The organism is uncultured Roseobacter sp. (assembly GCF_947496515.1).
Taxonomy (GTDB): domain Bacteria; phylum Pseudomonadota; class Alphaproteobacteria; order Rhodobacterales; family Rhodobacteraceae; genus Roseobacter.
In genome coordinates this window covers 1-115,343 of sequence record NZ_CANMDB010000013.1, presented here as the reverse complement: position 1 = coordinate 115,343, position 115,343 = coordinate 1, and the positions used below count along the sequence as shown (strand labels likewise).

Below are 115,343 nucleotides of genomic sequence, written 5' to 3'. Positions count from 1 at the left end.
CAGGGCCGACTTCTGCTCGGGCGTGCCCGCATTGGCTGGTGGCATCGACAACAGAAAATCGAGGATGATATCCGCATCATCGCAGCGATACGCCTCCTGCAGATCGTGCCGTGTCACGGCCTCGAAATCGCGCGCAAGCAATCGCTCTGCATCATCGAGCGAAAAGATCATTGCAGCGATATCGTAGGGCTCGACGCCAAAAACCGTGCCTGTCATCTCGGTCAGCTCAACGAGGTTCTCGCAGGTGTTGGTGGTGGTATAGATCCGCCCGCCCCGGCGCAAGACACGGGCGGCCTCAGCCAACGCGGCGGGAATATCGGGCACGTGGTAGAGCATGTGCATCATCACCACCGCATCGAAGCTCTCCGCCGCGAAAGGCAGATCCAATGCATCGCCCTCGACACCCTCAACGCTGCCCCAATGTGTCTCGGCCGCAAGCGCTGCCTGCGCTTCTTTCACCATAGCCGAAGAGGTATCGAGCAGCGTCAGCCGCAACCCCGGGGCCAGCGATGCCCCCATACGCCGCCACATCCAGCCCGGTCCGCAGCCAACATCAAGCACGGCCGCCCCCTCCGGCAGCGCCATGCGCCGGGCCAACCAGTCAAACCACCCGACGCGGCTGTAGGCGACATGCAAGTTGGCGCGCTTTGTCAGGTTGCTATTCGTGGCATATTGCGCGCGAACATCATCGGTCATGGCTGGGCCTTTCCATCGGCTGGAGCCTGTTGATATGCGGGCAGCTACCTTGACACGCAATTGTTATGCCGGAAACCAGTGCCGGTCCGGCAGTGTTTCGGTCATCGGCCCGGGCACCTGCATCCCTAACCGCCCGACGACGCGCTGCCGCTCGATCTTTGCCGGTTTGTCATGGATGGGCAAAAGGAAGGTATAGTTGTTCAGCAGCTTCTTGATCGCCCCCTTCTCCTCCCGTTTGGATTGGGAATGGTTGCCGGTGACGCGCGGCTCCATCCAGTTGTTTGTATAGACGTGGTTCACGATCTGATCATTGAAGTCATAGATCACGTCACCGCAAATGCAGGCGAGCCCCTCGGCTGTCTCGACCACGACGTTCATGGATCCTTCGGTGTGGGCGCCTGCGTATTCGCACCAGACACCGGGAATGATTTCCTCTGCGGTGGTGATATCGAGATCCAGGAACCGGATCGCTTCAGGCTCGTAGATCCGGTCCACCAGATGCTTGATGTCGGGCTTTGGATACTGCGGGAACATGATGCCCGACACGCTGAACTCCATCTCACGCCGGTTCAGAACGACAGTGGTATTCATGGGGAACTTGTCGTCCTGGCCTGCATGATCAATGTGCAGATGGGTATGCAGGATATAGCGGATGTCGCCCAGCTTCAGCCCGTGTCTGCCCAGCTGCTGTTCCATCATGTTGTCGTGAAACTGCAGCCCCCGCATGCCGAGGCTCTCCATGATGGCGTTGTCGCGGTAGCCTGTATCCACCAGCACCGGGTATTCGCCGCCGGTGATCAGGAACCCGTAGACAGGCACCCGGCGTGTGCGGCCGCATTCGTGACCCAGCACCAGAAAACTCGTCTCCAGCTCGATGTCGCCGTAGTCGAGCACGTGAATTTGCAAAGCCATTGTCTTACTCCCTTAAGTGCGTCACAGCCGGTACACGCGGGCTGCGGTATCATGGAAAATCGCCGATCTCTGAGCGTCGGGCAGATCCCGTGTGGCGTCCTGAAAGGCGTTGAAAAGCTCAAGGTAGCTGGTCCAGAGCTTTTCGATCGGATAGTTCGAGCCATAAAGGCAGCGGTCCGCGCCAAAGATCGCGACAGTGTCCGGCACCATCTGCGCGATGAATGCCCGGTCATTGCGGTGGATAAATGTGCCAAAGGCCGACAGCTTGCTGACAACATTGGGACAGGCCGCGAGCCGTTTCATGCCCTCCGTCCAAAGCTCGTGCCCGGCGTCCGAGGTGTCTTCTTTCATCCCGGCGTGTTGCAGGATGAACGTCACCCCGGGGCAGGCCTGTGCCAGTTCAGCCGCGCCCGCCATCTGCCCCGCAAAGACCTGCAGATCAAAGCTCCAGCCATAGTCGGCCAGCCTGGCCACGTTTCTTTGTACGGCCGGATTGCGGCACAGATCCGGGTCCTGCGCAAAGCGGTAGAGCGGGTTCTCGTGCCAGTGAAACTGTTGCCGGATGCCCCGCATCAAAGGGTATTTCCTCAGCCGGTCCAGCTGTGGGCGCACGTCATCGCCGGTGAAATCCGCGTAGCCAACGATCCCCTCAATCGTGCCATGGGCCTCTGCCTGCGCCTGCACCCATGCGACCTCATCCTCGAACCGGTCTGGTGCCCAGTTGGCCTGTACGTAGACGGATTTGGTGATACCGGTCCCCGCCAGATCCGCCAGAAACTCGCGCGTGGTGTAGTCGCGCATGATCGCCCGGTAGGGGCCAAAGATGCGCGGCTGTTCCGGGCCCATGAGCCACGGCAGATCCTGTTGCAGCCAGATATGATGGTGCGCGTCAATCATCAGAGCCTCGCCATGGTGAGGATATGATCCGTGACCGCGGCGATGCTGTCGCCATCACCAAGATGATCGAGCACCGGCAGCACCGCGCTCAGCCCCTCGGTCCGTGGCAGGTAGTCGGGATCAGCGGCCAGCGGGGTCAGCCAATCCACCCGCCAGGCCGTGCGCGACAGACGGCGCACAGCGTCGATCATGGCCGCCGGATCTCCCCGCTCCAGCCCGTCCGACAGCACGATCACGGCAGCCCCTCGGGCAAACCCGGCGTACCGCGGTACCGCCAGATAGGCCCCGAGCGCGTCGCCGATCCGTGTGCCGCCGTCAAAATCCGCGATTGCCTGACTGGCGCGGGACAGTGCCTGCGCCGGGTCATCCGGTTTGAGCGACTGCGTGATCCGTGTCAGACGCGTGCCCAGCGTGAACACCTCGGCGCGATCCGCCGTCTGCACCACCGCATGGGCCAGACGCAAAAGGTCCTCTGATCGCTCCTTCATCGAGCCCGAGACATCAATCAGCACCACAACCCGACGCTGCCGCATCACCCGCCGTGTCTGCAGCAGGCGGATCACCTCGCCGTCGCGTTTCGCGGCCTCGCGCAGCGTGCGCCGCATGTCCATCCTATCGCCGTTCTTTGCCCGCCGCCGCCGATAGGACATCCGTCGGGGCAAAGCGCGCGCGCCTTCGCGCAGCAACCGGTGCAGCGCCTCGGATCCGCCTCGGCTCAACTGCCGCTGGCTCAGTTTTTCGGCCCCGGTTGGTTCGGCCCCGATGGGGCTGTCGTCGGTATCTGCCTCCACCTCGACGTGCTCGGACCGGGGCTCATAGGCGTCGAGTTCGTCTTCGTCGTCGCCATCGGCGGGGGCCTGGATCACCTGGTCCAGAAACACTGCCCGAAAGAGCGCGTCATATTCCGCCACCCGCTCCGGCTGGATCGCAAAGAGCGCACGGCCCGACCGGTAGATGTCCGTCATGTCGCGCGGGCCCAAAAGCCCGACAGAGGCGATGAAATCCGTGGTCTGATCAGGCGACACCGGATAGCCCGCACCGCGCAGCGCCTGCGCAAACCGCAGGAACGGATCCAGTGCGCGCGGGGCCGTCATGCGGCCTCTCCCGGCAGGACAGTGGACAGACGATCGGCCATGTAGGTCAGGTCGTCGTGATCCTTCAGCGCTACCCCGATAGAGCGGCGGAATGCCTCGGGCCAGCGCGCGCCCTGTGCATTCAGCAAGGTCGCCGCCTCGGCCCACTCAACGGTTTCGGCGACACCGGGCGGTTTTGCCAGCGGCTCGGCCCGCAGGTGGCCGACGCTTGCCACAACTGCGCGGGCCGTTGCCTCCGCCACCGAACTGGCGCGGGTCATCACGATCTGCGCCTCCAAAGCGGCATCCGGGTAGTCAATCCAGTGGTAGACACAGCGCCGGCGCAAGGCCTCATGCAAATCGCGGGTCCGGTTTGACGTCAGGACAACCACCGGCGCCTGCGTTGCGCGCACCGTGCCTGTTTCGGGGATCGAGATCGTGAAATCCGACAGGAACTCCAGCAGAAATGCCTCGAACTCATGATCGGCACGGTCGATCTCGTCGATCAGCAGCAAAGAGGCCGTCGGGTTGCGCAGAACCTCCAGCAGAGGGCGTTCCAGCAGGAAATCCTCCGAGTAGAGGTTCAGATAGTCTTCACCGGCCTGACGGATGGCGAGCATCTGACGCGGGTAGTTCCATTCGTAAAGGGCGGCGGCCGCATCAATCCCCTCGAAACACTGCAGCCGCACCACATTGCGCCCCAGCACCCCGCCAAGCGCCTTTGCTGCTTCGGTCTTCCCCACGCCGGGCGCCCCTTCCAACAGCAAGGGTTTGCCAAGCGCCAGTGCCAGATAGCCGGAGGTCGCCAGTGCATCATCCGCCAGATACTGCGCGTCGGTCAGCGCTTTTTGCAGAGCAGCGGGATCGCCGATCCCGGCAATATTCGGGGTCACCACCATCGCTAACGGATGCCCTGCGGACGGGCGCCGCCATTGGCACGGATGCCCTTGAGCACCTTTTCCGGCGTGATCGGCAACTGGTCACAGCGCACACCGACCGCGTTATAGACCGCATTGGCCACCGCAGGCAGCACCGGATTCGCGCACATCTCGCCGGGACCCTTGCCACCGAAAGGAGCGTCTTCTGCCGGACGTTCCAGCACGGCCACGTGATGCGGAACGATCTGGCCGGGACCCGGTTGCAGATAGGTGTTGAAATCCTCCGGCCCGTGGTCCCGCTGCGGATAATAAGGTTCGGTGGTTTCATAAAGCGCGTGGCTGACCCCCATCCACGCGCCCCCGATAAGCTGCTGCTCCACCAGTTTCGGGTTCAGCGCGCGGCCCACCTCATAGGCGGAGTTGATCTCGGTCACCTCGACCTCTCCGGTCTCGTCATCGACCTCAAGATCAACCACCAGTGCTGCATGCGCAAAGCAGGTAACCGGTGTCATGTCACCGGTGTCCGGATCCGCCTCGTTGGGCGGCACCAGAAAGATGCCCCGGCCCGACAGGGTCCGCCCCTGTTTGAACTGCGCGGCAATCGCCGTCTCCGCCACCGTGATCGAGCGCCCGGGAGCCCCCTTGACGTGGATGTTGCCTGCACCGTCGGTATCGAGATCGCTGGCGTTGACCTCCAGCTCTTCGGCGGCGGCCTCCATCATCTGCTTGCGCGCCTCGGCCGCGGCCCGGATCACTGCGTTGCCAACGCGGTGCGTCCCGCGCGAGGCAAAGGATCCCATGCAATGGGGCCCGGTATCGCTATCGGCTGTATCCACATAGACATCCTCCACCGGCACCCCGAGCGTCTCGGAGGCGATCTGCCGGGTGACGGACTTCATCCCCTGCCCCAGATCAATCGACGACAGCGCCACCATGAACTTGCCGTCCGGCGTGGAATGCACCAGCGCCTGCGACGGATCACCGCCGAGGTTCATACCGATGGGATAGTTGATACAGGCGAACCCGCGCCCTTTGTGAATGGTCATCTCAGCGTTTCCTGAAACCGGAGGTGAAGGGCGAAGACCCGGGTCGCCGGATCCCGCGAGAGAATTTTTCGGCTGGCGCATAGGCGGCCGGTTTCTCTGGTGCCGGGACAGGTGGGGCCGCCTGCGGGTCTGGCGCGGCAGGTTGTGCCGGGTTTGCGGCTGGCACTGTCGGCGTGCTGGCCCCAGGTGCGGGCGGAGTAGCAATCGGTGGCGCGGGCGGTGCTGCCGTTGGCCTGGCGGGAGCGGCCACCGGTGCTGCGGGTGCAGGTGTCGCCGCAGGCGTTGGTGAGCCCATCCTGTGCCCGATCCGCTCTGCGTCAATCTGCATATCCGGGTTCTGGACCGGAGCGCCCTTGTGGGTCTCGCCGTGGATTCCCGCGGCCACCCGCCGCGTGGGCTGCGGGCTGGGTGCGGTGTGCGCCACCCGACCCTGCCGCCGCTCTCCGATCCGGCCTTCCTCGTCGACCGCTGTCTCAGGGATCGCAGCGCGCTCTGGAGTTCCGCCACCGGCGCGCGAGGACTGCGCCGCAGCCTCCGCCGAGATGGGCCACGCCGCCTTGCCTGCGGCTACCTGACAGCATTCGATCAGGGCCGTGTTCTTGGCCGCTCGTCGGTGCGCCTTCATGTCGCCATCGCGGTAGGCATTCAGGATGCGCAGCTCGATCGGGTTCATGCCAACGGCCTCTGCCACCCGGTCCATGTGACACTCGATAGCGAAATCCGCCGCCGTGATCCCAAACCCGCGCATCGCTGTCGCGGGGGTGCGATTGGTGATGCAGCAGTAGACGTTCGATGCCACGTTGGGGATCGAGTACGGTCCCGGCAAATGCCCTGTCGCCTTGACAATCGCATAGGGCGACAGGCGCATGTAGGCACCGCTGTCAAAGAAGCCGGTGAACTCCCGCGCGATGATGCGCCCGTCATTCATCACCCCGTCCTTGATCCGCCAGCGTTCGCCGCCGCGCGGGGCACCCACCTGCATTTCCTCATAGCGGTCCCAGGCGAATTTCACCGGCTTTCCGGTGACCATCGCCCCCAGAACAGCGGTGGGCTCGACAATGGAATCGACCTTCCCGCCAAAGCCGCCCCCCGCCGTGCCGCCGATGAAATGCAGCCGCGACGAGGCCACATTCAAAAGCTTCGCCGTCGTGCCCAGCGAAAAGAATAGCGCCTGCGTGTTTGTGTGGCAGACATAGCGGTCATTGGTCTCAGGGGCCGCGATGGCACCGCAGGTCTCGATTGGGGCCTGCTCGATCGGTGACATCTGATATTCGGCCTCGACAATGTGATCGGCGCGGGCAAAGCCTGCATTCACATCGCCAAACCGCAGCTTTTGATGGTCGTATTTCTCGTGATAATCAAAAGTGTTGTTGGGATAGACGTCGTTGATCACCGGCGCCCCCGGCGCGATGGCCTCTTCGACATCCAGCACATGCGGCAGCACGGTGTAATCGACGCGCACCTTGGCCACGGCATCCCGCGCCTGCCGTTCGGTATCGGCGATCACCCATGCAACGGTTTCGCCTAGGTAACGCACCTTGGTCGCAGCACAAAGCGGCTCATCATCCCGCCCGAAGTTGATCAGGGACAAGAGTGTGTTGAGATTGTGCGGCACATCCCGCGCGGTCAGCACCTTCCGCACCCCCGGCATGGTTTCTGCGGCGGAGGTGTCCATCGACCGGATCTCCGCGTGATGATGCGGCGCGCGTACCGCCCGCATATGCAGCAGCCCGTCAAAGAGGTGGTCGTCGTAGTAGGGTGTGCGCCCGGTCACATGCCCCAGAATGTCCTGGCGGATCGTCGGCTTGCCGATCTCCTTGAGGGTGTCGCCCCGCTCATCGGCGAAAAGGTCTTTGCGAAACTCGACAGATGACATCAGCGCACCCCCTGTTGTGCCGGGCGGCCCTGCATTTCAGCCGCCGCGGTAAGGATCGCATCCACGATCGGCTCATACCCGGTACAGCGGCACAGATTGCCCGAAATTGCCTCAATCACCTGATCACGGGTCGGATCGGGTGTCTGGTCGAGCAAGGATTTCGCCGCCATCAACATGCCCGATGTACAAAATCCGCATTGCGCTGCGAAGCCTTCGATAAACGCCTTTTGCAGAGGATGCAGATCCGGCCCACCGGCCAGACCAGAGGTGGTCTCCACATGCCGACCCTGCACGGTTTCAGCCAGCGTCAGACAGCTGAGATGCGGCACGCCGTCGATCAGCACCGTACAGGCCCCGCAGGTGCCCTGCGCGCAGCCTTGCTTTGGGGTCAGGTCCCCTGCCCCGCGCCGCAGTACATCCACGAGCGCAGCTCCGGGGTCGACGAAAAGCGCCGCTTCCGCATCATTGAGGGTGAAGGTCACGGGTGTCTTGGCCATCAGTCGCTCGCTCCGCTGTCCAGCATCCGGCGCAGATGCACCGCCGCCACTTCCCGCCGGTACCAGGCGGAGGCCAGCGCATCATCAGCGGGCGCCAGCCCTTCTGTGCAGACGCTGCACGCCGCCGAAATCGCCGCCTCCGAGAGCCCACCGGCAAGCGCGCGTTCCGCGGCCCGCGCCCGGGTCGGTGCAGGGCCCATGTTGCCGAAGACAACGCGCGGGTCACCGCTGCGCAGGCACCCCGCGAGGCTCATGACCGATACGCCCTTGGGCTTCACCCGGCTGACCTTTCGGAAGTAAAACGTGCCGGGCTGAGGCCGTGGCAGGCTGACCGCTTCCACTAGCCCCCGCAGGTGTCCGCGCTCTGCCAGAAACCGCTCCATCGGTTGGGCCTGCCCGCCGGACATCACGACTTGGGCATCCAGCGCGAGCAGCGCCACGGCCAGATCGCCGTAAGGGTTCTGTGCAAAGAGATTGCCGCCCAGGGTTGCCATGTTTCGGATCGCCGGACCGCCGATCTGGCGCGCAACCGGGTGCAGAAAACGGACCTCAGAACTTGCCAAAAGATCGGCCATGGTGGTGCCCGCACCGATGCGCAAGCCCTGAACATCGCCGCGCACGCCCCGTTCGGGCTGCAGGGCGCGGACGATGCGGTGAAAGCTCTGATCACCGTAGTTGACCTGCCGCATCACGATGGTGCCACCGCCCAGATAGCGCGCACCTTCGCCCAGGCTGGCCGCCGCCTCGGCCATCGTCTGACAGGTTTGAACCTCAACCATCTATGCCTCCAGTCCCATCTCGGCCCGGATCGCATCGAACCCCGCCTGATAGATGCCCGCGCCTACCAGCTCGGTCATCTCCTCTTTCTCTTCGGGGCGGGTGTCGAACCGCCCTTCCCATTGCCAATAGGTGTGATCGACATCCGTGACCGGAATGAGCCGCACATGGCTGACGTAGTTGAAGAGCGGCACGGGCGTCTCCAGCAAGCAGTAGGAATAGGCCGCATCCGCATCCGACAGCGCCAGCAACTGCTCGCGCAGCTCCGACCCATCCTCCAGCCGGAACCGACGTATGCAGCCGACCCGATCCGCGGGCTGGCCGCGCTCAATCTGGCTGGTGGCGATGGCGGGGTGCCAGCTGTCATGCCCGTTGAAATCGCGCAATATCTCCCAGATCGCTTCGACCGGTGCCTTCAGGATCGTACTGCGCAGCACATGCACCATGTTCAGCCCCCGAAATGCCGTTTCAGCGCGTCGAACCCGCCCTGAAACACATTGGTCGCAATCCCGTTCTGCAGATCGCTGGCATTGGCCGGATCACAGTCGAACTCCGCTGACCATTCCGCAAAGCATCGCCCGCCGTCCGTGACCGGGGTCAACCGCAGCGTCGCCATGTAGTCCCACAGCGGCATCGGACCTTCGAGCATGGTGTAGCTGTAGAAGAGATCGTAATCAGACAGACCCACCAACTGCTCGCGAATATTGTCACCACTCTGCAGGTGGAAATTCCGGATGCAGCCGATCTTGTCTCCGGGCAGCGCATCCTCGATCCGGCTATCGCGGATCCGCGGGTGCCACTTGGCCAGCCCGTTGAAATCGCGCACCCGCTCCCAGACGGCGGAGGCTTCGGCGTTGATCACCGAGGAGACAAAAACGCGCGCCATCACTTGCCGCCCTTCGGCGCGTTCTTCGATGCCTGAGCCCGGGCGATCTCGGAGGTTGCGCGGGTCATGTCACTGGCATTGCGGAAGATGTCGGATTTCGACACGTTGCCGCCGTCGATGCCAATATCGTTGAGCAGGCTGTCGACAAAAGGCGCCTGCACCCGGTAACGCAGGGCCGAATTCATCACCTCATCCGTCGGGCTGCCTCCGCCCCCACCGCCGCCACCGGAGCCCCCTGCTCCATTGCCACCATTGGCCCAGTCGAGACCCTGTGTGCCCGAGCCACCCAGCTGCATGATCTTGATGTCATTGATCTTCTCGAGCGGCTTGGCCGAGGCGGTCACGATGCCTTCGACGTGCTCCAGCATCTTGCGCTTGAAGAGGCTGTGACGTGCCTCATCCGTCAGCACGTTCTCCGCCTCGTTGATCAGACGCGCGGCCTCCGCCTCTACAGCCGCACGGATCTTGTCGGCCTCCGCCGTGATCCGGTTGCGCTCGGCTTCCAACTCGGCGGCTGTCACGCCAACCGTTTTGGCACGGTTCGCGATCTCGGTTTCTTCTGCCGTCTTGGCTTTCTCGGCGGCTTCGACCGCACGGGCGCGGGCATTTTCGGCCTCCACGGCAGCCGCGCTCTCATCCAGCGACTTCTGATAGAGCGCAATGGCCTTTTCCATGCCTGCCTCTTCGATGGCTTTCTCCCGCTCGATCTCCAGTCGCCGACGTTCGGTCTGATGCCCGATGCGTGCATCGTCGAGCCCCCGCTCGGAGGCGATCTGCGCGCGCTCCACTTCTTCGCGGCTGGCGATTTCGGCCTCGCGCAGCACCTGAACGCGCGCGATCTCCAGCTGCTCCACGACCTTTTTGCGCTCCAGCTTTTTCGCATCCAGCTCCTGATCGGCCAGGATCTTCTCGGCATCCACCGTCTTTTCCTTGGCCACCCGGGCGGCCTCGATGGCCTCATCGGCGGCAATCTGGGCTGCATCCAGTGCAGTGTTGCGCGCGATCTCGAGGTTGCGGATCCGCTCGTCCCGCGCGATCTTTTCAGCGGTGGTCTCTGCCTCTTTTTCTATCCGTTGTTGCTCTACCAGACGGCGGCTCGAAATCTCAGCCGCCTCGATAGCCTCCTGCTTTTCGATCTCGCGTGACCGGACTTCCGCGTCCCGCGCGATCTCAGCAGCCCGTGTCTTGGTATCCTCGGCAATCTTGGCGGCCTTGACGATCTCGGTTGCCTTGGCGTTGGCCAGATCAACAGCTCTGTTGCGCGCAATCTCGCGTTCGCGCATGTCCTGCTCGTATGCGATCCGCTCTGCTGCGAGCTTTTTCTCCTTGGCGATGCGTTTGGCCTCGACAGCCTCCGCCTTGGCGGTTTCGGCGAGTTCAATCGCCTGCTCGCGCGCCAGATCCCGCTCCCGCGTCCGTTCCTCGTTTTCAATCCGTTCCACAGCGGTCCGGGCTTCCGTGGCGATCCGGGTCTTGTCGACCGCCTCACAGCTGGCAATCGCTGCCTGATCCAACGCTTCGTTGCGTGTGATCTCCGCTGCACGCACCCGCTCTTCCTGCGCGATCCGCTCTCTCTCCGTCACTTCCGATGCGGCGATTTCCATGACGCGGACGTCCTTGTCCGACGCGATCCGCTCCGCCGACAGGGCCTTTTCGCGGGCAATCCGCGCCGCCTCAATCGCCTGATCCGAAGCGATTTGGGCCGCATCGAGCGCCTCGCGCCGCCTAATCTCCAGCTCTTTGGTCTCCTTGTCGGAACTGATGCGTTCGGCGCTGACAGTCTTCTCCTGCGCAATGCGCAGCTTGTCCGCGGCCTCACGTGCGGCGATCTCGGCTTCTTCGACAGCGAGGTTGCGCGCAATCTCGCGCTCCCGCGTTTCCCGCTCCAGGGTGATACGCGCTTCTGTGACTGCGTTTTCCTGCGCAATTCGCGCTTTTTCGATGACTTCGCGAGCGGAGATTTCCGCCTCATCAATTGTCCTCTTGCGCTCAATCTCCTGCGACTGGGTTTCGCGATCCTTGGCGATGCGCGCTTCGGTCAAGGTCTTTTCCTGCGCGATGCGCGCTTTCTCCACTGCTTCACGCGCGGCGATGTCAGCGCTTTCGGTGTCTTTGGTGGTCTTGATGCGCGTCTCCGTCAGGGTCTTTTCCTGGGCGATGCGTGCTTTCTCGATGGTCTCGCGGGTGGCGATTTCAGCGGCGTCAATGACCTGCTGGCGCTCGATCTCCTGCTGGCGGATGGTCCGCTCCGACGCGATGCGCGCCTGCGCGATATGCTCCTCGTTCGAGATGCGCGCGGTCTCGATTGCTTCGCGGCTCAGAAGGGTCGCCTGTTCAGCCTCCTTTTCCCGTTCGGAGCGTTCGCGCGCCAGCTCAGCCCGCTGCTGCGCCCGTCGGAATTCGATCTCGCGTTCCTGTTCCAGACGCGCGGCCTCGCTCTCCCGCTCGATGTCGAGGCTCTCTTTTTCCGCCTCCAGGTTGCGCGTGCGGATCTTTAGCATCGTGTCCTGTTCGATGTCGTTGCGCAGCTTGCGGCGTTCCTCGACGGCGGCGATCACACTTGTCAGACCCTCTGCATCGAACCGGTTGGAGGGGTTGAAATACTCGATCTCCGTCTGGTCGATGTCCAGAATGGCGACGCTTTCCAGATCCAGCCCGTTCTTGTCGAGCCCCGCCTGCGCCACTTCGATCACGCGGGCCACGTAGTCTCCGCGCTGCTCGTGCAGCTCCTCCATGCTCATCTCAGCCGCGACGGTGCGCAGCGCGGAGATGAATTTACCGTTGAGCAACTGGTGGATCCGCTCCGGTTCCAGCGTCCGGCGGCCCAGCGTCGCGGCAGCCAGCGTTACCGCCTCCTTCGATTGCCCGACGCGGACATAGAATGTCGCCTCGACATCAATCCGCATCCGGTCACGGGTGATCAGCGCGTCCCCCTTTTCACGCACCAGATGCAGATCGAGGGAGTTCATGTTCACCGGCGTGATGTCATGGATGATCGGCCAGACGAAGGCGCCACCGTCGATCACTACTTTCTCGCCCAGAAATCCGGTGCGCACAAAGGAGATTTCCTTGGTCGAGCGGCGATAGAGCCAGTTCATCACCCAGTAGAGGATGAACACCACGATCACGGCCACAATCAGCCACAGGATCAATTGTCCAATCAGTTCACCGGTCATATCGGTTGCTCCTCCCCGGTCGCTTCAGCGGCCGATCTCCTTGAATTTTCTGGTCTGCTCGGTCAGCGCGATCTCGGTCGGTAAGCGCTCCATGGAGGAAGCGCCATAAAAGCCGTGACAGTATTGCGTGTTCTTCAGGACAAAGGCGGCGTCTTCGGGCATCGCGACCGGCCCGCCGTGCACCAGAACGATGGCATCGGGATTCACATCGAGCGCCGCCTTGCCCCAGGCGTCGGTGAGCGCGGGTGCCTCTTGCAGCGTGCAACCGGTCTCCGCCCCGATGGCGCCGCCCGTGGTCAGCCCCAGATGGACCACTATGATGTCCGCACCTGCTGCGGCCATGGCGCGCGCGTCCTTTTCGCTGAAGACATAAGGCGTGGTCAGCAGGCCCTTTTTATGCGCTGCCGCGATCATATCGACCTCCAGCTGGTAGGACATGCCCGTCTCTTCGAGGTTGGCCCGGAAATTGCCGTCGATCAGCCCCACGGTCGGAAAGTTCTGTACGCCGGAGAAGCCCGCGTCCTTCACCTGATCGAGGAACTTGTCCATCAGTCGGAAGGGATCGGAGGCGCAGACACCGGCGAGCACCGGGGTCTTGCTGACCACCGGCAACACCTCGCCCGCCATCTCCATGACCACGCCGTTGGCATCCCCATACGGCATCAGCCCGGCAAGCGAGCCGCGGCCAGCCATACGGTAGCGTCCGGAATTGTAGATGACGATCAGGTCGATCCCGCCTGCCTCTTCGCATTTGGCGCTGAGCCCGGTGCCAGCGCCGCCGCCGATGATCGGCTCGCCCGCGTCGCGCATGGCGCGGAATTTCTGCATCAGTTGGTCGCGGTCAAACATGGCTCAGGCTCTCTTCTGGCTGGTCGGGCGGGCGTGAAAGGACCGGAAGGTCCGGATCACAAGCTCCGCAAATTCGGGGTCGTTGATATTGTGTGGTACGCGCACAAGCTGGCGATTGGCCGTTTGGCGCACGGTTGCTTCCAGCGCATCAAAGAGCGCCTTGTCCGCCGGCGGATCCCAAAACGGCATGCCCGGCGCATCCAGTGCAGACACGCCGCCCTCGGGCAGGAAGAACCGCACCACACCATTCATCTGGTTGAGCTTTTCGCCAATGAAACGCCCCATCTCGGCGTTCTCCTCCGGCGTGGTGCGCATCAGGGTGATCTGCGGATTATGCTCGTAGAAAAGCCGCCCCTGATACTGCGCAGGCACGGTTTCGGGGGCGTTGAAATTCACCATATCCAGCGCGCCGCAAGCACCGATGTAGGGCCGCCCGTCGGCGATCATCGCGTCAAACCGCGTCTCGTCGGCGGCAAAGACACCACCCGCGACCATGTCACAAACCTCGGTGGTGGTCAGATCCAGCACTGCCTCCAGCATACCGGAGGACAGCAGCTTCTCCATCGAGCGGCCACCGGTGCCCGTGGCGTGAAACACCAGACAATCGTAGTCGGTCTCAAGCTGCGCCGTGACCTGTTGCACGCAGGGCGTCGTCACCCCGAACATGGTCAACCCGATGGCCGGTTTATCCTCTGCAGGCGCGCTGCTCTGGCGGCTCTTGGCCATCGCGGCCACGGCATGGGCCGCATTGCCCAGCACCTGCCGCGTGATCGAGTTCAGCCCCTGCACGTCCGCCACGGAATGCATCATCGTGATGTCAGAAGGTCCGACATATTGCTCGGTGTTGCCACTGGCCACGGTCGATACGATCACCTTGGGCACACCCACCGGTGGCACCCGAAAGCCCGGCGCCACAAGTGCTGTGCCGCCCGATCCGCCTGCCCCGATCAACCCGGCGATGTCGCCCCGCTGCTGAACCCACCGCTCGAAGGCGATTGTCATGCCCGCCACCGCCGACCCACGATCCCCGGTAAAGACGCCCGCCGACCCCCGCGGGTGAAACGCCGCAACGGCCTGCGGTGTTACCTTGGCGCCGGACGGCTTGCCGGAGGTGGACAGATCCACCAACGCCACGCGCACGCCAGCCGTCTTGATAATATCCCGCATGAATCGCAGCTCGGCGCCCTTTGTGTCCAGCGTGCCGCACACGTAGACGATCCCGTTGCGCCCCTGATCTGGTCGAGGCGTACTCTCGGGCCGGACATCGGGACCGGCTGCGGTCACGGTGCGGGCGGCCCGAGCGATCACCTGCACCGGCACCGGCGGCATCCAGCGGGTGGGCACAACCGGGTTGGAGAGATAGATCCGTGACACAGCGGCGTTGGTGGGGATTTCAGCGGGGGCCGCATCCGCCTCATCGGGGGTCTCGTCATGGGCGTGCCGCCCGACGCCCAGAAGCGCCTGCTGCAAGTCACGATCCGCGGCCAGCACGCCCGCGTCCATGACCCGGTTGACCTTGCCATTGACCATAATGGCCACATCCTCGGCCACAGAGGTCGCCACGCCGATATTCTGCTCAATCACCAGCACGTCAATCTCGCCCTCGCGGCCGAGCTGAACCAGCATGTCGGCCACCTGATTCACGATCACCGGGGCCAGACCCTCGGTAGGCTCATCCATGACCAGCAGCTTGGGGTTCAGCAGCAGGGCGCGGCTGATCGCCAGCATCTGCTGCTCGCCGCCCGACAACTGCGCACCGCCATTGCCCTTACGCTCGGCCAGACGCGGGAAGACGGAATAGATCCGGTCTGGCGTCCACGGGCCGCTCTTGGTCGCAACCAGCCGCAGATGCTCATCCACGGTCAGCGACTTCCAAAGCCTGCGCCCCTGCGGTACGTATCCGATGCCTGCGCGCGCAATCTCGGCTGGCGTCATGCCCGCAAGGCTCTGCCCGTTGAAGCTGATCGACCCCGACCGCACCGGCACCAGCCCCATGATGGCCTTGCAGAGGGTCGTCTTGCCCATGCCATTACGGCCCACCACCGACAGTACGCCGTGATCCAGCGTCAGGTTCACCCCCTGCAAGGCGTGGCTCTGCCCGTAAAAGACATTGAGGTCGCGAACGTCGAGCGTTTTACTCATCCTCGCCACCCCCAAGATACAGCGCCTGCACTTCGGGATCGTCCTCGATCTCCGCCGGTTTGCCCTCTTTGAAGATGCGCCCGTTGTGCATCATGGTGACCTGGTCCGAGACGCGCAGCGCCACATCCATGTCATGCTCGATGATGATGTAGCCAACATGCCCCGGCAGCCCGGTCAGGATCTTGACCAGCTCCGCGCGCTCGGTTGGCGACAGGCCCGCGGCGGGCTCGTCGAAAAGAATAAACCGCGGCGCGCCCGACAGCGCCATGGCGATCTCCAACTGGCGCTGCTGGCCATAGCTCAGATCGCTGACGGAGGTGTGGCGCACATCCGCCAGATTGACGGTCGATACCAACTCCTCCGCGGTTTGCATCAGCGCGTCGGACTTGCGGGGCCGCTTGAAGGAAAACCGCCCGCGCGACACCCCGCGGCAGGCAAGATAGACGTTGTCCAGCACGCTCAGGCCGTTAAAGAGCAGCGAAATCTGGTAGGTCCGGCGCAGGCCCCGGCGAATGCGTTCCTGTGCGGGGAAAACGGTGATGTCCTCGCCGAAAAACCGGATGGCGCCGGTGGTGGGCGGGAAATCCCCGGTGATGCAGTTGAAGAGCGTGGTCTTGCCCGCGCCGTTCGAGCCCAGCACCGCACGCCGCTCGCCCGGGCGGACCATCATGTTGATGCCGCCCAAAGCCTCCAGCGCGCCGAACTTTTTCGACACGTTCCGCAATTCCAGCGCATAGCCTGCGCCGCCCTGTGCGCTCGTGGATCCGGCCATGGTGGCGGTGTCCCTCATAGCGGGTCCCTCCCGCGGTCCTGGCCCGTCAGCGGATCGCGGTTGCGGGACGCGCGGAGCTTCTCCCACAGGCCCAGCACGCCATCGGGTGAAAAGAACACGATCACCAGAAATCCCAGCCCGATCACCAGCTGAAAGCGCTCCCCCGCGAGACCGAGGCTGAGCAGGAAATCCACCGCAAAGGTCTTGAGAATGACGTAGATGAAAGCCCCGATGAACGGACCGATTGGATGGCGAAGACCACCGATGACCGCGATGATGAGGATGTCGATGGCCGGACCGATGCCCACCGTGCCGGGCGAGATCTGGCTCGACTGCCAAGTCAGCAATATGCCCCCCACCCCGGCCAGACAGCCCGCAAAAGCGTAGGCCGCGACCCGGTGCGCCGTCACATTGTAGCCCAACGCCGCCATGCGGCGCGGATTGTCGCGGACGCCCTGCAGGCTCAGCCCGAACGGTGCGCGGCTGATATAGAGCACCAGCGCATAGGCCAGCACGGCGAAGCCGAGCGTCAGATAGTAAAACGCGTAGGGTCCGCGCCAGTCCACCCCAAACAGCTGCGGCGGCAGCACGGAGTTGAACCCCTGAAACCCGTTGAAGAGGTCATAATTCTGCCGGGTGAAATAGAAAAAGGCAGCCGCAATCGCCAGCGTGATCATGATGGTATAGATGCCTTCGGTGCGCACAGCCAACCAGCCGACCAGCGTGGCAAAGAGCGTCGTCAGCAGCAGCGCCAGGGGGATTGCGATCCACCACGGCCAGCCCTGCGAGATCGTCGCGATGGCGCTGTCTCCGAAAATCGCCATCATGTAGCCCGCGAACCCCGCAAAGGCCATCTGCGCGAGGCTCACCATGCCGCCATAGCCTGCGAGAAACATCAGGCTCAGCGATATGATCCCGAGGATGAACGTCCATCCCATGATCTGGAACATCACGAAGGGGCTCACAAAGGCCGGGATGACCAGCAAAAGCACGCTCAGCACCCAGTAGGCGGGGGGCACCCGTTCGACCCATGTACCGCCATTGCGGGGGCGGCTCCGTGCCAGATCGGGGGTCACGTCCACCACCGCCTCAGCCCTCCGAGCCCATCAGGCCCTGTGGCCGGAACGCCAGCACGACAACCATGATGAGGAAGGTCAGAACCACCGCATACGTCGGGAAATAGACAGACCCGAACTGCTCGGCCAAGCCAATCAGCAACGCGCCCAGAGCCGCGCCGGGGATAGACCCCATGCCACCCACGATCACCACCACCAGCGAGGCGAGAAGAAATCGGATGTCCTCTCCCGGGGCGACCGACTGGAAGGTCCCGCCCACCACACCCGCGATGCCAGCAAGCCCCGCGCCAAAGGCAAAGACCCCGACAAAGACGATCTGGATACGTGCGCCGGTGGCCTGCAGCATGTCACGGTCATCGACGCCCGCGCGGATCATCATGCCGATCCGTGTGCGGTTCAGCGCCAGCCACATGGCCACGCCCACCACGACCGCCGCGATAAAGATCACGATCCGCACCATCGGATACTTCATATAGACCAGATCACCGGAGCGCTTGACTGTGGTGACCAGAAAAGTCTCCACCGGGCCGCTGAGCCATGAGGGCGGCGAAATGTTGAAAAAGTCCCCTCCGAAGCCCCAGAGCATCAGATCAGCCATCACGATCGAAATGCCAATGGTCACAAGGGTCTGGCGCAGGTCCTGCCCTTCCATTCGTCGGAACACCAGTACTTGCAGCAGCACCCCGCAGAACCCCACGACCACAAAGGCCACCGGGAAGGCCAGCAGCCAGTACCCGGTGATATCGGCCGTGTGGAACCCGATGTATCCGCCCAGCAGGTAGAGCGTTCCGTGCGCGAGGTTCACGTTGCGCATCAGCCCGAAGATCAGCGTAAAGCCACTGGCCACAAGGAAATAGAGCCCCCCCAGCGTGATGCCGTTGAAAAGCGCGGCGAGGAACACTTTCTTTCTGCCGATCACGTCGACCAGACCGGGCGGCCATATGGCAAAAATCAGCCACAACAGGATCACGACGACCAGCGCAATCAGCGCGGTCCAGACGGGATGCGTATTGGCGAACCGCCTCACGCCCCGACCCCTATCATCGGCGGGCTTTTCAAATCTGACCTCCCTGGTGCCCTCGACGGGTACTCTCTCGGGGGTCAGCTTAGGGCAAGGGTGCAGACCCGGGCGTACCCAATAGTCTGCTCGGTTTTCACATCATCGGAAAAGCGCCGCTGGTCACATGCGCAACCCGGCGATATTCCGACGGGGCGATGCCCACATTGCTTGAAAAAAACCGGGTAAAGCTCGCCTGGCTGGAAAAGCCCAGATCAAAGGCGATGTCCGTTACTGATTTCTCTGTTTGTAGCAGCTCTTCGATCGCCCGCTCGGACCGCAGCGTGTTCATGTACACATTCGGCGTGACACCCATGTACTGCTTGAAGAGCTTGAAGAAATGCGGACGCGACAGCCCTACGGACCGGGCCATATGCTCCATGTCCATATCCTGCCCCATCTTTTCCTGGATCAGCCGCAACGACCGACGCACCCGGAAATCGCTGAACCGGTCATAGGTCTTGCTGCGCAACGTCGCCGCATCATTGCGCCAGGACAGATCAAAGCTCTCGCGGGTCAGACCAAACAGCAGCTGGTCAAACCCGGTCTGATCCTCGTCATCCAGAAGCAGTGCCGTCAGCCTGTTCACCAGGCCGCGCATCTCCTGGGTGAGTTCCAGATCGCTGCGCCCGAATTTCAGCGCAAACTCAGCCGAGGTGCTGTTTTCGAGAAACCACATCGGCTTGATGTAGAGCACCAGACAGATGTTGTGACCGTCTTCGGTGACCTCGAATCCATGCGGCTCCCACGGGCTGATGGCGGCTGCCTTGCCCGGCGAGATATCGACCACCTGATCCCCGGTCGGAACCCGTGCCGGGTTGCCGTCTACGTGGAAAATCAGATGCCCCTCGCGGTGCGCGTGTGTGATGATGGCCTTGTTAAGATTGTAGAGCGCGGCACGGCCGAATTCACCGTGGCACACTGCGATTGCCTGACTCATTGCTCTGATCCTCCCAGTCAAAGCAGCGCCGAGCACCGGAAGATCGGGCAGCGGCGGTGGTCACTCATCGGGGCACGAAAGGCAAGGACCTGACAAGTCTCGGGGACCAAAAATCAGACTTGAGGGTATCCCGGCGCCCGCCTGCAAAGCACCCGAAGCCCCGCCAGCGACACTCTTCAGGGCCGCGTGTAGGCCGTCTTGACCACCGTGAAGAACTCCGCCGCATGGCTTCCCTGTTCGCGCGGCCCGAAACTCGACGCTTTGCGCCCGCCGAAGGGCACGTGATAGTCCACGCCGGCGGTTGGCAGGTTGACCATAACCATTCCCACCTGGGCTTTGCGCTTGAAATCGCTGGCATATTTCAGACTGGTGGTACAGATCCCGCCGCTGAGACCGAAGGGCGTGTCATTTGCCATCGCCAGCGCTGCCTCGTAATCCTCTACCGCGATGACAGAGGCGACAGGGCCAAAAACCTCCTCGCGGTTGATCTGCATGTCGGGGTGGGTCTCGGTGATCAGCGCGGGTTGCAGAAAGTACCCTTCTGTCTGCAATCGCACGGTGTCTCCGCCCGCGCGCAAAACACCGCCCTGACGCCGGGCGGTGGCGATGTAGTCGATGTCTTGGGACAGTTGAATCGAATCGACCACAGGACCGATTTGCGTGTTTTCCGCCAGCGCAGGGCCCACCCGCAGCTGCGACACACGCTCGGCCAGTGCTGCGACAAACCGGTCATGGATACCGCGCGTCACGATCAGACGGGAGGAGGCCGTGCACCGCTGCCCGGTCGAATAGAAGGCGCCATCCAGCGCACAGTCCACCGCCACATCGAGATCCGCATCATCCAGCACCACCAACGGGTTTTTCCCGCCCATCTCAAGCTGCACCTTGCGCATCAAAGGTAGGCTGGCGGCTGCCACACGTGCGCCCGTGACCTGTGATCCGGTGAAGGTAATCGCATCGACACGGGCATCCTCCAGCATGGTCTGGCCGACAACCGCGCCCTTTCCCATCACCAGATTGAGCACACCCGGGGGCATGCCCGCCCGGTGGAGGATATCGACCAAGGCCCAAGCGCAACCGGGTACCAGTTCCGCCGGTTTGAAAACCACCGTGTTGCCGTGACACAACGCCGGTGCGATTTTCCACGCGGGGATTGCGATGGGGAAATTCCACGGCGTGATGACCCCGATAACGCCCACCGGTTCGCGCGTGACATCGACCTGCACACCGGGGCGCACAGACTCCCTCAGCTCGCCGCGCTGCCGCAGCGCCTCGCCCGCGAAAAACAACATGATATGCCCTGCACGGGTTACCTCGCCGCGGGCCTCGGCCAGTATCTTGCCTTCCTCCCGCGCCAGCAGGGTGGCCAGTTCCTCGCAGCGCGTCAGGATTTCGTCGCCCGCGCGGTGCAGAATATCGTGCCGTTGCTGCGGTGTGCTCAATGACCAGGCGGGAAAGGCCTCGGCAGCGGCGGCAATGGCCGCTTCGGTTTCTGCCCGACCCGCCTGCGCATAGACGTCGATTACATCCATGATGTCGGACGGGTTGATGTTTTCAACACCGTGGCCCGTGGCCTCCCACTTTCCGTTGATCAAATTCGGTTTCATATCCGTCCTAATACACCGCTGCCAGCACATCGCAGGTAGCCTCAAAGCTAAGCCCGGTCTTGTCCTGCGTGCGTTGCGCCACCTGCTGCAGGGTCGCTCGTTCGACACCCATATCCGACAGGCTCGCTGCGAGCGGCGCCCCCGCCAATACATCCTCCATCGCATCGCCAAGGTCGGCCTGCCCCCGGCCCAGCAGCTTGAGCAACATGTCCGCCCGGTCGGCGCTGACGCTGCCCCGCCGGATGATCTCTGGCAACAGCAGGCGCGCCATATCCGGCACTTCCAGCCCGCGCTGCTCCCGCGCCAGGGCATCGGCGAGGGTAAGCGCCGGGCCCACGCCCTTTTCCTGAGACAGCGACGCATTCAGGCTCGCCGCCATCATATCCCGTTGCAGATCAAGGCCACCGGCGCCCCGCCGGGCGCTGTTGATCCGCGGCAACATGCCCAAGGACCGCCCTACCCCATCCAGCGCCATACCATCGGCAGGCGGATTGAAAGACTGCGCCAGGTAAGATTCCACACAACGGACAAGGCTCAGCACGACGCTGCGCCACGACTGGCCCGGGTCCGCATTCAGCGTCAACGTCGGGTCGCAGATCAGCACCGTCGGCAGCCCCGCGCGCCAGGTCTCCAGATTGCGCGTGCAGGGTCCGGGCAGACCGTCAACACCCGGAATGGCATAAAGCGCCGGGCGCGTCCCGGTCACCTGGGTCAGCGCGAACCGGCACTTGCGGGCCAGCTCGATCGCCCGCGCGGACCCAAACGCAATCAGCGCATCGGGCGTATTGCGCAGATCAATCGCCGTGCGGGCCAGATCTCGCAGATCGCTCTTTTCGTCGAACAACAAACTCTGAACGGCCGTCTTGCCGGGCACCCCTTCCCGGACACGAAAGGAGAACTCGCTCTCATTCAGTTCACTGCGGCAGATCAGCAGCGGTGCGGCGACACCCGCGCGCTCCAGTTCAGAGTGCAAAGCTTCCTGCATCACGTCGTCCGCAAAGTGAACGCGTGTGGGATAGGTGATGAGCGTCATGGCTCCCGCCCCGGGGTGAGATGTTGTGTAAGACGGACCTGTCCGGGCAACACGATCCGGCCCGGACAGATCCAACCCCCTCAGTAGGAGGATTTGCACTCGGGCGTGTCACGCCCCGGCAGACCGATTGCGGTGAAGGCCGCCTTGTCGATGCCCAGCGTCTGGTTCACATCATCGACCTTTTTGACCATCTGAGTGGCCAACGTGCCGTCATCCAGTTCAATCACTTCGGAGACGAAATTGGCGCCGATGGCCTGGCGGTTTTCATCCAGGGTGATCTTGCCGTTGGGCGCGTCCAGTTCCAGCGTGCTCAGGCAGTCCCGGAAGGCCGCGTGGCCATCGCTCAGATCGCCGTTCACGTTGTCCATGCACTGCGCCATGGCCGTGGTCGCGTTATAGTACCCGGTGGCCAGCAGCGACGGGGACGGAAACCGCTGATCGGGCGGGAAGGTATCCTGGTAGGCCTTCACATAGGACTGCCATTTTGGATCGTCCCAGGTGTCAGCCTGCGGGCCTGCGGACGGCACGCCGATCAACGCATCCTTGGCAGAACCTTCAGACGACAGGACCGTCCCGTCCACCATGATCGAGCCGCCGATCAGGTTGGCATCACCACCCGCCTGCTGGTACTGGTTGAGGAAGTTGACCGCGTCACCGCCCCCGAGCCCCAGATAGATCGCGTCCACATCGTCGGGCAGCGCCGCGATGATCGAGCCGAAATCCTTGGTGCCCAGCGGGACCCAGAGCCGCTCCGTCACTTCACCGCCCGCGGCACAGAACTCTGTCGTGAAGCCGAAGACCTGGGTGTAGATAAAGGAATAGTCCTCGCCGACGGTGGCGACGGTCTCATAGCCCTTCTCATTGAAGGCATAGTCGCCCAGACCGACCGACCACTGCGCCCCATCGGTGTTGAACCGAAAGAAGTTCTCCGACGGGGTGACGAATGTCGTCTCCATCGCGCCGGAGATGCCATTGATAAAGGTCACACCCGGCTGGGTCTTGGAATAGTCCCGGATCGCGATCCCCTCGGACCCAGACAGTGGCCCCAGGATGATATCGACGCCATCCTGCTCGACCAGCTTGCGCGCCCCGCGCAGGGCTGAATCCGGTGACGCATCGGTGGACTGGATGATCAGCTCGATCTCGCGGCCGCCGACTGTATCGCCGATCTGCGCCAATGCCGTGCGCATCCCGCGAACGCCGTCTTCGCCCAAGGCCGTATAGGTTCCTTCGAGTGTGGCCAGAACGCCAATCTTGACGGCCTCGGCCTGCGCGGCGGTCGCACCGGCGCTCATCAGCGCGGCAACCGATAGTGTACCAAGCAATGTCTTCTTCATGAAGTTCTCCTCCCGTTCATGTTGATCCCCCAGAGCGGCCTTTGGAAAGGCGCATCGGGCGTGGCATAATCGTGCCCCATGGCAGGCTGATCCCGGATCACGACAAGTGCGGCTGCGTACCCGGTCGTCTCTTTTTTGGGGACCGACGCCCGCTGCCGGGCACACCGGAGAACCCTACCCCACCACATGATTTCATTGTTGAAGGGGATCAGCTGTCGCTGCGCCGTGCGCTGTTGCGCAAATAGACCTGGGCGCCGAAAATCGCCGAGATCCCCAACATCAAGGTCACGATGGTGGCAGCCCCCGCCCAGCTGGCGGACCCATGCGTAAGGTCGGACAAGACCTTCAGAAGGGTTCCGCCCAAGGCGACCATCAACGGCCCCAAAAGCGCCTGGGGGCGGTCAGCGAACATAAATGCCGCAAAGCGAAAGGCCGCTACCGCCAGGACGAAGTGTGCGACGATGTTCAGCGTCGGCGTACAGCGGATCAGGTTGCCCAACGTGTTCGCATCCGCCGTGCAGACGCTCGTTCCCACCACCAGCATGTAGTATTTCACGATCAGCGTGACCGCCAGCCCGAGCCCCAGCACCATCTGCGCAACCATCATCACCACCCAGGCAGGGCGCAGGAAGGCCTGCAAAAAGCGGCTGTCACTGTGGCTGAACTGGTCTTGCATGGGTCGCGTCAGTCTCCGGGCAGGTCTGCCGATGGTGGCGGGGAAACAAGGGCCACGCAATGTCACCCGGCGTTGTCACATATCCCAGCGTCTGATCTCTGTGCGTTATATCTGTCTGGTTTGATCCCTCAAGGCACGTGGGGCTGAGGCGAAAAGCTTTTCCAGATCGCCCTCGGCCAGCGGCGCCTTGCACTGCGTAACGGTGCAACCCGCCTCTATGTTCTCGGTCGTGTTGGGCTGGTCGATTGGTGGGTTAAAAACATGGTACCGCTGCACATCGCCTTCCTATGAACCGGACGGTTCCGGCGCAACTTCAGCCCGGTAGAGACGCAGCCTGAGCAGCACGGTTGGCAAGACCACCAGACAGCGCCGGACACCGAGTGGTCCTTTTCCGATTATCTGAAAGGGTTCAATCGGTTACTGACAAGTATTAAAACACAGGCGCCGAAGTAATGGATACACTGGATGGCATCTCCGGGAGACATGCGGGTTGGGTCCATGCCGTACTCCAGCCACGGTCCCTTGATGACGGGTATGATCGTATCCGTTAGCTGAGACCGGGCACTGCAATGCAGCCCGGCGTTTACCAGCGCTCGTGATCCTTCATAGCCGACCGGTAGATACTGATGAAAAACCCGTTCAAAAGCAATTCTCTATCAGCCAAACTGATAGTTACTGAAATTGCGGGCCTGGCTGACGTCAGAACCGGCGCTGCGGCAGAACCTCGTCTTCTCGTCGCTGATTAACGCTGAGGATGTTAGAGCGATCCTGCACCAGCCTCCCCGGATCAGGAAGTCTTGAACATGCTGGTCTTGCAGCCGCCCGCATAGAGCGCTGGCAACCCGCCAAACGGCAGGTGCAATGGACGGGTCTCTGACGTTCTACCTAGGGGGTGACTTGCTGTGTCTTACCTCGACACGGTCCTCTGGGTTGCTGGAGAGGCCGCCGCGCAGCGGTGAGGCGCAGGGCAGCTGATGGTCTGGTTGGCAGGCGATTTTTGCACACTCATTCGCAGCAACGTGTTGTTGATCCGGCTCTGGCCGGCCTCCTACGGGCTCGGCTCGCTCTTTCCTTAAGACCTAGCCGTGAGCATCACGGTCGGTCACCTTTATGGCGTCCATTTCTTCATTCGACAGGAGGCTCGTCGCATCTATAAACCGCTGCCGTTTGCCGCCGCGACCCACGTTTTTCGGACCATCTGCCTCGTTTTGACTTTCCGATGTCAGTCAGCCTGGCGCGCCCGCGCCCAGACAGCATCGAGGATCCGCTCGAAACGAGCCCAGACTACACATTACGTATGCCATCCGCCGCAGGCCCTCCCAGAAAGCGGCGGACAGGTTGCACGCTGTTGATGTCAACGCACCGCAGCAGAGGCTTTTGAACAACGCCATGCGCCCGGGCGCAGCGACAGAAATTATACCTCGTCCGAAGAACCAGACTTAATCGAAGGCACCAACAGTCTGACCACCCAAAGCGAAATCCCGATGGCGCTATCCGAATTGACGAGCGCCCCCGGACGCGATGCGCCTCAACACGGAGTTTTTGGTTCTGGATCTGGGTGTCACAAAACGGCGGATACCATTACTCATCGCATTGAAGCGTTCAGGGTGGGCGAGATCCATCGCGGATTTACCCAAAACGACCTGACCTCCGGCAGCGGGGGGCGGGGCTCCGAGCAAATGTGGACGCCCTGCCGGTTTACGAAGAAAACCTGTCGCTCTGCATGCCATTGATCACGCTGGGCGCACGATCATGCTGTTCGGTGCTGCGCGACACATCCGCGAGCGCGGTCTTACGATGGTGACGAGCGGGTCGACATTTCGGAGGTCTACTCGCTTCCTACTTTGCCCGACGGGCCACCGGGCTCGTTCCTTTCCGGAAATGCCTTTTTCTGGCATCAGTCGATGACTTCTGCTTTGAAATCCGTGGGCGGAGCGGGCATGTCGCCTCCGCCGCTGGTCGTGGAGGGAAAGCCATCGACGATGACACGCCATGTCACCTCGTCGCTGAGGATTTCGCGGACATGTTGGAGGCGCGTCCAGAGTGCCTTATACTTATCCGCCAAGGCGACTTGGCGGGCCTGCATAGCCGCAGTTTGGATTTTGCCGATGCGGTGGCACGGTACTTTGCGCATTTGACCCAACAGAAGTAGCCAAACTCACCCTCCGCGCTATTCAGCGGCAATCTTTTCCGGTTTGGCCAGCCACTCACGCCCTTTGAGCATGCCTTTCCAATAGACAGGCGGCAGCATGCGTTCTTTCAGAAACCATGCCGCACGGGTCGGCTTTGTGCCGTCCAGCAGCACCTTGGGAAAACTTGGCAGGATCGCTCCGCCGTAGCCGAACTCTGCCAGAACGATCTTGCCGCGCTCGACCGTCAACGGGCACGAACCGTAGCCATTGTATTGCGCAACAGGCGCGCCGCCCCGCATATCGGCAACGATGTTTTCGGCCACGATCGGCGCCTGAATGCGTGCAGCGGCCGCCGTCTTGGCGTTTGGTGCGCTCATCACATCACCCAGTGACCAGACATTGTCGTAGGTCGTGTGGCGCAACGTGGCCTGATCCACGTCAACCCAACCGGCAGCATCCGCCAAAGGCGAGACGCGGATGAAATCAGGTGCTGTTTGCGGGGGGCAGACGTGCATCATGTCAAAGTCCATCTCAACCCTCTCGACCGGGGTGTCAGGTTTTGCCACGTCAAACCACGCCTTTTTCGCCGGGCCGTCCACCGCAACGAGGTTGTGGAAGAAGTTCAACCCTGCATCGTACTTTTTCACGTACTCCATCAGCGCCGGCACGTAGTCCTTGACCCCGAACAAGACACCGACGGCTGTGTTGAACTCAATATCTATCCTGTTCAACACACCCCTGCGATGCCACGTGTCCGCCGACAGATACATCACCTTTTGGGGCGCGCCCGCGCATTTGATCGGCATCGGCGGCTGCGTAAAAATCGCGCGACCCTCTTTCATGCTCTGCACCAACTTCCAGGTGTAAGGCGCTAGATCATAACGATAATTAGAGGTCACCCCGTTTTGACCAAGCGTGTCAACCAGCCCGTCGACCTTGTTCCAGTCCAGCTTCAACCCAGGGCACACTATCAGGCGCGTATATTTCACCACACGGCACTCATCGAGGACAATCGCGTTGTTCTCAGGCTCAAAAGCGGCGACGGCGGCCTGAATCCAGTGGACCCCCCGCGGAATGAGCGACCCCATCGTGCGCGATGTTTGGTGCGGCTCGAAAATTCCCCCGCCAACCATCGTCCAGCCGGGTTGGTAGTAGTGAATGTCCGCCGGGTCGATGATTGCGATCTCAAGATCGGGTTTGCGGGCCTTGAGGCTGGCCGCCGCCGCGATGCCACCAGCACCCGCACCCACGATCACCACCTCGAAACTGGCATCGCCCCTGTCCGTGGATGTCTTGCCACCGTTCACGATGCGGCGCACAACCCCGGCCATATCATAGCCTGCCGCTTTCGTCGTCGCGAGGATACCAGCCAGACTACGCTGCCTGGCCTGGGACAGGGACCAGAGCGTGGCTGAACGCATTCCCGTTCCGCAAAATGCCAGAACCGGGCCTGGCAATTCGGTCAGTGCTTGGGCAAATGCCGCCGCATCTTCATCGGTAACCTTGCCTGCCGTGACAGGAAGATAGGATGCCTCCAGCCCCATGTTCTGTGCCGCTTTGGCGATCTCCTGGAACGTTGGCTGATCCGGGCCTTCGCCATCGGGACGGTTGCACAGGATCGCGCGAAACCCCGCGTCCTTGATCGCTCGCATGTCCGCGGGCACGATCTGTCCACTGACGGACACGCCCGAGGTGAGTGTCTTCGCTTTCATGGTCTTCCTCCTCCCCCATTCATCAGATGCCGTTGACGGGTACTTTCAGCATTGGGTTACCCTGCGCGTCGGTCGGCACTTCGCCCGCGCGCATGTTCACCTGCAAGGACGGGATGATCAGTTTCGGCATGCTCAACTGCGCGTCGCGTTCGGTGCGGAATTTGATGAAGTCCTCACGTGTTTTATCGCCCCCCACATGGATGTTGTGGGCCTTTTGATCTGCGACCGTCGTCTCCCACTGGATGGCGCGACCGTTCGGGCCGTAGTCATGACACATGAAAAGGCGGGTCTCGTCGGGCAAGGACAGAACCTTCATGATGCTGTCATAGAGATCACCGGCCGAACCGCCCGGGAAATCACAGCGCGCAGAGCCGCCGTCCGGCATGAAAAGCGTATCACCGGCAAAGGCAGCATCCCCCACCACATGCACCATGCAGGCCGGTGTGTGACCCGGTGTGTAGATCGCAAAGGCCTGCATGCCTCCGATCATGTAGGTGTCCCCGTCCTTGAAGAGCGCATCGAACTGAGACCCGTCGCGCTGAAACTCAGTACCCTCGTTGAAGACTTTGCCAAAGGTTTCCTGGATCACCATGATCTTTTCGCCGACGCCGATTTTACCGCCCAGCTTATCCTGAAGATAGGGTGCGGCACTCAGGTGGTCGGCGTGTACGTGGGTCTCGATGATCCAGTCGAGGGTCAGACCACGATCCGTAATCTCGGCAATCAGCTTGTCGGCCGCCTCATAGGTGATCCGGCCAGCGGCATAGTCTATGTCCATCACGCTATCAATGATCGCGCAATGATTGCTGCCCGGATCTTTCACGATGTAGGTGATCGTATTTGTTGCCTCGTCAAAATGGCCTGAAACCTCCGGTTTGACGGACAGGTCTATCGGGTAGGTCATTTGATCTCCTCCAAAATCAGGCGGGCATTCCGGCCCTTTTTCTCCATCCGGACTGGACGCGTTTGGCGGCAAGGATGCCTGCCACCAGGGCTGCGACAAAAACTACGACGTCACTGTTTCCGGTCCCAAGTGCGGGCAATGCCCCACCGGGGCAAAAGCCTGCGATGCCCCACCCTACGCCAAAAACCGTGGCGCCGCCAATGAGAGACAGATCCAGATCGCGTCGCTTGGGTAGCTGAAAATCAGCCGCAAGGAGCGGTGCGTGCCGCTTCAACACAAGGCGGTAACCGACGAACGTTACGATCAGCGCACCCGCCATGACAAACGCGAGGCTGGGGTCCCAACTCCCGGCGACATCAAAGAAATTGAGCACCTTGGCGGGGTTCGCCATGCCCGAGAGAGAAATGCCGAGACCAAAGACAAGGCCGATGATGTAACACGTGATCAGCCGCATGGATCAGGTCCCCATACCGCGGCCGATCAGGTAGACGGTGACACCAGCCGTCAGCATGAATGTGAGCGTCGCCGTGATGGAGCGTGGTGACAGACGAGCGATGCCGCAGACCCCGTGACCCGATGTGCACCCGGCGCCAAAGGTGACACCGATGCCAACCAGGAAGCCACCGATCACCAGCATGGGTGTTGAGTGAGGCACCTGCACCGCAGGCATGCTGCCCGTGACGAGGGTGAAACCGATCGGGCCTGACACCATGCCAAGCAGGACCGCCGCCCGCCAGCCCAGGTCAGAGCGGCTGAGCGGTTGCAACAGCCCTGCAAGCACCCCGGTCGCGCCCATGACCCGGCCCATCGTTGCCATCAACAGGACGGCGGCCAGCCCGATCAGGACCCCGCCTGCCAAGGACTGAAGCGGCGTAAAGAGCGTCTCGATCATAGCTTGCAGGTCTGGATACCAAAGAGACGGTAGAGCGGACAGAACTTCATGGCCGAGGTTCCAACCATGATCAGACCCGCGATTACACTGATGACGGTTGCGGCGGTGCTCTCAAACAGCGGCATGCTGCCGATAAATGGGGCCGCCAAAAGCACCACCCCCAGAACAAGGCGGAAGATGCGGTCAAGATTGCCAACGTTCATTGTCCTGTCGTGTTCTCCTCAAAAGGCTACGCAAAGGATAGCCCTTCTAGCGGCGGACACTCGGTGACTTTGTCACTGAAGGCTCAGGTTTCTTCAGGTGTTGTGTTTTGCCAGTTGTTGAAGCTGCAGTCGGTCGCGCAGGGTGACGCTGCCACGGGCCTGTTTGATCCAGCCGCGTCTCTGAAATTCCTGCAACTGGCGCGAGATCACTTCCCGCGCTGTCCCAAGTTCCACCGATAGTTTCTGATGGGTCGTTGCAACCTGATCCGTCCCGCCGGATAGCTTTATCAGCTTGTCTGCCAGACGCACATCAAGCCGTTGGAACGCGACCTCGTCGATCATCAGGAAAAGATCCGTGATCCGTTTTGAAAACGCGGCAAAGACAAAACTGCGAAACGGTTTGGAACTCGCCACCAGATCGTCGAAGACGTCTCGTGGGACCGCGGCGGCATGGACCGCTGTCTCTGCAAGACCGGTTGCGGAGTAATCATCATAGGATAACAGGCAGGCCGTCGTCAAAACACAGCTCTGCCCCGCTTCGATCCGGTAGAGCACGATTTCATGACCGGTTTCGGACACTTGCTGAACCCGCACGGTGCCATCCAAAAGAAACAGCATGTGTTCGGGCGACCTGCCGGGACCAAAGATCTCCGCGTCTTTCGGCAGGGCAACATGCGCGCTCTGTTTCAACAGCAGTTGCTTGGTCGGTTCATCAAGACGGGAAAGACCGGGGAACCGTTCGACCCATTCAGCGCTGTCGATCATTGCGAACCTTTCTGTGCGCCTCGCGTCCCGAACCGTTTGGCTGGTTGAGCGTAACTGACGGCAAAACCTGCAATCGCCAGTTCAACGTGAAAGCGGGCCACGTAGCCACGTCTGCACAGGTCATTGACGATGGTCACTGTACGGGCGGCGATAATCAGCTAATTTGTACCATGTCCTATCGCGGCGGCAACTTCGTCAACGGGACTCACTGCAAAGAACAGCACAGCGCTGCCAACCTAGCGTGTCGATCTAGTAGCTCTGCTAAGCCAACGCGGGAAAGGCTACACGATCGGAATTCATATTCCAAGAAAGCCGCATCAAGGGTTGGAGCGTCTGATGCGTCCCATCCGGCATAAGGCTGCATCAAAAAACGCGCGGAAAAGTATACAGGGCGGCTTCGACACGGACGCTGTGGCACTCACCAAAAGTACTTTCAGAACCTCAATGAATGAGGTTTTAAAGGCAATCTACTGCTCTGCTCCGACCAGAGTCCGCGCCCATCGGTTAGCTTTGTCCAGGTCTTGGACTTTTTTCGCGCAGTAGAGCGTTCGGGGAACCTTCAAAGCGCCTTTGGCCAATGATCGCACGTCAACGCCCGTTCTCCGCACCGACCTGCGCGCCGTGCGGCAGCACAAAGGGTGCGACACCGGTGGGCACCTTGCCGACCTGGAGCCTGCATCCATAGGCGCGCGACAGAATATCATCGGTCATCACCTCCGGCGGAGGACCCGCTGCCAGTAACTTTCCTTCGGTCATCACCAGAACATGGTCCGCAAAAAGGCCCGTGAGATTGAGATCATGCATGACCGCCACAACACCACCGCCTGCATGGGCAAAGTCACGTGCGATGGTCATCACCTGGAGCTGATGCGCAATGTCAAGCGAGGAGACAGGTTCGTCCAGCATGAGCCAGCGCGGTCCGTCTGACGTCGTTGGTTCCCAGATCTGGGCCAGGACGCGGGCCAATTGCACGCGTTGTTGTTCGCCACCCGAAAGCTCTTGATGATAGCGGTTGGCAAAGTCCTGCAGACCCACTCGCGCAAGTGCCGCTTCGGCGCGGCCCGCGTGATCACCACCCGCGCCGGAAGTCAGGCCGATCCGCACAACTTCAATGGCGTGAAAGGGGAAGGCGAGGGTCGATGCCTGCGGCAGCACCCCGCGCATGGCCGCCAGCTCCCATGGTTTGGCCTGCGCCACTTCGATGCCATTCAGGCGGATACTGCCGTCATAGGGCAGATCCCCGCAGATCGCCTTTACCAGTGTCGATTTGCCAGACCCGTTGGGGCCGACAATGGCTGTTAGCGCGCCGGGTTGCGCGGCCATCCCGAACCCGCGCAAGACCTCTTTGCGACCGTAGGACACGGACAGATCGCGCACGTCGAGCGTCACAGATCCACCATCCCGCGCTGACGCAGAAGGATCCACAAAAAGACCGGTGCACCCAGAACGGCTGTCACGATGCCGATCGGCAACTCGGCTGGCGCGATGATGACCCGCGCAATCACGTCAGCCAGTACCAGCAGCAACGCGCCCAGAAGCGCTGCATTGATCAGCAAGGGACGGTGGTCCGGCCCTGTGCCCAGTCTCAGAAGATGTGGCACCACGATGCCGATGAAACCGATACCGCCCGAGACGGCTACCGCCGCGCCCGTGGCGGCGGCGACCGTGAGGATCGCAAGGTTCTTGACCCGTTGGACGTTGAGACCGATATGCGCCGCCGTCGCTTCGCCCAAAGCCAGGCCGTTCAGCCCGCGCCCGAGCGCGCAGGCCGCAAGAACCGAGATCAGGATGATGGGTCCTGCGGCAATGACCTTTGTCCAACTGGCACCCCCAAGCGATCCAAGCCCCCAGAAGGTGAGATCGCGCAACTGTCGGTCGTCAGAGATGTAGACGAGAATGCCGGACAATGCCCCTACCAGCGCGCCGAGCGCGATGCCCGCCAGCAGCATCGTTGCGACAGAGGTCCGCCCGCGGCGGGTGGACACCCGGTACAAGATCATCGTGCTGGCCCATCCTCCCAGAAAGGCGGCGACCGGCACCAGTTGGTCCCCCACCGCAGCAGCAAGCCAGAGCGGAGCCAAGCCGGCCAGTACAATCGCGGTGATCGCCCCCAGACCGGCACCGGCACTCACACCGACCAGACCGGGGTCGGCCAGCGGATTGCGAAAGAGGCCCTGCATAACCGCACCGCCCACGGCCAGCGCCGCGCCCACCAGCAGGCCCAGCACAAGGCGCGGGGCGCGAATGTCCCACAAGACGATGGCCTCCATCCGCGTGAGAGCCTCCCCCTGGACCAGTTTCAGAAGTGCGGGCCCAAGGGACACGTCCGTGGCACCAATTGTCAGGCTGAAGACACCTGCAATGACAAGCGCACAAGACAGCCACAGGTGCATCTGCCGGGCACGAGCGACCCGGCTGTGAGGGATATGATCGGCTACCGCCATAGACTCATGCGGGGTAGAGCGCCCGGTTGAGCGCGGTGACCGCGTCCGCGGTGCGAGGGCCAAAGCCCAGCAAGAACAGACCGTCCATCCGAACAACGTTTCGCCTTTCCGCTGCCGGGGTGACCGACAAAGCAGGCAAGCCGAACAGGTCTTCGTCGGTCGAGGCATGATCGCCGCTGTGATCCATCATCAGTATCACGTCGGGGGCGGCGGCGCTCGCCGCCTCATCCGAGAGGGGTTTATATCCTTCAAAGCTGGAGACAGCGTTCACACCGCCTGCCATCTGGATGATCCCGTCTGCACCTGTACCGGTGCCCGAGACGAGAATGCGGCCCCCTTGCGTGGACAGGATGAACATCACGCGGGTCTGGTCGCTGACGCGGCGCACGGCACGGTCCACTGCCCTATCCAGCGCGGTGCGGGTCTCAATGGCCAGCGCCGCCGCCCTGTCCGGCACCTCAAGCGCGGCACCCACCGCTTCGATTTTGCGCATGATGGCATCGCCGTCATAGCCTTCAGGCACTTCTGCAAATTCAACGGAGGCGGAGCGCAGAATGTCGATCACCTCGGGCGGGCCAGCGCCTTCGGCCGACACGATAAGGCTTGGGGCAAAAGACAACACACCTTCGGCGGAGAGGCGCCGCATGTATCCGACGTCGGGCAAATCCCGGGCTGCCGCTGGAAAGGTCGAGGTCGCGTCCCGCGCTAGCAGGCGGTGACCCTGGCCCAGAGCAAAGATGATCTCGGTGACATCGCCACCGATGGCAATGACATCCTTCGCGCCGCTTGCCGCCCACAGCTGTGTGCGCAGAGTACCGAACGTAAACAAAAGGCTGAGGAAACTGCGACGGTCCATCAGGCGGCCACCTCTTGCAGATTTTCAACAATGACGCGAAACGCGGGGCGGCTGTCGCGTCCTTCCTTGGGCACGCCGAACACCTGAAAGATGAGCGCGCCGTAGGCGTCGAACGCCTCTACCGATGTCGCAGTGCCGCGCTGCGTGGGCTTGTCCACCGCCCAGACCTCGGCCACTTTGTCGCGGCGCAGGTGGAGGTTAAAGCGCGGGTCCATCACGTTCTGCCACGGCCCCATCGGTTTCAGCGTGTGCAACGCCCCGGTATGGATCTGGATGCAACCACGGTTGCCGACAAACAGCATCACTTCGGTGCCGGAGCTTTGCAGTTTGGTCAGCAGTGCGTCGGTGGCATCCGGTGTCAACTTGCGGGCAAAGGGCAACCCGGCCGCACGATACGCACCAAGTCGGTTCATCTTGAGCTTGGACACGAGACGCAGGAACTGGTGCGTGTCCGTCATCCGCCGCCATTCCTTGCGCAAGATGTCGATCTTGTCTTCGGCGATCTTGGCGGGTTCGGTGGGCTGACGGTGCGCGAATGTTTCTTCTGGCGACTGGTTGTCCACCGCCAGCGTGCGGGTCAATTGCGTGAACCTCTCGCGGTTCGATCCGTCGCGCAAAATGATCTTGTGCACGGCATCACCTGCAGCGTCGAACACCTGAATGCTCTGCCGTTTTCCTGCCTCGCTTTCGCGTTCGACGAGGAATGCGTGCTGCCAGTGGCTTGGAAAGATACGCAGATCAATGTCGTCGGTCAGTATCATCGCGGCATGCTGGCCGGGATGGTAATGATCGTAAACGCCGATCTTTTCGTGCACGCATGAGGCATTGCGGGTCAGCGCCATCACCTCTCCCAACTCCTGCGCAGCGCCCATCACCACATCGGGATGCGGGGCAATCCGGGTGACGCCCATCCCGCAATAGGCAGCCACGAGGGCGGCCTCGCTCACCCCCAGTGCTTCGGCGAAATCCCGATCTCGCGGTTGGGGTGTTTCGGCACGGCGTATGCGGATGTCTTCGGCTGTGAGCGTCACATTTTGCACGGCGTCTGTCCTCACGTGAATGGAGAGGGTGTCCCAGTGGCTGGGCCGGACGGCGTGGCTATGGAAGGTTTCTTGACGAATTTAGTCGGATTAGCGCGACGGTGCAATGGGCGGAGGAAATTCTTTACTGCGTCTGTCAGAGTATCCGCTTATGCCACTCGTCTGCTACGCACCCCTGATGTAGCACGGCTCGCGCGGCCAAATGAGCAAAAGTAGGAAGACTTCACATAGCAATGCATTCTTTGGGAATGGTCATGTCGACCAATAGTGCAAATTCAGCTCAAGCTGAAGGAAGGCAGGTGGGTTTGCAAACGCAGGTCCGTGGCAGGGCTCTGCGCGACAACCGGATACCCTCCATAGGCCAGTCACCACCCGCGATCGGGGGCGACTTCAAATATCGTAAGGCCGAGGTCCGGCAAAATGCCGAACCGCGTGGCGTTTGAACACGGCGTGTCGTTTTGCAGAAGATAGCATCGGTTCAACCACCTGCGGACCAGCGGCATGCCGGGGCGCAAAAGTATAATCTTAGATCATATCGGAGACCGTCGAGCGCAAGGTCCGCGGGGCCTTTTTGGAGGGCGTCACGTTCATGCGCAGAGGTCCTGAGGGGACGCTGCAGAGGTTTCCTCGGGATCCACGACGGCAGAACGCGCGGGCATCTCAACCGCAGCAGGCCTCTATGCGGCACGCCGACCCGGCACCCTCAGAATTTGTACGAGACAGAAACCTTCAGTGTCCGCCCGGCTTGCGGCAGGTCATTGGGATAGATTGTATACTGCTCGTCCAACAGGTTATCGACCCCCGCCCGCCAGACCGACCCCGCCAAGGGACCCTTCTCCGGTGACCAGGAGCCAAAGACATCAAGCACACTGTAGGACTGGCCGGTGGTCGCGCCCGCCGGGACATCCTCCTGCTCCGAGGCAAAGGTTGCGCGCAGTCCAAGCTCCGTCTCGTCAGTCGGTCGAAAACCCAGCGTGGCGACCAGCCTCTCCTGTGGGATCGACCCCAGAGCCTCTCCGTTCGTCTGTTTCCCGCGCGGCAGGCTCAACCCAAGACCACCGAACCATCGCCCGGCATCGTAATCCACCTCGGCTTCCAACCCGTAGAGTTCCGCATCCACGTTGCGCGTCGTGGTCGTTCCAAAGACCGTTCCGGTCGCCACGGTTGAAAAATCCGGCCCCGATACAACGGAATCGATGAAGTCATCGACCTCTGCGTAGTAGGCGTTGGCGGACAGGCGCAGAGTATCGCTGTCGCGGAACACCCCGGCCTGATCAAATCGCATCCCGAGCTCCGCCTGGGTCGATTTCTCCTCCTTCAGATCCGGGTTCGGCACGAAGTTATTGATGAAGCGAACGGAGCCAAAGGGCGGGCCGACGTTGATGTCATCCGCAAAATGCTCGCCGTCATTAAAGAGTTCGGTGAGCGAGGGCGCGCGGTAGGCCCGCGCGACATTGCCATAGAGCTGCCAGCGGGGGTCGGGGCGAAAGCTGAAGCCGATCCGGGGAGAGACGAATTCTTCGCTCACATCCGCGAGGGCCGGGTCGTCCACATCCCGGCTGTAGTCGTCGAACCGCACGCCCGCGATCAGATCGAGGCGCGGTGCCACGGCAAAGGTCGCTTCGACGAAGGCGCCGATGGTGTCCGCCTCCGCATCGGGAAACTGGGGGCGCGCGCTGCCGTCGCGGGTCCCCGTCTGGGTGTCACGAAACGCTTCCAGCCCGTAGACCAAACTGACCGGTATGCCGATGTCGAACGCCGATCTGTTGACCACCTCGAAACCGACTGTGTCATATTCGGTGTTGTCCCTCCGGCCATCCGACAACCGGTCCTCTCCGATTTCCAACCTGTTGCCGTAAAGCAGCACGCTGAGATCCAGCACATCGGAATTCTCCGGCGCCCAATCCCAGGACAGACGGCCGGTCAGAACCTCCGCCTCACGCTCTACATCGCCAGTCGCGGTGGAGGCCGCATTCGCGTTGGGAGGTGTGATGCCCTCATCGTCGTAATAGGACAACGCCAGTTCGAACCGCTGATCCGGCGCCGGCTCGAACCCCAGGGTCAAAAGCCCGTTCAGGCTGTCGACCTCCGAGCGCAGGATGTCATTGCCATTGCCGTCCGCCAATGCCTCACCGAACTCTCGCGCGCCCAGAAACCCGAGCGCGTCGAACCGGCCCCAGTCGCCGTAGACAGTGGCCGTCGGGCTGGCGACCCGTCCGTTGTCGGAAAACCCAAAGCGAAGCCGCGCACCGGTGGTTTGACCGGGATCCAGCAGATCCGCGGCGTCCTTGGTTTCGACGGCAATCACCCCCCCGATCGCGCCCGATCCAAAGAGCGTCGAGCCGCCCCCGCGGACCACCTCCACCCGCTGTACGATGTCGGGATCGAAAAAGAACCTGCCCCGGTGTGCCTGGTTGAAATTCAACCGACCCCCGTCCAGCCGCAGAACGACCTGCTCATCCTGGAATCCACGAATGTTGGGCTCTTGCGAGATGCCGCGCGGGCCGCCTTCGATCACCACGCCGGGGATATCGCCGATCAACTCCTGGTATGTGTCCGCCTGGCGCCGCTCCAGTTCCTCGCCTTGCCGGACCGTCCCGGCCACCGGTGTGTCGAGGATATCGCGATCATCCCGCAGCGCTGTCCCGATAGTGAGTGGTGGCAGTTCGAATACGGCTTCCTGCGCGAGGCCAGAACCGGTTGGCAGCATGCTCAATGTCACTGTGGCACAAACCGCTCGACGCATCTTTTTTCCCATATCCATCTCCTAAGTCAGCGCAAAGCCTGCCTGAGGGTGGGTGGGGCGCGTTTCGAGTGGTATAGAATAACCTACTGTTTCAGTAAAGATCCCTTGCACAGCGGATGGCGCCTTGGCTTCGGTAGTGGACTGGCATGGTTGCAGCCTCGTGGTTTAGTCCAAATCACAACCTGAACCCTCAGTCCGGATCTATCCAGCACCCGGCCTTGTGCCGCTGAGCCCTTCGTCAAGACCTGCAGCTCGTATGAATTCAGGTGCGTCGCTTTCGTCCCAGCAGCCAAATGAAAAATAGGCCGCCGATCAATCCGGAAACGATGCCGATGGGCATGTCCTCTGGTGCCATCACCGTTCGAGCCGCGATGTCAGCCCAGAGAAGAAAGATGGCGCCGATCAAGGCAGATCCAGGCAGGACGCGGGTGTAATCGCCCCCCACAAACATGCGGGCGAGGTGCGGAACCATCAAGCCGACAAAGCCGATGATACCGGAAAAGGCGACCATGACCCCGGTCATCAACGCACCGACCACAAATACCAGCAGGCGAAACCGGGAAACGGGGATCCCCAGCGTCGATGCCGTTTCATCGCCCACCGTCATCGCGTTCAGGTCACCGGCGCGAAGCATCAGCCAGGCGGCGCATCCCGCAAGAACCACAAACGGATACATCAATTGGCCCCACTGCGCGAGACCAAGCCCACCCAGCATCCAGAAAACGACAGTATGTGCCGCCCGCGGGTCGCCCAGAAAGATCAAGAGGTTTGCTGCTGCCATGATGATAAACGACACTGCGACACCGGCCAGAACCAGACGGTCAGCGCTCGTCGCATCCGCAAAACGCGAGACACCGAGCACGATGGCAGTCGCACCGAGCGCGCCAAGGAAAGCGAGCAGCGGTACCGTCAAGAGACCGACGAAAAGGCCGGTGTGAAGCAGTGCCAATATCGCACCGAATGCGCCACCGGAGGAAATCCCGAGAAGGTGGGGATCCGCCAGCGGGTTCCTTGTGACGGCCTGCAGACTGGCCCCGACCATCGCGAGGCCCGCCCCGACGATCATAGCGAGGAATGCGCGTGGAAAGCGGATCTCCCAGACAATGGCTGCCCTGCCCTGAGACCAGGTTTGCTCGACCAGACCCGGCGCCAGCTTGTTCAGAAACACCCCCCAAACGGTGGTCAACGGAACCTGAACGGCCCCGACGGAGATCGCAAAAGAGAGCGACACCAAAAGGACCGCCAGACCGCCCAAAGCAACGGCAGGTAACCTGCCGCTGCGACTGATCCGGGTTTGGCCGCCTTGGACCCGGCCCATGGGCTAATCTGCCCAGAAAGCGTCGGCGAGTGTCTTGATTGCCTGAATATTACGTGGACCGGGTGTCGCCTCGACATATTCCAGCGTGACGAACCGGTCGCTTTTGACCGCTGCCAGTTCGGCCAATGCCGGGTTGGACATCATGAAATCCCGTTTCTGTTCGGCTGTGACGTCGCCGTAATTGACGATAACAATGACTTCCGGGTCCCGCTCGACCACTTCTTCCCAGGTCACTGTGGCCCAGCTCTTTTCAAAATCGTCCATGATGTTGACCCCACCCGCCGCTTCGATCAGTGCGGTCGGCATGGCGTAGCGGCCAGCGGTAAACGGGGCATCTTCACCGCTGTCATAGACGAACACACGTGGTGGTTCGCCCGTCTCCAGATCTTGTGTGAAAGTGGCGAGATCCCTGCGGTAGCCTTCGACCAGTTCGCTTGCCTTCTCCGCGACACCGAAGATGCGACCGAGGTTCGTCAAATCCACATACATGTCTTCAATGCTCGCTTTGCCTTTGTTCATGATATGGGTGCAGGACTCCGTGAGCTCGTAGACATTGATGCCAAAGGGTTCCAATGTCTCTGGCGTGACCTCGCCGCCAACCCTCATCCCGTAATTCCACCCTGCGAAAAAGAAATCCACGTCAGCGCCGACCAACACCTCCTTGGAGGCGTATCTGGCAGCCAGCTCCGGAAGCTCTTCAACGCCGGCCCGCATCTCTTCGTCCAGCGTTTTCCAGCCGGAGATACCCGTATAGCCGACCATGCGGTCAGCGAGACCAAGCACCAGCATCATCTCGGTCAAGTTGACATCGTGCGAGACTGCCCGTTCTGGCGGTGCATCGAAGGTGACGGTCCGGTCGCAGCTTCGCACGGTGGTTTCGGCAGCTGCAATGCCAGCGGACAGGATGATGGCGGCGGACGTCTGGAGGGTCATTCTCATGGACTAAATACCTTGTTTCTGAGGTGGAACGTGAGGTGATCGGTATCGCTGAGGGAAAGCCGTTCGCGGCAAGCGATGACTTGAAATGCTTCTCCGACGGAGTCTTCGGACAAGACTTGAGACGGGGGGCCAAACCCGACGGTTCGGCCTGAGCGCAGCAGCAGAACATCGTCGCAAACGCCTGCGGCGAGGTTCAAATCATGGAGCGATGTGACAATCGTGAGCGGCAGGGTGCGGATCAGGTCCAACACTTCGAGCTGATGGCGGATGTCGAGATGGTTGGTCGGCTCATCGAGGATCAGGAGCCGCGGCTCTTGCGCGAGGGCGCGAGCAACCATTACCCGTTGGCGTTCGCCGCCCGATAACGTGCTCAGGGGGCGGCCCGCGAGGCCATGCAGGCGGAGCCGTTCCAATGCACCGTTAACCATCTCCTCGTCACGCGACCCGGCACCTGCGCCGAACCCACGCCGGTGTGGCGTGCGTCCAAGGGCCACGATTTCGCGCACGGTCAGGGCAAAGTCATTCGGTTGTTCCTGCAAGACCGCGGCGACGCGCCGCGCAACACTGCGCGCCGAGAGTGTCCAGATATCCTCGCCGTCTATGCATACTTTGCCGGTAACCGGGCGATGAAACCGGTAAAGCAGCCGAAGCAAAGTGGTTTTCCCGGCTCCGTTCGGGCCAACGATGCCCAGTATCCGCCCCGCGGCCAGATCAAAGCTGGTTTGATGCAGCAGCGTTTCGGTGCCGCGGGCCGGTGACCATGACAAATCCTGTACGGAAAGCACCGCCGCGGTCACGACGCCTTAGCCTTGCTCTCTTCGATGGCCACAATCGCCGCAGGCACCCGCGCAAGGGTCGACTTGCGCAACTTGCCCGGTCGATCGCACGAAGAACACCAGCCGTCATGCAAATGAGCGTATTGTCCGGCAAATGCGACGAGGTCTTCGATGTCGGTCTCCGGATCTATGTCACCGAAAAGATAAGTCGCTTTCCGCGTCCCGTGATAAGCAACGGTGCAGGGGCGGTCACATCCGGCCATGCAGGCAACGCCTGACACCGCAAAGTCCTGGGGGATCGCGTCCCCGGCGAGGGCAATCGCCTCACGCAGCCGCTTGATCAGTTGATAGCCGGGACGACATTCCGTGCCTGTGTGCCGACAAGATGTGCAGATTGTAATTTGGTGTTCCATCTGGCCCTCCGCCTTTCGGGCGGGCGAAGGAAAAAGAACCATGTTGTCGCGGGAAGAACCGCATTGCCATCATATTCTCCTGACCAGGCACCCCGCCCGCACCGTGTTGAAATGCCGACGCACATGTGCGCCGGTGATGGCAGGTCTCCTGACTCGCGGGTCGCTGTTTGCCCGAACCTTCCCGGACATTCCGTCCAGTGGTCATATCGGGGTCACTCACCACTCACAGTTGCGGGGGCAGTCACGGACTTGGTGTCTACTGGAGACGCCGCACCGTGTTCCCTTTTCATCTCATCTGCGCTTTGGGCTGCTGAGAACCATCGGCACGACCAAAAACGATTGCCGGAAAAAGGTCAATGCACGAAGACGACGTCAGCCCAACTCATCGCAAGCAGACGGTGGCGCAGATGTAGTTATGCCAATTTGGCCGCCGGTTCGGTGCAGCTGGCACCCGGGACAAAGCTTTTTGGGTCAGATGAGAAAGTAGTCGACAATTTCACAGGGATAGCCCCCATCTGTCTTAGCCCCGAAAACCGTGTCAGCATTTCAGTGTTACAAGAGGAAATAGAGGTTATTGGGAAGCAGTATCTTGATGAGAACGCCCCAACGCTGCTGCACGCGATTGACGCCTATTGGCGCGATGGATTGGCTGTCGTGAACGCATGTCGGAAGGCGGGGCTTTCGGGCGATACAAGTTCAGCAATGGCCGTACATACAAAAAGCTGGTGATGCCGGAGCGCCTGCCTGCGCGGCGCTCTGCGTAGCAGTGCGGCCCCGGATCAGTGCGAATGACGTTCGGGATGTGCTCCACTGGCGACTGACACAGCATGGCAGCCCAAACGCGATCTTGGATCCATGATGCAACAGCCCGCTTCAAGGCTGACAGTCAAAGAAAAGCCCCGCCAGCCGACAGCTGGCGGGGCCTCGTGCGCCGCGATGCTACATTTACTTACGCAATCATGAAATCATCGGCGCCAAAGTCTGTGACCACAGCATCTTCGAACGTGATCACCTTGTCATTGAAGGCCAACTCGACGTCGTCTCCGACCTGGCTCAGGTTGGCGAGCAGGTTTTCCGTCGTGACGTCAGGGTCTGTCGTCAAGAATGCCAGTTGATCCACACCGACTTCGAAGTCGAGGATGACATCGACACCGATATCTTCTTCGAAGAACACAAAGGTGTCGGCCCCTTTGCCGCCCGACATGATGTCATCCCCCGCACCGCCGCGAATGACGTTGTCCAAGTCGTTGCCGACGATGACATCATTGCTGTCGGTCCCGGTGACGTTCTCGAAGTTGACGGCAGAGGCGTCTTGGCCAGCCCCGTTGTCGATCTCGATCGCGCCAGTCTCGAGGTTCACGCTGATGGGCCCAGATGCCTGATCGAAGTCCAGCGTGTCCACGCCGTCACCACCGTCGAGATCGAGCTTGATCTCGTTCAGCACATCGCCGGTGATCACTGCAGTGTCCTCGCCGCCGCCGAAGTTGGTTTCCTGCACCTCGGTGTTGCGGATGTCGAGCTGGAAGAGCCCAGCTTCCGTCTGGCCGTTCACTTCGATGCGGGCGAACTGGATGCCCTCGTCGGTCACGAAAAACTCGGCCACGTCATCGTTCTGCAGATCGTCGTTCACCAGATCGGTGTCGAAGTTCACCTGCTGGATGTCGTATCCCCTGCCGCCGTCCATCAGGTCCGAGCCGTCACCGTTGTTCCAGACAAGCAGGTCATCGCCGCGCCCACCAAACATCTCGTCGTTGCCCTTGTTGCCAATGATCGTGTCGTCGCCACCACGACCGACGAGTTTGTCATCACCGTTCTGACCGGAAAGGACGTTGGCGCCATTGTCCCCGATGATCTTGTCATCAAAGGCGGTGCCCACGACATTCTCGAAGTTCACCGCATGCGCGTCGTTCAGCGTGCCTTTCTTCAGGTTCACCTTGACCGCCTCTGCCGCCTGGCTCAGGTCGAGCGTATCGACGCCGTCACCACCATCCAGATCGAGCTTGATCTCGTTCAGTACGTCGCCGGTGATCACCGCGGTGTCGTCGCCCCCGCCAAAGTTGGTTTCCTGCACTTCGGTGTTGCGGATATCGAGCTGGAAGAGACCGGCTTCCGTCTGGCCGTTCACCTCGATGCGGGCGAACTGAATACCCTCGTCGGTCACGGAAAACTCGGCCACGTCATCGTTCTGCAGATCATTGTTCACCAGATCGGTGTCGAAATTCACCTGCTGGATGTCATAGCCATCGCCACCGTCCATCAGGTCCGAGCCGTCACCGTTGTTCCAGACCAGCAGGTCATCGCCGCGCCCACCGAACATCTCGTCGTTGCCCTTGTTGCCCACAACGATGTCGTCGCCAGAGCCACCGGAAAGATAGTCCTCTCCGTTGCCGCCTTCGACGGTGTCATCACCTGCACCGCCAAACATCGTGTCATCACCGAGACCACCTGCCAGCTTGTCGTCGCCAGACAGACCAAAGACCAGGTCGTTCCCATCCTTAGCGTTCACGTAATCATCGCCGAACGATCCGATAATGAGGTCATTCCTATTCGTGCCGTGAATATTGCCGTTACCAAAAATCAGATTGGGAAAGTTAAAGAGCGGCATTGGATTCTCCATTCATAAAATATCTTCAAAACCCTCGCCGTCCCCTCACATCGAAGCCTCATGTGCTTCAGGTCGCCGAGATAACCGTTAGTCCTCCCCCGACGCGAAATGGTTCAAAGTTTTTTTGAATTTTTGAGATAAAGCGCTCTGACCGCTCCCGAGTGACGCCGTCTCGCCTGTCGGGTGAACAGGCGGTGACGTCTTTTGCGCTGGTCGATTTCGAGCGCTCCGGTATCCGGCCCGCACCTTCAATCACACAGCGTCAAGCAGTACATTTCCGACCAGAATCTCGCCCGGGACGCCCGGTTTGTTGCGATGACCATGGCCTTGCCTCAGGGTTAGGCTCGTAAGGATGCCAGTCAGCACTGCGTTGGCCGTTTGCAGGGATCGCCAGGCGAAAGTCAATCATAAGCCCGTTGCCACAGATCACGCTGCTTTCAGCGGACAGGGATGCAGGTTTCGTCTAAGGGCGGCGCGCCGGGCATATTAAGCGATGAATGTCGCCGTCCCTCAGGCGACCATCGGCAATCCGACGGCCTTCAAGGAGAAAAGCGGCCATCCAGAAAAAAGACAGCCTTTGCATCAACCGTGGCGCTGCATGGCAGCTCATCCCGAAACGAACGATCCCATCATGGAACACTTGTCGGAAACGACCCTTTTCTGATCGGATTTTCTGACGTCAGGAGGTGTTCGCGGATGGCCACAGATTACGGTGGATCCGACACATCTTGCGACTGGCGGCGATCATCTCATCTTTGGTGCCCACGTGCTTGTAGACGAAAGACACGCCGTCCTTTTGAGTGCAACCCGCCCAGGGCCGGTGGTCCTGCCGCTGCAGACCCATGTTCTGTACATAGTTGCGCAGCAGGGTCGCCCAGATAACCTTGGTCTGCTTGTCGAAAAATTTCGCGCCGGGCAGGTATTCCCATCGTGACACACGCTCGATGGCGGCGGTTTCGAAAACCATCAGTGTGTCGATGTCGGACGGCACAATATCATGATCAAACTCGCAAGCGGGACCGATCACCCACGACCGTCGACCGGCGAGGAAATGATACTGATTGACGGAAATGAATTTTTCTATCGCAGCATCGTCTATCTTGTGCCAGCTGGTATCAGCTGCAGCCCGCGCGGCCTTCTCACCCGCTTCCAGATAGTTGCGCTTCAGCGTCTGGGCGGTGAAGCCCCGGGACTTGTCGTAGTGCTTGACCGCAACCCAGTCGTCATGCGCGCCAAAAGAGGCATCCTTGGTCTCGGGGAGGTTGTCATTGATTTCACTCAGGTCGATGTACCCTGAGAACTCGAATGTAGGCTGGCCGTGGTGCTTATGCGCGCCTTTTTTGACCTCCGCAGCCTTCTGGTTGAAATGCTGCGGGAAGTTCTGAAAGAGCTGCACCGCATAGGGCCGGGGTGCTGAGGTCTTGCAAAAATAAATCCGGTGGCGGTTCATGCGGTAATCGCCGGTCACCCCATCGTTACCGTTGGTTCCGTCGACGTTCAGTTCAGTAAAATCCGGCATCTGCTGTCTCTCCTGTCGGAGTACGGGTTTTGTTGGGATGATCTCTTTCGGGTGCGCTCGACCGTTGCTCAGCCAGTACCGCCTGGGGACAAGGGCCAGAACCGGACTTCCTCCGATCCGAAATAGCACGCGGAGGCGCATTGATCGGCAGTGTTGTGATTGTCGATCAAGTCGATGTGGCCACCTCCTGCGTACCCGGGAATACCCACAAAGGCGATGATCCCCTGCCGCGCCGTCCGGGCGTTGCCGAGCGTCGCAGCCTCCAGCACCTGATAGGCACCGAGATACCCCGGCCCTGCCAGAAGATTCGCCAGCCGGTTCATGTTGACCTCGACCCCTTTTCCGCTGTGATCGCCTTTGAGGATGTTGTGCGATTTTGGGCTGATCTTCACGCCCGCCCGCACCAGCGCCAGGCTGACCCGGATTGCACAGGTGTTGTGGTAGTTCGGGTTTCCGATGAATGCGTCCCAGCCAATCGAGCGGAAGAGATCGCCTTGCGAAACATAGGCATCGCTTCTGGGGTTGGAGGAGGGATAGCCGCTTTTGAGTGTGGGGTAAGAGATAGAGAGGGTCATACGCTACCTTCTAGTCGCAGGGGCCAAGTGTCCCGAGAACATCCATGACGGCCAGGTCGGCCGGTTGCGTGGCCATCTCATCGTCGACGATCCTGTCGAAAACCCGCGCGACAAGCTCATGCGGCGCGATCAGATTCTGACCGCACCAGGTTTTGTCGCGACCCGCCGCTTCGGCCAGGGCAAAGATATAGCCATCAGCAAAGGCGGCGGCGGGATCACCCTCAAAGAGACGCCCACGGTAGGAGATTTCCTGTCCCCGGATTGCCGTCGCAAGCTCGCCCGCGGTCAGCGCGGCGGCGTCTTCGGTGCCGCCGGCAAAGGCACAGGCGGTCGGGGCGATGGCAACTGATGCTGCCGTTACCCAGGATTTCAGTGACATCGCCTGTTGCTCCTGTCGCGGCGTTGGGGGGCGGCAGCGGGGCATTGCTCTCCCGCTGCCTGCATGGCGCCTAGGACGCTTTTGTCGTTGTCAGATCGTAGCTTGCGATCATCGGCGACATCGGCTTGTGGTTTTCATCGTGTGGGATGTACTTCACTTCCATCTTGGTAAAGTTCAGCCGGATGGTCTCCACGGGACGATCACCCGAAGTGTCCACCGAGTAGTTGGCGACCAGCGTGTTGGTCAGCTTGTACTCGATGTAAGTGTCACCGGGATTGCCGGTGGTGACTAGATGGATGACCGTGGTCTTGCCGGTACGCCCGGTGCAGGCCTCGGCAAAGAGCTTGGTGGAAGAGCTGTCGGACACTTTTGTCAGGGTCACTTCGCTCACCGTGGGCTCAGACGCTTCACGGTTGGCAGTGGAGCCTGCAGAGGTTGTCATGTTGCGCGACACGTTCCAGTGCATGGATTCGATGTCCATCCACTTCTTGTGCGTCTCGTGGGTTGCGTCGCCGGGGATCCCGTCGAGTTGTACGTAGATTGGCATAGGTTCTTCTCCGTTGGTTGGTTTTCTGGTGAAGGTTCTCGGGGTGGGTGAGCGGGTTCGCCGGGTCTCAGCTCACCTTGCGTCGATCTTCGGTACCGTCGGACACGACAAAAGCGCCCTCCTTGCCCAGATCGACCTCGGCCGCGGGCGGAGCCAGTCCGCGCGCCAACGAGTTCAGGAAGTAATCGGCCAACCGTGGCAAAACCTGCCGGGCGAGCATGGATTCGATGGCGCGCGCCCCGGTGTCACCGGCCACCGCGCGCTCAATCATGGCATCCCTTGCGGCGGCAGAGATGGTCAGATCAGTACCGTGGGTCGTTCTTGTCCGATCCACGATGCGGCTGATCTGAAGATCGACGATGCCGCCAAGGATTTCGGGCGTGAGGGGCAGGAAGGGCAGAACGTCCAGCCGTCCTAGAAATGCCGGTTTAAACTGCTGTGACAACTCGGGTCGCAACATCTCCACCAGCGCGTCTCCTTCGGGCATGGCTTCGGGGTCTTCGGCGAGTGTCGCCAGCATTTCCGTGCCGGAATTGGCCGTCATCAGGATCGTGACATTGTGGAAATCCACATCCCTGCCCTCGCCGTCGCGCAGCACACCTTTGTCGAACACCTGGTAAAAGATCTCCTGAACACCCTCATGGGCCTTGTCGATCTCATCCAGCAGCAGGATCCCATGCGGACGACGGCGCACGGCTTCGGTCAGCACGCCGCCTTCGCCATAGCCGACGTATCCGGGCGGCGAGCCCATCAGCAAAGAGACTTTATGCTCTTCCTTGAACTCTGACATATTGATCACGGTCAGCGCAGAACTGCCGCCGTGCAATTCATCGGCCAGCGTAAGAGCGGTTTCCGTCTTGCCGATGCCGGAGGTGCCCAGCATCAGGAATACGCCCTGCGGCTTGCGTGGATCGCGCAGCCCCGCGCGTGACACCGAAACCTGCTCACACAGCGCGTCGATGGCCCGGTCCTGCCCCAGCACGCGGGCCTTCATCCGGTCCGGCAGGCGGGTAACGGCGTCAATCTGGCTGCGCAACATGCGCCCGGCGGGGATACCCGTCCAGCGCGCGATGACGCCTGCAATAGCCTCCGCGTCGACAACCCGGTGAACCAGCGGCGTCTCGCCACCCGCCTCGGACAGTCGCGCCTCGATCTCGGCGAGCCGTACCATCCGGTCCGGCCGGTCTTCGGCAGCCATGGCATCGGCTTCGTCTGCCAGCGCCCGCTGCTGATCAAGCGCCTCGGCAATCGTGACGGCTTCGGCCTCCGCCGCGTCAAGGTCGCGCTTCAATCCCGCCATCCGGTCAGCCAGACCGGGTGTCTCCGGTTCCTCGGCCAAGGCATCCATTTCACTGCGCAGATAGGCGGCCTCGCGCCGCCGCTGTTCCAGCGCTTCCGGATCGGTTTCACGGCTCATGGATACGGCGGCCCCGGCGGTGTCGATCAGGCTCACCGCCTTGTCGGGCAATTGACGCTCTGGCAGATAGCGCGCCGACAGCTCCACCGCCGCACGCACGGCGCTGTCGCGGATCGCCACGCCATGGTGGCCCTGAAACTCTGGCGCCACCGCGCGGATCATCCTCACCGCCCGCTCTATATCGGGCTCATCTACCTTGACCGTCTGGAACCGGCGGCTGAGAGCGGGATCCTTTTCAAAGTATTTCTTGTACTCAGACCAGGTCGTGGCCGCGATGGTCCGCAGCTCCCCACGGGCCAGTGCGGGTTTGAGGATATTGGCAGCATCGCCCTGCCCCGCCGCACCGCCAGCGCCGATCATCGTGTGCGCCTCGTCAATGAAGAGGATCACCGGAGAGGCCGATCCCACCACCTGATCCACCACCCCCTTGAGACGCCGTTCGAATTCCCCCTTCACGCCTGCACCAGCCTGCAAAAGGCTGAGATCCAGCACATGCAGCGCCACATCAGCGAGCCGCGCGGGCACTTCCTTGCGCGCGATGGCAAGCGCGAAAGCTTCGACGATGGCCGTCTTGCCCACACCCGCCTCGCCTACGAGAATGGGGTTGTTCTGCCGCCGCCGCACCAGGATATCGATCATCTGCCGCAGCTCCGCGTCACGGCCGACAATGGTGTCGATCTGACCAGCGCGCGCCTGTTCCGTCAGATCGACGGCATAGTCAGCCAGAAAGTCCGCATCTCCCTGGTGCGGCTGACGTGGCCGGGCGGAAGCGGTGGCCCCGGTTGGCTCAGCCTTGATCGCAGCCTCCAGAACTCCGGTATCGAGCGCCAGTAACGACGGCACGGCCCGGCGCAGGATCGCGCGAAGCTCCGTCTCGGCAATCAGTGTGAGCAACAAGACCGCAGGGCTGACGCGCTCTTGGTTGAACCGCAGCGACGCGCTGAGCCAGGCCTCGCGTGACAGCGAGATCAATGGCTGCGACAGCGACGGCGCGCCAGACGATCCGCGCGCAAAATGTTGCACCGCCTCCATCGCTTCGGCGTTGACCTGACCGGGGTTGATGCCGCTTTTTTCCAGCAACTCGGCAAAGGCGCTTTCCTGCGTGAGACTCGCGACGAAATGCTCCAACTCGACCGAATTATGGGCGTGCCGAACCGCAAGTGCTGCGGCCCCTTCCAGCGCGGCGGACGCGGTATCGCTGAGCCGCTGAAACAATATGTGAAGATCAATGGTGACCACGTTCAGCCTCGTCAAATAACCAATGAAACAATCATGATTTTCGCCGCTCACCCCGCGGCGCTCCGCTACAAGTTCGAAATCCTTCTTTACGGATTTCAAACTATTGCCGAACGCGCAACAGCTTGTATTTCCCGGTTTCCTCCGCGAAAGCTGATACAAGTGAATTGAGCCTCTCGAAGACGCGTAAACGACAAAAAGGAAGTCTTTTCATGACGGGTGATCGGTCTAATAGTTATTATACAACAACGACTTATAACTTCACGAAAGACCTTGGCGAGAACCCGCGCACCGATTCCAGAATTCAGGCGATTTACCGCAAACTTCGCGACTCCCGCTCTCGGGCACGCGCGGAAGAGCGCGCACAGGAGACACCGAACGAAGAGGGTGACATTATAATGTCTGTACCGCTCGCCTGGACGGATGTGCGCCGCGACGCGATGACGATTCTTTGCGAACACGCGCTCGATGTGGAGGTCGCAGTCTGGCTGGTGGAGGCCGTTACGCGCACCGAATATTACAAAGGCGTGTCTGAGGTCACCGCGTCGATTACCGCCATGATCGAGGCTCATGGCGCAGCACTTCACCCGCAGCCAGAAGAGCCGGATGATGATACATTCGAGGCACTTGGCGGGCTGAACGGCGTTGGACGCGACGGCACGTTGGTACAGCCCTTCAGGCTGCTGCCGCTCGTGCCGGGTCAGCCCTATGGATCCTGCACCCTGTGGCAAGTGGAGACCGAAACCGACGCAGGCGCGATCCGGGCGGAAATGACCGCCGTGGGCGAGACCGCGATGCGCGAACACCTCGCGCAGGTGATCGCCGCGCGTGACGCCTTTGTCGCGCTCGATGGTGCGCTGACCGATCTGCGGGGTCGGGACGCGCCGCCCTTTGCGCGGCTGATCGATTTGCTGGACGATACGGCGCGCACGGTCCAACGGCTGTCCAACCTCGGCCAGCAGGTCGAGGAGGCATCCGCTGCATCGTCCCCTGCTGGCCAGGTCGCGGCGCCAGCGGTGCGTGCGGGACTGGAACGAATCGAAACACGGGAGGATGCGCTGCAAGCATTGTCAGAGGTCGCAGCTTTTTTCCGCCGGACCGAACCACATTCGCCTATGTCGCACACGCTCGAGACACTGGTGCGGCGCGGACGCATGGATTTCATGGCACTGCTTGCCGAGTTGATCCCCGACGAGAGCGCAAGAGAATCTGTTTTGACGACAGCTGGCATCAAGCGTGCCGAAGATGGGCTTGATTCCGCCGACTAAGCACCCCTTGTGAGTGGGTCTCCGCCGGTGCGACAGGGTCGCCGTCTAGACAACATATCCCTTAGCCTTACAGACTCCACGCCATGCGATGCGTGGTCGTCGCGGCGCAATTCAAGAAAAAGCAACTCCGTTTTAGGACTATGGGAGATTCACATTGGCCAGTATCCACGACAAGCTCGACAAGATGCGCAAACCGCGCGTCCACATCAAATATGAAGTCGAAACCGAAGGCGCGATGGTCGAGAAGGAACTGCCATTCGTGGTTGGTGTCCTCGGCGACTTTTCCGGCGATCCGACCAAAGAGCTGCCATCCTTTGGGGACCGCAAATTCGTTCAGATCGACAAGGACAACTTCGACCAGGTGATGGAGCGCATGACGCCCGGTCTGAACCTCAAAGTAGAGAACACGCTCAGCGACGACGGTGGCGAGATGCCGGTGAACCTGTCCTTCAAATCGATGGATGATTTCGACCCAGCGGCAGTGGTTGACCAGATCCCGGCACTGAAGTCACTTCTGGAAAGTCGCAATCAGCTGCGCGATTTGCTGACCAAGGCGGATCGGTCCGAAAAGCTGGAAACGCTGCTCGAAGAAATCCTGCAGGACAATGATGCCGTGCGCCGCATGGTCGAAGAGTTGAAATCCGACCAGGCGCCCAGCGGCGGGGGGACAAACTGATGCCAGACATGACAGAACAGCAGACCAGGACGGAGACAGCGGCCCCCGAGATAGCGGATGGCAGCTTGCTGACGCAGGTCATCGGGGCAACCCGCCAGACCGAACCTGACCGCGCCGCAGAGTTGATGCGGACGCTGACCGATGCAGCACTTGCCGGAACCGTGACCTACGATCGCAACCTGACCGTGACCCTGACAAAGGCGATCGAGGCGGTCGACGCCAAGATCTCGCGGCAACTCGCAGTGGTTATGCAGACGCCCGAATTTTCGCGGCTCGAAGGATCCTGGCGCGGGTTGTGGCACCTTGTCCGCGAAAGCAATACAGGCTCAAACCTCAAGATCCGCGTGCTCAACGCATCCAAACGAGACCTGGGCCGCGATCTGGCCAAGGCCGTTGAATTCGACCAGTCGCGGCTGTTCAAGTCGATCTACGAGGATGAATTCGGCACGCCGGGAGGTGAGCCGATCGGAGCGCTGATTGGTGACTATGAGTTCGACAACAGTTTTGACGACATTGAGACGCTGTCCGGGCTCAGCCAAGTCTCGGCTGCGGCATTCGCACCCTTCATCTCTGCCGCTTCGCCCAAGCTGTTTGGCTTTGATGACTACACCGAACTGTCCAAGCCCCGCGATTTGTCCAAGGTCTTTGACAGCACGGAATACGCCAAGTGGCGCAGTTTCCGAGAGAGCGACGACAGCCGTTTCGTGACGCTCACCCTGCCCCGGGTTCTGGCCCGGATGCCCTACGGCGAAGACAGCAAGCGGATTGATGATTTCGATTACAATGAGGCCATCGGCTACGAGGGCGACAAGATCCCGCACAATAACTACTGCTGGATGAACGCGGCCTATGTGATGGCCAGCCGCATGACCGAAGCGTTCACTCAAACCGGGTGGTGCACAGCCATCCGCGGCACAGAGAACGGCGGCAAGGTCGAAGGCTTGCCAACGCATCTCTTCTCAACGGACGAAGGTGACACCGACATCAAATGCCCCACTGAGATCGGCATTACCGACCGGCGCGACTCAGAGCTGGGCAACATGGGCTTTTTGCCGCTGTGTCACTACAAGAACACCGATTACGCGGTGTTTTTCGGCGCACAGACGACCCACAAGCCCAAGAAGTTCGACCGGCCCGAGGCTACTGCTAATGCCGCGATTTCGGCACGTCTGCCCTACATGATGGCGACATCGCGTTTTGCTCATTACCTCAAAGTGATCGGGCGCGACAAGATCGGCTCCTTCATGGAAGCGGATGATTGCGAAGACTGGCTGAACCGCTGGATCAACAACTACGTCAACGCCAACGACAATGCAGGCCCCGAGGCACGGGCATCCTACCCTCTGCGGGAGGCGAGCGTATCCGTCGAAGAGATCCCCGGCAAACCCGGCAGCTACAATGCCGTCGTCTGGCTGCGCCCCTGGCTCCAGATGGAAGAATTGACGACGTCGTTGCGAATGGTCGCACGGATTCCAGAAAAGAACTGACATGCAGCACAGCGCAGATACGCTGTCTCGGCCGACCGCCGCCGGGACAGATGCGCATGTTCCTGTGCCGGATGACGCAGACAGACACCGGGCAGTTTTTGCGCAGATAGACCGCGTGATCGCGATAATCGACGCGGCAATCACGCGTCAGGCCGAACAGATCCTGCGCCACGCGGCCTTCGTCCAACTCGAAGCCCGCTGGCGGGGGCTCGCCCTTTTGGTGTCGCGGACCGGACCGGATGAGACTGTTCGGGTGCGTCTGCTGAATGCGAGTTGGCCGGTGGTCGCACGTGATCTCGAACGCGCCGCTGATTTCGACCAGAGCCATCTGCACAAGCTGGTCTATGACAATGAATTCGGCATGCCCGGCGGTCTGCCATTCGGTCTTTTGCTGTGTGACTATACGCTGTCGCATCGTGCCAAGACGGGGTCTGCCGATCCGGTGGAGGCAGCCCGGCGTCTTGCCTCAGTTGCTGCAGCCTCATTCTGCCCTGCCATCGCTCGGGCAGGGCGGGAGATCCTGGGACTGTCTGACAGAGACGATGCGGTGGTGGATTTGCCCGATGCCCGGATGATCGCCCGCGATGATCCCGCCTACAGCCGGTGGCAGACGCTCAGACAGGAAGAAGATACCCGGTTCCTCGGCCTCGTCGCGCCGGACCTGCTTTTACCGCGCCCGACCGATTACACGGTGCCACGCGGATTTACGATATCCCCGTCCGGTTCGGATCCGATCAGGCTCAACGGTGCGTTTGGATTGGCAGTTGCCGTTGTGGATGCCTACCGCGAAAGCGGTTGGTTCGCGGCAATTCGCGGTGCCTATCAAGACGCAAAGGGCGGCGGGCGGGTTGGCGGTCTGCAACCGGTCGATTTCCACAGCGATCGGCACGGGCTGTCGGCCCAGACGCCGGTGAGCCGACGGCTGACCGGACCTCAGGAAGAGATGATGGTCCAATTGGGCGTGGTACCGCTGTCCACGCTCTACATGGACGCCGACCCGGTGTTTAACACGCTGCCATCCGTTCATGCGCCGCGCGTCTATGACACCTCCATTGCCACGCAGAACGCGCGGCTGGCGGCAATGCTGCACTACATGCTCTGCACATCGCGCTTTGCGCATTACCTGAAGGTGATGATGCGCGACGAGGTCGGTACCATCGCCGATCCTTCGGTGCTGGAACATCGGCTGGACAGCTGGCTGCGCGGCTATTGCCTTGGCAATGACGACGCGGGCGACGAACTCAAGGCGCAATACCCGCTGCGCGATGCCGGGGTGCGGGTGCAGCCCCTGCCCGGTCGGCCCGGCTGTTTTGGCTGCACCATCCGGCTGCAACCCCATTTTCAACTCGATGATGTCTCGACCAGCTTTCATCTGGTGGCCGAGACGTCGAAAAATCTACGGAACCCGTCCCGATGACACTCGGAGACGATATTGCCGCCGCCTTGGCGGAAGACGATCCTCAGGCGGCCAGCGCACTGGCTACCGCTCAGGTCAAGAAATCTCCGCAGGACGCAGAGGCACGGATGTTTCTGGCAGAGCTCTCCATCCTTCTCGGAGATCTCTCCCGGGCCGAAACCCAGGCCCGGCTCGCTGCGACAGCAGCACCCGACGCAATGCTCGGCATCGGTATTTTCCGCCAGCACCTGCGCGCGCTCCACGCGCGCGATGCATGGTGGCAAAGCGGTGCCCTGCCAACCTTCCCCAACGGCCCATCGGCGCTGTCCACTCTTGCGCTCCGGCTCAATGTCGCGCTGCGCGAGACGGACGGGGCGGCAGCACGCACCGCACTCCACACGCTGGAAGATCAGCGTGGTGCCCAGCCCGGCACCTGGAACGGCACGCCTGTTGCGGATCTGCGTGATCTAGATGACAGGCTGCCCCACGCCATTGAAGCACTCACCGGGGGCGGCCACTACCTGTGGCTGGATTTTGCGGATCTGGCTGAACTGACCTTCGGGCCCGCGACCCGTCCGCTGGACACGGTGCTGCCTCGGGCCCGGGTCAGGTTGCGCGACGGGTCTGCCGCCGACATCCGACTGCCTGCGATTTACCCGGCGCCCATGAGCGCGGCAGAGCAACTCGGGCGCACGACTGATTTCGACGAACCCGCAGAAGGTGTGACCACGGCACGGGGGCAGCGTTGCTGGCTGGCCGGAGACGACATCGCGAGCTGTCTGGAAACCCGGACACTCACCTTTCTGGCCGCAGTGGACAAGGGGGCTGCGTGATGGCGGGTCGGGAGACATCCGAAGCGCGTCAGGCGGCCTCCCTGCTGGATCGACTTTTGGACGAGGATCCCCGGCAGGAACGCGATCCGGCTCTGATCGAGGCGGAGACACCGGCCGGCCTGCACGAAAGCCTACGGCGGGATCTGTCGATCCTGCTCAACACGCGCTGCAGACCCAGTTCGCCGCCCGAGGCGCTCACACCGCTGGCCGACAGCCTTGCCACCTTCGGGGTGGAGGATTTCTTTAACGCCAGTCTCGTGACCGACCTGCAGCGCGAGCGCTTCGCCGCCCGATTGCAGGCCCGCATTGCCAGGTTTGAGCCACGGCTGGAGGATCTGTCCGTCACTGTGCCCAGCCGCGATGGCGATGATCATCGCTCGCTTCGCTTGCGGATCTCGGCGCGCTACCGGGCGCGGCCCGGGCTGCCGCCGCTGGTGTTCGACACCCGGCTCGATCCCGTCACCCATCACTTCCGGATCAGCAGCGGGCCGGGTCGTGGCTAGTCGGTTTCTCGAACACTACGCCGACGAACTGGATGCCGTGCGGCGACGGGCGGCGCGCTTTGCGGATGCGTTTCCCAAGATCGCAGGCCGTCTGCGTCTGGCACCTGAAACCAGCGACGACCCCCATGTGGAGCGTCTGATCCAGAGCTTTGCCTATGCCACGGCCCGGCTGCGGCAAAAGCTGGACGACGGGTTCCCAGAGTTGAGCGAGGGGTTGCTCGAAACGCTTTATCCGCATTTTCTGGCGCCGCTGCCTGCCATGACAGTCGTGAGTTTCGCCCCCGATCCCAACGCAGAGGAACTCCGGCTTTTGCCACGTGGCAGCGAGATCGAAAGCGCCCTTGTCGACGGCGACACCTGCCGCTTCAGAACCACGCAGGACGTGGCGCTGGCGCCGGTTACGATCACCGGTCTGCGGCTGATGAACCGACCCATCCAAGCGCCGGCCTTTCCCGGTGCCAGCCCGTTGGGCTGCCTGGCGCTGACGCTCAAACCCATCGGCAAGGCATCGATTGCAACGCTGGGCCTGAAAACCCTGCGGCTCTATCTCAGCGGTGGCCGGCAGGCGCCCGCGCTCTACCGGTTGCTGATGCAGCACGCGCTCGGTGTCGGCGTGGCGGATCACTCCGGCGATCCCGCACCGCATATTCTGCCCGCGGGTGCGGTCCGCCCGGTCGGTTTTGCGGCGACAGAGGCCGCGCTGCCCGCGCCTGATCGGTCGTTTCCAGGGTATCGGCTGTTGTCGGAATACTTCGCGCTGCCCGAGAAGTTCTTGTTCGTGGACATCGATTTGGCTACCGAAGGCAGGCAACCGACGCAAACCGACCGTATGGACGTCTACGTCTATCTCGATATTGCACCCGGCGATCTTGAGCGGCGGGTTGATATGTCGGCGGTATCTCTCGGAGCGACGCCGGTAATCAACCTGTTTGCCTCCCGCGCCGAGCCGGTGGTTTTAGACGGCACGCGCAGCACCTGGCCCCTGCTCGCCGACGTGCGCCGCCCCCAGACGCGGCGCGTCCACTCCATCACGAACGTCACCGTGGCCGAAGACGGCGGCAAGACCCGCGCGGTAGAGCCCTTCTTTCACCGCCTGACGGATCGCAAGACAGGCGGGCTCTATTACCAGCTTGTGCGACACGGTTCCGACAGCGATGCGCGGCCCGGTGCGACCTCGATCTCCTTTGTGGATCACCGGACCCATCCAATGTCCCAGGATGGCAGCACGGCGGGCATTGAGGTTCTGGCGACCAACGGTCAGTTGCCACGGGCTTTGCCCTTCGGCGGCGGGCAGCCACTGCTCCGCCTCGTATCGCCGGCCGATACGGTCAGCAAGGTCACAGCGCTACGCCCGATCACGCTGCCGCCACGGCAGGAACACGATGCCGACCGGATCTGGCAGCTGATTTCGCACATGTCGCTGAACCATTTGTCGCTGGAAGCGGATGGCGCCGCCGCCCTGCGCGCGATCCTGCGGCTTTACGATCCCGGAGACAGCCGCGAAACTGCACAGCTGATCGATTCCATCGTGGAGGTGGCCACAACCCCGGGTATCGCGCGGCTGCGCTCCGTCATGGTCAGCGGCATTGATCTGGTCATCACCTTCGATCCCGATCGCATCGAAGAAAGCGCCGCCTATCTCTTCGGCTCCGTGCTCGACCGGTTCCTGGGCTCCTACGTGACCCTCAATAGCTTTACCCGCCTGACACTGCGCCTGAGCGGACGCACCGATGACTTGGCGCGTTTTGCCGCGCGGTCCGGGAATGGACCGCTGGTATGACAGAGCCGGGCACAGATACCCCGCTCGCAGGTTTGACCGCGCGGCCGCACGCTTATGACGCGGCGACGGGGATCCGGATCGCGCAGCGCGCAGCGGCACAATCCGACCTTGCCCTGCTCATCACCTCATCGCCCGGCCAGACCCCGGCTACCGCCCCCCTTCAGTCGGTTACCGAAACGCCGCAGGCGATTGTCGTCGACACCTCCGTTATGGGTATCTTCGGGGCCCTCTCGCCTCTGCCACAGGCGTATAACGACCTCGCAGTCCGCGACAGGCGTCAGCGGGCGGGTGGTCTGTCGTCATTCGTCGATATTTTCACCGACAGGCTGACGCATCTTTTCGTGGCAGCCGTCGAAAAGTACGACATCACGCGCCAGCTTCAGTGGTCGTTCCAGTCTGACCGTTCTCCCCGGATCGTCCGGGCTCTGCGCAGCCTCGTGGGGCTCGGCACGCCGGAGATGGCGGAGCTGTCGCCGCTGCCGGGGGATGAAACGCTCCGCTACGCCGGGCTGCTGGCGCAACAGACCCGAAGCGCCAACGGGCTGACGGCGCTTGTGTCCGCCGAGCTGGGCCTGCCGGTCCGGGTCGAACAGTTTCACGGGCGCTGGCGAGATCTGCCCCAGAGCGAAGAAACCCGGATGGACGGCAGCGCACAGCTCGGTGTCAACGCTGGCGCCGGGCGCAAGGTCCTTGATCTGGCCGGTCAGATCCGCCTTGTGGTCGGGCCGATCCGCTATGGCGATTTTCTGTCTCTGGAAGAAGGTCAGCCGCGGCTGGCTCGGCTGCGGCGCTTGATCCGGTTCTACATCGGACCGGTACTGGATTTCGAGATCCAGATCGTGCTGGACCGCCGCGACATCCCCGAGACCCGGATCGGCGGCGATGGCCCTGCCCCACGGTTGGGATGGAATACCTGGGCGCGGAATTTGCCAGCCGCACAGGACAGCGACGAAGCAATAGTAGGCTCAGCCCCGCGGCACCGCAGCGCCGACGCTCTGGAGGCCCGTCCATGAAGACGCTGACCCTCACACTGATGACCGGCCCGGCGGCAGGTACCGCGCGCCGGACCGACGGCACGCGGTCGTTTTCCGTGGGCACCGGTCCGGATCACAGTTGGGTGCTCCCTGCGGATAACGATGCGCCGGGCAGAGACGCTATCGTCATCCGGCGCGCAGGCGAAGGTTTCGTGATCGAGAGCAGGGGGACAGTCACCCTCGGCGGTCATCCCGTCGGGGAACGTGCCGAAGTGGCGCTGCATCACGGGGCGGAGGTGATGATCGGTGCGCATCTTCTGTCGGTCGGCGTGAACCAACAGTCCTCTTCGATCGCGGACGGTGGCCAGGTGGATGCTTTCCGCGACGCGGCCCAGCCGACCATCAGCGCGATCCTCGCCGATGTCAGCCCCGGTGGTGAGGCGGCCTTGGGGCCGTTGCCGGGGCGCACCGGTGAAGAGTGGCTCGACAGCCTGACCGACACGGCGGCACAGCGGGGCCGGAGCGCGCGCGACTGGTCCAGCATCGGCGCCTACGGTGACACGCCTGAGGCAGATGACCCGCTGATGCGCAGTGAGCCCCGCGACCCTCTTTCGGGCGGCGGCGGCAGGTCGCTGCCCGATGATTGGAATGCACCGACAAGCGACAGCAGCAACCGGATCGCGCAGGACGCCTCGAACCGGCAATCGGTCCGGCTGGGCCGCGCCGAGGCTGCGCCAACCCCGCGCCGGAGCCAAAGCAGCGATGCTCGTATCCTGCGCGAAGCTGCGGGCCTCTATGACGGCGAGGTCGATGCGCCCGACGAAATCCAACTGGCCAATGCCGGGACCGCGCTGGCGTCGACGCTCTCCGCTCTGGCGGAGCTTGAGCGGACGTTTGGCCGGGCGTTGGGCGATCTGGATCTCAGCCCGACCAAAGGCGCCGCAGCGGAACAGGCGGCCTTTGACCCCGGTGCAATCCTGTCGGATCTGCGGGGCGACACCTGCATCGCTTTGGCCAGACGCATCGCAGCTTTGAACACCCGGCAGGCAGCGCTTATCGACGGCCTCCTGGCAATCATTGCCGAGGCGCGCGACAGCTTTGATCCGGACGCCATCGCCGCTGGTGTGGCAGCCCGAGGCCGGTTCCGGGATCGCTTACGTCCGGGTGGCGCTGCGTGGGAAGAACACAAAAGGCGGTGGGCGCAGAATGCCGCCCCGCTCGATCCTGAAACACTGCGCGCGACCCTCGCGGCCATGATTGACGACGTTCAAAAGGAAACCTGATGGCGAAAATCCGTAATCGTGTCGCCTGGACCGAAGGGATGTTTCTGCGGGCGCAGCACTTTCAGCAGGCCGACCGCTGGACAGATCAACTGGTGCGCGATGCCACGCGGCCGCTCGTGCCCTACCCTTGGGGTATTCTGGAAATGTCGATCGACAAGGACGCGCTCGGCATCGGTCGGTTCGGGCTCAGATCCATCAGGGGGATCCTGCCCGACGGCACGCCTTTTTCCGCGCCCGACCAATGTAATCTGCCTGCCCCCGTCAAGCTGGACGAGGGCACCTCGTCGGTGGACATCCACCTCACCCTGCCGATGCAGCGCCCGGGTGCGGCTGAATTCGCTCCTGCCGGAGGCGCCCCGGGGGCACGGATGACGCGTGAGGATGTGGATACGGATGACGCCAACGCCGATACATCCTTTGCTGCCGCAATCGAGGTCGGGCGCATGAACCTAACCCTGCGCCGCGACACAGAGGAACTGGCCGGGCTGGAGACATTGGCCATCGCCCATGTGATCGAGGTTCGCTCGGATCTGGCGGTGGTGCTGAAAGAAGAGATGATCCCGCCGGTTCTCACGCTGGGCGCCTCGCCGCGTCTATCGGGGTTTCTGACGGAACTTCTCGGCCTGCTGCGGCACCGGTCGGAGGCCATCGCAAGACGTACCGGCGATCCCTCGCTGCGTGGCTCCGCCGAACTGGGCGACTACCTGATGCTGCAAGCGCTCAACCGGGCGACGCCCGCCATTGCGCATATGGCGGCGCAGGCTGGCCAGATCCATCCCGAAGCGGTCTATCGCGCGATGATCGCGTTGGCGGGTGAGCTGGCGACCTTCACTGCTTCCACGCGACTGCCCGCGGAGCTGCCGGACTATCGCCACGCCGATCCCGCCGCCACCTTTGAGCCAGTGATGACCGAGTTGCGCCGCGCCCTGTCCGCCGTGCTGGATCAGAGCGCCGTGCTCATCGCGCTGGAGGAACGGCGGCACGGTGTAAGGGTCGGGTTGCTGGCCGATACCGGTCTCAAGGCGGATGCCGGTCTGGTGCTGGCGGTGCGCGCGGACATCACCGCCGAAAGGCTGCGGCGCCTCTTGCCCAATCAGATCAAGGTCGGCCCTGTGGAGCGGATTTCCGAACTCGTCAACGTCGCTCTGCCGGGGGTCGAGGTGCGCCCGATGCCGGTGGCACCGCGACAATTGCCATTTCGCGCCGGCAACAGCTATTTCGAGCTGGATACCACAGGAGAGATGTGGCGCGAGATCGTCGCTTCCGGCACCATTGCGATGCATTTTTCGTCGGATTTCCCGGGACTTGAGCTGGAACTCTGGGGTGTGCGCGCATGAATTCCGCCTCCGACCCGCCCGAAAAGGACCCCGCGCGGATCATACTGCCCACACCCGGCAAGCCGCGCGCTGCCCCGCCGCCGGAGGCAGAACAGACACCGACAGCGCCCGAGCCTGAGCCGATTGCCAGACTGTCAGTCCCCGATATTCTCGCAGGGTTTCGTCTGGACGGCAATCAACTGCCAGCGATGGTGGCCGAGGCATCGCCGCTGCTCAACCTCGCGCATGCGCTGCGCGACCGCGACGCGGCCCCCGACATGTCCGATCTGCGCCGCGAGACAATCCGCGCGGTCAAGGGCTTTGAAAGTGCCCTCAGCGCGGCGGGCATCCTGCCGCAGCAGGCTCGGGCAGCGCACTACGTGGTTTGTGCCACGCTCGACGATGTAATCCGGAACCGGCCCTGGGGCGAAGGCTGGGCGGTCGAGGGGCTGGTATCGACCTTTCACCATGATGTCACCGGTGGCGACAAGGTCTTCGAACTTCTGGCACATTTTCAGACCAATCCGGGCACCAACCGCGATCTGCTGCTTTTGATCTACCTGTGCCTTTCGCTGGGCTTCGAGGGCCGTACCCGGGTGTCGGCACGGGGCGGGCTGGAGCTGGCCCAGATCCGCGACAACCTCTACAATACGTTGCGGACCCAGTTCGGTGGCATCGAACGCGATCTGTCGCCGCATTGGCAGGGGGAGCAAGCCGCCCACACCCCGCTGCAATCGGATCGGCTGTTCTGGCTGATCACGGGGTTGCTGTTGCTGGGTCTGGCGCTGTTGTTTCTGACGTTCTCGATCCTGCTGGGGCGTGCCTCGAACGAGACGCTGTCGCGGATGGCCACGTTGCCACCCGGGGCCACGCCGACCCTGGAGATCCCCGAACCACCTCCCGAACCCGAACCGCCGGTTGAGCCAGTCATGGTGCCGCCGCCGCCCGAGCCCGAACCGGTGATCGCACCGCCACCGCCCGAGCCTCCGGTGCTGCCTATTGAGACCTTCATCTCTTTCCTGCAACCCGAGGTCGAGGAAGGGCTCGTGCGTATTTACCGTCAAGGCAATGCCGTCATGGTGCGGGTGGCCAACAGCGGTGCCTTTGGTATCGGTGGTGCCCGGGTCGAACCGGAGTTCCTGCCGATCTTCGACCGCATCGGCCAGGCGTTGACGGCGGAAGACTTCGACGTCACGGTCCTGGGCCATACCGACAATCTGCCGATCCGCTCGGCACCGTTTCCGTCGAACTTTCATCTCTCCAAGGCCCGCGCCAGTGCGGTTCGGGACATACTGGCAAGCTACATCGGCACCGAACGGATAGACGTGCGTGGCGAGGCCGATACGCTGCCGCTGGCGGATAATGCCACCGCAGAGGGTCGCGAGATCAACCGCCGGACCGAGATCATCGTGCGCGGTGCCGGTGAGGCGGTCGACCCGGCACTGCTCAGCCAGGGGCGGGGCGACGTGCTCGATCCAATCGCAACACCCGATGTACCGGAGGCGCAACAATGAACCCGCTCGGCATGTGGACCAGCCTGCGTTCGACATTGGACAGCTATGCCAGCGTTCTGGGCAGGCGCTTTCTATCGCCGATCTGGGTCGTCGCGATCTGCGCGGTGATCTGGATCTTCGGGCCGCGCATCGTATTCGGCGAATTCGCACCGCTCGGCACGGTGCTGCAGCGGCTGGTAGCAATCGGCATCGTTCTGGCGCTTTGGCTGGGCTGGATGACGGTCACCTGGATACGTAATCGCCGCGCCGACCGTGCGCTGGAAGACGGGGCCACCGAAACGCCCGAACAGCGCGCCGCTTCTGAAACCCGCGAAGAGATCACCGAACTGCAGGCGCGGCTCAAGGCGGCAATGCAGCTCATGCGCAAGGTCGCGCGGCGGCGCAGCGGATATGCCTACGAATTCCCGTGGTATCTGATGATGGGGCCACCGGGTGCGGGCAAGACAACCTTGCTGACCAATTCGGGGCTGAAATTCCCGCTGGGCGATGCGATGGGCGCAGAACCGGTGCAGGGTGTCGGCGGCACACGTAACTGCAACTGGTGGTTCACCGACCGGGCTATCCTGATCGACACCGCCGGGCGCTATACGACCCAGGACAGCCAGCGCGAACGAGACCACAAGGGCTTTCTGGGGTTTTTGTCGATGCTGCGCAAACGCAGACGGGCCCAGCCGATCAACGGGATCATCCTGACCCTGTCGCTGACCGACCTGCTGACCCAGGATCCCAACGAACGGCTGCGCGAGGTGCGTGCAATCCGTCAACGCCTGTCGGAAATCGACGAAACACTCGGCGCGCGGATCCCGGTCTATGTGGTGCTGACAAAGGCCGACAAGCTGGGAGGCTTCGCGCAGTTTTTCGAGGAACTGGGCGGGCAATCGCGCGAACAGGTCTGGGGCATGACCTTCGATCTGGGCAAGACCGCACCCGGCACCCTGCCCGAGACCTTTACCCGCGAATACCGTGCCCTGCAGGATCGTCTGTCGGGCCTGCTGCTGGAGCGGCTGCAACAGGAAACCGATATCGTGCGGCGCGGCGCTATCTTTCGGTTTCCAGCACAGGTCGCGGCGCTTCATGACAGCCTGCGCGAAATCCTCGAAGAGCTGGCGTCAGGAAATGAAAACGTGGCCGAGCCGCTGATTCGCGGTGTCTATTTTGCCTCCGCCACGCAGGAGGCCGATGCGCAGCGCAACGCGGTCATGCCTGCCCGGTCGATGAACCGCGGCTACTTCGTCAACAAGCTTTTCAGCAACGTGATCCTCGGCGAGGCGGCGCTGGTGTCGCGCGACCGCCGCACCAGCCAGCGGCGGCGGCTGGCAACAGGCGTGGCCTACGGCGTGATCGGCGTCGCAGCGCTGATGCTGACCGCATCTTGGATCGCGTCTTTCACTTTCAACAACCGCGCGCTTGCGGATGCGGAGAACCTTCTGGCGCAGTACAACGACCGTGCCGCCAACATCCCGGTGGACCAGATCGCCGACAATGACTTTCTGCGGGTTCTGCCCGCGCTCAACACCATCGAGCGCACGCTGATGTCCTTTGATGCCACCTCCCAAGAGCTGCCGATCTGGCGGGTGGGCATCGGACTGGATCAGGAAAGCCGGATCGAAAGGCGGCATAACGAGGTCTACAACGCCGCCCTCGGCGCCTATCTGATGCCGCGCTACATGGTTGCGCTGCAAAACCGGCTCAAAACGCCGGATCAAAGCGAAGCGGACGCCTTCGAGACGCTCAAGCATTACCTGTCGCTTGCCGGGCTTGGCCCCATCGATCCCGACGCGCTGCTGGCACAGGCGGAGACTGTCTTTGCCGACCTCTATCCCGGCTCCGGACGCGCCGAGACCCGCGCAACCCTGATGGATCATATGACCGCCATGCTGCAAAAAGGCGCGCTGCCGGTCATGGCCATCGATGACGCGCTGGTCTCGGAGGTGCGTGAGAAGATCGGCAACCGCAGCGCCGCACAGCGCACACTTGACCTGCTGGAAACCCGCCAGGCGGCCCGAGAACTGGGTGTCTGGTCCCCAGCCCGCGCAGCTGGTCCGGCGGGGATGCAGGCCTTTGAACGAGCCTCGGGCGACCCGATCAACGATGGTATTACGGGTCTTTATACCCGCGCGGGCTACCGGCAGGTGGTGTTGCCCCTTGTCGGCAGCCTGGCGGAGATCGCCTCCGACGAGGATTGGGTGCGCGGCCCGACAGCGCCGCGCGTCACCAGCGTCAGCGATGTTACCAGCGACGCGGTGGAGCTTTACTGGACCGAATTTGCCGGTCAGTGGCGCGAACTGGTATCGGATCTAAGAATCGTCGCCCCGGATGGTTTGGCGGAGGCGTCGGATCTGGTCGCATTACTCGCATCAGAGTCGGATCCCATCAGTCGTCTGGCACGCGAGATTGCGGCAGCGACCGATCTGACCGGCACGCCTGCCGGAGGCGAGGTCATCGCTGCCGCGGCTGATCTGCCTTTTGATCCGCTGGCAGCGCCCGATCCCTTCCGCAACCTGCGCCGCGCTCTGAACGACACGAGCGAGGACGCAGAGGAGGGCGCGCCCGAAAATGACATTGGCGCCCTTGCCGTTCTGCTGGACGACATCGGCCAGCACCTGGGCCGGGTCAGCGCCACCGATGCCCGCGCGGCGGAGGTGTTCGCCGCTGACAGCCAGTTGAACGTCGCGGTGCAGGAGCTGGTCACTGCCGCCCGGGCCCTGCCCGCGCCGGTTGATGCCTGGGCCGTGGGTTTCGCAACGGATCTGGCCGGTGCCGCGATGGGCCGCGCCCGGCAGGATGTCTCGCGTCTGTGGTCTGCCGAGGGAGCACCGGAATGCCGCCGGGCGGTCGCCGGGCGCTATCCGTTCGACCGTCAGGCGGGGGGCGAGGTCACGCTGGACGATTTCACCCGCATTTTCGGCCCCGGCGGTTTGTTCGACACGTTCTTCGACCAAAACCTTGCGAATTTTGTCAACGTGTCGACCGACCCGTGGAGCTGGCGGGGCGGTCTCGGCACCTCGGGAGACCGGTCTGACGCGCTGCGGCAGTTCCAGCGTGCCGCGGCGATCCGAACCGCTTTTTTCCCCAGTGGCGAAACACGGCCGCGCGTCGAGGTGACCCTTGACCTGCTCTCGCTTGACAGCCGTGCGCGTGTTGCGCTTGCCGAAATCGGTGGCGGCAATTCGGTGCATGGGTTGGACCGCGCCGAGAAGCGCACACTTGTCTGGCCGGGCGAGACACCCACGACCGCGCGCATCACGTTGCTGCCAGGCAACCGGCAGGACGCCTTGCAAACCAGCGGTGAATGGGCGCCGTTTCGGCTCTTTGACGCAGCCCGCACCACGCCCGTTTCAGACAATGAATTCGACGCGGTGTTTCGCGTCGATGGGCGGCGCGTGACCTTTCGCGTCACCGCAGGCAGTGTGAACAACCCCTTCCGCCTGCCCGCCATCGCCGATTTCGCCTGTCCCGAAACGATGCTGGAGTAGACGATGACACGGGGCGAGATGGCAAATGGCAGCGGTATCAACCGAACCGGCTACTTTGGCAAGATCCCGACCCAAGGGGACTTTGTCGAACGCAACCTGCCCCGGCCACTGGTTGATGCGCTGGACGACTGGACGCGGCACAGCATGCGTGAGAGCCAGCGTGCGCTCGGACGGGGCTGGCTCGATGCCTTTCTGATCGCTCCCGTCTGGCGCGGCGCGGTGAGCGCAGACATCCTGAGCCACACCACCATGGCACTGGTGATGATGCCCAGCGTCGACCGGGTGGGCCGGTACTTCCCGCTGATCTTGGTCACACCCCTGCCGGGTCACCGTGGCCCTCTCAGCGGGCTGCCACGACAGATTGAAGGGTGGTACAACAAGGCCGAGGCACTGGCGCTCTCCACTCTGTCCGAAGCATTCCGCCGCGACACCTTCGACGCGGCGGTAGACGCGCTGGTGCCGCCGGGTTGGTACGAGCCAAACCTGCGCAGATTGCCCACGGATGATGCTCGCAGCATCTGGTGGACACCGGGTGGCGACGGATCTGTCATGGGGTTCGACGATCTGCCCGATCCGGAGGATTATCACCATCATTTCCTTTCTGCCGCGGCGTCGCCGCACTCAGAACCCTCCCACGATGCGCCCGAAGAGGGCGAAGACCTTCCCGGACCTCTGGTGCCAGAAGCGGCGAGCGTGCGCCCTGCCCGGGTGCTGGTGACGATTGAGGCAGGTGCGAGTACGCTCAAAGGCACGCGCAGCGCGGTGCTGACCGACGCCACCGCTCTCGGCGAGGACCTGCAGGCCCTGAGCCTGATCAGCGGGATCGGCATGAATGCAGGACTGCGCAGCGCGGTCGACACGGTTCGCGAGACGCTTGGCGCCATCTCGGGCCCGTTTTCCATGAACGACCTGATTGCCGAGGCCAAGGGAAAGCTTGGCCGGGCCAATGCGATACTCTGCGCGCGGGCGTTGCACGGGGAGCATAACTTCGCGGCCTCGTGTGCGACGCTCTTGGTGCAAGGCAACCGGTACGCGGTGATCTGGTGCGGGAATGTGCGGTGCTACTTGCTGCGCAATGGCCAGTTGCGACTGCTGACCCGCGATCACACGGACCCGGTCCTGACCCAGGTGGTTACCCGTGCTGTCGGCGCATCGCGTCAATTGTCGCTTGAGACCGATAGCGGCGAGGCGCGACCCGGCGACAGGTACCTGCTGTGCTCTACCGGTCTGTCTTCCGTCACACCGGAACATGAGATTCACCACGCGCTGGAGAGTGCAGCATCTGCGCGACAAGCTGCCGATCATTTGACACAGGACGCCATAATCGCGGGCGCGCCGCTTGACGTATCGGCACTGGTCGTGATCCTCAGTGCAAGATCGAGCAATAATGAGCCCACCGGGGCCGGAACAAACGAAGTTGAGGTCTAGCAATGATCCGTAGCATCGCCGTCATTTCCGCCTGTCTGGGTGTGCTTGCCTGTGCACCCGCCGATGGTCCCAAAACCCGCGAGGTGGTCTCCGATGCCCGGCAGAGCGGCACGCCCATCCTGCAGTTGACCGATCAGGTGGTCCGGGCGCTCGGGACACCGCGCGCCAGCGGTGGCTTCCAGAGCTTGGGCGCGCAGCGCTACGTTCCCGGTGTTATCAAACCAGGCGATACCATCGCCGTAACCGCCTTTGGTGGTAGCGAGTCTGGCCTTTTCAATCCCGCGGATAGCGCCATGCTCAACCTCGGCGATTTTGCGGTGTCGCAATCGGGTAACGTCTCGCTTCCCTTTGCGGGCACGATCAACGTCGGTGGCAAATCGATCAGCGCGGCGCAGCAGATCATCACGCGCAAGCTGCGTGAAACTGCGGTGGATCCCTATGCCACCGTCAGCATTACCCGCAAGGAAACCGATACCTACAGCGTTCAGGGTGCGGTGCCCGCAGCTGGTGTGTTCAGCCTGACTTCACGCGGTGAGACCGTCTTGGACGGTCTGGCCAATGCGGGCGGCACCGTTTCGGCACCTGATCAGACCGTGGTAACCGTTTTGCGGCGCGGTCGGCGCGGTCAGGAAATACTGTCTAACGTCATCACCGATACCGGACGCAACATCCCGCTTCTGCCGGGGGATACCGTTGTCGTCGGCGGCGGCGACGCGCGATTTGTGGCCGATGGCGCGCTCGGGGCGACGGGCACCTTCGATTTCGTGGAGGGCACGACAAGCCTGTCCGATGGAATCGGTCAGGCCGGTGGTCTGCTGGACAGCCGCGCCAACCCTGGTTCGGTCTTCTTGTTCCGTCGCCAGCCAGTGGGTGAAAGCTTCATTCTGCAGCGCAGGAACGGGACACGCGAAATTGTAACGGGAGACGTCATTTTCCGGATCGACTACAGCAGCCCGGGCGAGCGGCTACGGGCGAACCAGTTTCAGTTGCGCGACGGTGATGCAATCTATGTCGGCAACGCACCATTGGCCAACTTCTCGAAATACTTCCAGATCTTCAGCCGCCCACCGGAGGTCCCTGCCTTGCCGCAATGAGGTCTGGCGCACTCTTTCACCTGCACCGCAATATCATCATCCGCGGCATGAATTCGTATCTGCGTGCTCCGTATTTCGCGAACGCAGGCGTATTCTGGGAAGACTGGGAGTGTGGGCGCCCCTGCGGTTGGAGGGTGTGATCCCCAACAGGTCTAGAAGAGAGCGTATCCGAAAAGGCCTTGGTGGGAGCCCACGTGCCAGCATCCGGCAGGGTCATGCGCGGCGTGATCCGGGGGGTATGCTTTGATCGCGGTGCGGAGCAAAGGCCCCGGGATCAACCGGAAAGCAGGTGCCGACTGGCGAAAGCATACGACGGTTGAGGGTTGAAAGGGGGACGGAAAGAGGCCCGTTCAACGGTTCTCACGGCAGTGGAGGAGGCAATATCCGTCGCATTCGCGCGACGTGCTTCTCCTGCCGCTGGACGATCCACCCATTCGCTCGCCCCATCTGACGCGGTCAGCGCCACCTCGATGCGTTCAGTGGCATGACGTCTGGCGCTTGACGGATGTCGGGGACTTTTCCCCAAATGCAAACATGTGTTGCCGGGCAACGAACAGACCTCGGTGGTAGACATTCAAGCGCTTTCCCATCCCTTGCCTGACAGACGATCTGCACTGCAAATCCGCGGAGAGAGGCGCCTTTCATTTGAAGATCGCCGACGTTCAGACAATGGAGGATAGGCTCCATCTGTTTTTAGCATGGGCCAGACCTGCGAGAGTGCACTCACACAACTCGTGGACAGGGCAGATCGCAAGACCGCGTGGGAGGTCCTCAACTATTTGTTCCGAGCGGTCCCTTATCGCATCCGTACCGGTCCCGACCTCTCCCGGGATCACGCATCGCGTGCTCTGACCGTCAGGTAGCTCATGGAGCGCTGAGCAAACGGATTGCCGCGATCCACAAGACGTCAAAGCAAACCTGTGGTGCGCCGCGAATTCAAGCTGAACCGGATGGAGAAAGCCATGGGTTTGAGGTGTCTCAGCCGACGACAGCTCGTGGCGACGACTGAATGCAATCCGCGCGCCCGGCCAACACGTGATCCGGTGGATCGCGCCTTCTATACCGATGCGCCGGACGTGTTGTGGAATGCGGACATCACCAGCGTGCCACCCTCGGCAGGCCTTCTGTATCCGGCGGCCGCACCATCGGCCGGGCCTTGGGCAAAGACGGCAAAGCGCAGTGTGTCATCGACGCGATGAGCATGGCCATCCTGCAGCCAAAACCCAATGGTGCCCTTTGGCTTTGGATGACAAATCGCCGACCGACGATGAAAGGATCGCCCCCGAAAGACGCGAACCTATCGGCCCGCACTCCCCCCACAAAATCATAGGAAATCAAGGGGCAGGCTTGGAAAGCTAATGCGATCGATCAGGGGCCTCAGTCAGGCTCTCGGTGGCTGCATCTCGATCTGTAGGATCCCGGTCTGCGTCCACGGGCATTGCACCAGTTGCCGGACATCGCGGCTGGCGCCCTCTTGCAAAGCGAAACAAGACCGCGTTGCGAGAGTCTCGAGACCAGGTGAGCATCGGAGAGCCATGATGTCGTTGCGCGTCTAGGTCAGCCGAAAAGCGATTATCTCGGCGCGGATGCGCAAGGTCTGAGCTATCGACGCGATCCGGCAATCGGCAGAGGAAGGATGTGCGCCGGGGACCAGTGGTGGATTTCTGGCCGGACTGCTCCTTAGGCTAAGAACTGAACTGAAATCGTTGGCTGGATCTGGAAGAGATAACCGATACATTCAAAGAGACCGTTTCGGACGACGCCCATTTGCCAACCGAGAAGTTATCGCGGCACTGGCAGCCGTTGATCGCCGGGGCATGGCGCCGAATGAGTTGGTACTGCTACCGAAGACAGCTGATCGCACGCGCCGCATCGTGGAAGGACTGGACGCTGCAAGCGACCGGCTGTCAGCACTTCAGGACAACCTTGACGTCGACCGCGCCCATGCGCTTGATCGCACTAGTTAAGTGCTGTCCGTGCTCGCTGCTACTTTTCTGCCCTTGGGGTTTTGACAGGTCTCTTCGGCGTGACCGTCGTTGGTATTCCGGGAACGTCAGACCCAGCTGCATTCTTGCTCCTGACAGCTGTATCCATTATCAGCGGACTCCTATTGCTGCTCATTTTCAGAATTTCAAAGTGGTTGTGAGAGGGTCCTGACACTCATGGTACGAAGCCTGCTCCCTCTCACCGCCCTGCTCATGGGGTCAGCGTTCCTGCTCTTTGCGGGCGGCGTCAACAGCCTGATCCTACCCATTCGCGGTGAAGCAGAAGGGTTCACCGCGGCCTCTCTTGGCCTGCTGGGAACCGGCTGGGCCATCGGTTACGTCACGGGCTGCTTGCGCACGCCAGCGCTGGTTGCCCGTGTCGGCCACATCCGGGCCTTTGGCGCGATGTGCGCAATTGCCGCCATCGCCGTGTTGCTGTCGCTGGTTCTTATGGTACCGCAGGTCTGGATACCCGTTCGGGCGCTGTCTGGATTCTGTTTTGCCGGGGCTGCGATGATTGTGGAAAGCTGGCTGAACGAACGGTCTGATGCCGCGTCCCGCGGACGCATTTTCGGCATCTACACCATGGTGAACCTCGCGGCGACAACGGCCGGGCAGATGGTGCTGACGCTTGGCGATGCAAATGGCTATTTCTTCTTCGTCCTTGCAGCGATGGTCTACTGCCTCGCTCTGCTACCGACTGCGATCAGTGCGACCACAACGCCAAGGCCGCTCACCCAGGTGTCGCTCAACCTGCGCAGCCTATGGAAGAACTCGCCCATCGCCGTTTTCGCGGTTCTGATGGTCGGGGTCTCCAACGCCTCCTTCGGCACGCTTGCCGCCGTCTACGGTGCCCGCATCGGTCTGTCGCTTTCGGACATCGCGCTCTTTGCAAGCATCCCGATCCTTGCCGGTGCGGCCATCCAGATCCCGGTCGGCATCGTCTCCGACAGGCTTGACCGGCGCAAGGTGCTGATCGCGATCACCGTTTTCGCGCTGCTGGCCGACGCACTGTTTCTTCTCGCCGGGACAACCGAGCCTGTCATAGTGCTCGCACTGTCGGCCCTTTTCGGCGCAACCGTGTTCTCGATGTATCCGGTTATCGCCGCTCATGCCAACGACCACGCCGAACCGGGAACCTATATTCAGGTCAGCGGGGGGCTCTTGCTGGTCTTCGGGATCGGCTCCATCTTTGGCCCGACGATCGCGGGATTTTCCATGACATCTTTCGGCGCAGCCAGTCTCTTCTCGGTCACTGGTGCTGCGCATGTTCTATTGCTTTCGTTCGCCATCCTTCGGCTCAGAACAGCGCCAGCTGTCACCCCGGAAAACAAGGTATCATTCCAGGCTAAGCCCATTGCGCGGGCTCTGACCCCGGAAACGGCGGCACTTGGTGCGGATCAGGCAGAACTGGACGCGGATCAACCTGCGGGTAGCACGCCGACCGAGGCTGACACGTTGGAAGACCGCAAGGAATGACAGCATGTGGCAGGCGACAGTAAGCCATGTGCTGCCGAGATGTGCGCAAGCACACCGTTTTGCGAAGGATGTGATCCTGCTGACCTTGCGTCGAGAGTTCAGATTGCCGCTCTCCTACCGCGATGCGCGTGATCTGCTGGCCGAGCGCGGATGTCGAACGATGCGGCACAATGCCAGCCGCTCGACCGCTGGGTTCTGGATAGGCATTGCTGAGGTCTTCTACGACAAGGTGGTGGAAGAGCTGGACCAATGCCCCCTCCCCTAAGCGCGATCAAGAGGCGGATTTCTAGTATCGCTCACATGGCTGTTCAACACTCGCAGTCCAGCCACAGGATCTTCGGGCATCGGCGCGGAAGGCCCTGAATCTGTCGGGCAGGTGCTGACGTCAAAGACCTTTCGCCGCCCGATCGTTCTATTTTTCCACAAAAAGAGTTCATACATTGTTCTTGCTTAAACGTTCTTAGTCTTTTGGCAGCTATGTAATCGCGGAACAATGTAGAACGCTCCCGTGGTACCTGCTCAAATATTCAATCAAATCAATGACAAGTGCACCGAAGGGCTGGCACTCGCTTTGGCGTCGAGTGACGACGGTGCCGTCATGGAATTTCAGTGGTGTAACAAGGCTTTTAAGACGATCACAGGCTACGATACCGACGAGGTACTCGGACAACGCGGAACCATTTTGATCGGTCCGGATCTGGAGCAGGGCGTTCACCTCTACATCATCGAAAAACTGATGAACTGGGAGAACTTTTCGACCAAGGCGCTTAACAACCGCAAAAACGGTGACACCTATTTGCAGCGCATGGGCTGGACACATCTGTCCGATCCCGAAACCGGCGACCACTGGTGGCTTTGCTCGATCATTGAACTGGAAGAGGAACACCGCAAGTCTGCCGCGCGGCAGGACGATCATCCCGCCATGGCCGATCAGGAAATCTATGCAAAAGCTGTCGAAAAAATCCACCGGCTGGAGAAGGAGAACGCACGCCTGCATGAACTTGCAAGGTCCGTGGCCAAGGACGCAAATGAAGACGCGCTGACTGGTCTTTCAAACCGACGGCACTTTGAAGTCGAGTTCAAGACCTGGATTGGGAACCTCAAGACCCACGGAACAGAATTCGCTGTGCTCTACATCGATCTGGACCGGTTCAAATCCGTAAATGACACGCTCGGCCATGATGCGGGTGACCAGTTGCTTGTTTCCGTTGCCCATATGCTTCGGGATCTGACTCATGAAAGCGATCTGGTCGCGCGCCTGGGCGGGGATGAGTTTGTGATTTTGAAGCCACTTGGCAAGAGCGCCCTGAACGTGAGCAGTCTGGCCGACGAGATCGTACACAGGATGCAAGCACCGTTTTCATTCGACGGCAAATCGACCACCTGCAGCGCGAGCGTCGGTGTGGCCATTGCCAATGGCAAGATGGATGTTCCCGAACAGGTCGTCGCCGACGCTGACGCCGCGCTCTATCACGCGAAGTCGCATGGTCGAGGGCGGTGGTCATTCTTTACCGAAGAAATGCACGCGGCCTCGATTGCCACCAAACAACTGGCATCTGATCTCCTGCTTGCCTGCGAAAGACGGGAGTTTGTCGCGTATTTTCAGCCCTTGATTGATGCGCAGACCGGCAAGATCGCTTGCGCCGAAGCGCTGGTCAGATGGTCCCATCCCACCAAGGGCATCCTTGCGCCAGCTGCCTTCCTTGATACAGCGGCACAGCTTGGGATCCTCAAGAGGATCGATGAGATCGTCTTCGCCGGTTTGTCGGAGGCTCTGTCACATTTTGACCGAGCGGGCGTCGACCTTCCACGGGTCGCAGTGAATGTCTCCGCAGCCAGGTTGGCAGATCCCACGTTCATCCACGATATCAAAAGCTCCGGCATCGATCCGAAGCGACTGACAGTCGAGATTCTGGAATCCGTCTACCTGGATCGCATTGGCGATATGGTCCGGTGGACCATCGACGAGCTTGAAGAGCTGGGCGTGACCATTGCACTCGATGATTTCGGGACCGGTCACGCATCGGTGCGCGGGCTCCTCGCGATTGGACCGGCGATCCTGAAAATTGATCGCCATTTCATCCAACCGGTTGTATCGGATGCAGGTGCCAGATCGTTGACCGACTCCATAATCGGCATCGGGAAAAGCCTCGGCATGCGCGTCGTCGCCGAAGGTGTGGAATCCGAAGAGCACGCGCGTATCTTGGCTGGGATGGGTTGCGACTATCTTCAGGGATTCTATTTCGGAAAGCCCATGAGCAAGACCGAGTTGACCAACAGGCTCGACGAGACGGGGGGAAAGTTCTGGTCCCCCAAGCCGCGGCAGGTCGACAATAAAATGGCCCGGGATATCAGTTGAACTGCTCAAGCGATGTGCTGGCGTGCAGACACTGGCGATCCCACAGTGTGTCCATTTTGGAAACCCGTTAGGACAACTGCCCATCCGCGTATCGACTAAGCTAGGTTCGGGATGCTTGCGCGTTCAGTTAACAATCGCTCGTCCGGCGCCCTATGCTGCGGCGGTCACAGCGAGTTCAATGGCCCGGGACAGCGCTTCGTCGGCGGAATACGTCGGTTGGGCGCCGGAACAAACCTGCCTGCGGCCTGGTCCAACTTCGTAGACGCAAGACACATACGCGCCATTGGCAATTGCGGAGGCGCATGGAATCCATCTTCCTCCAGGTCCCTCCACCGCTTTTCCGATACACACGTTCACGGACCCCGGCGGCGGACACGACACCAGCGATGATGCCTCAATCACTTCACTCATTCTCATACTCGACCCTTTCACGTCGCTTTATTTGGGCCCGATCTGGCCAAAATATGGCCGTATTCCAATTTTTGCCTTCTGATTGTCATATTTCGGGAAGCCCCGAGAAGCAGAGCGAGGGATCGGTCCGACTTCGTGGATTTTCCTCACATTCGAAAGTCCAGATAAGTGTTTTAAATCAACAGAGTGTATGTATTCTTAAGAGAGAGGGGAGTTTACTCAAATTCTACGAATCTTCCTTGTTTTGGTCGCTTTTTGTTGGTCACGCCGAACTGGGGTGCCATTGATTGATTGCGCGCAAATTTGGACGAACTGCGTATCAGAAGCGCCAAGAACAGTGCTGTTTAAGTGAAACGTGACAGACCTTAACCAGGGCAGGCAATCTGGCAAGCCCGACTCGCTATGGCGAAAACATCGAGCCGCAGAACCAATCCGTGTTCCCGAAACGCAGTCGCTTTTGCGGACCACAGCATGTATCTGCCCGACCAGAGCAACGATCAGATCGCACGTTATTGTCCAATCGCGCCGCCCTAAGAACCTCAGGCCAAGGAGAAAGATGCAGTTTCTTTTCGACCAGCAAACTTGGCTATCAAATCCTTAACCAATTGGTGGGAACATCCTTGCCTGAATGGAAACAATCGGCCAAGTGGGTGGCATGTTGCCAAATAGTTTGTTTAAAATTGTAACGAGCCTGTCGGGTATTCTTCAGGATCTTGACAGCATGGGCATCCAGGTCGAGGTCGGCGACGACTTCGCGAGGTATCGTGCGTACCGAAGCCAGCAAACTGATCGGGGCGCGATCTACCCGATGTTCGATGTGGCCAGCTCATACATCGACCGGACGAACGGCTTCTGGATTTGCGGCTTCGACCCTGACGGAGAGTTGATACATACACAGGCAGTGCGTCTGTTCGATCTGTCGGACGCTTCGCTCGCGACGCACTTGAACGACCATCGCCATAAATACATTACCCCCGACACAACGCCCGATCCAGACCTTACCTTCTTTTCTGGCCCGGAAGCGCTTCACACAATCTCGGGACAGGTCTGCTATCAGGGCGATTTCTGGCTTCGGGCCAATGGTCTGGGGGGGCCGCGTAGCCAGGGCGCGACCGAGCTTTTGTCACGTATCCTCTTCGAGATCATGGTCGGAGCGTGGAACCCCTCCTTTGTTTTTGCACTGGTGCCCAAGCGATTAGGGGCGAAGGGCGCTCATCTTCGGTATGGCTATACCCATTGTGAGCTCGGCCGATGGCTGGGACCGGACCAACAGGTGACCGAGGAAGAGTATCTGATCTGGATGGGAGCAAAAGACATGGCCAATATGCTTCAACCTGCGTCGGAAAGACTGGGGCGCGCGGCCAATATGTCGGCGGTCCGCTCCCCCACACCTATTGACACAAAAAGCCATCGCGACGCCGGTGCAGATGTCTGATCGGCACAATTGATCATGACATCCCACACGCCGGAGATCGAGACGACAGATCGCGCCAACGCGCCAACGCGCAAAGCCATCTTCGGACCAGTCGTGGCGAACGTTGCATTCGTGATGGAGCTAACGCTGGTGCCGTTGCTCTTGCCGGCGATAAAATTGCAGTTCGACCTGTCGATCGGCGGGTTGGCCTGGGTTTTCAACGCGTACGGCATCGCCGTTGCAGTTGGCGTCCTTCTCGGGGGTTACTGTGGCGACGCCTTCAACACCAGAAAAGTGTTCGGCTACGGTGTCGCTTTTTTTGCCGCGGGATCGCTCGTGGTGGCCGCTGCTGAGAGCGTCGAGATGCTTCTTATCGGGCGGACACTGCAGGGGCTCGGTGGCGGCATATTTGCTCCGCTTGTTCCCCTGTTGCTGACGCAGGCATTGCCGCATAAACCCGGAAGGGCCCTGATCGTCTGGGGCAGCGTTTCAGGCTATGTCGCCGCCTTTGCACCGCTCTTTTATGGCAGCTTCCTTGGTCAGTATGGGTGGAGCATCGCGTTTCTTTTCATCGCATTCATAACAGCAACCGCGTGGTTGATCCTGAACGGCTCGCAGACCAACGACGATCCTGGACCGGATGCGGGTCCGGCGCGGAACTACGTCGAACTCTTCCGCGCCGGTAATCTCTGGGTGACCTTCCTCTATGTTTTCTGCACGTACGGGTCCATTACCTACTACCTTTTCCAGCTCCCGATCTGGCTATCCAACAGTGGGGTCGAGGCGACAAGCGTGGGCCTTGTCCTATCGATAATGTGGCTGACCTTCTCCGGTTTGAGCACCCTGTTGCGAAACAGAGTGGATGGCCCCTATCTTCGGGCAATTATGCTTGCCGCGCCACTGCTCATTGCCGCCGGGTTTCCGCTATCGTACTTTGGCGACAATCTTTTACTGCTCGTGCTGTCGTCGATCCTGGTGGGCTCAGGGTTGGCTTGCAGCAATGCACCGTCAACGCAACTGATCCTGAGGTTCGCACCGAAAGGGATGAGCGCCATATCGACCAGTCTTGATATCACCTTTGCGCGCGTCGGCGGAATTGCCGCGGTTGCTCTGCTGGCTGAAGCCGAGTTTGCTTACGCAGCAGCCGTCATATGCCTTTCGTGTCTTGCTGCGGCCGTCTGCGCGCTCATGGCAAACCAAAGGGTTACCGACCACGTGTGATGTGCCGATAGGCGAAACAGCCGGTTTCACATGCGAAAGCTTCACTATCCGTCCGGCCATGGCAGATACACCAGCGAAGGCTCTCTGGACGTGCGTCAAACGTAGTCAGTCTTCCTTTATCAGTCGGCGTGACTGATGATCAAGCCCACGGACCAAGTGTCATGGAAGCTAGGATCTCGCCGAGCGAGGCGATGGCACGCGCCCCTTCAAAAAAATGCTCCCAAAGGCGTTTCAGAAACTAAAAGACGATCAGAGCGGAGAACAACCCATAAGAGAGCGACTTAAGCTGGACCCTTGTAGCAGCAATAAAAGCAAAAAAGGGGCCTCCTGCAACGGCGAACACGGAACACATGTAAACGGGTAGACAGCCACCCGTAATCAACGGCGCAACCAGATCAGGCGCGGGATAGCAAAAAAAACGCGGGCATGTTTTCCAGATAGCTCGGAGCGGAGGGCGACATTCCGCAATCTATTCCGTCCTTGGCCGCGACGTTGAGACCGCGCCAGTAGAGCATGGTGCTTACGCCAAAAAAAATGTGCCCCTATGTGATGTATCGAACTGCTTTGGCATCTCCGTTTCTTCGATGCTTCTGTCGTTGACGTCAACGATGAGGTCCTCAATACATACTCTCAAACGATAATGTAAAAACATATCAATGCCGGGGAGGTATGTATGGAACTTCGTCACCTGCGCTATTTCGTAGCTGTCGCTGATCACGGAGGGATCAGTCATGCTGCCGAGCGGCTCAACATCGCCCAGCCTGCCGTTTCACGCCAGATCAGAGATTTGGAGTTCGAGTTGGGGTTTGATCTGCTGCTACGTGAAGGTCGCCGTGTGGTTTTGACTGACGCGGGACGCACCTTTGCGGAGCGGGCACGCTCCATTCTGCGAGACACAGAGGATGCAGCGGAAGCAGCGCGCCGGATCTCCACTGGAGAGGCCGGTTCCTTACGGGTTGGTCTGCTCGAAGCCGCATCATGGGCAGGCCACCTGCCACTGACCCTGAACCGTTTCAAGCGCAGGCATGACGGCATTACGCTGGATATTCGACCGATGAGTTCGGTGGCTCAGGTCGAAGCCGTTCTCGCTGGCGAGATCGATGCAGCGTTTGTCTACCGTCAGGACAACATCTCGAACGAGGCGCTGGCGGTCCATCCATTGCGCACCGATAACGTTGTCTTGGCGGCGTCGAAAGATCTGGTTTTTGACGGCGATGAGCTGCTGACCCTGGAAGATATCGATGGATTGCCCATCGTTTCCTTTCCCAGATCTGTGGCACCTGCCTATCACGACCAGCTGTTTGGCGCTTTGAAGTCCATCGGGCTTGAGACGCAGATCGTGCAGGAGGCTGTGGATGAAACGACAATGCTCAGCCTTGTGTCGGCGGGCGTGGGATGCGCTTTCGTAAACTCCACCAACATGCAGCGCCCGCCACTTGGGGTACAGTTCCGCCAAGTCAACGGGCTGTCTGTTCCAATTGAGTTTCTGTTTCTGACGCAGAAATCACCCGGTAGCTTGACGCAGTTGCTCACGAATACGGTTTTGGAAATAGATGCCTAGAAGGCATGAATTAAATACCTTTTAAGACTTTTTAATTATCTCATTGAGCTGCCATGTTGAGGCCATCGACATACCCCCGATGGAGAAACAGCATGAAACGCACTTTCAAAATCGCTCTTGCAAGTACTGCCATTGCGCTTGCAACAAGCCTGCCGAACGTCGCTGAAACAACCGCTGGCACGCCGGTCACGATCGAAACCGTGGTCGACCATGCCGAGATGATCCGCATCGCGGACACAATCGATGCAGCCGTGGACGCAAAGGATTGGGCGCTGGCCCGTAGCCTCTTCACCGATGAAATCCGCGTGGACTTCACCTCTCTGATCGGCGGCGAACCCGCCACCATCCCCGCAGATACGCTGATCGCCGGCTGGTCGGCCAATCTCACCGAGGAAAAAGCATCGTTCCACCTGCGCGGCAATCACCGGATCACGTTCGAAGCCGATGGTTCTGCGACCATGGTCAGCCATGGCTATGCCTGGAACCAGATGGAACGTGGCGCCTTGCCCGAGAATGGCGGCAACGCACTGTGGGAAGTCTGGGGCACCTATGAACACAGCTTTACCCAGACCGAATATGGCTGGCGCGTGGATGGCATGAGTTTCTTTGTGACCGCCGAACGTGGCAACGACTTTGTCCGCAACACGCCCGGCAGCTGAGCTTTCACCAATCACGACGCACCATCAAAGAATTCAAGGAGCCGCCCCATGACGAATGCAAAGGGTGACATCAATCACAACCGCCGTGCGTTTCTTGCCGGTATTCCAGCCGCAGCGGCGACCGTCGCACTGGGCGCATCCCAGGTTAAAGCTCAGACAAGCTCGAGCGTGGCAACCGGGCGTCGGCTGTTGGGAAATCTGGAAGTGTCAGAGCTTGGCCTTGGTGTGCAGAACATGCACCGCACGTTCCACACAATCGTCCCGGACCGTGATGAGATGATCAGATTGATCCGGTCGGCCTATGAGCAGGGGGTGACATTCTTCGATTGCGCCGAAGTCTACGGTCCCTTCGAATGCGAACGCATCCTGGGCGAGGCCATGGCACCGTTCCGCGATGACATTCAGGTAACCACCAAGTTCGGCTTTGGCGTCGATCCGGAGACGGGCGTGTGGGACTTTACCGTCACCAGCCAGCCGGAACGTATTCGGCGCGCAGTCGAGGGGTCGCTGAGCCGTCTTGGAACTGATCGCATCGATCTGCTGTATCAGCACCGCGTTGATCCGACTGTACCCATCGAAGACGTCGCGGGCGTGGTCCAGGAGTTGATGGATGAGGGCAAGGTGCTGCATTGGGGGTTGTCGGAAATGGGCCCCGCCACGCTGCGGCGCGCACACGAGGTGCTGCCCGTCAGCGCCGTGCAAAGTGAATACTCCCTGCTGTGGCGCGGTCGGGAGGCAGACATCCTGCCGCTCTGTGCGGAACTCGGAATTGGCTTTGTGCCTTTCGCGCCTCTCGGATACGGGTTCCTGACGGGCGCTATCGACATGGAAACGAGTTTCGCGCCTGGTGACTTCCGCGCGATGACCACACGCATGGATCCCGAGAACCGCGCATCGAATATGGCGCTTGTCGAGCTGGTTCGCGACTGGGCTGCAGAAAAAGGGGTAAAGCCAGGCCAGATTGCATTGGCATGGCTGCTGGCGCAGGGCGACACCATCGTCCCGATCCCGGGAACGACGCAAATGGCGCATTTGCGCGACAACATCGCCGCTGCCAACGTCAGTTTTAGCGAGAGCGAACTGGCCGAAATCAGAAGCGCATTGGACAGTATTCAGGTGCAAGGCGGTCGTGCGCCCCAGCTTGTCGCTGACTGGTCAGATGTCGAGGCGCCTGACGTCTGATGCAGTCCCGCATGGCGCTATGCCATGCAGCACGTCCGAGCAAACAGGAAAGGTGACAACGGTAAGCCAACGTCTAAAGGATCTTCGCTTTGTGTTCACGCCTACACTTGACGACAGACAACTTTATCAAAAGGGGATCTAAGTCTGGTCACCCAGAAACCTGTGCACATCGCTGATGCAAACGGACCCCTCGCCCACCCCTGAGGCAACGCGTTTCACCGATCCGGATCGCACATCACCAACGGCAAAGATGCCCGGTATTGACGTGCCAAACGGGGAGAAAACGTCGCTTCTGGCCTCCGGGCCTGTGATAACAAAGCCGCTTTCGTCCAATGCCACACAATCATCCAACCAAGCGGTGTTGGGGATCGCCCCGATCATGACGAAGACATTGGGCGCATCGACGGTCTTTTGCTCACCCGTCTGCCGATTGGTCCAGGTGACGCGTTCGAGCATCCGCTCGCCGTGCAGCGCCGTGACCTCGGTGCGGCTGTGAAGCGTGATCCGCGACGACTCGTCAATCCGGCGGACAAGGTAATCCGACATGCTGTCGGCCAGGCCTGCTCCGCGCACCAGCACATGCACATGAGACGCGTGACGCGACAAAAAGACCGCTGCCTGCCCGGCCGAGTTGCCGCCCCCGATAACAACCACCTGCGTGCCAGTGCAAAACTGTGCCTCGAGCGCCGTCGCGGCGTAGTGAATGCCCTGCCCTTCGTAGGCTTCGTACCCTTCAAGGTCGAGCGAACGATACGTAGCACCACAGGCGAGAATGACGGCCCTGGACCGGATCGTCTTGTTATCCTCGATGGTCAGAACAAAAGTTCCGTCATCAGCCTGTTCAATGGCTGTGGCCCCACGGGCAATCGCAAAAGTGGCGCCGAATTTCTGGCCCTGTATCCACGCGCGTCCGGCCAGAGCCTGGCCAGAAATCCCGGTCGGGAACCCCAGATAGTTTTCGATCTTGGAACTTGTACCTGCTTGGCCGCCCGGCGCTTCGGCCTCGATCACGATGGTGTCCAGCGCTTCAGAGGCACCGTAAACGCAGGCCGAAAGCCCCGCGGGCCCAGCTCCGACAATTGCGAGGTCACGCAGGTGATCGTCTACAAGTTCTTCCGTCAGGCCGAGTTTATCTGCCAGTTCTGGCGTGCCGGGATTGTGAAACACATGTCCGTCTGGCGTGCACAGAATTGGAAGGTCGCCCCCTTGTTCCGCGACGATGCGATCTGCGTCCTCCGACCCTGGTTCGTACAGCGACAGCGGATAGCCGTTCCGCGTCAGGAAGCGGTTGATGCGGATCACGTCCCGGTTGTTCTTCGGCCCGACAAGCGTCACACCCGCCTCCGAATGAACGATGAAAGCCGTGCGGCGCAGAATGAACGCCCGCATGATCGTTTCGCCGATATCCTGTTCCGTGCTGGACATGCGGCGGAATGCATCCCTGTCCAATCGCACGACACGGCTGTCGACGCCCGTTCGCCCTCCCACAAGGATTTTGCGCTGGTTGAACAGATCCAGCTCACCGGTGAACTGATGACGCGCGTGTGTGGTGATGACCGTCTCTTCACCATCGGGCGTGGCGTCGGTGATTTCGATGCAGCCGTCGAGAATAAGAAAGAAGTCCACGCCCCGCTGCCCGCGTTCAAATACTGACGTGCCTTTGGGCAGATCTTCGATGCTGCCGTATTGGCTGATCCGTTCCACCTGATCATCGCTCAGAACCGGAAACGTCTGTTCCTCGCGCGCGTAGGGATCGCTGGGATTTACCGATTGGCGCGCGGCTTCAACCGCTGTCTCGTTCTCGCTCATATCCAACTCCCTCGTCGGCTATCTGTGATTCATATGCGGCGTCATTCTCGTTTTCCAAGCGATCTATCCGTTCGGACGGCTCTTTTGCGGTCTTTCCGTCAAGGCACCCAACCGCCTGAACCTGTAGAAAGGGAAGATTACATATCGTGTCGAGATCGGTTCAAACGACACCGTTTTTCAAGAGATGTGATCTTGTCGGCGGTTCGCTGGTACCACTGATATCCGTCATCGGACCGCAACAGTCGCCGGCCGGCGAACGTGATGATGCGCTGGAAGAGATGATCGACCGGCTGCGCAAACAACGCAAAACTTTGTGCTACTTGATTACATTGGTGCAAATCCGATGAAATGGGGCACAACGATCAGTCCCGGCGAAGCTCTCCCAACGCTCGCGGCGCCAGCCTAGAATGTACTTACCATCTCCGGCATGATGACAACCGCATATCTGGAAAACACTGGAGCGAAGTTGGCCTCTGGCCCCGCCCCCGTTGCCGGGCTGAATGATCCTCGCCACCACTCTTTTGATGGTTACAGCATTACCCGGATAGTTGACCGTCTCTTCAGAAAATATCTGGAACGACGTAGGACTGATATCTGAACCACATTTGGTCAGGCTTTCACGATACGCGTCTTGTGAGTTCGACCTTCGCACGTTTGCCGTTGCAGGGGACATGCGATTTGACGGGCCGCGCCGCAGACCAACCAAGGTTATGCAAAAGGATTTGGAACACTGCGCGGCGACCTGATGCACCCCGATCACAGATACCGGCTCGGGGAATTATGCGTCAGTTTTCGTGTCACCGTTCGTGAAAGTGATGTCGCCGTCACTGGACATCGCGATCTATCTGGTGTGATCTAAACGAACCGGCGGGACACTTCCTGGGTCACTGCTGTGCCGTCCGCGGTGACCGTCAACGAGCGTGAGACTTCTCAATCGGGTCTGTAAGGTGAAAAAGCCGCGGGATCAGTCGTCGTGATCTCACGCAGGATACGGACCCAGGCGGCGAGCCCCTCGGTAAAACTGTTCAGCCGAAAGAATTCGTTCGGCGCATGGAAATTTTCGTCCGACAGGGCGAAGGAGAACATGACTGTATCAATGCCCAAGATGCGGCTCATGATCTCGGTGAGGGGCAGAGATGCTCCGATGCGCACTCTCAGCGGGGGCTCTCCGGTGGTAAACTGCAGGGCGTTGCACGCCGCCTCCAGCAATGGATGATCCGGTGGCACGGCATAGGCGCCCGACGCACCGCGTTGACCCGTTATCTCGAGCGTCGCACATTTAGGCTGATGCCTTTTCAGGTGATCAATGACGGCCTGCTGCGCGGCCTTCGGATCCTGTCCCGGCACCAGACGCATTGTAAGTTTGGCAAAGGCTTCGTTCGGGATCACGGTCTTGGAGCCAGCACCGGTGTATCCGCCCCACATCCCGTTGACGTCCACGGTCGGTCGCATCCAGAGCCTTTCGAGGGTGGAATAGCCAGCTTCGCCATGCGCAACCGCGCCAATCGCCTCAAAGGCAGCCGCATCATCATAGGGGATCGCTGCGATCTCTGCGCGCTCGGCCTCCGTCGGCTCGGCCACACCATCGTAAAAGCCGTGAGCGGCGACGCGGCCCGTGTCGTCATGGAGGGACGCGATCAGCCTCGATATTTCGTGCAACGCATTGGCCACGATCCCGCCGTAGCGCCCCGAATGAAGATCTTGTGCCGCGGTTTGAAGGCGGATCTCGAACCCTGCATTTCCGCGACAACCGACGTTTAGCGCCACCAGATCGGGCCGCCACCGTGCGCCATCGGCGGAAAGGACGGCATCGGCGGCCAGCAGCACCCGGTGAGTTTCGAGGATACCGGGCAGAGAGGGGGAGCCCGTTTCCTCCTCGCCTTCGATCAGCAGCTTCACGTTTAGCGGCAATGTGCCTTCGACCGCGAGAAACGCCGCCAGCGCATCCAGTGCGATCATCATCGGGGCCTTGTCGTCGGACACACCACGGCCATAGAGCCGCTGATCCCGCTCCACCGGCTCAAACGGCGAGGTGTCCCATTTGTGTAGCGGATCCGGCGGCTGAACGTCGTAATGTGCATAGACAAGCATCGTGGGTTTGCCGGGCGCATCCATCCGCTCGGCGAAGATCGCCGGTTGGCCGCTTGCGTCAGCGGGACTAAGGCGTTGGCGGTTCTGAAACCCCATCTGATCGAGCCGTGCCTCGATCAGAATGCGGGCGTCCTCCATCCCTTTCGCCATGGCCGGGTCCGCCCCGACAGAAGGGCACGCGACGAGCCTTTTGACCGCCTCGATCAACTCCGGTCTGCGATCGAGCGCATAGGCAAGAACGGGATCTTTCAGGGAACCTCCGGTCATGTGACACCACCATCGACGCTCAGGATCTGCGCTGTAATCCAGCTCGCCTCATCTGATGTCAGAAAGGCAGCAGCGGCGGCGATATCCTCGGGAAGACCCAGGCGACGGGTATGGATCCGACTGACCAGCTGCGCCTGACCATCAGCGCCATAGCTGGCCCATTGCTGTTCGGTCGATGGGTTCGACAGGATGAAACCGGGTGCAATGGAATTCACCGTGATGCCGTGCCGGGCCAGCTCCAGACTGAGCTGTTTGGTCAGCCCGACCAGCGCGTGTTTTGCGGCCGTATAAGCATGTATTCCCGTCAAGCTGGGCCTAAGCCCCGCGCCGGAGCTGATCGTCACGATCCGACCCCAGCCCTTTTCTTTCATCCCCGGAACAAGCCCTTGGGCGAGATACAGCGACGCGTCGACATTGGCGGCGAAAATGCTGCGCCAGGCGTCGGGATCCACGTCTTCCAGTGGCCCGCCTACCTGTCCGCGCACACCGCCTGCGGCATTCACCAATATGTCCGCGGCACCATGGTCCGTGGTCAACCGCGCGATCATCTCCCGAACCGATGCGGGATCGCCGAGATCTGCGGCGATGCTCGGCACGCCCAACGCCTCACCTCTCGCGGCCAGCGCCTCTCCGGGCAAATCGCAGACAATGACCCGCACGCCGTCTGTGGCCAACCGCTTCGCGATGGCTGCACCGATACCGCCGACCACGCCAGTGACAAGGGCGGTGCGCGCCGTCATGGCATCGTCTTGCTCAATTCATGAAATGTCTCCACGGACATCTCGCGGCGGCCGTCCTCGATATCGTGGATTAGCTCCACCAACCGGCTCAGCAGGGGCGTTTCGATCCCATGCGATGCGGCGATTTCAGCAACTGTGCCGACCTGCGGATCCACCTCGGTCTTGCGCTTGCGCACTGCCAGATCGCGGTAGATGCCAGTATGGGTCTTGGCCGTCCTGGCGTTGAAGGCGGCCAGATCGGAAATGCTCTTCAACGCCGCCGTCTCGCTCGCGCCGGGCATAAAGGCAGATGGTTCAAACCCGTTGAACGGCTTGGGATCCACCCCTTCTGCGACAGCGGTCCGCATGACCTCGCGTGCCAGTCCGATCAGCGCGGCACGTCGCGATGGTTCGGCAAAATTCGCGGTCATGCTGTCCGGCGTCAAGGCAGTGGCGAAAAGCATGGCACCGTAGCCAAGTTTGCCCCACAGATAGGCCCAGATGTTCTCCGTAAGTATGGCGTCGGGCTCAAACATCTTTAGCAGCTCGTGCATGTCCTTGGTGCGGGCGTGCATGGTGCCGTCGATTTCACCCACAACGACAGCACCGCGGTTGCCGAACAGAATACGACCCGGTCCGAGCCAATCCGCGCCGTAGTTCACAAAGGCGCCCATGGTCCGTTCATGCCCGGCCAGCGCTGCGATGGTCCGTTCGTTCAGGCCATTCTGGGCGGACAGAATATACCCGTCCTCGGCCAGATGCGGCAGAATTGTCCTGACAGCATCGTCGGTTGCGTGCGCCTTTACCGCAAGGACGACCCGGCGAAAGGTGCCGGTCAACGCATCAGGCGTCACGCAGGGCACGGCTTGCGTGAATTCTTCGACTGGTCCTTCGATCCGCAATCCGGTCGTCCGGCAAGCCGCTGCATGCTCTGGCACGATGTCGACCATCGTTACCGGCTGACCCGCGCGCGCCCAGTAGGCCCCCAAGATACCGCCTATGGCGCCTGCGCCGTAGATCAGAACCTCATCCGTCATCAATGGTTCCCAAGCACTGGCCACGGACCTTCAAGCGCCTCGCGCACCTCCTTCACGCCAACCTCCCACAGCGCCAGCATTTCTTCATCGAGGCGCTGCCAGGGTCCGCCGAAAGATCCGTCGCCCAGAATGTCCCGCGCGATGTCGGGTGGAGAGGCTTTCATCAGGGCCATGTCGACCCCCGGTTTCTCGCCCGCCGGTGCCGGAGCATGGCTCAGTCGCGTCCACGGAAAATTCTCCATCCAGTTGGCATGAGAGCCCGTGGTGTCGATGGCCTGCGCCTTGGCCCAGGTTTCGGGTGCGTTCCACCAATTGTGGAACTTGATCGAGACGTCGCCGTATTCCGCCATCAACTCCTGTGCGAGTGCTCCGACCGGGTTGTTGCCTCCGTGGCCGTTCACGATCAGGATCTGCCGAAAGCCAGAGCGGCGGAGCGAGGCAATTACATCACGAACCACGGCCATCAGCGTTTCGACCCGCAGGCATATGCTGCCGGGATAGGCATTGAAATAAGGTGCCAGTCCGTAGGGCATGACTGGAAAGACCGGGATATTCAGCGGCTCCGCAGCGTCGTTTGCCACTTTTTCGGCAAGGATCAGATCGACACACAGGGATAGCTGCGCGTGCTGTTCCGTAGAGCCGATCGGAACGATGCACCGCGGATCGCGCCCGGCGGCCTCCTCGACATCGCGCCAGTTCATCTCGGCTACTCTCATTACTTTGCCCCTTGCTTGTTTGTCGTTGCCTCGGAGGGCAGGTCGCCAGCCCATCCCTGCGCGTCCAACACGACCTTTGACATCAGCTCGAACAGCATCTGACGTTCGCCCTGCGACAAGGCTCTGAGCATCCGCTTTTCCTGCGCTTCAAAGGCGGGCCGGGTTTCGTCAAACAGCGCCCAGCCCTTCTCCGACAGGTGCAATGCCTGCCTGCGCCCGCCGCCCGGGACCTTATCCCGCGCTTTGATCAGATTCATCTTTTCGAGGCGTTTGATAGCGCGGCTAAGGGTGTTCCGAGGAAAGCCCGATGTTCGCGACACATCCCGCGCGCTGCCACCATCGGCGAGCGCCAGTGAGTATAACACCACATATTCCGGCCGCTTCAGCCCATATTGATCGCTGACCCATCCATAGAGCGGCGTATTGTAGAGCAGCGCGAGATAATTGATCCGAAAGGTGAAGGGGCACGGATTGGCCCAAAGCTTGGCCTCCAGCATGTCGGGGGCACCCCCGGCATCTTTTGTGCCGAAATATTCACCACGCGCGGACTGCGGATCTGACATCCGTTTTGATTCCTCTCGGCTCGAACTGGCGAGTTCCAAATTGAACTTGACTGGCACCTTATGACCGCACATCCTGCTAAGGCAAGTTCCAAATGGGACTCAAAAATAACACTACATCAATTGAGAGGAGGTCCGCGGCCTCTTCCAGCAACGGGAAGGGAAGATGATGAAATACCACAAATTCCTAGGAGCTCTGGCCGTCACACTGAGCCTGAGTGCAGCCGGGGCAGCCACGGCACAGACGCTGACAATGGGGGTGCGTGGCGGACCTGAGTCGATGGACCCCCACTTCTCTGCGCTTGGCTCTCACGCCGAAGCCGCCAAGCATATCTTCGACACACTGGTCTGGTCCGGCACGGATCTGCAGGTCGAACCGGGGCTTGCGACAAGCTGGGCGCCAGTTGACGAAGACACGTGGGAATTCAAGCTGCGGCAGGGTGTGAAATTCCACGATGGATCTGACTTTGACGCCGAGGACGTGAAATTCTCGATCGAGCGTATTCCGGTTGTCTCCGGACCGACCACGACGACGATCTATGTTCGCCGGGTCGCAGGTGTCGACATCATCGATCCGCATACCATTCACATTCACACCGATGGTCAGGCAGCAACGCTCCCCAATGACTTCATCCGGCTTTTCATCGTCTCATCCGACGCGGCTGCCGACTATTCCACGCCTGAGACCGCGGCCGAAGGTTTCAATTCCGGTGCAGCCGCCGTTGGCACCGGCCCCTACAAATATGTCAGCTGGGAGCCCAAGGGCGATCTGGTGCTGGAGCGGAATGATGACTACTGGCGCGGCATGGGGGCCTGGGAACAGGTCATCCGCAAGGAAATCCCCAATGACAGCTCGCGCCTCGCGGCGCTGAAAGCCGGTCAGGTCGACGTGATCAACTACGTGTCATCGGTGGATTATCTCGCCCTTGAACGGGACGCAGATATCGACGCGATCACCGGCGATTCAGTCTACATCATGAACCTGCAACTGGACCAACGGGAGAAAACACCTTTGGTGCGGGCGATCGACGGTTCGGAGCTGGATGAAAATCCGTTTCGCGACTTAAAGGTACGTCAGGCCATCGACTACGCCATCGACCGCGAAACCATGGTCGATATTGTGCTAGAAGGTCTCGGCAAGCCCGCAAACCAGATGATGCCCCCGGGCTTTTTTGGCTCTTCCGAAGACATTCCCATGCCGGAATACAACCCCGCCAAGGCCAAGGAACTGCTTGCCGAGGCAGGGTATCCCGATGGGTTCGAGGTGGACCTTTACTGTACCGCTGACCGGCTACCCGGTGACGGCGCCATATGCCAGGGTCTGGGGCAGATGCTGACACAGGCGGGCATCAAGACCAACGTGAACGCGATCTCCAAGACCGTTTACTTCCCCGCGCAGGCCCGGCTGGAATACTCGATGTTCATGAACGGCTGGGGCACCTTGACGGGCGAGGCTTCCTACACGCTGGGCGGACTTGCGCACTCGAACAACCCCGAGGTCAAGCTGGGAGCCTTCAATCGCATCCAGTACCAAAACGAGGATGTGGATCAGTTGCTTCAGTCCGGGGCCAAGATGATGGATCCCGATGAACGCCGCGCGACTTACGAAGAAGCAATGGAGAAGGTGATGGCGGACAAGGCCTATCTTTCCCTGGTGCAGCTTCAGACGGTCTGGGCTGCCAAGGCGGGCATGCTGGAGTTCGCGCCCCGGTTTGATGAGGACACTCTGGCGTTTTTCATCACGCCTGCATCCTGATGCGATCATGACAGCGAGGCCGGGTTGCAGAAACGCTGCCCGGCCCATTTATTGGGGCAAAAGGACAGGCGATGCTTGGCTTTATCATCCAGCGCATTTTGCAGGCGGTTGGCGTCATGATTGTCATGTCGGTGATCGTCTTCTTTGGCGTCTACGCCATCGGCAACCCCATCGATATCGTCATTCCGCCAGAGGCGACGGTTGAGATCCGCGAGGAAGCAATCCAACGTCTTGGCCTCGACCGACCGCTTTACGAGCAATATCTCATTTTTGTCAGCAACCTGCTGCGAGGCGATCTGGGACGGTCTTTCGTTTATAACATCCCCGTTCTGGAACTGATCGGCGGACGGCTCCCCGCCACGCTGGAACTGGTGCTGATTTCTGTCGTCTCCGCAACGGTGATCGGCGTCACCCTCGGCATCTACGCAGGGTACCGCCCGGACAGCTGGATCGCCAAGACGATCATGGCGGTGTCGGTGCTGGGATTTTCCGTTCCATCCTTCTGGGTCGGTCTGATCCTGATCCTGACCTTTGCGGTGAACCTGGGCTGGCTGCCAGCTGGCGGGCGCGGCGACACTGTTCAGATCGCTGGTCTTGATTGGTCCTTTCCGACTATCGATGGGCTCTCTCATATCGTTCTGCCAGCCGTAAATCTGGCCCTCTTCAAACTAGCCATGATGATCCGTCTTGCGCGCGCCGGAACCCGCGAGATCATGCTGACGGACACCATCAAATTCGCCCGGGCAGCCGGTTTGTCGGAGGGGACGATCCTGCGCCGCCATCTGCTGAAGCTCATCTCCATCCCGATCATCACCGTGTTTGGGCTCGAACTGGGTTCGACCCTCGCTTTTGCCGTGGTGACGGAGACGATCTTTTCCTGGCCCGGTGTGGGCAAGTTGATCATTGACAGCATCGCGGTTCTCGACAGGCCCGTCATGGTTGCCTACCTCATCCTCGTCGCGTTTCTTTTCGTCACGATCAACTTCGTGATCGACCTCGTCTTTGCCTTGATCGACCCACGCGTCCGCCGCGGGATGTCGGCGTGAGTAAACAGAGCACACCGCTGCGTCTGTTCTGGGCCGAGTTTCGGGAAAACAGGATTGCCGTCATCGCGCTGGTCGTGGTTGTCTTGCTGATCCTGCTGGCTCTTCTCGCGTCCGTTGTGTCGCCCCAGAACCCTTATGATCTGGCGAACCTCTCGCTGATGGACAGCCGCCGCCCGCCGGGCTTTGTCGGCTCCGGTGGATATACCCACATTCTTGGCACCGACCCGCAAGGGCGAGACCTCCTGTCAGCGATTTTTTACGGACTGCAAATTTCCATCCAGATCGGTCTTGCGGCCGGGCTTGTCTCGCTCACCATTGGCACGTTTCTCGGCATCACGGCCGCCTATGTCGGTGGCAGGATCGAAGCGCTGATCATGCGCCTGGTTGATCTGCAACTGTCTTTTCCCGCAATCCTGCTCGCGCTTGTGATCGTGGCGCTTCTTGGTCAAGGCAAAGCGCAGCTGATCGGTGCCCTGGTGGCAGCCCAATACGCTTACTTTGCGCGAACTGCCTACGGCGCGGCCAAGGCGGAGCGGGGCAAGGACTATATCGAAGCTGCTGTCGCCACGCCCTTGTCCACGCGCCTCGTGGTGATGCGCCATCTGCTTCCCAACTGCACACCGCCCCTTATCGTCGTGGCCACGGTACAGATCGCCAATTCCATCTCGCTGGAAGCGACACTCAGTTTTCTGGGCCTCGGCCTGCCGGTAACGGAGCCGTCCCTCGGGATGCTCATATCGAACGGATTTCCCTACATGATGAGCGGTCGCTACTGGATCTCGGTCTATCCCGGTGTCGCGCTGATCATCCTGATCGTGGCAATCAACATCGTGGGTGACCAGATCCGCGATCAGTTCAACCCGAGGCTGCGGCGATGAGCGCGCCAGTCCTCAGCGTGCGAAATCTGCGCACCCATTTCTTTACCCGCGCGGGCGTAGTGAAAGCTGTCGATGGCGTCTCTTTCGATCTGTCCGCTGGCGAGATCATGGGGCTGGTGGGAGAAAGCGGGTCCGGGAAGACCGTGACCGGATTTTCGCTCTTGGGTCTCATTGATGAGCCCGGCCGCATCGTGGAGGGTTCGATCAAGCTCAACGGGGTTGAATTGACGAGCCTGCCGGACGCCGAACTGCGGGCGCGGCGGGGGAAAGACATTTCGATGATCTTTCAGGATCCAATCGCCACGCTTAACCCGATGCTCACCATTGGCCAGCAGATGAAGCTCGCTATTGATGCCCATGAGCGGCTTGGCAAACGGGCCGCGGAAGCACGCGCAGCCGAGCTGCTCACTCAGGTTGGGATCCCGTCTGCCGTAGCGCGGCTGCGGTCCTACCCCCACGAATTTTCCGGCGGGATGCGCCAACGTGTGGCCATCGCCATCGCCCTCCTGCATCGGCCCGCAGTCATCGTGGCCGACGAGCCGACGACCGCGCTCGATGTGTCGATACAGGCGCAAATCCTTTTCCAGATGCGCGATCTGGCCAATGAGACGGGGACCGCGTTGATCTGGATCAGTCACGATCTGGCAGTCGTGTCCAGCCTCGCCAAGAAATTGGCCGTCATGTATGCGGGTCGCATCGTCGAACAGGGGCCAACCGCCGCCTTGCTGCGCGACCCGCGCCATCCCTATACGGCGGGGTTGATTGCCTCGCTGCCCGCCATGGCTACTCCGGGCACGCCGCTCGTGCAGATCCCTGGTACGACGCCTTCCCTTTTATCACTGCCAACCGGCTGTCCTTTCGCACCCCGATGTGAGCTTGCCACGTCCGACTGCAACACCGAACCTGAGATCACTTTTGTAGGGGATCGTGGCTGGCGCTGCTTTCACCCGGTCAGCCACGCGCGGGAGCTGACAACATGAGCGCCTTTCTGACAGTTGATGATGTCAGCCGGGTCTTCGGCCCAAATCTGAACACGGGCGAAAAGATCGCCGCCAGACTTGGGGCGCAGGTCGAAACGCGCTCTGTCCGGGCTGTCTCGGATGTCTCGCTGACGGTGAGCAAAGGGGAAACCCTCGGGCTTGTTGGGGAGTCAGGCTGCGGCAAGTCAACTCTGGGCCGTCTGATGGCCGGCATTCTGGCGCCCACATCGGGAACCGTTTTGATCGACGGGGCGCCAGTCATGGTCAATGGCGTCAAAGCGACAACCCGTGTGCAGACCGTATTTCAGGACCCTTTTGCCAGCCTCGACCCCCGCATGAAGGTAGGTGATACAGTCAGCGAAGGCCCGATTGCCCACGGCCTGACGACAAGAGCACAGGCCAAGGCCTATGTTGCCGGGTGGTTCGAAAAGGTAGGCCTCGATCCTGGCTGGACTGACCGCTTTCCCCACCAGTTTTCGGGCGGTCAACGCCAGCGTGTCGCCATCGCAAGGGCCTTGGCCATGCAACCGGACATGCTGATCTGCGACGAACCTGTCGCATCGCTGGACGTGTCGATTCAGGCTCAGATAATCAATCTTTTTCTCGAACTGACGCGCGATCTGGAACTGACAACCGTCTTTATCAGCCATGATCTGTCCGTGGTCCAACATGTCAGCGACCGGGTCGCCGTGATGTACCTCGGCCGGATCGTTGAGGTGGGACCCGTCGCGCAGGTGTTCAACAACCCGGCACACCCTTATACGGATGCTCTCTTTGGATCCGTTCCGAAACTTGTGTTGGACGCCGATGAACTGGTGCATTTCGATACCATCACCGGCGAAGTGCCGTCGCCCCTCGCCCCTCCCTCAGGCTGCTATTTCCATCCGCGCTGTCCACTCGCAACACCGGTTTGCAGCAGCGATGTGCCTTGCATGCAGTCACTGCCGGACATGCGCACTGTCGCGTGTCACCATTTCAAAGAACAGTTTGCAAAGTCTTTCGGAAAGGCGGGCTGAGACCCTTGCATTAACTCAATAATTCAGCCGAGTCTTGATTTTCGAAGCTGAGCATGCTGCACTAGTCGCAGCTCAAACACCATCGCTTCCTGCGAGACATCACTATGAGCGCCGTTCGCCGGTACCCGCGCTAGCCAATTCGGATCAAGACCCTTTAGATCTCTCGGCCGAGCGTGACGCCACCGTACATGGCATGACAGTGCGTCAAATGACCCCTGATCGTAAAGCCAGTGCGGACTTCTCAAAGCCCGCTTTTAGCGCCCTGCAAAGAAGCGTTTCACCCAAACCTAGAGCCAATCCGGATTCATCAGATCGATGTCGGCGCGCAGGGCGGACATGGCAAAGCCGATCTCGGACCCCGCGATCACCAACTGAAAATCTTCGCTCAACAGGTCTTGGGCGGATTTGCCGTCTCGGGGAACTGTGCCCAGCGGCATGCCGACACGACCGGCGGTTTGCCGGATGTGATCAATGGCGCTCTCAACCTCGGCGCAATCGGTCTGCCCGAGTTTTCCGTAGCCGCCCGACATGTCATATGGCCCGATAAAGAGCATATCGACCCCTTCGACCTCAGCCAGCTCAGCGGCGTTTTTGACGCCGATCGGATCCTCGATCTGTAGCATGATGGTCAGGGCATCATTGGCCGTGTCGGCATATCCCTGCGCTGTCCCATAGCGGCTGGCCCGGATATCGCCCGCGAACCCGCGTGTGCCTTGCGGCGGATAGCGGCAGGCGGCAACGGCAGCGCGCGCTTCCGCTAATGTATTGACAAGCGGGACCATGATCGAGGTAATACCCATCTCCAGCACACGTTTCAGCAGCACCGGGTCATTGGCCGCCACCCGGACCATTGGGTGCCCGCCTGCGGCCTCGATCGCACGCGCCATATGGGCGGTGGTCTCAATGGATGCGGGCCCGTGCTCATTGTCGATTAACAGGAAGCGAAATCCGGCATAGACGGCGGCTTCCGCCATGGCGGGTGATCCAGCCTCTAACCAGAGCGCGCGAGTTTTGAGCCCGTCGGCGAGGCGGTGTTTCAATGGTGTCATGAGGTGGCATCCTGTCTGGTGGCTGTGCCTCGAACGGCGCGGATGATAAGAAAGCTCCAGAGTGCGAGCGTTGCGATACCCAAGACAGCTGCCACGGGCCGGTCAAAGAAACCCATCACGTCGCCTTGGGTTTTCAGCATGGTGATCAGGAAGTTTTTCTCGATCACCTTGCCAAGGACGATACCGAGGATGGCAGGCGCGATGGGAATGCCGTTTTCCTCCATCAGGTAGGCGAGAATTCCGAGGGCCAGCATGATCCAGACCGAAAAGATCGTGTTATCCACGGCGTAGGATCCCACGATGCAAAAAATCAGGATGATCGGCATCAGGATCCGCGTCGGCACGGAGAGCGCATGCCGCGCCAGCCGGATCGCGATCATGCCCAGCGGGATCATGACCAGATTGGCCAGCGCGAAAGCGAGAAAGATCGCGAGCACCAGCGTTCCATCGGTCTCGAACACACGCGGGCTGGGCGTGATGCCCTTGAGCATCATCACACCGATGGCGATGGCCGTGACCGTGTCGCCCGGGATGCCGAAGACCAGTGCAGGCGTCCAGGCGCCCGCCACAGCGGCATTGTTGGCAGCCCCTGCATCGGCGATCCCTTCTGGGTGGCCGGTTCCGAACTTGCCCGGTGTTCTGGAGAACCTCTTGGACAGGCTGAACGCCACCCAGGCTGCAATATCCGCCCCCGCCCCCGGCAGCGCGCCCAGAAGGTTGCCGAGCACGGATGAACGTAGGATGTTCTTCCAGTAGACGCGCACGGTGCCAGCCATCTGTTTTGAGAGATTGCCGATTTTCGTCACCGGTGCCCTCACGTCGAGATCGACCGTCACCGAGCGCAAGACCTGCGACAGGGCGAACATGCCGATCATGGCTGGTACGAAACTGACCCCATCGAGCAGGTTCATTTGCCCGAATGTGAACCGCGGGTGGCCAGTCGCGATGTCGATCCCGACCGTGGAGATCAGCAGGCCGATCAACAGCGACAGCGCGCCGCGGGACAGGGACGCGGAGGAAACGGCAACCGCGGCAGTAAGCCCGAGACAACCGAGCCAGAAGTACTCGACTGATGAGAACTTGACGGCAAAGGCCGCCAGTTGCTGCGCAAAGACTGCCAGAAGCAGGACCCCGATGAGCCCGCCCAGCGACGCCGTGATCAGCGACGTCCCAAGGGCAACCTCACTTTTGCCCTGCTTGGTCAGGGCGTGAGCTTCATCGACATAGGCGGCAGAGGCAGGCGTGCCGGGGATGCGCAGGAGCGCACCGGGGATATCGCCCGCGAAAATGGCCGTCGCCGACGCTGTGGCGATGGCCGCAACGGCAGGGACCGGATCAAGGAAAAAGGTGATCGGCACCAGCAGCGCCACGGACATGGTGGCCGTCAGCCCGGGCACGGAGCCTACGAACAACCCGAAAACTGCCGAGAGCAGGATGGTGAGCAGCACATCGAACCGCAGAACCAGCCCGAGGGCTTCGACCAGTTGCTCCATCAGATCAGCAGCTTTTCAATGATGCCGCGCGGCAGCGGAACCCGCAGCCCGACCGAAAACCCGAAATGCAGCACAACGGGCAGCGCAACCGCGACCCCCATGCTGAGCCACAGCGGGTTGGCCAGTAACAGCAGAAGCCCCAGGGTGGTCACGAAGATCGTCAGCATGAAGCCCAGCACCGGCGAGGCAACGATGTAGAACACCACCGCCCCCAGAATGCCGAGCGCGCGCAGGACGTTGATACGGACGCGCATCCAGTCCGGGACGGTCACCCAAGGCTCGTCCGCGCCGGCGCGCGCATCCACGACCCCCCGCACCACCATACCAAGGCCACAAAGGGCGATACCGGTCCCGATCAGGGTCGGAAAGAACTCCGGGCCGTACTGCATGCCCGCCATCACCGGAAAGGTCTGCGCATGCAAGGCGATGGCCAGGCCCAAGACCAGCATGATCAGCCCCAGAAACAGGTCGTTGATCCTCATGTCATTGCCTTTGAGAGCGGAACGCGGCGGGGCGCACGGTGGCACCCCGCCTCCGGATTTACTTGGCGATGCCAATGGCTTTCATGGTTTCACCCAGGCTGTCCGACGTTGTCGCCATCATGGAGGCCAGCTCCTCACTGCCCATCTTGACCACATCGGAGCCGCGCGACGCCTTGAAATCGGCCCATTCCTGCGTCTCGAACGCTGCCAGCGCGGCCTTTTCGTAGGAACACGCGATCTCAGCATCCAGGCCTTCTGGGCCGGAGATCGTTATGAAGGCCGCCAGGGTCCAGTTGCTGTCCAGCGTCTCGGCGGTGGTCGGCACATCCGGCAGGGCCGCGTTGCGCTCGGAGTGCATGTAGGCCAGCGCTTTCAGCTCACCGCTGTCGATCAGCGCCTTGCCTTCGGAAAGCGCGGGCGAGGCCACATCTACACCACCCGCGATCAGCTCCTGCATGGCAGAGGCCGCGCCATCCGACGGGATCCAGCGGATCGCCTGGGGATCCATGCCTTCGGCGTTGAGCATGCCCGCCAGTGCCAGATGCCAGATCCCGCCCTGAGCGGTGCCCGACCCGGTCAGCGATCCGGGGTTTTCCTTGGCACTGGCCAGGAGCTCATCCAGCGAATTAAAGGGCGAATCCTTTGCCACAAGAATGCTGGCCGGCACGATATCGACCAATGCGATGGGCGTGATGTTGGTATGGTTCAACTCGGTCAGGCCGGCATGATGCATCGTGGTGATCTCGACCGTGGCCGAGCCGACGGTGTAGCCATCGGCCTCTGCAGTGGCGATGGCCGAGTGCCCGACAACGCCGTTGCCACCCGTGCGATTGACCACGTTGAAAGGCTGACCCATCTGCTGCTCCAAAAGGCTGGCGAGCATACGGGAATTGGCATCCGTACCGCCACCGGCTCCCCAAGGAACGACGTAAGTGACGGGGCGTTCGGGCTTCCAATCACATTCCGCCAATGCGGGTGCGGCCGCAACGCAAGCTACTGCTGCCATCGAGGTCAGCATCATGCGGGTGTATCTCATTATTTTTCCTCCACTATCGTTTCTGCCGATGGCGTCATCGGCCATCGGCCCTCCTGCACTCGTTCGGGAGTGCGACCGTCGTCTCGCGCATCCGGCCTTGACGGCCGGTTGTCCGTTCATCCGGCGAAAAGAGGTCTGCGCGCCCTCCCCTCGATCAAACGTAGCCGAGCCATCCCTCGGACGTAAGGTTCTTGTGCTGAACAGCGCGTACTATTTTTGCCGGGGCGTGAGCGATCCTTTGATGATCGCGGATGCACAAGCCAAACCGGACGTTCAACCAGAAGCCATGGACGTTCCAGCGAGGGCGAGCGTTGCAGGTCCGGGACTGATTGAGCCACTGAGCGTGGCGAGGAGCGTTGGTGGAAGCTTCACGTGAGGGTACCGACGATCCTCCCCTCATCATCTTCAGCTTTATGCAAGCACCTTGGCCGGTTCTCCAACTTCGGAGACAGACGATGAAGAGAAACCGTTAAAGCGAATAGCAGATGATTGGCGTTTCGACAGAGTATCAGGCTTGGGCTTGGCGCGAAGGAAATGTGCCGCAAACCGGGGATCCTTTGACTGGCACGTCATTACGGAGCAATGACCGGGGGGGGCTGCGATTTTCTACAAACAGCGATCCACGGACGGCGGGCTATGTCGCATGACCCAGAGTGACCGTGTCAGATAAGACAACGCTGAAGGCACTGGAAGCGAAGAATGCGCAGCTGAAGAGAGACGGTCCGGTGGAAAGCTTCAACGGAAAGATGCGCGGCGAGTGCATGAGCAGATACCTGGTCCCGTTTCTGCGCGACGCCTGCGGCACGATCACGGCATGATACCCCGAATATCACCACGACCAACCTCACTCCAACATCGCTGCTCTCGCATCAAACCAACACGCCACTCGGCCAAAATAAGACCAAAACCTGAACAGAGCTAACCTATAAGCGCGGACTCTGTGGGAGCGGAGCAGAGCCACTGTTCCTAAGGGCCGTCAGTCAGACGCATGCACCATGATAGCAGCATGAAACCCTCGCCTTTGCCGCTCCCATCTCACGACCCAGGCGATCATGACACATCACGAAGACCAAACTCGCCGACCGTTCGCCACGCTCAGATCACGGCGAGATTGCCCGTCGCGACAGCGAAGCCGAATACGATGGCATTGGCAACTGCATGAGCCAGGATCGCATCGACCAGGCGACCCCCGTTGCGATGGGCTGCCCAGCTGAACAACAGACTGGCCACAAAGGCTTCGATCCAACGGCTGTGAAGCGCAGCGAACAGCCCCGCAGTGACGAGAGCGGCCCCAAGCTTCCAGATCAAGCCTTCACCATGGCGCAGTCGTGTTTCCAGATAGCCCCGGAAAAAGAGTTCTTCGATCAGCGGTACCAGCAGCACTGTTCCCGCACCGCGAAGGACAAACCATGCCACCAGCATCCCTCCGGTCAATGCACCATAGGGCGGTGTCGCGTCGGTGCTATCGACCGGGATGGCAATCCACATCGCCCCGACTGCAGCACCAACCCACAGAGCGGCAGGATCAACGCGCCAAGGTAAGCGCAGATATAGCTGCCAGAACAGCGCCACAGCGGCTATCATGGCCACGACGCGCAAGGGATAGACCACCCCGGGGCTCTGGCTGAAAGCCTGCGCCGGCAACGCGCTCAGCATGAAAATGGCAAAGGGCAGGATCTGCGCAACCACGGGATCCTGCAAAAAGGGCAGCGGGGGTCGCACGGCCTTGGGGCCGGTCTGGGGACCGGTAACCGGAACGCGCTGCAGCCATGGAATCGTCTTTGCGAGCGCCACGATACCGAGGGCGACAAGCGTGAACATCAGCCAGCCAGCATGGGAATGAAACCCTCCTACGGCGAGCTCGGGATTGCCCTCCAGGCCGATGATCAGCAGGATGGCAATCCGCAGAACATTGAAGAAGGCGGAGGTCAGGATCCCCACCGGATAGAGGAGAAGCGCCCGCGGAAAGCGAAGGTCCTTGCGGAAAAGCGCGAGGTAGATGGTGATGAAGAGGCTGACGAGCACGATCCCTTCGATACCTGAACATTGGGGTGCCACGTCGATGTAGAAGGGGTCCTGCCCGATGACCTTGCGGGTCACGTCGGTGTAAAGATCATAGCCCAGCCATTCGACCGACCACGATACCAGCGTGAAGGTCGTCCCCGCGATGGTGTCAAGCTGCCAGAGCGGCCGGATCAGCGTTGCGAAAGACGGCAGGCACGCCCCCGCAATCACAATCGGCGCCAGCGTCCCTCCCTCTTCGCGGATGAAACGGCTCCACCGCGGCAACGGGGCCAGATAGAGGCTAAGCCCGGAGAGCAGAAGCACCATGCCCAGAAACCAAAACCCGAAACTCAGCGGCATGACGTATAGCCCTGCCCCGTCCTTTACAAAGAGGACAGGAACCAGACAGACCGCTGCGCCTAGCACATTGACCGCGAGCGGCCAGTTGCGAGCGCCCGCCACCTGAAAGAGGGTACGCAAGCTATTGGGCCGCAACGTTGCAAAGAGGACGAGCGCGCCCAAGACACAGTAGAGCGCCACGAGCATGCCGCTTGCCCCCGCGCAGGCCCATTGCGGCCAGTTATCAAGGCAAGTGAAGCGGATGCTGTGCTTGAAGATCGTCCCGATGACGCCAAGCTCCACCACCAGCAGCGCACCCGCCAGGATCAGCGCATAGCGGGGGGGAGAAGCGGTGCCGGTTGTCACGTCCGTCGAAGCCATTGGTGCACCAGGATAACTACTTGAACCAAAAAGAAAGCCTAAAGGGGCAAGCCCGCCCTGCGACAGGGCGGGCTTGCCGGGTTTTTGCAAGCCTGGGCTTACACCGCGCGACGGCGGCGCTCCCACGCCAGCAGAACGATGGCCGCCAGAGCGGCCAGGGCTGCCGTGCCTTCCAGTGCGGAAATTTCCGGCACAGAAGTTACGCAGACATCACCCGGCTTGCTGCCGCAAGCCTGTGCAAATGCCGGCGCGGAAAGCACCGATACTGCAGCTGCTGTCAAAAGTGTCTTCATTGAAAATCACCCTCGTTACCTCCCGCCCTCTATTGCGCCGGACAGGATTGTCTTTTGGGACGGCGCTGTCCCGCGATACACCAACTAGGTTGGCATTCTGCCGCCGCGCACCCGGTTGTGATGCAGCGGCGGTCCTTCCGGCGCAGGACGCCGGAAAGTATCTCATGCGTATCTTCAGCAGATACATTCATCCCACAGTATCCCGACAACGAACGGCTGGGTGTGGCCTGCCGCGTCGCTGTCGGCGGTGGGGTCGATGTACAGTCCAACCGTGTCGCCTTCGCCAACCATGAAATCCTGACCATTGGCGATGGCATCGTCGAGGATTTCCTGTGCCCGGGACTGCTGTCCGGTGCCTGCCTGAACGAATACGATATCATCCGTGATACCCCAGATCGCGCCCTGGACTTCGCTGTCGGTATACCCTTGATCAGCGTAATCCTGATTCAGGATGTAGTTGATCATGTTGTCGAGCTCGGTCTCGTCGATGTCGGCATTCGTGTCGGCGAGCGTGACACTATCCGGCGCGCTGCCCAGAACACTGTCGTCGTCCAACAAAGAAATCGTACCGGTCAGTTTTGGCGCCGCCGTTATGTCGGTACCGTTTTCCCCGCGCACGATGTCCTCGAAGGCACCCACACAGTAGGCTTCGGTGAAGACCACATTGTCCAGACGCGCATCACCGTCTGCATCCGTGAGCAACAAGGTGAAGCTGTCAGACGAAATGGTACCAAGGCCGCCGTCGATGATCTGGAAACACACCTCATCGCCGAGCGGCAGGCTCGCTTCCAGTTCTTCGAAGGTCTCGTAGGCGCCGCAGAAGGTGACGTCGATGGTGGCCGTTACCGCAGCACCGTCACTGTCTTCGACCTTGACCTCGAAGCTTTGCGTGGCCTCTTCGCCCACGCCGAGGTTTTCGTATGCGGTGCTGCCGTCAAAGATGAACTCATCATCTAACGTCAGCGTCACATCGACACCGCCGATCGTGACCGTCTGACCCGCCGTGATCGCCAGACCGCCGATCATTGTGATGCCGACAGAAGCGCTGTCCGGGTCCGAGAAGTTGTCCGAGAAATCAACCGTGATGGTCTCGGGCGCACAGCCCTTGCCCATGTCATCCGTCACATCCGGGTCCTCGTTCGGTGCAAAGACACCCGCGTCATTGTCCGGCGTATCCTGCCCTGCCACGACCACGATGCCACCGATGCTCGACATGCCGTCGCCAAGATCCACCGCGTCGCTGTCGATGTCGTCGGAGACGTTGCCATCCACATTCTGCGTCGTCAGCACCTTACCGGAGACCGTGTCGGTGAGCTTCACGCCGTAGGTGCCCGCGACCAGCCCGGCGAAGGCGTAGTTGCCGCTTGCATCGGTGCTCGTGGTGATGCCGGTGCCGTTGCCGGCCGCGTCGAGCAGCTCGACCGTCACGCCCTCAACACCGTTGCCCGCACCGTCGTTGTCCAGACCGTCGCGGTTGTCGTCACAGAAGTAGCGGCCCGAGAGCGAGCCTAGTTGCTCGACCACACCCGCGTCGTTGTCCGGCGTATCCTGCCCTGCCACGACCACGATGCCACCGATGCTCGACATGCCGTCGCCTAGGTCTGCCGCGTCGCTGTCGATGTCGTCGGAGAGGTTGCCATCCACGTTCTGCGTCGTCACCACCTTGCCGGAGACCGTGTCGGTAAACTTCACGCCATAGGTGCCCGCGATCAGCCCGGCGAAGGCGTAGTTGCCGCTCGCATCGGTGCTCGTGGTGATGCCGGTGCCGTTGCCGGCCGCGTCGAGCAGCTCGACCGTCACGCCCTCAACACCGTTGTCCGCACCGTCGTTGTCCAGACCGTCGCGGTTGTCGTCGCAGAAGTAGCGGCCCGAGAGCGAGCCGAGCGGTGGTTGACCGGGCACGTAGCACAGATCGTCAATCGCGCCGGAGCCGTCCAGCTGCACATCCATCCGTACGACATTGGCGACATCCACGACCAGCTGGCCGACACCGCCGTTGACGAGTTCCGGCACGTCGAAAGTCTGGGTGGATCCATCCGCCAGCGTCAAAGTGACGGTGCCACCTTCTTCGGTGTCGATGAATTTGAGATCGAAAACCGAAGACGGGTTGTCAAATTCAAAGGTGATCTTGCCGCCGATTGCGTCATCTGGATCGGAGCTGTCACCATCCTCGGAGACGATCAGGACATTGCCGAGCTGTGCGACCTGGGTTTCGAGATCGCCGTCGCCGCCTGTGGGGTTCTGGCTGTCAAAGATCATCGCGTCGCCGGAACCGCCCATGGCAGAGATGGTGATGCCGTCCAGCTGATCGGTCAGCACCGCGCCCGCGGCAAAACCTTCGAAGTCCAGCTTGACGGCGCCGGGCGTGTCGCATTCCTCAAACTTCACCTGCTCGAACTTCACTTCGTCGATCCGGACGAACTCGCAGTTGTCTTTCCAAGCGCGAAGCTCGACCGTGTCACCTTCGGCGATTTCCAGACCGTTGAGCGTGAATTCCGAGAAGCCACCGTCGTTTGACCCCCCACCATCTCTGTCGCGGTTCAGGACGATGGTGTCCTGTAACTCGCCGTTGACGAAGACCTTCAACATTGACGCCCCGTCGGTTTCGTCCTGAACGCAGACAGTCAGATTGTAGACACCATCTGTCCCACCGAAATGGGTGGAAAGCTTGCCGTCATGGCCCGAAATCTTTACCAGTTCGCCGCCGGCAGCATGCGCACCGTGGACAATCTGGAAATTGTGCAGGTCGAAGTCCTCAGCCTGGACGGTGTAGCTGCAGGTAACGTCGTCAAACTCCCATGTGGGCCCGGAGGGCACTGGATCAGCGCTGAGAAGGTCGTAACTGATGCCGTGACCGGTCACGTTATAGCAGCTTTCAAATGTCAGTTTTGCACCCGCCGGTGGGACCTCGCCGACAAAGGAGAAAAAGTCGTCTCCCCGCCCGGCTGCATTGTAATCCTCGATCTCGATCTCAGCGAGTTTGTAGGTCTTGCCCTGCGCGTCGCGCAGGATCCAGATCTGCTCGATGTAGATATCTTCGCCATGGATCGCGTGACCATTCACAAAGGCCTCTTGTGAATGATCTGTCGCGTCGTCCCCGCGGTCGCCGCTAAGCCGTCCATCGTGATCCTGCGCGCCCAGCTGCGTGGTCGCGGCGCCCGGCATGACAAAGGAGTCGCCATGGCCCAGGTTTTCCTGATGCGGATTATTGCTGTTGGCAATCAGATCCGCTTCCCGAAATGCGGACCAACTTCTTGTTTGATATGTCATTAACTATCCCTCAGACGACAAGGGGTTTCTCCCCTTCTTTATTCACGCAATCGCGTGCCCAACTGGTTGAGCCTAGATCGAAAAGGGTCACAGATGGCGCAGCCGACCGGCTGTTCAGGTGAAAACAGAGTTCTTATCCAAAAATTCGAACTCGGCTCAAATTTTCTACAAGGACAAAATTGCCGCCGTACTACGTTGAATTATTGTAACCAAAAAAAGTCGTTCTGTTTTGTCTCACTTCGTTAAACCCATTCCGTGAGCAGTGTTAGCTCAAACCTCACCGAAAATGATATGTAAATGTTAACGAATTTTTGATTTTTGTCAGCACGTCAGTGAAATATATAGTAGAATCAACGTCTTGAAATTGGCCAGCAGGACCGCTCAACATGGCACTATTAGGTATCAGCGGTGATCCGCCAGTGCCACCTCGCTCTTTGATCCATCACTTGACCACGTGATTCGGCGAGTAGGAACGGCCACCGATCATGGGTCGGACAGTGCTGTGATAGCCCATGCACTGTCGCGCTGGTAGCGGTACGCCACGCCTTGGTGGCGTCGTTCACAGACGCGCAAATCGCGTTGGTGCTGAATCAAGCTGAGGACGACACATCAGTTACAAACATATACGAGGCATCACCGGATGGTCGTGCGCCGAAATGGGCACTCACGTCTTGAGCCTCACCAATGGTCGGCCTCGGTGGGTCATCCTAAAGGCCAAGCTCTTCCACACCGGAGTTCAGCGATAGATCTCATTTCCCTGGTCGTCTAATGATCCTTGTATCGCGCTGAGGCGTGTGAGCAGAACTCCTCGTCTCTGCGTAGTATCGCCCGGACAGCATATGTACTCGCCAGTGTGCTCGAACCAATGGGGTACAATGGCTCGGTATTGGCAACGGCGACGAGGGCCCGGTTCATGTTGAGTCGTCCGCGGATGGAGTTGACCCACCTGCTGCAGGCGTCAGTCCGGCCTTGCGACACGCGGATGACTGTACGGGCTCCGTGGATCAGCAATGCTCGGAGAGGTTCGTGGCCTCATTTGCTGATGCCCATCAAAAGGCGTTTGTCGCCACTGGACTGCTGGCGCGACCTAAGGCTTACCGTCATGCGAAGGCCCCTTCGTAGCGTGACGCAACCATGTGCCGACGGTTCTTGAACTCTGTACCATCGCTAACCACAGCAATCGCCGTTAGAGGCCCTACACCGGATATCTGCGCGAGTTTTTGACAATCCGGGTTTGCCCAGAAGATCTGGTCGATACATTCGTCAAAGGCTTTGGTCCGTATATTCGAGTTGCAACATGAACTCGAACAGATCAGCGAAGATCTCGCAGGTCATCTCGGTCAGTTCGTTCGAGCGATCTTCAAGAACCTCCGGAATGCACTGCCTTGCCAGGCCGAACGTCAAAGGGATGGTGAAACCTCTGGCGAGCAAGAGCTATTCGATGATTCACAAGGTGACGGCGTGCGCGATGTAGGATCTAACTGTTTTGTTGGCCTGCATGCTCGAGCGCAATAGGTTTAAAGGGCGCCCCCGGAGACGCTCCAGCGGTGTGTTTCAGCTCTGAATATGCGAAGCCCCGGGCGGGTTGACCCCAACCGGGCGGTGCCCGATTTCAGCACGCGGTGCCGTCACATTGCCCGACAGGCGATCCGCAAGGCAAATCTGCCGAGAGGGGTCATGACGCACTGCCCGGTCGGGCAACAGACAGCGCCGCGGTTAAGCTCGAAGGTGAATGACACGCCCGCAAGCATCCCTCTCGTCGAAACGGCGTGGACTGTCTCGCAGAGGGTGAATTCAAACTATGGGTCTACTGACCGGCAGAGTATTGCGCAGAATTGTCCCGCGAGGTTGGCGCAAGACCCACCTAAGGATCGACGGGAAAAATTTGAGTTTCGCCCATGGAATAGGAAGCACGGCGATCAACCTATTGGCGAAACGGAGTTCCGCGGAATGCCTGAATACTCACCGGTTCATGGGTCTAAGCGACGCAAAAACAATGATGGAGGGCGGGCGAAGAAACGGCAACGAGAGTGGGTCCTGTAGCGCGATTGGGAGCAACCCTCCGATCTTGCTGATTGGCAGCTTGGGCATTGGCGAGCCGCTCTGAGTTAAACGCCCGAAAAATCTCCAACCGGATGATCTGATCAAAAGGAATAGCTCAACACCATCTGGTCCGCTATAGATCGGTGATCGGGGAACAGGGGCTCGGCGAAAGATCCTGTAGGGAATAGGTTGACCCTCGGCTTTTGCAGCGGAGCCGTGCAATGGTGATCTTGACGCCAGTCCCACTCCGCCACGCCTCTGACCAGATGCCAGAACTACAGTGCTTGTTTTGCCGTTGGCCCGATTACTCAAGCCGCCGAACTGACGCGGTGGCTGAGCAAAGACACCAGCCGTTCCTTGATCGCCTGATGGCACATTCCTGCATCATAGTTTTGCTTTGCGAGGTTTCGGGCGGCCCGTCCCATCCGACGGGCGCGCTCCGGGTCGCTCAGATGGGCAAGGACCGCGTGAGCAATCGCGGGCGCATCATCGGCGGCCACAAATTGCGCAGCCTTTGGATCGGGCACGACCTCACGGACGGGCGCGACATCACTCACCACAAGCGGGCAGCCGGTCGCCATCGCCTCGATCAACGACCAAGATAAGACAAACGGACGCGTGAGATAGACATGTGCATCGCTGCGTTGGAGAAGCTTTGCGTAGCGAGGTTTGGGGAGATGCCCCAGGAAATGTGGGCGGTTTAGGTCAAACCTATGATCTTTAATAGCTTTTTCTTTCCAGGTGATGTTTTCGCCGGGTGGCGGCTCGTAGTGCCAGGTATCATTCCCAGCGACGACAATGTGGATATCGGGCCGACTTTCCTAGAGGCGTGCGGCCGCCGCCATGAAGTCAGGGAAGCCGCGCGTCGGCTCCATCCCACGGGTCGCGAATGTGACCACGGGTGCGCCGGGCGGCAATCCCTCCCACGTAAAACCCGTCTCTTGGTGCGAGGCCGGTCGAAAGTCGTGACAGTTCACCCCGTCATGCTGCACAAAGAGATTATCCCTTACAAAGTCAGGCAGTTGGCGCGCCTGAAACGCAGTTGGGGTGATCACAAGATCAGCCTGCCGGAAATCGAGAAGGAAAGGCAGATTTTTGACCAACGTGCGCGCCGCCTCGTCCACAGAGTACTGCTCGATCTCACCGGCTGCGGCATCGACAGGTGGAAACCGGTACCACCACTCAAGATACTGAACCAACTTTGCATTTGGCCAGACCACACGGGCAAAACTGCCCGAGCCCCAACCGGAATGGGCCACAACGATATCCGGCCGAAACCCCTTTTTGCTGAGCGCGATGCCCAGACGCGCAAGAGCCTGACCGTTGAGCAGCGCCCGCTCCGTTCCTTGCAAATAGACATGAGACGCTTTGGGTTCACGGGCCCGGCGATATCTCACCACCGTCATACCATCGCGTTTCACCGGCTTACCGGGCACGAAGCTCTCATGCGCGGTGGCAAAAACAACGCGCCAGCCCTGGCCTGCCAAGAACTTGGCGAACGCCCCGAACTGCGCCGGAAAGTTTTCGTGGATGAACAGTACCGAGTGCATAAGGGAAGCTCTTTTTCCCTCGTCTACGTCAATCATCCTAAAAATTGACTAAAGCCGTTCAGCGCGGCGACGGATGGCCCTCGTTGGTCAGATCATGAGTGCCAAACAGGCCTGTTGGTTCTTGTAGAGCAGAGGCAGACACCCTCTCCTACGCGCATTTTCTTGGTAAAGAAAGCGAACCCGCAGCTCAGTTTCGGCACCCGCACTTCGAGGGGGGACGGCCGGCGTCGCCAGGGCAACCGGAACGCGGGCGCCCAAATCATGATGACCAAGCGGTCAAGGTCAGACACGGGTATCGGCGTCACAGCTCGGCAACTGGCCAGGCAAACGGTTCTGACAGAATGCCACAGACAGAGCTGCTACTTGCCCTGCATGCTTAACGCTACCTTATAGCATTTGCTCTGCGAAGCGCGCGACCGCCAAACTCTCGATGCCATGAACGGAGGAAGCGTGCTGTGAACGCTAGTAGGCAAAGTATTGCGACGGCAGGATCCTTCGGTATCAAACCCCTGCCCCACCCAAACCCCGAGATGCGGTAGCGCTGATGGCCACGATGAATTCAGGGCTTGGCGGCGCGTGCGGATATGGCGAGCAAAGCTTTAAAACCACCGGTGTTGATGTCTCGGTTGACAATGGCGGTGGGCCGTATGACGACAGTGCCGTTCAGGTCGATCTGACATCGGTTTTTGGCCCGGACGGGCTAAACTACTTTGGCACAAACTACACGGACGTCTGGATTAACTCAAACGGCTTGCTCACCTTTGGGTCGCATGACACGGCATTCGAGCCAAGCGGAATCACCGGGCTGGATCACCCTGCTATTGCGGCGTTCTGGTCGGACATCGACATAGATAAGGGAGGCGACATTTACTGGGATGTCGACCCCGCCGCCGGGACCATCACTGTCACCTGGCTGGATGTGCGACCCTTCAATGGGGACACCGCAACCAACTCATTCCAGGTGGTTTTGACAGATCAGGGTGATGGCAACTTCGACGTCGACTTCATCTACGAGGATATCACCTGGTCGGACGGCGGGTTTGGCGCGGCAACTGCGGGCGTCACCGACGGCGGTAGCAATGATTTCGAGGTAGCAGGATCCGGCAACGATGCCTCCGTTCTGGCTTGGGACACCACCGACTTCGATGGCGCCGGTCCCGACCCCGCGGGCGTCTTCTCCCTGAACGTGACGGGCGGCGCACCTAGTGTGTTCTCAGTGGACGGGACCGACGGCGATGACGTTATGGGATCCGGTTTTGTCGATCTTGAATGGGATCTGCTCTCCGGCGGAGACGAGTTGATCAACAGCGGCGCCGGTAATGACTATATTGATGGTGGCGGCGGCAGTGACACGATCATCGGTGGCACAGGCGATGACACCGTCGATGCGAGCGGCCTGACTGGCGGCGTCGATGTCACCTTTTCAAGCAATGCGGCAGGCACGATCACCGACGGCGCCGATACACTCGATTTCTCGGAGGTCGAAAACCTCATACTCACCGGGTCGGCGGACAGTCTGGACGCGGCAACAGATCGCGATGGTATCAACGTCGATGCAGGCGACGGCAACGATACAATCACCGCCGGTTCTGCAAGCGATACCGTCCTCGGGGGCGCGGGCAGTGACAGGATTTTCGGAGATCATCCCAATACCTACGAAGTCGCCGCCTTTCGCATGGGCACCGATTTCACGCTGAACTCCGGTACTTTTGAGGGTGGAGGCGCGGGAACAACCCTCACCATAAATCAGGCAGGAACCGCCTTTTTCATCGACGACAATGGTGAGATCGGCGGTGACACCACGAATGAAACATTTGCCGATAGCGGCCAGCGCGTCCTTGTCGATGGGGTGGCATATGAAGTCCTCTACGATGACCGCCTGCAATATACGAACGATGTCACCGGCGACACTTACACCTTTGCGGTCCTCGACGTGGATCTTGATGGATCGGGTCGGTCCGATGAGCATGGCGAGGATGGGACATATCTCATCCAGATCGCGGGACCTGCCGTACCGGATGGCGCAAACCTGACGGTGCTGGACGGCAGTCTGAACAACAACCCCGGGCCACTCGACCTCTCTGGTTTCGAAGTCGGCGGTGACGATGTGCTGTCCGGCGGCCTTGGTGACGATACGATCTTTGGCGGGCTCGGCAATGATACCATCACGGGTGGCGAGGGCTTTGACAGTATCGAGGGGGGCGATGGCGATGACTATATTCTCGATGGTGAAGGCAACGACACCGTTCGGGGCGGGGACGGCAACGATACGATTGGGGACCCCGGCCCTGGTGGCAGCGGCAGCGACGATCTCATCTTTGGTGATGCGGGCGACGACTCAATCTACTTCGGAAACGGGCAGGACACGGTCGATGGCGGCGACGACGCGGATTACCTTTTTGGCGAGGGGTCGGAACGCGGCAAAACGATCACAGGTGGCGAAGGGGGCGATGACAGCGATACGCTGAGCTGGGCTATCGAGAGCGATGCCACAGACGCGATCAGCGTCACCTTCAACAGCGATGAAGCCGGCGCAGCTGTCATCCGGGGCCAGACAGTCACTTTCTCGGAGATTGAATTCCTCGAAGGGACACAAGTCGACGATACCTTCGATGCGGGTCTGAGCACGGGCGGTGTTCATGTCAGTGGCGAGGGTGGCGATGACCACATCATTGGCGGGACGGGTGATGATACGTTTTTCGGCGGTCTGGGTGGCGATACGATCTCGGGCGGCGACGGTTCCGACTATATCGACGGTGGCGACGGTGATGACTTCCTGACGACGGGCCTCGGGAACGACACGTTGATCGGCGGTGCGGGTAACGACACGCTGATGAACTCTGACGGCGATGACAGCCTGGTCGGCGGGACAGGCAACGACAGCATCATCGCGACCGGCGGCGATGATACGCTGGACGGCGGTGCGGGCGATGACACGCTGGACGGCGGTGCGGACAATGACAGTATCACGGGTGGTGCGGGCAGCGACCGCATTCTGACCGGCACCGGGGATGATTACGCAGACGGCGGCGATGATGCGGACACGTTCGTCGTCGAGGATGGATTTGGCAACGATACGATTGTCGGTGGAGAGGGCGGCAACGACTTTGACGTGATCGACCTGAGTGCCGTCACCCGGCCGGTCACCGTGATCTACACCGATGCCGAGACTGGTACCATAACCGATGGCACCGATACGATCAGCTTCAGCCAAATAGAGAGGATCATTACGACCGATCTTGCTGATGTCGTGGATGCCTCCACGCAAGGCGGGACGACCGGCATCGACGTCAGCACGGGCGACGGCAACGATACCATCACTGGCGGAAAAAACGCCGATACAATTGACGCCGGAACAGGTGATGACAGCATCGAGGCCGGTGCCGAAACCGACAGCATTCAGGCGGGAGCCGGCAACGACACGATAGACGGCGGTAGCCACGACGATACTATTGACGGTGGCTCCGGCGATGACTCAATTCTCGGCGGTACCGGCGACGACTCCTTGGATGGCGGCACGGGCTCGGACACCATTGACGGCGGCGAGGGCCACGACACGATTGAAGGTGGCGATGCCAACGACTCCATTATTGGCGGCGACGGTCAGGACAGTATCAGCGGTGGTGACGGCGCTGACTGGATCGATTCCGGTGACAGCCACGACACCATTTCAGGCGGCGACGGTAACGATACGATTTTCGCAGGCGTCGGGGTCGATACCGTTGACGGGGGAGAAGGCGACGACAGCATTTCAGGCGGGGACGGCCACGATGATCTCCGCGGTGGTGTGGGTAATGACTTCATTTCCGGTGGATCGCTGAACGATACGATAGACGGCGGCGCGGGAAATGATGTCATTGAAGGTGGCACAGATCGGGATTTGATCACCGGGGGTGACGGCCATGACACGATTGATGGGGGGGCAGACAACGATACCATCAGTGCAGGTGACGGCAATGACAGCGTTATCGGCGGGAGCGGCAGCGATACCATAGATGGCGGGAGCGGAAACGACACGCTTGAAGGTGGCAGTGGCAACGACCGCCTGGAAGGTGGCAGTGGTACGAACAGGCTGATCGGCGGCGAAGGCGCGGACACCCTGGACGGAAGTGACCCGTCAGGCTTTGACATCGCGGACTACAGCTCGTCCGCGTCAGGGGTCAACATTGATCTCAGCGATGGGTCGGCCGAAAGCGGCGGCGACGCGGCGGGCGACACGCTGATCGACATCGAGCGGATTGACGGATCCGGTTTTGACGACACCATCACCGCTGACGACTCTGGCCAAGAAATCGTTGGCGGAGACGGCAACGACCTGGTGACCGTTGGTGCAGGTGATGATTCAGTCGAGGGAAACTTCGGGGACGACACTGTCATCGGTGGCGCGGGCGACGATGTCGTTGAAGGAAACGATGGCGATGACCTTCTCACCGGCGGGACCGGCGATGACACGTTCGTCTATCTGGAGGGCGAAGGCGACGATACGATCACAGACTTCAACTTCGGCAATTCGGGGGGGCTCGGCGATGGGGATAACACCAACAACGATTTCATTGATCTCTCCAATTTCTACGATAACCTGTCGGAGCTGCGTGCTGATTTCGATGACGATGGATTTCTGAACCAGTCGGACGGCGCCGACTACAGTGACAACGCGCGGTTTCAGAGCGGCGACAGGCTGACTTTTCAAGGCGCGAACCGGCAGAGCTTTACCGCAGACAACACCGGAGTGGTCTGCTTTACATCCGGCGCAGCAATCAAGACACCCCACGGTGATGTCCTGATCGACGACCTGCGCGTCGACGATTTGGTCAGCACCATGGACAACGGGCCGCAGCCCATCCGCTGGATTGGAAAACGATATGTCGGCGCGGCAGAACTGGCTCGAAACCCCCGGATGCGCCCGATACTTATTAAGAGAGGCGTGATGGGTGTTGAACGCGATTTGTTGGTTTCCCGGCAGCATGGCATGTTGCTTGGGGACGCGCTGGCCCGCGCGGTGCACCTGATCGGTCATCCCGGTATCCGTGTCGCAAATGGAAAACGTGGCGTGACGTACATCCATCTCATGTTCGAGATGCATCAAATCATCTTTGCAGAAAGCGCCCCGTCCGAGAGCTTTTACCCGGGGTCAGTTGGTCTCAAAATGATGTCCTCAGCTGCGCGGATGGAGTTACTGGAGATGTTTCCCGAACTTGCAACCAAAGGCTCCAAGCCTTCAATCGCCGCGCATTACGGACCTGTCGCAAGAGATTTCGCCCCGAAGTGCAGTTGTGGACCCGCTGAAAACTGGCCTCAAATGTAAAAGCGGACCACCAGGTTGGCCAGAGTTTTACCTTTTTAAATGTATTGGGCAGTGCGGATCGTCCTCTGATCCAGGGCGGCAAACCGCGACGGTTTGTGCCGCTGTCGTGTTGGTCCAGACGGGCAAACGCCTACCAAGGGCAGCGGCTCGAGTGATGGCTTTTTGGCGACCAAACCCAAACCTTTACAAGAACAACGCGCTGACGAGTCGTTCGGGCCGAGACGCGCTCTTCGGCGATAGCGGAGAAGATCCGCTGTAAGGGATTGCGGGTGCCGATCTTCTTTCCGGTGGTGACGGCAATGATAATTTGATTGGGAGCCAGGGTGGACGAACTCCAAGGCCGGAACGCAAATGACCAATTCCACAAGGAGCGAGGAGATGGCGTACTCTTCGTCTGTGCGTTACACGGTCCATTGATCGGCAATTCTCATTGCACCCCAATTAATTGGAGATCACAAAAAATCCTTTTATCTTCAGTATGATAGCTGATATCCAACGGACTCAGTACCGTGTGGATGTGCTATGGCAAGGGATGTAAAACCGACCCAGAATGCCTTGAACCCTCACATGATCAAAAATCAGCGTTCGATGGTTGCGGCCTTTTCAAACCGGGTGAGTTGGATGTCTGTCCGGGTTCATAATTCTCTGTGAAGTCTCTTTTTTGCGCCTCATGATGGCGTTTGGTGGCAGACCGTCTCTCAATGTACAGTCCGGAGTCGTGCGCCCCATGCTCTCACGCGAGAGTTATCCGAACTTCGTCCCGTTGGGACTTGGCATCCAGCTGCTTCCGGCAGGGGTTCAGATCAGGCCATAGCCTCCTTAGTCCGTCAACGGCCGGGTTTAATCTTGCAGAGCGTCAGCATCAGCACGGCGATGTTGCCCGCGGTTGCACCGCCCGTCTGAACGGCTCAGTCTTTCAGCGGTGAGACTTTTTTCGCCTGGCCTATCAAACAAAACGCCACGAAAAATAGCCCGCGCATCGCGCTGTAACCGCGTTTTGACGCACGCCCTGATCAATCCACCTCTCTAGATCGCTGTCGCATTGGCGTCCATCTCAGGAATGCGGTCGCATAGGATGTTCGCTTGAACCAGTCATGATCATCAGACCGCACGCGAAGGGATGGACCTTTGCCCCTCTTTCCACTGCTTTATCTAGATCGTCTGTCGCCGGGTATGGGCAGGAATCGCGCACCGAACCGGATCGCGCTTACTGACCATCGCAATTTGGTCACGTAACGCCTGCGCTGTCGCCCCGGGCCGATGCCCGTCAGTCGTGTGCCGAAGGTTTTCGGGATCCAGCAGTTGTTTCCGTCCAGATCCTTTCGAGGTCGTGTCAGTCGTTGTCGGGCATCGATAAGAGGCTGCGGGGCCGATCAGCGCCTTCGCTGCGAATATGAACCGGCCTTTGTCAGCCGGTGCAGGCCAGCTGAGCCAGCTCCTCCGCGTCAGCATGTCTTGAACCGCCCTTATATGCGCATCAATGCAAGTTGCCGGGAGACCCGGCCCGACGAGACCTGGCAGAAGCCAAATCGACAACTGCCCGCTGTAGTGCCTGATGGGGGCGGGTTCGATCTGCCGCGTGCGAAAACAGCCCGCCACGCCTTCGGGATCAGCAGGACACGTTCCGCGCTCGGTTACGTTACAGCTCACGTCTACGGACCCGCTGGGATCCTGGTGGCGAAGGTCCGTCGCTCTTCGCCATGGATCTTAACGGGCAGACGGACGCGAGTTGGGCGAAGGACGTCGAAGTGTGTGTTGATCGCGGCCATGACCGCATCGCGATAGGTGTTGGCTTGGTTCAAGGCGGTCTCCGAGCGGCCGTAGATGCTATCCCTGAAGCTGCGCGAGATGGTTCGGCACTGGCGTCGCAGTCGGGTCTGCCAGCCTTGCCGGTCGGGATATTGCTTTGGCCGCTTGTCGAAGATCGCCGGTCGGCTCGGAGGGTTGAACACCCTCTCGTCCGCTGGTGCGCGCAGGGTTGGGGACGGTGCTTTCGGGTGTCATGCGCCGACTTCTTCGCCTCGGTCGCGCATCGTGATCCCTCCACGCTTTGACTGTGTTGAGTAAACGCGCGCTGATAGCAATGATGCGCGAGATACCGCCAACAAGAGGCAATGAAAGGCCTGTTTTGCGCGGCTGTCTATACGCCTGCTGGCTGCGTTGGTAGCACTGTGCAAGTGGTTAACGATATCGATATGCGTGGGGTGACTTTATGAACGCCGCTTCCGATTTCCTCCAGGCGGACCGCATCCTGCGCATCGCAACTCCCTTGGGCGAAGATGCCTTGCTGGCGGAAAGGCTCA

89 protein-coding genes and 1 riboswitch (1 of these 90 running past the window's edge) are annotated in these 115,343 nt (G+C 60.8%); of the genes, 30 read left to right on the top strand and 59 right to left on the bottom strand.

Annotated elements, in window-relative coordinates; all coding sequences use genetic code 11:
* From Q1A53_RS19440 to Q1A53_RS19250, 39 genes are all read right to left on the bottom strand, one after another.
* Positions 1–696 carry the 5' portion of a class I SAM-dependent methyltransferase gene (locus tag Q1A53_RS19440; protein ID WP_299969651.1) on the bottom strand. The gene continues 123 nt to the left of window position 1, outside the view, so 696 of the gene's 819 nt are visible here — the first part of the coding sequence; it begins with the start codon at positions 694–696; the stop codon falls past the left edge of the window.
* Positions 697–759: 63 nt separating this feature from the next.
* Positions 760–1,608 carry an N-acyl homoserine lactonase family protein gene (locus Q1A53_RS19435; protein WP_299969650.1) on the bottom strand — a complete coding sequence of 283 codons (849 nt, stop codon included), beginning with the start codon at positions 1,606–1,608 and terminating at the stop codon, positions 760–762.
* Between the two features lie 21 nt (positions 1,609–1,629).
* Positions 1,630–2,505, bottom strand: coding sequence for an amidohydrolase family protein (locus Q1A53_RS19430; RefSeq protein ID WP_299969648.1), 876 nt, complete (start codon positions 2,503–2,505; stop codon positions 1,630–1,632).
* Positions 2,505–3,599, bottom strand: a complete 1,095-nt coding sequence (locus tag Q1A53_RS19425) for a VWA domain-containing protein (protein ID WP_299969647.1) — start codon at positions 3,597–3,599, stop codon at positions 2,505–2,507. The genes Q1A53_RS19430 and Q1A53_RS19425 overlap by 1 nt, the downstream gene beginning before the upstream one ends.
* Positions 3,596–4,471 carry a MoxR family ATPase gene (locus Q1A53_RS19420; protein WP_299969646.1) on the bottom strand — a complete coding sequence of 292 codons (876 nt, stop codon included), beginning with the start codon at positions 4,469–4,471 and terminating at the stop codon, positions 3,596–3,598. Before Q1A53_RS19420 ends, Q1A53_RS19425 begins: the two co-directional genes overlap by 4 nt.
* Before the next feature lie 8 nt (positions 4,472–4,479).
* Complete coding sequence (locus tag Q1A53_RS19415; RefSeq protein ID WP_299969645.1) at positions 4,480–5,502, bottom strand: molybdopterin cofactor-binding domain-containing protein; 1,023 nt, start codon at positions 5,500–5,502, stop codon at positions 4,480–4,482.
* A 1-nt stretch (position 5,503) separates the two neighbouring features.
* A complete protein-coding gene (locus Q1A53_RS19410) occupies positions 5,504–7,378 on the bottom strand; it encodes a molybdopterin cofactor-binding domain-containing protein (protein ID WP_299969644.1) in 1,875 nt (624 codons plus the stop codon).
* Positions 7,378–7,875 carry a (2Fe-2S)-binding protein gene (locus Q1A53_RS19405; protein WP_299969643.1) on the bottom strand — a complete coding sequence of 166 codons (498 nt, stop codon included), beginning with the start codon at positions 7,873–7,875 and terminating at the stop codon, positions 7,378–7,380. The genes Q1A53_RS19410 and Q1A53_RS19405 overlap by 1 nt, the downstream gene beginning before the upstream one ends.
* Positions 7,875–8,654 carry an FAD binding domain-containing protein gene (locus tag Q1A53_RS19400; RefSeq protein WP_299969642.1) on the bottom strand — a complete coding sequence of 260 codons (780 nt, stop codon included), beginning with the start codon at positions 8,652–8,654 and terminating at the stop codon, positions 7,875–7,877. The genes Q1A53_RS19405 and Q1A53_RS19400 overlap by 1 nt, the downstream gene beginning before the upstream one ends.
* Entirely contained in the window at positions 8,655–9,098 is a 444-nt protein-coding gene (locus Q1A53_RS19395) for an SRPBCC family protein (RefSeq protein ID WP_299969641.1), read from the bottom strand.
* 2 nt (positions 9,099–9,100) lie between these two features.
* Positions 9,101–9,538 (bottom strand): SRPBCC family protein, encoded by a 438-nt coding sequence (locus Q1A53_RS19390; protein ID WP_299969640.1) that lies wholly within the window; start codon positions 9,536–9,538, stop codon positions 9,101–9,103.
* Positions 9,538–12,714 (bottom strand): flotillin family protein, encoded by a 3,177-nt coding sequence (locus Q1A53_RS19385; RefSeq protein ID WP_299969639.1) that lies wholly within the window; start codon positions 12,712–12,714, stop codon positions 9,538–9,540. The genes Q1A53_RS19390 and Q1A53_RS19385 overlap by 1 nt, the downstream gene beginning before the upstream one ends.
* 24 nt (positions 12,715–12,738) lie before the next feature.
* Positions 12,739–13,563, bottom strand: a complete 825-nt coding sequence (locus tag Q1A53_RS19380) for a phosphoenolpyruvate hydrolase family protein (RefSeq protein WP_299969638.1) — start codon at positions 13,561–13,563, stop codon at positions 12,739–12,741.
* A 3-nt stretch (positions 13,564–13,566) separates the two neighbouring features.
* Entirely contained in the window at positions 13,567–15,705 is a 2,139-nt protein-coding gene (locus Q1A53_RS19375) for an ABC transporter permease (RefSeq protein WP_299969637.1), read from the bottom strand.
* Entirely contained in the window at positions 15,698–16,495 is a 798-nt protein-coding gene (locus Q1A53_RS19370) for an ABC transporter ATP-binding protein (protein WP_299969636.1), read from the bottom strand. The genes Q1A53_RS19375 and Q1A53_RS19370 overlap by 8 nt, the downstream gene beginning before the upstream one ends.
* Positions 16,492–17,562 carry a branched-chain amino acid ABC transporter permease gene (locus tag Q1A53_RS19365; RefSeq protein ID WP_299969635.1) on the bottom strand — a complete coding sequence of 357 codons (1,071 nt, stop codon included), beginning with the start codon at positions 17,560–17,562 and terminating at the stop codon, positions 16,492–16,494. The genes Q1A53_RS19370 and Q1A53_RS19365 overlap by 4 nt, the downstream gene beginning before the upstream one ends.
* A gap of 4 nt (positions 17,563–17,566) precedes the next feature.
* Positions 17,567–18,580 (bottom strand): branched-chain amino acid ABC transporter permease, encoded by a 1,014-nt coding sequence (locus Q1A53_RS19360; protein ID WP_299969634.1) that lies wholly within the window; start codon positions 18,578–18,580, stop codon positions 17,567–17,569.
* Positions 18,581–18,707: 127 nt separating this feature from the next.
* Positions 18,708–19,550 carry an AraC family transcriptional regulator gene (locus tag Q1A53_RS19355; RefSeq protein ID WP_299969632.1) on the bottom strand — a complete coding sequence of 281 codons (843 nt, stop codon included), beginning with the start codon at positions 19,548–19,550 and terminating at the stop codon, positions 18,708–18,710.
* Between the two features lie 176 nt (positions 19,551–19,726).
* Positions 19,727–21,157: an aldehyde dehydrogenase family protein gene (locus Q1A53_RS19350; protein WP_299969630.1), complete on the bottom strand. Its 1,431-nt coding sequence runs from the start codon at positions 21,155–21,157 to the stop codon at positions 19,727–19,729.
* Between the two features lie 7 nt (positions 21,158–21,164).
* A complete protein-coding gene (locus Q1A53_RS19345; protein WP_299969628.1) occupies positions 21,165–22,190 on the bottom strand; it encodes an iron-containing alcohol dehydrogenase in 1,026 nt (341 codons plus the stop codon).
* Positions 22,191–22,270: 80 nt separating this feature from the next.
* Positions 22,271–23,527: an ABC transporter substrate-binding protein gene (locus Q1A53_RS19340; protein WP_299969626.1), complete on the bottom strand. Its 1,257-nt coding sequence runs from the start codon at positions 23,525–23,527 to the stop codon at positions 22,271–22,273.
* Between the two features lie 208 nt (positions 23,528–23,735).
* Entirely contained in the window at positions 23,736–24,203 is a 468-nt protein-coding gene (locus Q1A53_RS19335; RefSeq protein WP_299969624.1) for a hypothetical protein, read from the bottom strand.
* Positions 24,204–26,100: 1,897 nt separating this feature from the next.
* Complete coding sequence (locus Q1A53_RS19330; protein ID WP_299969623.1) at positions 26,101–26,268, bottom strand: hypothetical protein; 168 nt, start codon at positions 26,266–26,268, stop codon at positions 26,101–26,103.
* 105 nt (positions 26,269–26,373) lie between these two features.
* Positions 26,374–28,047, bottom strand: a complete 1,674-nt coding sequence (locus Q1A53_RS19325; RefSeq protein ID WP_299969621.1) for a bifunctional protein tyrosine phosphatase family protein/NAD(P)/FAD-dependent oxidoreductase — start codon at positions 28,045–28,047, stop codon at positions 26,374–26,376.
* Positions 28,048–28,069: 22 nt separating this feature from the next.
* Complete coding sequence (locus tag Q1A53_RS19320; protein WP_299969618.1) at positions 28,070–28,951, bottom strand: MBL fold metallo-hydrolase; 882 nt, start codon at positions 28,949–28,951, stop codon at positions 28,070–28,072.
* A gap of 16 nt (positions 28,952–28,967) precedes the next feature.
* Positions 28,968–29,405: a DUF6691 family protein gene (locus tag Q1A53_RS19315; protein ID WP_299969616.1), complete on the bottom strand. Its 438-nt coding sequence runs from the start codon at positions 29,403–29,405 to the stop codon at positions 28,968–28,970.
* Positions 29,406–29,408: 3 nt separating this feature from the next.
* A complete protein-coding gene (locus Q1A53_RS19310) occupies positions 29,409–29,843 on the bottom strand; it encodes a YeeE/YedE family protein (RefSeq protein ID WP_299969614.1) in 435 nt (144 codons plus the stop codon).
* On the bottom strand, positions 29,840–30,046 hold the full coding sequence (locus Q1A53_RS19305; protein ID WP_299969611.1) for a DUF2892 domain-containing protein: 207 nt from the start codon (positions 30,044–30,046) through the stop codon (positions 29,840–29,842). The genes Q1A53_RS19310 and Q1A53_RS19305 overlap by 4 nt, the downstream gene beginning before the upstream one ends.
* Positions 30,047–30,139: 93 nt before the next feature.
* Positions 30,140–30,811: a Crp/Fnr family transcriptional regulator gene (locus Q1A53_RS19300; RefSeq protein WP_299969609.1), complete on the bottom strand. Its 672-nt coding sequence runs from the start codon at positions 30,809–30,811 to the stop codon at positions 30,140–30,142.
* Between the two features lie 588 nt (positions 30,812–31,399).
* Positions 31,400–32,200 (bottom strand): heme ABC transporter ATP-binding protein, encoded by an 801-nt coding sequence (locus tag Q1A53_RS19295; RefSeq protein ID WP_299969607.1) that lies wholly within the window; start codon positions 32,198–32,200, stop codon positions 31,400–31,402.
* The gene (locus Q1A53_RS19290; RefSeq protein ID WP_299969606.1) at positions 32,197–33,255 is read right to left on the bottom strand and encodes an iron ABC transporter permease; all 1,059 of its coding nucleotides are present in this window, start codon (positions 33,253–33,255) and stop codon (positions 32,197–32,199) included. Before Q1A53_RS19290 ends, Q1A53_RS19295 begins: the two co-directional genes overlap by 4 nt.
* 4 nt (positions 33,256–33,259) lie before the next feature.
* Positions 33,260–34,111: an ABC transporter substrate-binding protein gene (locus tag Q1A53_RS19285; RefSeq protein WP_299969603.1), complete on the bottom strand. Its 852-nt coding sequence runs from the start codon at positions 34,109–34,111 to the stop codon at positions 33,260–33,262.
* Positions 34,111–35,142: a ChuX/HutX family heme-like substrate-binding protein gene (locus tag Q1A53_RS19280; RefSeq protein ID WP_299969738.1), complete on the bottom strand. Its 1,032-nt coding sequence runs from the start codon at positions 35,140–35,142 to the stop codon at positions 34,111–34,113. The genes Q1A53_RS19285 and Q1A53_RS19280 overlap by 1 nt, the downstream gene beginning before the upstream one ends.
* Before the next feature lie 712 nt (positions 35,143–35,854).
* Positions 35,855–37,873, bottom strand: coding sequence for a TonB-dependent receptor (locus tag Q1A53_RS19275; RefSeq protein ID WP_299969601.1), 2,019 nt, complete (start codon positions 37,871–37,873; stop codon positions 35,855–35,857).
* Positions 37,874–38,159: 286 nt separating this feature from the next.
* Positions 38,160–39,215, bottom strand: a complete 1,056-nt coding sequence (locus tag Q1A53_RS19270; RefSeq protein ID WP_299969598.1) for an iron ABC transporter permease — start codon at positions 39,213–39,215, stop codon at positions 38,160–38,162.
* 3 nt (positions 39,216–39,218) lie between these two features.
* Positions 39,219–40,154, bottom strand: coding sequence for an ABC transporter substrate-binding protein (locus Q1A53_RS19265; protein ID WP_299969596.1), 936 nt, complete (start codon positions 40,152–40,154; stop codon positions 39,219–39,221).
* Complete coding sequence (locus Q1A53_RS19260; RefSeq protein WP_299969594.1) at positions 40,151–40,951, bottom strand: ABC transporter ATP-binding protein; 801 nt, start codon at positions 40,949–40,951, stop codon at positions 40,151–40,153. Before Q1A53_RS19260 ends, Q1A53_RS19265 begins: the two co-directional genes overlap by 4 nt.
* Entirely contained in the window at positions 40,948–41,343 is a 396-nt protein-coding gene (locus tag Q1A53_RS19255; RefSeq protein WP_299969592.1) for a DUF1636 domain-containing protein, read from the bottom strand. Before Q1A53_RS19255 ends, Q1A53_RS19260 begins: the two co-directional genes overlap by 4 nt.
* A gap of 120 nt (positions 41,344–41,463) precedes the next feature.
* Positions 41,464–41,680, bottom strand: a riboswitch (cobalamin riboswitch).
* 612 nt (positions 41,681–42,292) lie between these two features.
* The gene (locus Q1A53_RS19250; RefSeq protein ID WP_299969590.1) at positions 42,293–43,960 is read right to left on the bottom strand and encodes a calcium-binding protein; all 1,668 of its coding nucleotides are present in this window, start codon (positions 43,958–43,960) and stop codon (positions 42,293–42,295) included.
* Between the two features lie 481 nt (positions 43,961–44,441).
* On the opposite strand from Q1A53_RS19250, the gene Q1A53_RS19245 reads away from it, so the two are divergent.
* Positions 44,442–44,612, top strand: coding sequence for a hypothetical protein (locus Q1A53_RS19245; RefSeq protein WP_299969587.1), 171 nt, complete (start codon positions 44,442–44,444; stop codon positions 44,610–44,612).
* Positions 44,613–44,627: 15 nt separating this feature from the next.
* Here the strand turns inward: Q1A53_RS19245 and Q1A53_RS19240 are convergent, their stop codons facing one another.
* The 5 genes from Q1A53_RS19240 to tssH all read right to left on the bottom strand — a co-directional run bounded on the left by Q1A53_RS19240 (position 44,628) and on the right by tssH (position 49,639).
* On the bottom strand, positions 44,628–45,608 hold the full coding sequence (locus Q1A53_RS19240; protein ID WP_299969584.1) for a hypothetical protein: 981 nt from the start codon (positions 45,606–45,608) through the stop codon (positions 44,628–44,630).
* The gene (locus Q1A53_RS19235; RefSeq protein ID WP_299969580.1) at positions 45,536–46,042 is read right to left on the bottom strand and encodes a type VI secretion system amidase effector protein Tae4; all 507 of its coding nucleotides are present in this window, start codon (positions 46,040–46,042) and stop codon (positions 45,536–45,538) included. Before Q1A53_RS19235 ends, Q1A53_RS19240 begins: the two co-directional genes overlap by 73 nt.
* Positions 46,043–46,052: 10 nt before the next feature.
* Positions 46,053–46,421: a hypothetical protein gene (locus tag Q1A53_RS19230; RefSeq protein WP_299969577.1), complete on the bottom strand. Its 369-nt coding sequence runs from the start codon at positions 46,419–46,421 to the stop codon at positions 46,053–46,055.
* A gap of 70 nt (positions 46,422–46,491) precedes the next feature.
* The gene (locus tag Q1A53_RS19225) at positions 46,492–46,968 is read right to left on the bottom strand and encodes a type VI secretion system tube protein Hcp (RefSeq protein WP_299969574.1); all 477 of its coding nucleotides are present in this window, start codon (positions 46,966–46,968) and stop codon (positions 46,492–46,494) included.
* 67 nt (positions 46,969–47,035) lie between these two features.
* The gene (gene tssH / locus Q1A53_RS19220; protein WP_299969571.1) at positions 47,036–49,639 is read right to left on the bottom strand and encodes a type VI secretion system ATPase TssH; all 2,604 of its coding nucleotides are present in this window, start codon (positions 49,637–49,639) and stop codon (positions 47,036–47,038) included.
* 194 nt (positions 49,640–49,833) lie between these two features.
* Between tssH and Q1A53_RS19215 the strand changes: the two genes are divergently transcribed.
* From Q1A53_RS19215 to Q1A53_RS19110, 22 genes are all read left to right on the top strand, one after another.
* A complete protein-coding gene (locus Q1A53_RS19215) occupies positions 49,834–50,889 on the top strand; it encodes a type VI secretion system ImpA family N-terminal domain-containing protein (RefSeq protein WP_299969568.1) in 1,056 nt (351 codons plus the stop codon).
* Between the two features lie 154 nt (positions 50,890–51,043).
* The gene (gene tssB, locus Q1A53_RS19210) at positions 51,044–51,565 is read left to right on the top strand and encodes a type VI secretion system contractile sheath small subunit (RefSeq protein ID WP_299969564.1); all 522 of its coding nucleotides are present in this window, start codon (positions 51,044–51,046) and stop codon (positions 51,563–51,565) included.
* Positions 51,565–53,052 carry a type VI secretion system contractile sheath large subunit gene (gene tssC, locus Q1A53_RS19205; protein WP_299969562.1) on the top strand — a complete coding sequence of 496 codons (1,488 nt, stop codon included), beginning with the start codon at positions 51,565–51,567 and terminating at the stop codon, positions 53,050–53,052. The genes tssB and tssC (Q1A53_RS19205) overlap by 1 nt, the downstream gene beginning before the upstream one ends.
* 1 nt (position 53,053) lies before the next feature.
* Entirely contained in the window at positions 53,054–54,469 is a 1,416-nt protein-coding gene (tssC, locus tag Q1A53_RS19200) for a type VI secretion system contractile sheath large subunit (RefSeq protein WP_299969560.1), read from the top strand.
* Positions 54,466–55,281 carry a type VI secretion system accessory protein TagJ gene (locus tag Q1A53_RS19195; RefSeq protein WP_299969558.1) on the top strand — a complete coding sequence of 272 codons (816 nt, stop codon included), beginning with the start codon at positions 54,466–54,468 and terminating at the stop codon, positions 55,279–55,281. The genes tssC (Q1A53_RS19200) and Q1A53_RS19195 overlap by 4 nt, the downstream gene beginning before the upstream one ends.
* The gene (gene tssE / locus Q1A53_RS19190; protein WP_299969555.1) at positions 55,281–55,784 is read left to right on the top strand and encodes a type VI secretion system baseplate subunit TssE; all 504 of its coding nucleotides are present in this window, start codon (positions 55,281–55,283) and stop codon (positions 55,782–55,784) included. The genes Q1A53_RS19195 and tssE overlap by 1 nt, the downstream gene beginning before the upstream one ends.
* A complete protein-coding gene (gene tssF / locus Q1A53_RS19185; protein ID WP_299969552.1) occupies positions 55,777–57,564 on the top strand; it encodes a type VI secretion system baseplate subunit TssF in 1,788 nt (595 codons plus the stop codon). Before tssE ends, tssF begins: the two co-directional genes overlap by 8 nt.
* Positions 57,561–58,577, top strand: coding sequence for a type VI secretion system baseplate subunit TssG (gene tssG, locus Q1A53_RS19180; RefSeq protein WP_299969549.1), 1,017 nt, complete (start codon positions 57,561–57,563; stop codon positions 58,575–58,577). The genes tssF and tssG overlap by 4 nt, the downstream gene beginning before the upstream one ends.
* Positions 58,574–59,821, top strand: coding sequence for a hypothetical protein (locus Q1A53_RS19175; protein ID WP_299969546.1), 1,248 nt, complete (start codon positions 58,574–58,576; stop codon positions 59,819–59,821). The genes tssG and Q1A53_RS19175 overlap by 4 nt, the downstream gene beginning before the upstream one ends.
* Entirely contained in the window at positions 59,821–61,158 is a 1,338-nt protein-coding gene (gene tssK, locus Q1A53_RS19170) for a type VI secretion system baseplate subunit TssK (protein ID WP_299969544.1), read from the top strand. The genes Q1A53_RS19175 and tssK overlap by 1 nt, the downstream gene beginning before the upstream one ends.
* Positions 61,155–62,651, top strand: a complete 1,497-nt coding sequence (gene tssL / locus Q1A53_RS19165; protein ID WP_299969541.1) for a type VI secretion system protein TssL, long form — start codon at positions 61,155–61,157, stop codon at positions 62,649–62,651. Before tssK ends, tssL begins: the two co-directional genes overlap by 4 nt.
* Positions 62,648–66,127 carry a type VI secretion system membrane subunit TssM gene (gene tssM / locus Q1A53_RS19160; RefSeq protein ID WP_299969538.1) on the top strand — a complete coding sequence of 1,160 codons (3,480 nt, stop codon included), beginning with the start codon at positions 62,648–62,650 and terminating at the stop codon, positions 66,125–66,127. The genes tssL and tssM overlap by 4 nt, the downstream gene beginning before the upstream one ends.
* A gap of 3 nt (positions 66,128–66,130) precedes the next feature.
* Positions 66,131–67,555 carry a type VI secretion system-associated protein TagF gene (gene tagF, locus Q1A53_RS19155; RefSeq protein ID WP_299969535.1) on the top strand — a complete coding sequence of 475 codons (1,425 nt, stop codon included), beginning with the start codon at positions 66,131–66,133 and terminating at the stop codon, positions 67,553–67,555.
* 2 nt (positions 67,556–67,557) lie between these two features.
* Complete coding sequence (locus Q1A53_RS19150; RefSeq protein ID WP_299969531.1) at positions 67,558–68,649, top strand: polysaccharide biosynthesis/export family protein; 1,092 nt, start codon at positions 67,558–67,560, stop codon at positions 68,647–68,649.
* Positions 68,650–70,847: 2,198 nt separating this feature from the next.
* Positions 70,848–72,113: an MFS transporter gene (locus Q1A53_RS19145; protein ID WP_366872948.1), complete on the top strand. Its 1,266-nt coding sequence runs from the start codon at positions 70,848–70,850 to the stop codon at positions 72,111–72,113.
* Between the two features lie 4 nt (positions 72,114–72,117).
* Positions 72,118–72,378 carry a hypothetical protein gene (locus Q1A53_RS19140; protein WP_299969526.1) on the top strand — a complete coding sequence of 87 codons (261 nt, stop codon included), beginning with the start codon at positions 72,118–72,120 and terminating at the stop codon, positions 72,376–72,378.
* Positions 72,379–72,711: 333 nt separating this feature from the next.
* Entirely contained in the window at positions 72,712–74,472 is a 1,761-nt protein-coding gene (locus Q1A53_RS19135) for an EAL domain-containing protein (RefSeq protein WP_299969524.1), read from the top strand.
* A gap of 1,039 nt (positions 74,473–75,511) precedes the next feature.
* Positions 75,512–76,318, top strand: a complete 807-nt coding sequence (locus Q1A53_RS19130; RefSeq protein WP_366872947.1) for a hypothetical protein — start codon at positions 75,512–75,514, stop codon at positions 76,316–76,318.
* Positions 76,319–76,333: 15 nt separating this feature from the next.
* Positions 76,334–77,518: an MFS transporter gene (locus Q1A53_RS19125; RefSeq protein WP_299969521.1), complete on the top strand. Its 1,185-nt coding sequence runs from the start codon at positions 76,334–76,336 to the stop codon at positions 77,516–77,518.
* Positions 77,519–78,191: 673 nt separating this feature from the next.
* Positions 78,192–79,079: a LysR family transcriptional regulator gene (locus Q1A53_RS19120; RefSeq protein ID WP_299969519.1), complete on the top strand. Its 888-nt coding sequence runs from the start codon at positions 78,192–78,194 to the stop codon at positions 79,077–79,079.
* A gap of 92 nt (positions 79,080–79,171) precedes the next feature.
* Positions 79,172–79,738, top strand: a complete 567-nt coding sequence (locus tag Q1A53_RS19115) for a nuclear transport factor 2 family protein (RefSeq protein ID WP_299969516.1) — start codon at positions 79,172–79,174, stop codon at positions 79,736–79,738.
* Positions 79,739–79,786: 48 nt separating this feature from the next.
* Entirely contained in the window at positions 79,787–80,920 is a 1,134-nt protein-coding gene (locus tag Q1A53_RS19110; RefSeq protein ID WP_299969513.1) for an aldo/keto reductase, read from the top strand.
* A 138-nt stretch (positions 80,921–81,058) separates the two neighbouring features.
* Here Q1A53_RS19110 and Q1A53_RS19105 read toward each other — a convergent pair whose 3' ends face one another.
* From Q1A53_RS19105 to Q1A53_RS19080, 6 genes are all read right to left on the bottom strand, one after another.
* Positions 81,059–82,729, bottom strand: a complete 1,671-nt coding sequence (locus tag Q1A53_RS19105) for an FAD-dependent oxidoreductase (protein WP_299969510.1) — start codon at positions 82,727–82,729, stop codon at positions 81,059–81,061.
* 930 nt (positions 82,730–83,659) lie between these two features.
* Positions 83,660–85,087, bottom strand: coding sequence for a dipeptidase (locus tag Q1A53_RS19100; RefSeq protein ID WP_299969507.1), 1,428 nt, complete (start codon positions 85,085–85,087; stop codon positions 83,660–83,662).
* Positions 85,084–85,827 carry an SDR family NAD(P)-dependent oxidoreductase gene (locus Q1A53_RS19095; protein WP_299969504.1) on the bottom strand — a complete coding sequence of 248 codons (744 nt, stop codon included), beginning with the start codon at positions 85,825–85,827 and terminating at the stop codon, positions 85,084–85,086. The genes Q1A53_RS19100 and Q1A53_RS19095 overlap by 4 nt, the downstream gene beginning before the upstream one ends.
* The gene (locus Q1A53_RS19090) at positions 85,824–86,843 is read right to left on the bottom strand and encodes a 2-dehydropantoate 2-reductase N-terminal domain-containing protein (RefSeq protein WP_299969501.1); all 1,020 of its coding nucleotides are present in this window, start codon (positions 86,841–86,843) and stop codon (positions 85,824–85,826) included. Before Q1A53_RS19090 ends, Q1A53_RS19095 begins: the two co-directional genes overlap by 4 nt.
* Positions 86,843–87,559: a creatininase family protein gene (locus tag Q1A53_RS19085; RefSeq protein ID WP_299969498.1), complete on the bottom strand. Its 717-nt coding sequence runs from the start codon at positions 87,557–87,559 to the stop codon at positions 86,843–86,845. Before Q1A53_RS19085 ends, Q1A53_RS19090 begins: the two co-directional genes overlap by 1 nt.
* Positions 87,559–88,122: a MarR family winged helix-turn-helix transcriptional regulator gene (locus Q1A53_RS19080; RefSeq protein WP_299969495.1), complete on the bottom strand. Its 564-nt coding sequence runs from the start codon at positions 88,120–88,122 to the stop codon at positions 87,559–87,561. The genes Q1A53_RS19085 and Q1A53_RS19080 overlap by 1 nt, the downstream gene beginning before the upstream one ends.
* Before the next feature lie 166 nt (positions 88,123–88,288).
* On the opposite strand from Q1A53_RS19080, the gene Q1A53_RS19075 reads away from it, so the two are divergent.
* The 5 genes from Q1A53_RS19075 (at position 88,289) to Q1A53_RS19055 (ending at position 93,795) form a co-directional block, all read left to right on the top strand.
* Entirely contained in the window at positions 88,289–89,875 is a 1,587-nt protein-coding gene (locus Q1A53_RS19075; protein WP_299969492.1) for an ABC transporter substrate-binding protein, read from the top strand.
* A 71-nt stretch (positions 89,876–89,946) separates the two neighbouring features.
* Positions 89,947–90,921, top strand: coding sequence for an ABC transporter permease (locus Q1A53_RS19070; protein WP_299969489.1), 975 nt, complete (start codon positions 89,947–89,949; stop codon positions 90,919–90,921).
* Complete coding sequence (locus tag Q1A53_RS19065) at positions 90,918–91,799, top strand: ABC transporter permease (RefSeq protein ID WP_299969486.1); 882 nt, start codon at positions 90,918–90,920, stop codon at positions 91,797–91,799. Before Q1A53_RS19070 ends, Q1A53_RS19065 begins: the two co-directional genes overlap by 4 nt.
* A complete protein-coding gene (locus Q1A53_RS19060) occupies positions 91,796–92,779 on the top strand; it encodes an ABC transporter ATP-binding protein (protein WP_299969483.1) in 984 nt (327 codons plus the stop codon). Before Q1A53_RS19065 ends, Q1A53_RS19060 begins: the two co-directional genes overlap by 4 nt.
* Positions 92,776–93,795, top strand: a complete 1,020-nt coding sequence (locus Q1A53_RS19055) for an oligopeptide/dipeptide ABC transporter ATP-binding protein (RefSeq protein WP_299969480.1) — start codon at positions 92,776–92,778, stop codon at positions 93,793–93,795. Before Q1A53_RS19060 ends, Q1A53_RS19055 begins: the two co-directional genes overlap by 4 nt.
* Positions 93,796–94,082: 287 nt before the next feature.
* On the opposite strand, the gene Q1A53_RS19050 is transcribed toward Q1A53_RS19055, so the two are convergent.
* From Q1A53_RS19050 to Q1A53_RS19035, 4 genes are read right to left on the bottom strand one after another with little or no spacing between them, the layout of a single operon-like run.
* Positions 94,083–94,844: an aldolase/citrate lyase family protein gene (locus Q1A53_RS19050; protein WP_299969477.1), complete on the bottom strand. Its 762-nt coding sequence runs from the start codon at positions 94,842–94,844 to the stop codon at positions 94,083–94,085.
* On the bottom strand, positions 94,841–96,337 hold the full coding sequence (locus tag Q1A53_RS19045; RefSeq protein ID WP_299969474.1) for a tripartite tricarboxylate transporter permease: 1,497 nt from the start codon (positions 96,335–96,337) through the stop codon (positions 94,841–94,843). Before Q1A53_RS19045 ends, Q1A53_RS19050 begins: the two co-directional genes overlap by 4 nt.
* A complete protein-coding gene (locus Q1A53_RS19040) occupies positions 96,337–96,819 on the bottom strand; it encodes a tripartite tricarboxylate transporter TctB family protein (RefSeq protein ID WP_299969472.1) in 483 nt (160 codons plus the stop codon). Before Q1A53_RS19040 ends, Q1A53_RS19045 begins: the two co-directional genes overlap by 1 nt.
* Before the next feature lie 58 nt (positions 96,820–96,877).
* On the bottom strand, positions 96,878–97,855 hold the full coding sequence (locus tag Q1A53_RS19035; protein ID WP_299969470.1) for a tripartite tricarboxylate transporter substrate binding protein: 978 nt from the start codon (positions 97,853–97,855) through the stop codon (positions 96,878–96,880).
* A gap of 659 nt (positions 97,856–98,514) precedes the next feature.
* Between Q1A53_RS19035 and Q1A53_RS19030 the strand changes: the two genes are divergently transcribed.
* Positions 98,515–98,673, top strand: coding sequence for a hypothetical protein (locus Q1A53_RS19030; RefSeq protein ID WP_299969468.1), 159 nt, complete (start codon positions 98,515–98,517; stop codon positions 98,671–98,673).
* Positions 98,674–98,950: 277 nt separating this feature from the next.
* Here Q1A53_RS19030 and xrtE read toward each other — a convergent pair whose 3' ends face one another.
* From xrtE to Q1A53_RS19005, 5 genes are all read right to left on the bottom strand, one after another.
* Positions 98,951–100,579, bottom strand: a complete 1,629-nt coding sequence (gene xrtE, locus Q1A53_RS19025; protein ID WP_299969466.1) for an exosortase E/protease, VPEID-CTERM system — start codon at positions 100,577–100,579, stop codon at positions 98,951–98,953.
* 98 nt (positions 100,580–100,677) lie between these two features.
* Entirely contained in the window at positions 100,678–100,872 is a 195-nt protein-coding gene (locus Q1A53_RS19020; protein WP_299969464.1) for a VPEID-CTERM sorting domain-containing protein, read from the bottom strand.
* Between the two features lie 174 nt (positions 100,873–101,046).
* A complete protein-coding gene (locus Q1A53_RS19015; RefSeq protein WP_299969462.1) occupies positions 101,047–104,142 on the bottom strand; it encodes an SdrD B-like domain-containing protein in 3,096 nt (1,031 codons plus the stop codon).
* Between the two features lie 2,351 nt (positions 104,143–106,493).
* Positions 106,494–106,991 carry a glycosyltransferase gene (locus Q1A53_RS19010; RefSeq protein WP_299969733.1) on the bottom strand — a complete coding sequence of 166 codons (498 nt, stop codon included), beginning with the start codon at positions 106,989–106,991 and terminating at the stop codon, positions 106,494–106,496.
* Positions 106,992–107,006: 15 nt separating this feature from the next.
* Positions 107,007–107,735, bottom strand: a complete 729-nt coding sequence (locus tag Q1A53_RS19005; RefSeq protein WP_299969461.1) for a glycosyltransferase — start codon at positions 107,733–107,735, stop codon at positions 107,007–107,009.
* A 544-nt stretch (positions 107,736–108,279) separates the two neighbouring features.
* Between Q1A53_RS19005 and Q1A53_RS19000 the strand changes: the two genes are divergently transcribed.
* Positions 108,280–113,040 (top strand): Hint domain-containing protein, encoded by a 4,761-nt coding sequence (locus Q1A53_RS19000; protein WP_299969458.1) that lies wholly within the window; start codon positions 108,280–108,282, stop codon positions 113,038–113,040.
* Positions 113,041–115,343 lie beyond the last annotated feature (2,303 nt).

Coding starts and splice junctions, on each gene's coding strand:
- Q1A53_RS19235 (WP_299969580.1), bottom strand. CDS start 46,042: ATGACCCTCTCTATCTCTTACCCCACACTCAAAAGCGGCTATCCCTCC.
- Q1A53_RS19345 (WP_299969628.1), bottom strand. CDS start 22,190: ATGACGCTCATCACCTATCCCACACGCGTTCACTTTGCGGACGACGTG.
- tagF (WP_299969535.1), top strand. CDS start 66,131: ATGACACGGGGCGAGATGGCAAATGGCAGCGGTATCAACCGAACCGGC.
- Q1A53_RS19290 (WP_299969606.1), bottom strand. CDS start 33,255: ATGGCGGTAGCCGATCATATCCCTCACAGCCGGGTCGCTCGTGCCCGG.
- Q1A53_RS19305 (WP_299969611.1), bottom strand. CDS start 30,046: ATGAACGTTGGCAATCTTGACCGCATCTTCCGCCTTGTTCTGGGGGTG.
- Q1A53_RS19215 (WP_299969568.1), top strand. CDS start 49,834: ATGACGGGTGATCGGTCTAATAGTTATTATACAACAACGACTTATAAC.
- Q1A53_RS19285 (WP_299969603.1), bottom strand. CDS start 34,111: ATGGACCGTCGCAGTTTCCTCAGCCTTTTGTTTACGTTCGGTACTCTG.
- Q1A53_RS19300 (WP_299969609.1), bottom strand. CDS start 30,811: ATGATCGACAGCGCTGAATGGGTCGAACGGTTCCCCGGTCTTTCCCGT.
- Q1A53_RS19040 (WP_299969472.1), bottom strand. CDS start 96,819: ATGAGGATCAACGACCTGTTTCTGGGGCTGATCATGCTGGTCTTGGGC.
- Q1A53_RS19405 (WP_299969643.1), bottom strand. CDS start 7,875: ATGGCCAAGACACCCGTGACCTTCACCCTCAATGATGCGGAAGCGGCG.
- tssL (WP_299969541.1), top strand. CDS start 61,155: ATGAATTCCGCCTCCGACCCGCCCGAAAAGGACCCCGCGCGGATCATA.
- Q1A53_RS19150 (WP_299969531.1), top strand. CDS start 67,558: ATGATCCGTAGCATCGCCGTCATTTCCGCCTGTCTGGGTGTGCTTGCC.
- Q1A53_RS19055 (WP_299969480.1), top strand. CDS start 92,776: ATGAGCGCCTTTCTGACAGTTGATGATGTCAGCCGGGTCTTCGGCCCA.
- tssG (WP_299969549.1), top strand. CDS start 57,561: ATGACAGAGCCGGGCACAGATACCCCGCTCGCAGGTTTGACCGCGCGG.
- Q1A53_RS19315 (WP_299969616.1), bottom strand. CDS start 29,405: ATGCGGCTGATCACGTGTTACATCATCGGCCTTGTCTTTGGTCTCGGC.
- Q1A53_RS19375 (WP_299969637.1), bottom strand. CDS start 15,705: ATGAGTAAAACGCTCGACGTTCGCGACCTCAATGTCTTTTACGGGCAG.
- Q1A53_RS19120 (WP_299969519.1), top strand. CDS start 78,192: ATGGAACTTCGTCACCTGCGCTATTTCGTAGCTGTCGCTGATCACGGA.
- Q1A53_RS19115 (WP_299969516.1), top strand. CDS start 79,172: ATGAAACGCACTTTCAAAATCGCTCTTGCAAGTACTGCCATTGCGCTT.
- Q1A53_RS19380 (WP_299969638.1), bottom strand. CDS start 13,563: ATGTTTGACCGCGACCAACTGATGCAGAAATTCCGCGCCATGCGCGAC.
- Q1A53_RS19255 (WP_299969592.1), bottom strand. CDS start 41,343: ATGGAACACCAAATTACAATCTGCACATCTTGTCGGCACACAGGCACG.
- Q1A53_RS19105 (WP_299969510.1), bottom strand. CDS start 82,729: ATGAGCGAGAACGAGACAGCGGTTGAAGCCGCGCGCCAATCGGTAAAT.
- Q1A53_RS19230 (WP_299969577.1), bottom strand. CDS start 46,421: ATGTCACTGAAATCCTGGGTAACGGCAGCATCAGTTGCCATCGCCCCG.
- Q1A53_RS19270 (WP_299969598.1), bottom strand. CDS start 39,215: ATGGGCCGGGTCCAAGGCGGCCAAACCCGGATCAGTCGCAGCGGCAGG.
- Q1A53_RS19015 (WP_299969462.1), bottom strand. CDS start 104,142: ATGACATATCAAACAAGAAGTTGGTCCGCATTTCGGGAAGCGGATCTG.
- Q1A53_RS19425 (WP_299969647.1), bottom strand. CDS start 3,599: ATGACGGCCCCGCGCGCACTGGATCCGTTCCTGCGGTTTGCGCAGGCG.
- Q1A53_RS19265 (WP_299969596.1), bottom strand. CDS start 40,154: ATGAGAATGACCCTCCAGACGTCCGCCGCCATCATCCTGTCCGCTGGC.
- tssK (WP_299969544.1), top strand. CDS start 59,821: ATGGCGAAAATCCGTAATCGTGTCGCCTGGACCGAAGGGATGTTTCTG.
- Q1A53_RS19225 (WP_299969574.1), bottom strand. CDS start 46,968: ATGCCAATCTACGTACAACTCGACGGGATCCCCGGCGACGCAACCCAC.
- Q1A53_RS19395 (WP_299969641.1), bottom strand. CDS start 9,098: ATGGTGCATGTGCTGCGCAGTACGATCCTGAAGGCACCGGTCGAAGCG.
- tssE (WP_299969555.1), top strand. CDS start 55,281: ATGGCGGGTCGGGAGACATCCGAAGCGCGTCAGGCGGCCTCCCTGCTG.
- xrtE (WP_299969466.1), bottom strand. CDS start 100,579: ATGGCTTCGACGGACGTGACAACCGGCACCGCTTCTCCCCCCCGCTAT.
- Q1A53_RS19310 (WP_299969614.1), bottom strand. CDS start 29,843: ATGATCGAGACGCTCTTTACGCCGCTTCAGTCCTTGGCAGGCGGGGTC.
- Q1A53_RS19415 (WP_299969645.1), bottom strand. CDS start 5,502: ATGACCATTCACAAAGGGCGCGGGTTCGCCTGTATCAACTATCCCATC.
- Q1A53_RS19095 (WP_299969504.1), bottom strand. CDS start 85,827: ATGACGGCGCGCACCGCCCTTGTCACTGGCGTGGTCGGCGGTATCGGT.
- Q1A53_RS19325 (WP_299969621.1), bottom strand. CDS start 28,047: ATGAAAGCGAAGACACTCACCTCGGGCGTGTCCGTCAGTGGACAGATC.
- Q1A53_RS19070 (WP_299969489.1), top strand. CDS start 89,947: ATGCTTGGCTTTATCATCCAGCGCATTTTGCAGGCGGTTGGCGTCATG.
- Q1A53_RS19435 (WP_299969650.1), bottom strand. CDS start 1,608: ATGGCTTTGCAAATTCACGTGCTCGACTACGGCGACATCGAGCTGGAG.
- Q1A53_RS19135 (WP_299969524.1), top strand. CDS start 72,712: ATGGAATTTCAGTGGTGTAACAAGGCTTTTAAGACGATCACAGGCTAC.
- Q1A53_RS19130 (WP_366872947.1), top strand. CDS start 75,512: ATGGAAACAATCGGCCAAGTGGGTGGCATGTTGCCAAATAGTTTGTTT.
- Q1A53_RS19035 (WP_299969470.1), bottom strand. CDS start 97,855: ATGAGATACACCCGCATGATGCTGACCTCGATGGCAGCAGTAGCTTGC.
- Q1A53_RS19320 (WP_299969618.1), bottom strand. CDS start 28,951: ATGACCTACCCGATAGACCTGTCCGTCAAACCGGAGGTTTCAGGCCAT.
- Q1A53_RS19020 (WP_299969464.1), bottom strand. CDS start 100,872: ATGAAGACACTTTTGACAGCAGCTGCAGTATCGGTGCTTTCCGCGCCG.
- Q1A53_RS19350 (WP_299969630.1), bottom strand. CDS start 21,157: ATGAAACCGAATTTGATCAACGGAAAGTGGGAGGCCACGGGCCACGGT.
- tssC (WP_299969562.1), top strand. CDS start 51,565: ATGCCAGACATGACAGAACAGCAGACCAGGACGGAGACAGCGGCCCCC.
- Q1A53_RS19355 (WP_299969632.1), bottom strand. CDS start 19,550: ATGAGTCAGGCAATCGCAGTGTGCCACGGTGAATTCGGCCGTGCCGCG.
- Q1A53_RS19245 (WP_299969587.1), top strand. CDS start 44,442: ATGAATGTCGCCGTCCCTCAGGCGACCATCGGCAATCCGACGGCCTTC.
- Q1A53_RS19390 (WP_299969640.1), bottom strand. CDS start 9,538: ATGGCGCGCGTTTTTGTCTCCTCGGTGATCAACGCCGAAGCCTCCGCC.
- Q1A53_RS19100 (WP_299969507.1), bottom strand. CDS start 85,087: ATGACCGGAGGTTCCCTGAAAGATCCCGTTCTTGCCTATGCGCTCGAT.
- Q1A53_RS19050 (WP_299969477.1), bottom strand. CDS start 94,844: ATGACACCATTGAAACACCGCCTCGCCGACGGGCTCAAAACTCGCGCG.
- Q1A53_RS19000 (WP_299969458.1), top strand. CDS start 108,280: ATGGCCACGATGAATTCAGGGCTTGGCGGCGCGTGCGGATATGGCGAG.
- Q1A53_RS19145 (WP_366872948.1), top strand. CDS start 70,848: ATGGGGTCAGCGTTCCTGCTCTTTGCGGGCGGCGTCAACAGCCTGATC.
- Q1A53_RS19090 (WP_299969501.1), bottom strand. CDS start 86,843: ATGACGGATGAGGTTCTGATCTACGGCGCAGGCGCCATAGGCGGTATC.
- tssM (WP_299969538.1), top strand. CDS start 62,648: ATGAACCCGCTCGGCATGTGGACCAGCCTGCGTTCGACATTGGACAGC.
- Q1A53_RS19060 (WP_299969483.1), top strand. CDS start 91,796: ATGAGCGCGCCAGTCCTCAGCGTGCGAAATCTGCGCACCCATTTCTTT.
- Q1A53_RS19335 (WP_299969624.1), bottom strand. CDS start 24,203: ATGCAAGACCAGTTCAGCCACAGTGACAGCCGCTTTTTGCAGGCCTTC.
- Q1A53_RS19045 (WP_299969474.1), bottom strand. CDS start 96,337: ATGGAGCAACTGGTCGAAGCCCTCGGGCTGGTTCTGCGGTTCGATGTG.
- Q1A53_RS19385 (WP_299969639.1), bottom strand. CDS start 12,714: ATGACCGGTGAACTGATTGGACAATTGATCCTGTGGCTGATTGTGGCC.
- Q1A53_RS19005 (WP_299969461.1), bottom strand. CDS start 107,735: ATGCACTCGGTACTGTTCATCCACGAAAACTTTCCGGCGCAGTTCGGG.
- Q1A53_RS19195 (WP_299969558.1), top strand. CDS start 54,466: ATGACACTCGGAGACGATATTGCCGCCGCCTTGGCGGAAGACGATCCT.
- Q1A53_RS19085 (WP_299969498.1), bottom strand. CDS start 87,559: ATGAGAGTAGCCGAGATGAACTGGCGCGATGTCGAGGAGGCCGCCGGG.
- Q1A53_RS19240 (WP_299969584.1), bottom strand. CDS start 45,608: ATGCGCCTCCGCGTGCTATTTCGGATCGGAGGAAGTCCGGTTCTGGCC.
- Q1A53_RS19080 (WP_299969495.1), bottom strand. CDS start 88,122: ATGTCAGATCCGCAGTCCGCGCGTGGTGAATATTTCGGCACAAAAGAT.
- tssC (WP_299969560.1), top strand. CDS start 53,054: ATGCAGCACAGCGCAGATACGCTGTCTCGGCCGACCGCCGCCGGGACA.
- Q1A53_RS19075 (WP_299969492.1), top strand. CDS start 88,289: ATGAAATACCACAAATTCCTAGGAGCTCTGGCCGTCACACTGAGCCTG.
- Q1A53_RS19110 (WP_299969513.1), top strand. CDS start 79,787: ATGACGAATGCAAAGGGTGACATCAATCACAACCGCCGTGCGTTTCTT.
- Q1A53_RS19340 (WP_299969626.1), bottom strand. CDS start 23,527: ATGAAGAAGACATTGCTTGGTACACTATCGGTTGCCGCGCTGATGAGC.
- Q1A53_RS19430 (WP_299969648.1), bottom strand. CDS start 2,505: ATGATTGACGCGCACCATCATATCTGGCTGCAACAGGATCTGCCGTGG.
- Q1A53_RS19125 (WP_299969521.1), top strand. CDS start 76,334: ATGACATCCCACACGCCGGAGATCGAGACGACAGATCGCGCCAACGCG.
- Q1A53_RS19250 (WP_299969590.1), bottom strand. CDS start 43,960: ATGGAGAATCCAATGCCGCTCTTTAACTTTCCCAATCTGATTTTTGGT.
- Q1A53_RS19400 (WP_299969642.1), bottom strand. CDS start 8,654: ATGGTTGAGGTTCAAACCTGTCAGACGATGGCCGAGGCGGCGGCCAGC.
- Q1A53_RS19410 (WP_299969644.1), bottom strand. CDS start 7,378: ATGTCATCTGTCGAGTTTCGCAAAGACCTTTTCGCCGATGAGCGGGGC.
- Q1A53_RS19175 (WP_299969546.1), top strand. CDS start 58,574: ATGAAGACGCTGACCCTCACACTGATGACCGGCCCGGCGGCAGGTACC.
- Q1A53_RS19370 (WP_299969636.1), bottom strand. CDS start 16,495: ATGAGGGACACCGCCACCATGGCCGGATCCACGAGCGCACAGGGCGGC.
- Q1A53_RS19140 (WP_299969526.1), top strand. CDS start 72,118: ATGTGGCAGGCGACAGTAAGCCATGTGCTGCCGAGATGTGCGCAAGCA.